This is a genomic window from Rhodomicrobium sp. R_RK_3, from assembly GCF_002198715.1.
Lineage (GTDB): Bacteria > Pseudomonadota > Alphaproteobacteria > Rhizobiales > Rhodomicrobiaceae > R-RK-3.
In genome coordinates, this window is sequence record NZ_MWLK01000032.1 from 57,672 (window position 1) to 168,823 (window position 111,152).

The 111,152-nt window shown below is 65.0% G+C and carries 108 protein-coding genes and 1 riboswitch (1 of these 109 only partly in view); of the genes, 41 read left to right on the forward strand and 67 right to left on the reverse strand.

From position 1 onward, the window contains the following. The first annotated feature begins 65 nt into the window (after nt 1-65). From BLEFHOIH_RS18850 to BLEFHOIH_RS18865, 4 genes are read left to right on the forward strand one after another with little or no spacing between them, the layout of a single operon-like run. A complete protein-coding gene (locus tag BLEFHOIH_RS18850) occupies nt 66-545 on the forward strand; it encodes a formate dehydrogenase subunit gamma (RefSeq protein ID WP_088347580.1) in 480 nt (159 codons plus the stop codon). After that, a complete protein-coding gene (locus BLEFHOIH_RS18855) occupies nt 542-2,098 on the forward strand; it encodes an NADH-quinone oxidoreductase subunit NuoF (RefSeq protein WP_088347581.1) in 1,557 nt (518 codons plus the stop codon). The genes BLEFHOIH_RS18850 and BLEFHOIH_RS18855 overlap by 4 nt, the downstream gene beginning before the upstream one ends. A gap of 5 nt (nt 2,099-2,103) precedes the next feature. Next, entirely contained in the window at nt 2,104-4,977 is a 2,874-nt protein-coding gene (gene fdhF / locus BLEFHOIH_RS18860) for a formate dehydrogenase subunit alpha (RefSeq protein ID WP_088347582.1), read from the forward strand. A gap of 7 nt (nt 4,978-4,984) precedes the next feature. Continuing rightward, nucleotides 4,985-5,236 carry a formate dehydrogenase subunit delta gene (locus BLEFHOIH_RS18865; RefSeq protein ID WP_088347583.1) on the forward strand — a complete coding sequence of 84 codons (252 nt, stop codon included), beginning with the start codon at nt 4,985-4,987 and terminating at the stop codon, nt 5,234-5,236. 70 nt (nt 5,237-5,306) lie between these two features. On the opposite strand, the gene BLEFHOIH_RS18870 is transcribed toward BLEFHOIH_RS18865, so the two are convergent. Next, a complete protein-coding gene (locus BLEFHOIH_RS18870) occupies nt 5,307-5,756 on the reverse strand; it encodes a response regulator (RefSeq protein ID WP_088347699.1) in 450 nt (149 codons plus the stop codon). A 401-nt stretch (nt 5,757-6,157) separates the two neighbouring features. Here BLEFHOIH_RS18870 and BLEFHOIH_RS18875 point away from each other — a divergent pair, with 401 nt between their 5' ends. Then, nucleotides 6,158-6,607, forward strand: a complete 450-nt coding sequence (locus tag BLEFHOIH_RS18875; RefSeq protein WP_088347584.1) for a response regulator — start codon at nt 6,158-6,160, stop codon at nt 6,605-6,607. Nucleotides 6,608-6,776: 169 nt separating this feature from the next. On the opposite strand, the gene BLEFHOIH_RS18880 is transcribed toward BLEFHOIH_RS18875, so the two are convergent. Next, complete coding sequence (locus BLEFHOIH_RS18880; RefSeq protein ID WP_088347585.1) at nt 6,777-8,579, reverse strand: NAD(P)/FAD-dependent oxidoreductase; 1,803 nt, start codon at nt 8,577-8,579, stop codon at nt 6,777-6,779. A gap of 500 nt (nt 8,580-9,079) precedes the next feature. After that, the gene (locus tag BLEFHOIH_RS18885) at nt 9,080-10,303 is read right to left on the reverse strand and encodes an FAD-dependent oxidoreductase (protein ID WP_088347586.1); all 1,224 of its coding nucleotides are present in this window, start codon (nt 10,301-10,303) and stop codon (nt 9,080-9,082) included. A gap of 145 nt (nt 10,304-10,448) precedes the next feature. Here BLEFHOIH_RS18885 and BLEFHOIH_RS18890 point away from each other — a divergent pair, with 145 nt between their 5' ends. Further along, a complete protein-coding gene (locus BLEFHOIH_RS18890) occupies nt 10,449-11,123 on the forward strand; it encodes a biliverdin-producing heme oxygenase (protein WP_245297090.1) in 675 nt (224 codons plus the stop codon). Nucleotides 11,124-11,426: 303 nt separating this feature from the next. On the opposite strand, the gene BLEFHOIH_RS18895 is transcribed toward BLEFHOIH_RS18890, so the two are convergent. Beyond that, nucleotides 11,427-12,398, reverse strand: a complete 972-nt coding sequence (locus BLEFHOIH_RS18895; RefSeq protein WP_088347587.1) for an OmpA family protein — start codon at nt 12,396-12,398, stop codon at nt 11,427-11,429. Nucleotides 12,399-12,668: 270 nt separating this feature from the next. On the opposite strand from BLEFHOIH_RS18895, the gene BLEFHOIH_RS26355 reads away from it, so the two are divergent. Beyond that, nucleotides 12,669-13,436, forward strand: coding sequence for a hypothetical protein (locus BLEFHOIH_RS26355; protein WP_125461796.1), 768 nt, complete (start codon nt 12,669-12,671; stop codon nt 13,434-13,436). Between the two features lie 65 nt (nt 13,437-13,501). Here the strand turns inward: BLEFHOIH_RS26355 and BLEFHOIH_RS18900 are convergent, their stop codons facing one another. After that, nucleotides 13,502-14,242: an SDR family oxidoreductase gene (locus tag BLEFHOIH_RS18900; protein WP_088347588.1), complete on the reverse strand. Its 741-nt coding sequence runs from the start codon at nt 14,240-14,242 to the stop codon at nt 13,502-13,504. A gap of 26 nt (nt 14,243-14,268) precedes the next feature. Continuing rightward, a complete protein-coding gene (locus tag BLEFHOIH_RS18905; protein WP_088347589.1) occupies nt 14,269-14,559 on the reverse strand; it encodes a DUF1330 domain-containing protein in 291 nt (96 codons plus the stop codon). Between the two features lie 99 nt (nt 14,560-14,658). Between BLEFHOIH_RS18905 and BLEFHOIH_RS18910 the strand changes: the two genes are divergently transcribed. After that, the gene (locus BLEFHOIH_RS18910) at nt 14,659-15,111 is read left to right on the forward strand and encodes a molybdenum cofactor biosynthesis protein MoaE (protein ID WP_088347590.1); all 453 of its coding nucleotides are present in this window, start codon (nt 14,659-14,661) and stop codon (nt 15,109-15,111) included. 132 nt (nt 15,112-15,243) lie between these two features. On the opposite strand, the gene moaB is transcribed toward BLEFHOIH_RS18910, so the two are convergent. The 5 genes from moaB to BLEFHOIH_RS18935 all read right to left on the reverse strand — a co-directional run bounded on the left by moaB (nt 15,244) and on the right by BLEFHOIH_RS18935 (nt 18,753). Continuing rightward, the gene (moaB, locus tag BLEFHOIH_RS18915; RefSeq protein WP_088347591.1) at nt 15,244-15,780 is read right to left on the reverse strand and encodes a molybdenum cofactor biosynthesis protein B; all 537 of its coding nucleotides are present in this window, start codon (nt 15,778-15,780) and stop codon (nt 15,244-15,246) included. A 63-nt stretch (nt 15,781-15,843) separates the two neighbouring features. After that, nucleotides 15,844-16,362, reverse strand: coding sequence for a hypothetical protein (locus BLEFHOIH_RS18920; RefSeq protein WP_088347592.1), 519 nt, complete (start codon nt 16,360-16,362; stop codon nt 15,844-15,846). Between the two features lie 192 nt (nt 16,363-16,554). Continuing rightward, complete coding sequence (gene thiD / locus BLEFHOIH_RS18925) at nt 16,555-17,367, reverse strand: bifunctional hydroxymethylpyrimidine kinase/phosphomethylpyrimidine kinase (protein ID WP_088347593.1); 813 nt, start codon at nt 17,365-17,367, stop codon at nt 16,555-16,557. A gap of 104 nt (nt 17,368-17,471) precedes the next feature. Next, nucleotides 17,472-18,086 (reverse strand): alpha/beta hydrolase, encoded by a 615-nt coding sequence (locus tag BLEFHOIH_RS18930; RefSeq protein WP_088347594.1) that lies wholly within the window; start codon nt 18,084-18,086, stop codon nt 17,472-17,474. Nucleotides 18,087-18,096: 10 nt separating this feature from the next. After that, on the reverse strand, nt 18,097-18,753 hold the full coding sequence (locus BLEFHOIH_RS18935; RefSeq protein WP_088347595.1) for a YoaK family protein: 657 nt from the start codon (nt 18,751-18,753) through the stop codon (nt 18,097-18,099). A 312-nt stretch (nt 18,754-19,065) separates the two neighbouring features. On the opposite strand from BLEFHOIH_RS18935, the gene BLEFHOIH_RS18940 reads away from it, so the two are divergent. Next, the gene (locus BLEFHOIH_RS18940; protein WP_088347596.1) at nt 19,066-19,542 is read left to right on the forward strand and encodes an NUDIX domain-containing protein; all 477 of its coding nucleotides are present in this window, start codon (nt 19,066-19,068) and stop codon (nt 19,540-19,542) included. A 24-nt stretch (nt 19,543-19,566) separates the two neighbouring features. On the opposite strand, the gene BLEFHOIH_RS18945 is transcribed toward BLEFHOIH_RS18940, so the two are convergent. After that, a complete protein-coding gene (locus BLEFHOIH_RS18945; protein WP_088347597.1) occupies nt 19,567-20,622 on the reverse strand; it encodes an autotransporter outer membrane beta-barrel domain-containing protein in 1,056 nt (351 codons plus the stop codon). 30 nt (nt 20,623-20,652) lie between these two features. Between BLEFHOIH_RS18945 and BLEFHOIH_RS26830 the strand changes: the two genes are divergently transcribed. From BLEFHOIH_RS26830 to BLEFHOIH_RS18965, 4 genes are all read left to right on the forward strand, one after another. Continuing rightward, nucleotides 20,653-20,907 carry a hypothetical protein gene (locus tag BLEFHOIH_RS26830; RefSeq protein ID WP_088347598.1) on the forward strand — a complete coding sequence of 85 codons (255 nt, stop codon included), beginning with the start codon at nt 20,653-20,655 and terminating at the stop codon, nt 20,905-20,907. Nucleotides 20,908-21,336: 429 nt separating this feature from the next. Continuing rightward, complete coding sequence (locus BLEFHOIH_RS18955) at nt 21,337-22,452, forward strand: energy transducer TonB (protein ID WP_170937259.1); 1,116 nt, start codon at nt 21,337-21,339, stop codon at nt 22,450-22,452. Between the two features lie 132 nt (nt 22,453-22,584). Next, the gene (locus tag BLEFHOIH_RS18960; protein WP_125461797.1) at nt 22,585-22,977 is read left to right on the forward strand and encodes a hypothetical protein; all 393 of its coding nucleotides are present in this window, start codon (nt 22,585-22,587) and stop codon (nt 22,975-22,977) included. 160 nt (nt 22,978-23,137) lie between these two features. Next, nucleotides 23,138-23,539, forward strand: a complete 402-nt coding sequence (locus BLEFHOIH_RS18965) for a lysozyme inhibitor LprI family protein (RefSeq protein ID WP_210191647.1) — start codon at nt 23,138-23,140, stop codon at nt 23,537-23,539. Between the two features lie 27 nt (nt 23,540-23,566). Here the strand turns inward: BLEFHOIH_RS18965 and BLEFHOIH_RS18970 are convergent, their stop codons facing one another. The 5 genes from BLEFHOIH_RS18970 to BLEFHOIH_RS18990 all read right to left on the reverse strand — a co-directional run bounded on the left by BLEFHOIH_RS18970 (nt 23,567) and on the right by BLEFHOIH_RS18990 (nt 28,463). Further along, nucleotides 23,567-24,535: a hemolysin family protein gene (locus BLEFHOIH_RS18970; protein ID WP_170937260.1), complete on the reverse strand. Its 969-nt coding sequence runs from the start codon at nt 24,533-24,535 to the stop codon at nt 23,567-23,569. Between the two features lie 7 nt (nt 24,536-24,542). Next, nucleotides 24,543-25,100 carry an rRNA maturation RNase YbeY gene (ybeY, locus tag BLEFHOIH_RS18975; RefSeq protein ID WP_088347701.1) on the reverse strand — a complete coding sequence of 186 codons (558 nt, stop codon included), beginning with the start codon at nt 25,098-25,100 and terminating at the stop codon, nt 24,543-24,545. Between the two features lie 53 nt (nt 25,101-25,153). Then, nucleotides 25,154-26,122, reverse strand: a complete 969-nt coding sequence (locus BLEFHOIH_RS18980; RefSeq protein WP_245297091.1) for a PhoH family protein — start codon at nt 26,120-26,122, stop codon at nt 25,154-25,156. Between the two features lie 71 nt (nt 26,123-26,193). Then, on the reverse strand, nt 26,194-27,609 hold the full coding sequence (miaB, locus tag BLEFHOIH_RS18985; RefSeq protein WP_280950378.1) for a tRNA (N6-isopentenyl adenosine(37)-C2)-methylthiotransferase MiaB: 1,416 nt from the start codon (nt 27,607-27,609) through the stop codon (nt 26,194-26,196). 2 nt (nt 27,610-27,611) lie between these two features. Continuing rightward, entirely contained in the window at nt 27,612-28,463 is an 852-nt protein-coding gene (locus BLEFHOIH_RS18990) for a lysophospholipid acyltransferase family protein (RefSeq protein ID WP_088347703.1), read from the reverse strand. Between the two features lie 475 nt (nt 28,464-28,938). Between BLEFHOIH_RS18990 and BLEFHOIH_RS18995 the strand changes: the two genes are divergently transcribed. Next, nucleotides 28,939-30,243, forward strand: coding sequence for an outer membrane protein transport protein (locus BLEFHOIH_RS18995; RefSeq protein ID WP_170937261.1), 1,305 nt, complete (start codon nt 28,939-28,941; stop codon nt 30,241-30,243). Between the two features lie 385 nt (nt 30,244-30,628). Then, entirely contained in the window at nt 30,629-31,972 is a 1,344-nt protein-coding gene (locus BLEFHOIH_RS19000; protein ID WP_170937262.1) for an outer membrane protein transport protein, read from the forward strand. A gap of 276 nt (nt 31,973-32,248) precedes the next feature. Here BLEFHOIH_RS19000 and BLEFHOIH_RS19005 read toward each other — a convergent pair whose 3' ends face one another. Further along, nucleotides 32,249-32,941: a response regulator transcription factor gene (locus tag BLEFHOIH_RS19005; RefSeq protein ID WP_210191649.1), complete on the reverse strand. Its 693-nt coding sequence runs from the start codon at nt 32,939-32,941 to the stop codon at nt 32,249-32,251. Continuing rightward, nucleotides 32,938-35,664: a sensor histidine kinase KdpD gene (locus BLEFHOIH_RS19010; protein WP_088347607.1), complete on the reverse strand. Its 2,727-nt coding sequence runs from the start codon at nt 35,662-35,664 to the stop codon at nt 32,938-32,940. Before BLEFHOIH_RS19010 ends, BLEFHOIH_RS19005 begins: the two co-directional genes overlap by 4 nt. Nucleotides 35,665-35,960: 296 nt before the next feature. Here BLEFHOIH_RS19010 and BLEFHOIH_RS19015 point away from each other — a divergent pair, with 296 nt between their 5' ends. The 13 genes from BLEFHOIH_RS19015 to BLEFHOIH_RS19075 all read left to right on the forward strand — a co-directional run bounded on the left by BLEFHOIH_RS19015 (nt 35,961) and on the right by BLEFHOIH_RS19075 (nt 51,227). Continuing rightward, entirely contained in the window at nt 35,961-36,602 is a 642-nt protein-coding gene (locus BLEFHOIH_RS19015; RefSeq protein WP_170937263.1) for a GntR family transcriptional regulator, read from the forward strand. Between the two features lie 449 nt (nt 36,603-37,051). After that, a complete protein-coding gene (locus BLEFHOIH_RS19020) occupies nt 37,052-38,794 on the forward strand; it encodes a type I secretion system permease/ATPase (protein WP_088347609.1) in 1,743 nt (580 codons plus the stop codon). Continuing rightward, the gene (locus tag BLEFHOIH_RS19025) at nt 38,781-40,082 is read left to right on the forward strand and encodes an HlyD family type I secretion periplasmic adaptor subunit (RefSeq protein ID WP_088347610.1); all 1,302 of its coding nucleotides are present in this window, start codon (nt 38,781-38,783) and stop codon (nt 40,080-40,082) included. The genes BLEFHOIH_RS19020 and BLEFHOIH_RS19025 overlap by 14 nt, the downstream gene beginning before the upstream one ends. A 56-nt stretch (nt 40,083-40,138) precedes the next feature. Beyond that, a complete protein-coding gene (locus BLEFHOIH_RS19030; protein ID WP_088347611.1) occupies nt 40,139-42,667 on the forward strand; it encodes a M10 family metallopeptidase in 2,529 nt (842 codons plus the stop codon). 89 nt (nt 42,668-42,756) lie between these two features. After that, nucleotides 42,757-43,638 (forward strand): AraC family transcriptional regulator, encoded by an 882-nt coding sequence (locus BLEFHOIH_RS19035; protein ID WP_088347612.1) that lies wholly within the window; start codon nt 42,757-42,759, stop codon nt 43,636-43,638. A 332-nt stretch (nt 43,639-43,970) separates the two neighbouring features. Next, nucleotides 43,971-44,426: a (2Fe-2S)-binding protein gene (locus BLEFHOIH_RS19040; protein ID WP_088347613.1), complete on the forward strand. Its 456-nt coding sequence runs from the start codon at nt 43,971-43,973 to the stop codon at nt 44,424-44,426. A 12-nt stretch (nt 44,427-44,438) separates the two neighbouring features. Then, entirely contained in the window at nt 44,439-46,613 is a 2,175-nt protein-coding gene (locus BLEFHOIH_RS19045; protein ID WP_088347614.1) for a molybdopterin cofactor-binding domain-containing protein, read from the forward strand. Next, nucleotides 46,613-47,080: a sulfur oxidation c-type cytochrome SoxX gene (soxX, locus tag BLEFHOIH_RS19050; protein ID WP_170937264.1), complete on the forward strand. Its 468-nt coding sequence runs from the start codon at nt 46,613-46,615 to the stop codon at nt 47,078-47,080. The genes BLEFHOIH_RS19045 and soxX overlap by 1 nt, the downstream gene beginning before the upstream one ends. Nucleotides 47,081-47,082: 2 nt before the next feature. Beyond that, the gene (locus tag BLEFHOIH_RS19055) at nt 47,083-47,532 is read left to right on the forward strand and encodes a thiosulfate oxidation carrier protein SoxY (RefSeq protein ID WP_088347615.1); all 450 of its coding nucleotides are present in this window, start codon (nt 47,083-47,085) and stop codon (nt 47,530-47,532) included. 2 nt (nt 47,533-47,534) lie between these two features. Next, nucleotides 47,535-47,864 (forward strand): thiosulfate oxidation carrier complex protein SoxZ, encoded by a 330-nt coding sequence (gene soxZ / locus BLEFHOIH_RS19060; protein WP_088347616.1) that lies wholly within the window; start codon nt 47,535-47,537, stop codon nt 47,862-47,864. Further along, the gene (gene soxA, locus BLEFHOIH_RS19065) at nt 47,861-48,652 is read left to right on the forward strand and encodes a sulfur oxidation c-type cytochrome SoxA (RefSeq protein ID WP_088347617.1); all 792 of its coding nucleotides are present in this window, start codon (nt 47,861-47,863) and stop codon (nt 48,650-48,652) included. Before soxZ ends, soxA begins: the two co-directional genes overlap by 4 nt. A gap of 31 nt (nt 48,653-48,683) precedes the next feature. Continuing rightward, nucleotides 48,684-49,967, forward strand: a complete 1,284-nt coding sequence (locus tag BLEFHOIH_RS19070) for an NAD(P)/FAD-dependent oxidoreductase (RefSeq protein ID WP_088347618.1) — start codon at nt 48,684-48,686, stop codon at nt 49,965-49,967. Between the two features lie 300 nt (nt 49,968-50,267). Continuing rightward, nucleotides 50,268-51,227, forward strand: a complete 960-nt coding sequence (locus BLEFHOIH_RS19075; RefSeq protein ID WP_088347619.1) for a PhnA-like protein — start codon at nt 50,268-50,270, stop codon at nt 51,225-51,227. A gap of 59 nt (nt 51,228-51,286) precedes the next feature. On the opposite strand, the gene BLEFHOIH_RS19080 is transcribed toward BLEFHOIH_RS19075, so the two are convergent. The 7 genes from BLEFHOIH_RS19080 to BLEFHOIH_RS19110 all read right to left on the reverse strand — a co-directional run bounded on the left by BLEFHOIH_RS19080 (nt 51,287) and on the right by BLEFHOIH_RS19110 (nt 57,992). After that, the gene (locus BLEFHOIH_RS19080; protein ID WP_348626056.1) at nt 51,287-51,895 is read right to left on the reverse strand and encodes a 2-hydroxychromene-2-carboxylate isomerase; all 609 of its coding nucleotides are present in this window, start codon (nt 51,893-51,895) and stop codon (nt 51,287-51,289) included. Then, on the reverse strand, nt 51,895-52,650 hold the full coding sequence (locus BLEFHOIH_RS19085) for an SDR family NAD(P)-dependent oxidoreductase (RefSeq protein WP_088347621.1): 756 nt from the start codon (nt 52,648-52,650) through the stop codon (nt 51,895-51,897). The genes BLEFHOIH_RS19080 and BLEFHOIH_RS19085 overlap by 1 nt, the downstream gene beginning before the upstream one ends. 233 nt (nt 52,651-52,883) lie before the next feature. After that, nucleotides 52,884-53,585, reverse strand: a complete 702-nt coding sequence (locus tag BLEFHOIH_RS19090; protein WP_088347622.1) for an ABC transporter ATP-binding protein — start codon at nt 53,583-53,585, stop codon at nt 52,884-52,886. Continuing rightward, a complete protein-coding gene (locus BLEFHOIH_RS19095) occupies nt 53,585-54,346 on the reverse strand; it encodes an ABC transporter ATP-binding protein (protein ID WP_088347623.1) in 762 nt (253 codons plus the stop codon). The genes BLEFHOIH_RS19090 and BLEFHOIH_RS19095 overlap by 1 nt, the downstream gene beginning before the upstream one ends. After that, nucleotides 54,343-55,629 carry a branched-chain amino acid ABC transporter permease gene (locus BLEFHOIH_RS19100; RefSeq protein ID WP_088347624.1) on the reverse strand — a complete coding sequence of 429 codons (1,287 nt, stop codon included), beginning with the start codon at nt 55,627-55,629 and terminating at the stop codon, nt 54,343-54,345. Before BLEFHOIH_RS19100 ends, BLEFHOIH_RS19095 begins: the two co-directional genes overlap by 4 nt. Continuing rightward, nucleotides 55,626-56,582 carry a branched-chain amino acid ABC transporter permease gene (locus BLEFHOIH_RS19105; RefSeq protein ID WP_088347625.1) on the reverse strand — a complete coding sequence of 319 codons (957 nt, stop codon included), beginning with the start codon at nt 56,580-56,582 and terminating at the stop codon, nt 55,626-55,628. Before BLEFHOIH_RS19105 ends, BLEFHOIH_RS19100 begins: the two co-directional genes overlap by 4 nt. Nucleotides 56,583-56,735: 153 nt before the next feature. Next, nucleotides 56,736-57,992 carry a branched-chain amino acid ABC transporter substrate-binding protein gene (locus BLEFHOIH_RS19110; RefSeq protein WP_170937265.1) on the reverse strand — a complete coding sequence of 419 codons (1,257 nt, stop codon included), beginning with the start codon at nt 57,990-57,992 and terminating at the stop codon, nt 56,736-56,738. A gap of 187 nt (nt 57,993-58,179) precedes the next feature. Between BLEFHOIH_RS19110 and BLEFHOIH_RS19115 the strand changes: the two genes are divergently transcribed. The 3 genes from BLEFHOIH_RS19115 to BLEFHOIH_RS19125 all read left to right on the forward strand — a co-directional run bounded on the left by BLEFHOIH_RS19115 (nt 58,180) and on the right by BLEFHOIH_RS19125 (nt 59,964). Next, a complete protein-coding gene (locus BLEFHOIH_RS19115) occupies nt 58,180-58,407 on the forward strand; it encodes a BrnT family toxin (RefSeq protein WP_245297092.1) in 228 nt (75 codons plus the stop codon). Nucleotides 58,408-58,499: 92 nt separating this feature from the next. Beyond that, entirely contained in the window at nt 58,500-58,784 is a 285-nt protein-coding gene (locus BLEFHOIH_RS19120) for a helix-turn-helix domain-containing protein (RefSeq protein WP_088347706.1), read from the forward strand. Between the two features lie 46 nt (nt 58,785-58,830). Continuing rightward, complete coding sequence (locus BLEFHOIH_RS19125; RefSeq protein ID WP_088347626.1) at nt 58,831-59,964, forward strand: M20/M25/M40 family metallo-hydrolase; 1,134 nt, start codon at nt 58,831-58,833, stop codon at nt 59,962-59,964. 147 nt (nt 59,965-60,111) lie between these two features. On the opposite strand, the gene BLEFHOIH_RS19130 is transcribed toward BLEFHOIH_RS19125, so the two are convergent. From BLEFHOIH_RS19130 to BLEFHOIH_RS19250, 25 genes are all read right to left on the reverse strand, one after another. After that, the gene (locus BLEFHOIH_RS19130; RefSeq protein WP_088347627.1) at nt 60,112-60,372 is read right to left on the reverse strand and encodes a DUF1467 family protein; all 261 of its coding nucleotides are present in this window, start codon (nt 60,370-60,372) and stop codon (nt 60,112-60,114) included. A gap of 385 nt (nt 60,373-60,757) precedes the next feature. Then, nucleotides 60,758-61,162, reverse strand: coding sequence for a methylmalonyl-CoA epimerase (gene mce / locus BLEFHOIH_RS19135; protein WP_088347707.1), 405 nt, complete (start codon nt 61,160-61,162; stop codon nt 60,758-60,760). 34 nt (nt 61,163-61,196) lie between these two features. Beyond that, nucleotides 61,197-62,876, reverse strand: coding sequence for a ribonuclease J (locus tag BLEFHOIH_RS19140; protein ID WP_088347628.1), 1,680 nt, complete (start codon nt 62,874-62,876; stop codon nt 61,197-61,199). Continuing rightward, on the reverse strand, nt 62,877-63,653 hold the full coding sequence (locus tag BLEFHOIH_RS19145; protein WP_088347629.1) for a biotin--[acetyl-CoA-carboxylase] ligase: 777 nt from the start codon (nt 63,651-63,653) through the stop codon (nt 62,877-62,879). Between the two features lie 12 nt (nt 63,654-63,665). Next, entirely contained in the window at nt 63,666-65,102 is a 1,437-nt protein-coding gene (nuoN, locus tag BLEFHOIH_RS19150; protein ID WP_088347630.1) for an NADH-quinone oxidoreductase subunit NuoN, read from the reverse strand. Then, complete coding sequence (locus BLEFHOIH_RS19155; protein ID WP_088347631.1) at nt 65,102-66,622, reverse strand: NADH-quinone oxidoreductase subunit M; 1,521 nt, start codon at nt 66,620-66,622, stop codon at nt 65,102-65,104. The genes nuoN and BLEFHOIH_RS19155 overlap by 1 nt, the downstream gene beginning before the upstream one ends. Before the next feature lie 4 nt (nt 66,623-66,626). Next, nucleotides 66,627-68,573, reverse strand: a complete 1,947-nt coding sequence (gene nuoL / locus BLEFHOIH_RS19160; protein WP_088347632.1) for an NADH-quinone oxidoreductase subunit L — start codon at nt 68,571-68,573, stop codon at nt 66,627-66,629. A 7-nt stretch (nt 68,574-68,580) separates the two neighbouring features. Then, nucleotides 68,581-68,889, reverse strand: coding sequence for an NADH-quinone oxidoreductase subunit NuoK (gene nuoK, locus BLEFHOIH_RS19165; RefSeq protein WP_088347633.1), 309 nt, complete (start codon nt 68,887-68,889; stop codon nt 68,581-68,583). 182 nt (nt 68,890-69,071) lie between these two features. After that, complete coding sequence (locus BLEFHOIH_RS19170) at nt 69,072-69,677, reverse strand: NADH-quinone oxidoreductase subunit J (RefSeq protein WP_088347634.1); 606 nt, start codon at nt 69,675-69,677, stop codon at nt 69,072-69,074. A gap of 217 nt (nt 69,678-69,894) precedes the next feature. After that, entirely contained in the window at nt 69,895-71,118 is a 1,224-nt protein-coding gene (gene lepB, locus BLEFHOIH_RS19175) for a signal peptidase I (protein ID WP_088347635.1), read from the reverse strand. A 36-nt stretch (nt 71,119-71,154) separates the two neighbouring features. Beyond that, the gene (gene nuoI, locus BLEFHOIH_RS19180) at nt 71,155-71,646 is read right to left on the reverse strand and encodes an NADH-quinone oxidoreductase subunit NuoI (protein ID WP_088347636.1); all 492 of its coding nucleotides are present in this window, start codon (nt 71,644-71,646) and stop codon (nt 71,155-71,157) included. 13 nt (nt 71,647-71,659) lie between these two features. Continuing rightward, nucleotides 71,660-72,682, reverse strand: a complete 1,023-nt coding sequence (nuoH, locus tag BLEFHOIH_RS19185; RefSeq protein ID WP_088347637.1) for an NADH-quinone oxidoreductase subunit NuoH — start codon at nt 72,680-72,682, stop codon at nt 71,660-71,662. Continuing rightward, a complete protein-coding gene (nuoG, locus tag BLEFHOIH_RS19190; protein ID WP_088347638.1) occupies nt 72,675-74,783 on the reverse strand; it encodes an NADH-quinone oxidoreductase subunit NuoG in 2,109 nt (702 codons plus the stop codon). Before nuoG ends, nuoH begins: the two co-directional genes overlap by 8 nt. A 237-nt stretch (nt 74,784-75,020) precedes the next feature. Beyond that, nucleotides 75,021-75,260 carry a hypothetical protein gene (locus BLEFHOIH_RS19195; protein ID WP_088347639.1) on the reverse strand — a complete coding sequence of 80 codons (240 nt, stop codon included), beginning with the start codon at nt 75,258-75,260 and terminating at the stop codon, nt 75,021-75,023. Between the two features lie 398 nt (nt 75,261-75,658). Continuing rightward, entirely contained in the window at nt 75,659-76,954 is a 1,296-nt protein-coding gene (gene nuoF, locus BLEFHOIH_RS19200) for an NADH-quinone oxidoreductase subunit NuoF (protein WP_088347640.1), read from the reverse strand. 1 nt (nt 76,955) lies between these two features. After that, nucleotides 76,956-77,555 (reverse strand): NADH-quinone oxidoreductase subunit NuoE, encoded by a 600-nt coding sequence (gene nuoE, locus BLEFHOIH_RS19205; protein ID WP_088347641.1) that lies wholly within the window; start codon nt 77,553-77,555, stop codon nt 76,956-76,958. A 249-nt stretch (nt 77,556-77,804) separates the two neighbouring features. After that, nucleotides 77,805-78,176: a DUF559 domain-containing protein gene (locus BLEFHOIH_RS19210; RefSeq protein ID WP_245297093.1), complete on the reverse strand. Its 372-nt coding sequence runs from the start codon at nt 78,174-78,176 to the stop codon at nt 77,805-77,807. 84 nt (nt 78,177-78,260) lie between these two features. Beyond that, a complete protein-coding gene (locus tag BLEFHOIH_RS19215) occupies nt 78,261-79,520 on the reverse strand; it encodes an NADH-quinone oxidoreductase subunit D (protein ID WP_088347642.1) in 1,260 nt (419 codons plus the stop codon). A gap of 130 nt (nt 79,521-79,650) precedes the next feature. Next, complete coding sequence (locus BLEFHOIH_RS19220; protein ID WP_088347643.1) at nt 79,651-80,076, reverse strand: thioesterase family protein; 426 nt, start codon at nt 80,074-80,076, stop codon at nt 79,651-79,653. Next, nucleotides 80,073-80,366, reverse strand: coding sequence for a hypothetical protein (locus tag BLEFHOIH_RS19225; RefSeq protein WP_088347644.1), 294 nt, complete (start codon nt 80,364-80,366; stop codon nt 80,073-80,075). Before BLEFHOIH_RS19225 ends, BLEFHOIH_RS19220 begins: the two co-directional genes overlap by 4 nt. A gap of 21 nt (nt 80,367-80,387) precedes the next feature. After that, nucleotides 80,388-80,993 carry an NADH-quinone oxidoreductase subunit C gene (locus BLEFHOIH_RS19230; protein ID WP_088347645.1) on the reverse strand — a complete coding sequence of 202 codons (606 nt, stop codon included), beginning with the start codon at nt 80,991-80,993 and terminating at the stop codon, nt 80,388-80,390. Continuing rightward, nucleotides 80,994-81,413 (reverse strand): hypothetical protein, encoded by a 420-nt coding sequence (locus tag BLEFHOIH_RS19235; protein WP_125461798.1) that lies wholly within the window; start codon nt 81,411-81,413, stop codon nt 80,994-80,996. Between the two features lie 20 nt (nt 81,414-81,433). Beyond that, a complete protein-coding gene (locus BLEFHOIH_RS19240) occupies nt 81,434-82,024 on the reverse strand; it encodes an NADH-quinone oxidoreductase subunit B (protein ID WP_088347647.1) in 591 nt (196 codons plus the stop codon). Further along, a complete protein-coding gene (locus BLEFHOIH_RS19245; protein ID WP_088347648.1) occupies nt 82,015-82,380 on the reverse strand; it encodes an NADH-quinone oxidoreductase subunit A in 366 nt (121 codons plus the stop codon). The genes BLEFHOIH_RS19240 and BLEFHOIH_RS19245 overlap by 10 nt, the downstream gene beginning before the upstream one ends. A gap of 148 nt (nt 82,381-82,528) precedes the next feature. Then, nucleotides 82,529-83,374 carry a 3-keto-5-aminohexanoate cleavage protein gene (locus BLEFHOIH_RS19250; protein WP_088347649.1) on the reverse strand — a complete coding sequence of 282 codons (846 nt, stop codon included), beginning with the start codon at nt 83,372-83,374 and terminating at the stop codon, nt 82,529-82,531. 117 nt (nt 83,375-83,491) lie between these two features. Between BLEFHOIH_RS19250 and BLEFHOIH_RS19255 the strand changes: the two genes are divergently transcribed. Next, a complete protein-coding gene (locus BLEFHOIH_RS19255; protein WP_088347650.1) occupies nt 83,492-84,835 on the forward strand; it encodes an aspartate aminotransferase family protein in 1,344 nt (447 codons plus the stop codon). On the opposite strand, the gene BLEFHOIH_RS19260 is transcribed toward BLEFHOIH_RS19255, so the two are convergent. Then, nucleotides 84,809-85,777 carry a radical SAM protein gene (locus BLEFHOIH_RS19260; protein ID WP_170937267.1) on the reverse strand — a complete coding sequence of 323 codons (969 nt, stop codon included), beginning with the start codon at nt 85,775-85,777 and terminating at the stop codon, nt 84,809-84,811. The two genes, BLEFHOIH_RS19255 and BLEFHOIH_RS19260, sit on opposite strands and share 27 nt — an antisense overlap. Before the next feature lie 23 nt (nt 85,778-85,800). Beyond that, on the reverse strand, nt 85,801-87,093 hold the full coding sequence (locus BLEFHOIH_RS19265; RefSeq protein WP_088347652.1) for a hypothetical protein: 1,293 nt from the start codon (nt 87,091-87,093) through the stop codon (nt 85,801-85,803). A 302-nt stretch (nt 87,094-87,395) separates the two neighbouring features. Here BLEFHOIH_RS19265 and BLEFHOIH_RS19270 point away from each other — a divergent pair, with 302 nt between their 5' ends. Beyond that, entirely contained in the window at nt 87,396-87,854 is a 459-nt protein-coding gene (locus BLEFHOIH_RS19270) for a hypothetical protein (protein WP_125461799.1), read from the forward strand. Between the two features lie 23 nt (nt 87,855-87,877). Here the strand turns inward: BLEFHOIH_RS19270 and BLEFHOIH_RS19275 are convergent, their stop codons facing one another. The 3 genes from BLEFHOIH_RS19275 to metZ all read right to left on the reverse strand — a co-directional run bounded on the left by BLEFHOIH_RS19275 (nt 87,878) and on the right by metZ (nt 90,035). After that, nucleotides 87,878-88,294 carry a hypothetical protein gene (locus tag BLEFHOIH_RS19275; protein WP_088347654.1) on the reverse strand — a complete coding sequence of 139 codons (417 nt, stop codon included), beginning with the start codon at nt 88,292-88,294 and terminating at the stop codon, nt 87,878-87,880. Nucleotides 88,295-88,403: 109 nt separating this feature from the next. After that, nucleotides 88,404-88,799 (reverse strand): Co2+/Mg2+ efflux protein ApaG, encoded by a 396-nt coding sequence (gene apaG / locus BLEFHOIH_RS19280; protein WP_088347655.1) that lies wholly within the window; start codon nt 88,797-88,799, stop codon nt 88,404-88,406. Nucleotides 88,800-88,829: 30 nt separating this feature from the next. Beyond that, nucleotides 88,830-90,035 carry an O-succinylhomoserine sulfhydrylase gene (metZ, locus tag BLEFHOIH_RS19285; RefSeq protein WP_088347656.1) on the reverse strand — a complete coding sequence of 402 codons (1,206 nt, stop codon included), beginning with the start codon at nt 90,033-90,035 and terminating at the stop codon, nt 88,830-88,832. A gap of 45 nt (nt 90,036-90,080) precedes the next feature. After that, nucleotides 90,081-90,158: riboswitch (SAM riboswitch) on the reverse strand. A 115-nt stretch (nt 90,159-90,273) separates the two neighbouring features. Between metZ and BLEFHOIH_RS19290 the strand changes: the two genes are divergently transcribed. Both BLEFHOIH_RS19290 and BLEFHOIH_RS19295 read left to right on the forward strand, forming a co-directional pair. Then, nucleotides 90,274-91,359, forward strand: coding sequence for a 2'-deoxycytidine 5'-triphosphate deaminase (locus BLEFHOIH_RS19290; RefSeq protein WP_088347709.1), 1,086 nt, complete (start codon nt 90,274-90,276; stop codon nt 91,357-91,359). Beyond that, nucleotides 91,359-91,895, forward strand: a complete 537-nt coding sequence (locus tag BLEFHOIH_RS19295; RefSeq protein WP_088347657.1) for a GNAT family N-acetyltransferase — start codon at nt 91,359-91,361, stop codon at nt 91,893-91,895. Before BLEFHOIH_RS19290 ends, BLEFHOIH_RS19295 begins: the two co-directional genes overlap by 1 nt. A 151-nt stretch (nt 91,896-92,046) precedes the next feature. Here BLEFHOIH_RS19295 and BLEFHOIH_RS19300 read toward each other — a convergent pair whose 3' ends face one another. The 3 genes from BLEFHOIH_RS19300 to BLEFHOIH_RS19310 form a co-directional block, all read right to left on the reverse strand. Continuing rightward, nucleotides 92,047-92,286, reverse strand: coding sequence for a Kazal-type serine protease inhibitor family protein (locus tag BLEFHOIH_RS19300; protein WP_088347710.1), 240 nt, complete (start codon nt 92,284-92,286; stop codon nt 92,047-92,049). A gap of 67 nt (nt 92,287-92,353) precedes the next feature. Continuing rightward, on the reverse strand, nt 92,354-93,733 hold the full coding sequence (locus tag BLEFHOIH_RS19305; protein ID WP_088347658.1) for an AarF/UbiB family protein: 1,380 nt from the start codon (nt 93,731-93,733) through the stop codon (nt 92,354-92,356). A 334-nt stretch (nt 93,734-94,067) separates the two neighbouring features. After that, nucleotides 94,068-95,846 carry a M3 family oligoendopeptidase gene (locus BLEFHOIH_RS19310; RefSeq protein WP_245297098.1) on the reverse strand — a complete coding sequence of 593 codons (1,779 nt, stop codon included), beginning with the start codon at nt 95,844-95,846 and terminating at the stop codon, nt 94,068-94,070. A gap of 346 nt (nt 95,847-96,192) precedes the next feature. Between BLEFHOIH_RS19310 and BLEFHOIH_RS19315 the strand changes: the two genes are divergently transcribed. The 3 genes from BLEFHOIH_RS19315 to BLEFHOIH_RS27040 all read left to right on the forward strand — a co-directional run bounded on the left by BLEFHOIH_RS19315 (nt 96,193) and on the right by BLEFHOIH_RS27040 (nt 101,143). Further along, entirely contained in the window at nt 96,193-97,647 is a 1,455-nt protein-coding gene (locus BLEFHOIH_RS19315; RefSeq protein ID WP_088347660.1) for a sigma-54 dependent transcriptional regulator, read from the forward strand. 131 nt (nt 97,648-97,778) lie between these two features. Then, nucleotides 97,779-99,482 (forward strand): L,D-transpeptidase family protein, encoded by a 1,704-nt coding sequence (locus BLEFHOIH_RS19320; protein WP_170937268.1) that lies wholly within the window; start codon nt 97,779-97,781, stop codon nt 99,480-99,482. Between the two features lie 278 nt (nt 99,483-99,760). Further along, nucleotides 99,761-101,143, forward strand: a complete 1,383-nt coding sequence (locus BLEFHOIH_RS27040; protein WP_245297094.1) for a DUF882 domain-containing protein — start codon at nt 99,761-99,763, stop codon at nt 101,141-101,143. Nucleotides 101,144-101,181: 38 nt separating this feature from the next. Here BLEFHOIH_RS27040 and BLEFHOIH_RS19330 read toward each other — a convergent pair whose 3' ends face one another. Further along, nucleotides 101,182-101,481, reverse strand: coding sequence for a DUF2312 domain-containing protein (locus tag BLEFHOIH_RS19330; protein ID WP_088347662.1), 300 nt, complete (start codon nt 101,479-101,481; stop codon nt 101,182-101,184). Between the two features lie 158 nt (nt 101,482-101,639). Then, nucleotides 101,640-102,824, reverse strand: coding sequence for a DUF1244 domain-containing protein (locus BLEFHOIH_RS19335; protein WP_088347663.1), 1,185 nt, complete (start codon nt 102,822-102,824; stop codon nt 101,640-101,642). A 142-nt stretch (nt 102,825-102,966) separates the two neighbouring features. On the opposite strand from BLEFHOIH_RS19335, the gene BLEFHOIH_RS19340 reads away from it, so the two are divergent. The 3 genes from BLEFHOIH_RS19340 to pyk are packed head-to-tail and all read left to right on the forward strand — an operon-like array spanning nt 102,967 to nt 106,210. After that, the gene (locus BLEFHOIH_RS19340) at nt 102,967-104,256 is read left to right on the forward strand and encodes a glycerate kinase (protein ID WP_088347664.1); all 1,290 of its coding nucleotides are present in this window, start codon (nt 102,967-102,969) and stop codon (nt 104,254-104,256) included. Continuing rightward, nucleotides 104,253-104,753, forward strand: coding sequence for a DUF1036 domain-containing protein (locus BLEFHOIH_RS19345; RefSeq protein ID WP_348626057.1), 501 nt, complete (start codon nt 104,253-104,255; stop codon nt 104,751-104,753). The genes BLEFHOIH_RS19340 and BLEFHOIH_RS19345 overlap by 4 nt, the downstream gene beginning before the upstream one ends. Then, nucleotides 104,750-106,210 carry a pyruvate kinase gene (gene pyk, locus BLEFHOIH_RS19350; protein ID WP_088347666.1) on the forward strand — a complete coding sequence of 487 codons (1,461 nt, stop codon included), beginning with the start codon at nt 104,750-104,752 and terminating at the stop codon, nt 106,208-106,210. The genes BLEFHOIH_RS19345 and pyk overlap by 4 nt, the downstream gene beginning before the upstream one ends. A gap of 338 nt (nt 106,211-106,548) precedes the next feature. Here the strand turns inward: pyk and BLEFHOIH_RS19355 are convergent, their stop codons facing one another. The 6 genes from BLEFHOIH_RS19355 to BLEFHOIH_RS19375 form a co-directional block, all read right to left on the reverse strand. Then, nucleotides 106,549-107,073 (reverse strand): tetratricopeptide repeat protein, encoded by a 525-nt coding sequence (locus BLEFHOIH_RS19355; RefSeq protein WP_170937269.1) that lies wholly within the window; start codon nt 107,071-107,073, stop codon nt 106,549-106,551. Between the two features lie 184 nt (nt 107,074-107,257). Beyond that, nucleotides 107,258-107,383: a type B 50S ribosomal protein L36 gene (gene ykgO, locus BLEFHOIH_RS19360; RefSeq protein ID WP_088347668.1), complete on the reverse strand. Its 126-nt coding sequence runs from the start codon at nt 107,381-107,383 to the stop codon at nt 107,258-107,260. A gap of 180 nt (nt 107,384-107,563) precedes the next feature. Continuing rightward, complete coding sequence (locus BLEFHOIH_RS19365; RefSeq protein ID WP_125461800.1) at nt 107,564-108,934, reverse strand: sel1 repeat family protein; 1,371 nt, start codon at nt 108,932-108,934, stop codon at nt 107,564-107,566. Nucleotides 108,935-109,086: 152 nt separating this feature from the next. Further along, nucleotides 109,087-109,392, reverse strand: a complete 306-nt coding sequence (locus tag BLEFHOIH_RS26365; RefSeq protein ID WP_125461801.1) for a hypothetical protein — start codon at nt 109,390-109,392, stop codon at nt 109,087-109,089. Nucleotides 109,393-109,606: 214 nt separating this feature from the next. Beyond that, the gene (locus BLEFHOIH_RS19370; RefSeq protein WP_125461802.1) at nt 109,607-110,671 is read right to left on the reverse strand and encodes a tetratricopeptide repeat protein; all 1,065 of its coding nucleotides are present in this window, start codon (nt 110,669-110,671) and stop codon (nt 109,607-109,609) included. Nucleotides 110,672-110,684: 13 nt separating this feature from the next. Continuing rightward, nucleotides 110,685-111,152, reverse strand: partial view of a thiamine phosphate synthase gene (locus tag BLEFHOIH_RS19375; protein ID WP_125461803.1) — the 3' portion only. 171 nt of this gene lie beyond the right edge of the window; only the last 468 of its 639 coding nucleotides appear in the window; its start codon lies beyond the right edge, outside the window; the stop codon is at nt 110,685-110,687.

The following is a 111,152-nucleotide window of genomic DNA, read 5'->3' on the forward strand; positions in this document are numbered from 1 at the left end:
GCTGCATTGATTATGGGATGCGTTTCCAAGCAAAATCTTCGCAGGAAACCCAGGAAGGATTGTGAATGGCAGTGGAGCTTTCCGCTCGGGAGATCGGAGACCGGGTCGGCGCCATCGTCGACGCTTGCGCGAGCCTTGAAGGGCCGCTGCTGCCGATCCTGCACGGCGTCCAGGCCGAATTCGGCTTCGTGCCGCAAACGGCGCTGCGCCTGATTGCGGACCGGCTCAATCTCAGCCGCGCCGAAGTGCATGGCGTGATGACCTTCTACCATGATTTTCGCGAGGAGCCCGCCGGGCGGCATGTGCTGAAACTGTGCCGGGCCGAGGCCTGCCAGTCCATGGGCGGCGACGAGATCGCCGAGCGCGCCAAGGCGCAGCTCGGCGTGGATTGGCACGGAACGACGCCGAACGGCGCCGTTACGCTGGAACCCGTCTTCTGCCTTGGCCTGTGCTCCTGCGCCCCCGCCGCCATGGTCGATGGCCGTGTCGTCGGCCGGCTCAACGATGACCGCATCGACGCAGTGATCGAGCAGGTGCGCGCATGAGCACGCTCGTTTACGTCCCCCGCGATTCCGGCGCGCTTGCCGTCGGCGCCGACGATGTTGCCGCCGCCATCGCGCGCGAGGCCGCCAAACGCAAGCTCGACGTAACCATCATCCGCAACGGCACGCGCGGCATGAGCTGGCTCGAGCCGCTGGTCGAAGTGGCAACCCCGCATGGCCGCGTGGCCTACGGGCCGGTCACCGTCGCCGATGTCGTCTCGCTGTTCGATTTCGGCTTCCTTAAGGGCGACTGGCACCGGCTCGGCCAGGGGCACACCGAGCAGATCCCGTTCTTCAAGACCCAGACGCGGCTGACCTTTGCCCGCTGCGGCATCACCGATCCGCTCTCCATCGCCGATTACGAGGCGCATGGCGGCCTCGCGGGCCTGCACAAAGCCATTGCCATGCCCCCGGCCGAAATCGTCGCGACCGTGACCGAATCCGGCCTGCGCGGACGCGGCGGCGCGGGCTTCCCGACCGGCATCAAATGGAAGACCACCGCCGAGGCCAAGGCGCCACAGAAATACATCGTCTGCAACGCCGACGAGGGCGACAGCGGCACCTTCGCCGACCGCATGATTATGGAGGGCGACCCGTTCGTGCTGATCGAGGGCATGGCCATCGCCGGCATCGCGACGGGCTCGACCAAGGGCTATGTCTATCTGCGCTCCGAATATCCGGATGCCATCGCCGTGATGAGCGAGGCGGTCAAGCTCGCCCGCGACTTTGGGATGCTCGGGCCCAAGGTGTTCGGCTCGGACTATGCGTTCGACATGGAAATCCGCTCCGGCGCGGGCGCTTATGTCTGCGGCGAGGAAACCTCGCTGCTGAACAGCCTCGAAGGCAAGCGCGGCGTCGTGCGCGCCAAGCCGCCGCTGCCGGCGCATCAGGGCTTCCTTGCCCGCCCGACCGTGGTCAACAACGTCATCTCGCTGGCCAGCGTGCCGATCATCCTCGACAAGGGCGCTGCCTTCTACCGCGATTTCGGCATGGGCCGCTCGCGCGGCACCATCCCCTTGCAGATCGCCGGCAATGTGAAGCATGGCGGCCTCTACGAAACCGCCTTCGGCCTGACGCTCGGCGAAATCGTCGACGGCATCGGCGGCGGCACCTTCACCGGGCGGCCGGTGAAGGCGGTGCAGGTCGGCGGACCGCTCGGGGCCTATTTCCCGCGCGCGCTGTTCGATACGCCCTTCGACTACGAAGCCTTCGCCAAGGCGGACGGCCTCATCGGCCATGCCGGCATCGTCGTCTTCGACGACAGCGCCGACATGCTGAAGCAGGCCCGCTTCGCCATGGAATTCTGCGCCATCGAATCCTGCGGCAAGTGTACGCCCTGCCGCATCGGCGCGGTGCGCGGCGTCGAAGTGGCCGACAAGATCCTCCATGGCGAGGAGCCGGCCAAGCAGATCGCGCTGCTGACTGACCTTTGCAACACCATGAAATTCGGGTCGCTTTGCGCTCTGGGCGGTTTCACGCCCTATCCGGTGATGAGCGCCTTGACCCATTTCCCCGAAGATTTTCAGCCGCGCACATTCGCCGTGGCAGCGGAGTAAGACCCATGGGCTTGATGCAGACCATTGATTTCGGCACCCCGGCCAGCAAAGCCGAAAAGGCGGTGACGCTCACCATCGACGGCTTCGAAGTCACCGTGCCCGAAGGCACCTCGATCATGCGCGCCGCCATGGAGGCCGGCATCGCGGTGCCAAAACTCTGCGCCACCGACATGGTGGACGCCTTCGGCTCGTGCCGCCTCTGCCTCGTCGAGATCGAGGGCCGCAACGGCACGCCCGCCTCCTGCACGACCCCGGTCGCGCAAGGCATCAATGTCCACACCCAGACCGGCCGCCTGAAGGATCTGCGCCGCGGCGTGATGGAGCTCTACATCTCCGACCATCCGCTCGACTGCCTGACCTGCGCCGCCAATGGCGATTGCGAGCTCCAGACCCAGGCCGGCGTCGTGGGCCTGCGCGATGTGCGCTACGGCTATGACGGCGACAATCACGTCAAGGCGCGCACCAGCACCGGCCTCGTCAACACCGAATGGATGCCGAAGGACGAGAGCAACCCCTATTTCACCTATGACCCGTCCAAATGCATCGTCTGCTCGCGCTGCGTCCGCGCCTGCGAGGAAGTGCAAGGCACCTTCGCGCTGACCATCGAGGGCCGCGGCTTCGGCTCGCGGGTCTCGGCGGGGATGCACGAGGCGTTCCTGGAATCGGAATGCGTCTCGTGCGGCGCCTGCGTGCAGGCCTGCCCGACGGCGACCTTGCAGGAAAAATCCGTCATCGAGATCGGCCAGCCCGAGCATTCGGTGGTGACGACCTGCGCCTATTGCGGCGTCGGCTGCTCGTTCAAGGCAGAGATGCGCGGCGACGAGCTGGTGCGGATGGTGCCGTTCAAGGGCGGCAAGGCAAATCGCGGCCATAGCTGCGTCAAGGGGCGCTTCGCCTATGGCTATGCCAGCCACAAGGACCGCATCCTCAATCCGATGATCCGCGAAAAGATCACCGATCCCTGGCGCGAAGTGTCCTGGGAAGAGGCCATCGCGCACACAGCCAGCGAGTTCAAGCGGCTCCAGAACACCTATGGCCGCGCCTCGATCGGCGGCATCACCTCCTCGCGCTGCACCAATGAGGAAACCTATCTGGTGCAAAAGCTGATCCGCGCCGGCTTCGGCAACAACAATGTCGACACCTGCGCCCGCGTCTGCCATTCGCCGACCGGCTACGGGCTGAAGACCACATACGGCACCTCCGCCGGCACGCAGGATTTCGACAGCGTCGAGCATTCCGACGTCATCATGGTGATCGGCGCCAACCCGACCGACGGTCATCCGGTATTCGCCTCGCGCATGAAGAAGCGCCTGCGCGCCGGGGCGAAACTCATCGTGGTCGATCCGCGCCGCACCGACCTCGTGCGCTCGCCCCATATCCAGGCCGCGCACCACCTGCCGCTGCGTCCGGGCACCAATGTCGCCGTGGTGACGTCGCTCGCCCATGTCATCGTCACCGAAGGGCTGTTCGACGAAGCCTTCATCCGCGAGCGTTGCGACTGGTCCGAATTCGAGCATTGGGCCGCCTTCGTCGCCGAGGAGCGCAACAGCCCGGAGGAGGTGTCAAAAATCTCCGGCGTGCCGGCCGAGACCATCCGCGCCGCCGCCCGCCTGTTCGCCACCGGCGGCAATGGCGCCATCTATTACGGCCTCGGCGTCACCGAGCACAGCCAGGGCTCGACCACGGTGATGGCCATCGCCAACCTCGCCATGGCGACCGGCAATCTCGGCCGCCCCGGCGTCGGCGTGAACCCGCTGCGCGGCCAGAACAACGTGCAGGGCGCCTGCGACATGGGCTCCTTCCCGCATGAGCTGCCCGGCTACCGCCACATCTCCGACGACGCGACGCGCGACCTGTTCGAGAAGCTGTGGGGCGTGACGCTCGACGCCGAGCCGGGCCTGCGCATCCCGAACATGCTCGACGCCGCCGTCGACGGCACCTTCCGCGGCATCTACATCCAGGGCGAGGACATTTTGCAGTCCGACCCGGACACCAAGCACGTCGCCGCCGGTCTTGCCGCCATGGACTGCGTCGTGGTGCAGGACCTGTTCCTGAACGAGACGGCGAATTACGCCCATGTCTTCCTGCCCGGCTCGACCTTCCTCGAAAAGGACGGCACCTTCACCAATGCCGAGCGCCGCATCAACCGCGTCCGCAAGGTGATGGCCCCGAAGAACGGCTATGGCGACTGGGAGATCACCCAATTGCTCGCCAAGGCGATGGGGCTGGCCTGGAACTATGCCCATCCCTCGCAGATCATGGACGAGATCGCCGCCACGACGCCGAGCTTTGCCGGGGTGAACTACCGGATGCTCGACCAGGGAGGCTCCGTGCAATGGCCGTGCAACGAGAAGGCGCCGAGCGGCACGCCGATCATGCATATTGGCGGCTTCTCGCGCGGCAAGGGCAAGTTCATCGTCACCGAATATGTGCCGACCGACGAGAAGACCGGACCGCGCTTCCCGCTATTGCTGACCACAGGTCGAATCCTTGCCCATTACAATGTCGGCGCGCAGACCCGGCGCACGGCGAACACCGCCTGGCATCCGGAGGATATGCTGGAAATCCATCCGCATGACGCCGAGGAGCGCGGCGTGCGCGACGGCGACTGGGTGCGCCTGACCAGCCGCGCGGGCGAAACGGCGCTCCGCGCCAAGATCACCGACCGCGTGGCGCCGGGCGTCATCTACACGACCTTCCACCACGCCGAGACCCAGGCCAATGTCGTGACCACCGATTATTCCGACTGGGCGACCAACTGCCCGGAATACAAGGTCACGGCGGCGCAGGTCTCGCCGTCCAACGGTCCGGCGGATTGGCAGCGCGATTACAACGATCAGGCGCGCCGGTCGCGCCGCATCCTGAACGCGGCGGAGTGAGGACCCGATGTCGTCGTCGACCGCTGACAGGCTCGTCTACATGGCCAACCAGATCGCGACCTTCTTCGCATCGCAGCCGCAAGAGGAAGCGGTGCAGGGCGTGGTCGAGCATATCAACAGTTTCTGGGACCCGCGCATGCGGGAACAGCTCTTCGCGATTGCGGAGAAGGGCGGCTCCGGCCTCAGCCCGCTGGTTCTCGAAGCGATGCCCCAGATCCGCAAGGTCCGGCCGAACCTCACCGTGCCGGGCCACGCCTGATAAGGCGGGCCGCGTTGGCCCGCCGATTTTCTACCCGTACGCCTCTCCCTCCCCCCCTTGGCTGCCCCGTTCAAAATTCCTGCGAATGGGGCAGCTTGGCTTGGGTCAGCCAGAATTCGTTGACGTTTCTGATAAGGCTTTCGAACTCGTCCAACTGGACCGGCTTGGTAAGGAAGCAATTCGCCTGAAGCTGATAGCTTTTGACGATGTCGTCGTGCATGTCGGATGTCGTCAGGATGACCGTGGGAATGCTCCGGAGCGTCTGGTCTCGCTTGATCCGCGCCAGCACCTCGCGCCCATCCATCTTGGGCAGGTTCAGATCCAGCAGGATGAGGTCGGGGCGCGGAGCCTCGCTATGGGCATCCTGCCGCAGCAAATACGCCATCGCTTCCACGCCATCCATGGCCACGTGAAGATTGATGCTCGGATTGGCACCCTTGAACGCTTCCAGCGTCAGCCGGATGTCTCCAAGACTATCCTCGACCAGCAGCACTTCGATGGGGGGAGCGTCACCGAACATCGTCATTTCCGCCTTTTCAAACTTACCGCCGCAGGCAAGGAGCAGGCGGCCTCATCCCGCTCGCATGGGCTCTTCGGTCAGTGGGTGGCGGGCCGTGTCCGTTGCGTCGCGTCGCTCTCCGCAAGAGGACGGCCAGCAACAGTTTTGACTCTGGCGGATGAATCAAACGGGCTCAAATCTACTAAAAGTCAATATAACGCGGATTGACCGGCAATCTCCGGCGATAATCACCAAACATAAGGCCGGTCAGGACTCTTCATCTTCCTCTAACCAGCAATGCGGAAATGCATGGTCTCCACATTGCGGGACAGCGGCAAGCGCTCGGATCTTAACCCGAACACGCAATCGTAGCGGCGACGCACCCATACCGGCCGCCGCAGCCCGCGCAACGGAGGAAGCTCATGAGATCGTTTGAGGTAGGGCCCATCGAGGTTCTCCTGGTCGAAGACAGTCTCGGCGATGTCCGCCTGACGCGGCAGGCCTTCCGCGACGCCAATTGTGCGATCAACCTCAATGTGGCTTTCGACGGCGTGGAGGCGATGGAATTTCTGGCGCAAACGGGCGCCTACGACAAGGCGCCGCGCCCCGATCTCATTCTGCTGGACCTCAACCTGCCGAAAATCGATGGCCGCGAGATCCTCGCCCATATCAAGGAGCACGAGAACCTGAAGATGATACCGACGGTCATCCTGACGACCTCGGAGGCGGACGCCGATATTTTGAAGAGCTACCAGCTCAACGCGAACTGCTATTTGAGCAAGCCGGTGCAGCTCGACGATTTCGAGGCTCTGGTGAACAGCATCAACGAATTCTGGCTGCTGAAGGTCAAGCTGCCGCCGCAGCGGATATAGCTGCGGCCCTGCCTTCTCCGCCTGGAGCGCTTGCCGAAACGCCGCTATCTCACTCCGTCGCCCCGGCCGTTAAAGCCGGGCCTGGGCGCCTCCCCGCGAGCACAGTGCCGGCGGCTCGGCCAATGGGCCCGGGTCCGGCCTGACGCCCGCCCGGGACAGAGGCCGTTCCTCAGCTCGCGTGATGCACCTCCTGCAACCCGTGGACCGGCGTCGGAATGCCCTCCGCCCGCGCCTTCAGTTGCAGCGCCAGATAGAGCGAATAATGCCGCGACTGGTGCAGGTTGCCGCCGTGGAACCAGAGCGCTTCCTGCTGCGTCGGCTTCCACATATTGCGCTGCTCGCCCTCCCACGGCCCCGGGTCCTTCGGCGTGTCCGAACCGAGGCCCCAGCATTTGCCGACCTTGGCCGCCACCTCCGGCGAGATCAGCTCCGCCGCCCAGCCGTTCATCGGCCCGTAGCCGGTGGCATAGACGATGAGATCCGCCTTCAGCTCGGTGCCGTCCTGCAGGATCACCGCATCCTCGGTGATCTCTCGCACATCCGAGCCGGCCTTCAGCTTGATCTTGCCGTCGATGACCAACTGGCTGGCACCGACATCGATATAATAGCCCGAGCCGCGCCGCAGATATTTCATGAACAGCCCGCTGCCGTCCGCCCCCCAATCCAGCATGAAGCCGGCCTTCTCCAGTCCCGCGTAGAATTCGGCGTCGAGCTCGCGCATCTGCTCGTAAAGCGGGATCTGGAACTCATGCATGATCTTGTAGGGGATGGAGGCGAAGATCATGTCGGCCTTTTGCGTCGTCACGCCATTCCTCACCGCCTTCTCCGAATAGAGTCCGCTGAGGCCGATATCCATCAGCGTGTCCGAGCGGACGATATGCGTCGTCGAGCGCTGCACCATGGTGACGTCGACATCGTTCTCCCAGAGGGCGGCGGCAATGTCGTGGGCGGAGTTGTTGGAGCCGATAACGACCGCCCGCTTGCCGCGCCAGGCGTCGGGGCCGGGGTGCTGCGAGGAATGGTGCTGATCGCCCTTGAAGCGCTCCATGCCCTCGAAATGCGGAATATTGGGCTTGCCCGACATGCCCGTCGCCAGCACGAGCTGTTTCGACCGCAGCACGACCGTTTCGCCATCGCGCTCGACGACGACCGTCCATTCCTTCTTGGCCTCGTCCCAGCTCGCTTTCTTGCAGGTGGTGGAGGCCCAGTAATTCAGCTCCATCACCCGCGTGTACATTTCCAGCCAGTCGCCGATCTTGTCCTTGGGCGAGAAGACCGGCCAGTTGGCCGGGAATGGCAGATAGGGCAGATGGTCGTACCAGACCGGATCATGCAGGCAGAGCGACTTGTAGCGCTTGCGCCAGCTATCGCCGGGCCGGGCGTTCTTCTCAACGATGATGGTGGGAACGCCGAGCTGGCGCAGCCGCGCGCCGAGCGCGATGCCGCCCTGCCCTCCCCCGACGACCAGCACTTCGGGCTGCGTCTCATAGCCGAGCCTGCGCGCCTCGTCTTCGCGCTCTTCCTTCCAGCTCTTGCGGTATTTGTCCGCGCCGTGCTTGGCGCCGAGCGGGCGGTCGAAGCCGGAGGGCTCCTCATATCCCTTCAGCTCGGTCATCGAGGTCAGCAGCGTCCAGATCAGCCCGTCCTTCAGGCGGATATGGCCGTAGCCGCGCGCGACCCCGGTCTCGAAGGTCAGCCAGCCGGAGACGACGCCGTCATCCTCGACCGCATCCTCGCCTTCGGCCAGCGCCCAGTCCGACGGCTTAATGGCGGCGAGCTGGGCGCTAAGCATCGCGCGGATGGCGTCCTTGCCCTCCATCGTCCTGATGTTCCAGGTGAAGGAGATCAGGTCGCGCCAGTAGCAATCCTCCTGGAACAGAGCCAGCGCGGCCTCGATGTCGCCTTGGGTCAGCGCGTCGCCGAGCCGGGCGAGCACGCCGCTCACCAGGCTGTTGGGTGCTTTATCGAGCATGGTTTCCTCCTGTTACGCTTGGTTGTTTGGCGCGTGTTTTCCCGCGTCCTTCATACGGAACCGTTTTCGTGCGGCGCACCGCCCGGGCCGTCACCCGCAGCTTGACTCCCTCTCCCATGGGCAAAGGGTTAGCGTGAGGGGGTAATGCTCACCTATCGTTTGTAACCCCTCACCCGGCACGCTTTCAGCGCGCCACCCTCTGCCGCTGGGAGAGGGAAAGAGGCAGCCTTATGCTTCCTCCGAATGAGGCGATCCCGCTTCAGCCGCACGTCGCAGGCGCAGACCCATCTGCCGCGAGCACAGAGCATCGCGGGGATATTTTATCCGGTTTTGCTGGGCAATGTTCGAGGCCCAGGCGCTCTGTAAGTAGACCACAGGCGCAGGGGCAGGTCTATCTCCGCCTCAGGGAAGCGGCGATGACGCTGGGACTTATACGTTACTAAATATTGATTGCCGAGCCCAATAAGCGGGCCCCGTTTCACCCGACGAGGTCTTCGGCCTCAGGGGATGACGGCCTTGTCCACATGCTCGGGCAGGAAGCCGAGGCCGACGATGCGCGCCGGGATGCGCGTCAGGTACGGCACCCAGCCGATGAGCCGCAACAGGAAAGGCGGCTTCACAGGCTGCCCGCGGCGGCCGAGCGCGGCCTTGATGACATTGTTCTGGATGGCGACTTGCAGCGACTGCGTGCGCCGCGTCGGCGATTCGCGGCGGTCCTCCAAGCGCTGCAGATCGGCGTCGGTCAGCGTGCCGTCGCGCAAGGGCCCGGCCAGCAGATTGGCCGTGGCGACCGCATCCTGGATGGCAAGGTTGATGCCGATGCCGCCGACCGGCGACATGGTGTGCGCGGCGTCGCCGATGCAGAGCACCCCCGGCCGGTGCCAGACCGTCAGCCGGTCGACGCCGACGCTGAGCAATTTCAGGTCGTCGAAGCTCGTCACTTCGGCCGAGCGGCCGTGCAGGAACGGCGCCAGAGCCTCGATGTCGTCGCGGAAGGCTTGCAGACCCCGGCGGCGCACGTCTTCAAGCCCGCCCTTGGCGATGACATAGCCGCATTGCCAATAATCGCCGCGATAGATCATGACGAAGATGCGCCCGGCGCCGAAATTGCCGACCGGGTCGATGGGATCGTCGGGGAGGCGCGTCAGGGCGAACCAGAGCACGTCCATCGGCGCGCCGATATCCTCGACCTTGAGCCCGGCCTTCTCGCGCACCGTCGAGCGGCGGCCGTCGCAGCCGAGCACCAGCGTCGAGGCGATGTTGAACTCGCCCTCCGGCCCCCGCGCGACGACGCCGACGACGCGCTCATCCTGCCAGCGCAGGTCGACGGCTTCGGTGTTCATCATCAGCTTGAATTTCGGATAGCGCCGCGCTTCGCCCGCCAGGAAATCGAGGAAATCCCATTGCGGCATCAGCGTCATGAATTTCGCCCGCGTCGGGAGATGGGAGAAATCGGCAAATACCGTCTCGTAGGTCCCGAAACGTCCCTTGAGCTGCGTCACCTGCTGGTGCGGGCGCTTCAGCAGCGCGTCATAGAGCCCGAGCTCGTTCATGACCTCCAGCGTCGAGGGATGGATGGTATCGCCGCGAAAATCGCGCAGGAAATCGGCGTGCTTCTCGAGGACGACGACATCGACCCCCGCGCGCGCCAGAAGATATCCCGCCATCATCCCCGCCGGGCCGCCTCCCGCAATGCAGCATTTCACGCTGAGATCATCCGCCATAGCTGTCCCCTCCTGTTTCCCGCCGCGCCAATGCTATGGACTGATGAACAACTCTGTCGAAAAACCAGCACTGGCCCGATTCGTTCGAAAAGTTATATGCTTGGCAGGCGAATTTGTAGCGGGATGCTGCTTTGAGGGGACGGCATTGCCGGATGGCATCGACACGGCGCGGCTAAGCGGCGAGGCGGACGGCCTGCTCGCGCGGATCCGCGCCCGGACGGACGCGCTGCATCGTGAGGCGGAGCGGACCGGCGTCATCGGCGAGATTTTGCGGGGCACGGCGAGTGTCGGTGCCTATGCGTTGCTGCTGCGGAATTTACTGCCGGTATACGAGGCGCTGGAGGCAGGGCTGGAGCGGTGGCGCGGCGGCCTGGGCCCGGGACGGATCGCGCTGCCCGCGCTGTACCGGTCGGCGGCGATTGGCTCGGACCTGATGCGCCTGCATGGCACGGGTTGGCGGGAGGCGCTGCCTGTATTGGCAGCGGCGGAGTGTTACGCTGCCCATGTTGGCACCGCCGCGACGGGCGACGGGGCCGCGCTGATCGCGCATGCCTATGTCCGCTCGATGGGCGACCTCAGCGGCGGCCAGATTTTGAAACGGCTCCTGTCGCGAACACTGCGCCTGCCGCCCGAGGCGCTGGCCTTCTACGATTTCCCTGCGATTGCGGATGTCCCCGGCTTCAAGGCCGATTACCGCGCAGCCTTGGAACGCGCCGCGTCGGAGATCGCTGACCCTGGGCTGGCGGTGGACGCCGCCGCCGAGGCGTTCCGGCTCAACATCGCGCTGTCAAGGGCCGTTGCCGCAGCCGCGCGGGGGTAGGTGAGGTGCCGTAGGAAAGACCCGACTCGCTCCGGGAGACCCCCGCAAACGCCCTGCTCGCGGCAAGAGTCTTAGCTGCATCGGCGCATCCGCGCCGATGTGTTTGCCCACTTGGCCGTGGGCCCCGGGGGGGCCGACACAAACGTCTTGCTCGCGGCCTCCACAACCCGAACACTGTTCGTCGCCCCGGCCGGAGAGCCGGGGCCTACTCGCATCTCCACTTGCCTCAGCGCTAGCGGATGTGGGATTGGCCCCGGCTCTCCGGCCGGGGCGACGACTAGGCGGGCGCCGAGAGTCCCCGCCCTACTCTTCCTTCTGCGCCAGGAACGGCGTGATGCGCATGAACTCTACCCGGCGGTTGCGCACTTCAGGCGCTTGCGTCGGGACGTAGAGATCCTGCTCGCCATAGCCTTGCGTGACCAGATTTTCCGGCGGCACGCCGAATTCGTCGGTCAGCACGCGGGCGACGGTCTCGGCGCGGCGGTCCGACAATGACAGATTGTCCTCGTCCGAACCGACGGCGTCGGTGTGGCCGGCGATCAGGAAGACCTCCTCCGGATTGCGATCGAGGATGCGCTTGATGACATCGGCGACCTCCTGCAGGCTGCCGACCTGATCCTCGCGCACCTCCCATGAACCGAACTCGAAATTGATGGTGTTCAAATTCACCCGGCGCAGGCGGCGGCGGAGATTGTCGCTATAGCGGATCTCGTCGAGCGTGTAGTCGCCCTCGACATCGTCGATCGGATCGGCGCTCAAGGCTTCCTCCAGCGCGTCTTCTGAGGCGCCTTCGGCTTCGACGTAATATTCATTGCGCGGAATGCCGATCACCGGCTCCGGCAGCTCGACATAGAAGCCGAAGCCGCCGCGGCGGCGCCGGTCATCGTCCCAGTCGCGGAAATTGCGGCCGCCGCGCCGAAATTCATTGTTGATCAGCACGATGCGCCGCCCGTTCGGCAGCACCTTGATGCGGCGGACCAGATTGCCCTTGTCGTCCTGGATGCTGATGATCTGCACGCCGTTCGGCCGCGTGACGATGGTGCGGTCGCGCCCGCCCTGTTCTCGCTCGACGCGATAATCGCGCGCGCCGCCACGAAAACGCTCATTTTCGTCATGCCGGATGATGACCTTGCCTTGGTCGCGCTCGATGCGGCGCTTGCCCGGCTCCTCGATGACGATGCGGCCGCCTTCCTCGCGCCGCTCGCGGCGCTGGCCGGTGATGTCCTTCAGCCTTTCGCGGGAGAATTCCCGGCGGTCGCGGCGGCGCTCCTGCATCTGGTCATTGGTGAAGGTCCGGCGCGGATCGCCCTCGCTGCCGCCTTCGGCCTGACCCCGGCCCGGACCGCCATCGCGCCCGCCCGGCTTGAACCTGTCGCGCCGATCGCCCGGGCCGTCCTGGCCCTGGAGGGTGCGGCCTTCCGCGCCCGGGCCGCCCTCACGCTTGTCGCCGCCCTGACCCGGCTGGCCCTGCCCTTGCAGCGTCCGCCGCTCGGCACCTGGGCCGCCTTCGCGCTTGTCGCCGCCCTGACCGGGCTGGCCCTGCCCTTGCAGCGTCCGCCGCTCGGCACCCGGGCCGCCCTCGCGCTTGTCGCCGCGCTGGCCGTCATCCTGCTTCTGGCCGGCGCGCTGGCGCCGCTCCTGCTCTTCCTTTTCGCGCTGGGCGCGCAAGGCCCGCTCGCGCTCATCCTGCTGGCGCTCGCGAAGCTGCTCGCCGCTCTGCTGCGGCGGCGTCTTGATCCGCCGGTCGGGACCGTCATCCTCGCGCCGGTCGCCGCCCTGGCCCTGCCGCGCGCCATTGCGCTGCTGCTCTTCGATCCTTTCGCGCAAGGCGCGGCCGCGATCTTCGCCCTGCTGCTGTTGCCGGTCGCCGCCGCCCTGCTCCGTCTGCTCGCGCCGGAACTGCTGCCGCTGATTATCGCCGCCGCCACCCTGGCCGCCTTGGCTTCGGTGCTGACGGTCATCGCCGCCGCGATGATCCTGCCCGCCGCCGCCACCGCCGCGCTGGTCCTGGCCGCCGCCGCCACGATGGTCCTGCTGGTCGCGGGCCCTCTCGCGGCGCCGCTTGTCATCGTCCTGATCGCCTTGCGCCTGCGCGAGCTGGAACTGCGTCGCTCCAAGGGCGCGCGGCTCCGCCCGCGCCGAACCGGCCACGGCAATCCCCATCGCCGTTCCGATCAGCAAAAACTCTCTTGTGCCTATCCGAAGCATTTCCTCGCCCCTTTTTGGAAATTTCAAGCCGCGCGGCCTCATCGTGGAAGATCACGCCGCGTCATTCATGCCGACCATCGCGCGTTTTTTGTGACTGTGCGCTGAACGACTGTCCCATAACGAAGCAATCAAGCGGCGACAGAGTTCCCAAGGGGCAGAAAAGCGGCCGGTCAGGTCTCGAAACCGCCATCGACATTGAAAGTCGCGCCGGTGATATAGGTGCCGGCCTCGCTCGCCAGGAACACCGCCGTATGCGCGGTTTCCTCCGGCGTACCATAGCGGCCGAGCGCGGTCATCATGGTCATCAGCCGGGCGTGGCGGCTCTCTTCCAGGTTCATTTCGGTGGCGATGGGGCCGGGCTGAATGGCGTTGACGGTGATGCCCAGCGAACCGAGGTCGCGGGCGAAGGCGCGGGTCATGCCGGCGACCGCGAATTTGCTGATCGCATAGAGCCCGACGCCGGGCGCCGGAACGCGCGCGCCAAAGGTGCTCGAGACGTTGATGATGCGGCCGCCGCGCGGCAGAAGCGGCACCGCCGCCTTGATGGCGATATAGGCGCCGCGCATGTTGACCGCCATGACGCGGTCGAATTCCTCGTCGCTGGTGCTCTGCAGCAGGCAGCGCCTGAACATGCCGGCATTGTTGACGAGGATATCCAGCCCGCCGAGCCGTTCATGCGCCAGCGCCACCGATGCGCGCACCGCTTCGGCGTCGCCCGCGTCCGCGCGGATAGCCTCGCCGGTGACGCCATGCGCGCGGATCGCGGCGGCCGTCGCCTCCGCCTGCGCGGGCGAGCTGAAATAGGTCAGCGCGACATCGGCGCCCGCCGCGCCGAGCGCCCGCGCGATCGCCGCCCCGATGCCACGGCTCGCGCCGGTGACCAGCGCCTTCTTGCCCGACAGCACGCCCATGCCCAGTTCCCCCCGGATCGAAAACCTCAGCTCGCGCCTTCCACGATGACGATCTCGCCATCGGCGCAGGTCTGCCGGATGGCGGCGGCGATCTGATATTCCGGCGAGTGGTAGCACGCCAGCGCCTGTTCGAAGCTGTCGAATTCAATAATCACATTGCGCGGGCGCCCTTCGCCCTCGACAGCTTCCGAGCGGCCGCCCCGCGCAAGGAAGCGCGCGCCATATTTCTGGAATGGAGCCTTGGTCGCCTCCACATATTGCGGATAGATGTCGGCATTGTTGACGGTGACGCGGGCAACCCAATAAGCCTTGGCCATGATTCACTCCCAGCATTTGCGAGCGCCAGCATAGTCCGGCGCGGCGGCTTTGTGGAGGGAGAGGCGGAGGCCGCAAGGACTTTCGACAGGAGACAGGCCGTGATCCGGGTTCAAGGGGACGATTTCGATGTCGGCGCGGAGATCGCCGGGCTGACCGCCGGGCGCGAGGATATCGGCGCGGTGGTGAGCTTTACCGGCATCGTGCGCGGGGGCAGCGGCGAGCGCGCCATCCGCGCCATGACGCTGGAGCATTATCCCGGCATGACCGAGCGCGAGCTCGAACGCATCGAAGCCGAAGCCCGCGACCGCTGGCCGCTGAGCGCGAGTCTGGTGGTGCATCGCCATGGCCGGCTGATGCCCGGCGAGAATATCGTGCTGGTGGTGACGGCCTCCGCGCACCGGCAAGCCGCATTCGAGGCGGCCTCGTTCCTGATGGATTACCTGAAAACCAGCGCCCCGTTCTGGAAAAAGGAAGAGCGCCTCGCCGGAGGTGATGGCTGGGTCGAGGCCAAGGCGGATGATGACGCGGCGGCTGGGCGGTGGGGGAAATAGGCGGCCAACCCTCATCCGTCGCCCCGGCCGTAAGAGCCGGGGCCCACTCGCCTCTCCCTTACCCTCAGTGCTTGCGGATCTGCCATTGGGTCCCGGCTCGGCCTGACGGCCGTCCGGGACGACGAAGTTCGCCTACTTCCGGTGCTCTTCCAGCCTCGGCATGATCTCGACGAAATTGCAGGGCCGGTGGCGGAAGTCGAGCTGCGACTTCAAAATGCCGTCCCAGGCGTCGCGGCAGGCGCCAGGCGAGCCGGGCAGGCAGAAAACATAGGTGCCGCCGATCACGCCCGCCAAGGAGCGCGACTGCACGGTCGAGGTGCCGATCTTCTGGAAGCTGATCAGGTGCATGACGACGGAAAAGCCGTCGATCTCTTTCTCGAAAAGCGGGCGCAGAGCCTCCGGCGTCACGTCGCGGCCGGTAAGGCCGGTGCCGCCGGTCGTGATGATGGCGTCGATCTCCCTATCCGCCGACCAGCGCTTGACCAGCGCCTGAATCTCGGTCGTCTCGTCGCGGCAGATGGCGCGGTCGGCGAGCTGATGGCCCGCCTCGGTCAACAGCGAGGCGAGCAGCGCGCCGGATTTGTCGTCCTCCAGCTTGCGCGTGTCCGACACCGTCAGCACGGCGATGCGCACGGGCTTGAATGGGCGGGATTCGTCGATGCCTGGCATATAACCTCGGCTGGTCGCGATCCCGGCGGGCGCTTTCTCGCCTCCCGCCGGGGTCGGACAATGCTATTTCGACAGCGAGACGGTTGCCACCGGAACGTGGCGGCCGGCGCCGGGATCGAACTGGGTGATGGTTAGCGACTGCTTGCCGCCGGTGACGCGGACGGCAAACCGGCCCTTAAAATTGGGTCCGTCGACTTCGATATTCATGCGGTCGCCGCCGATCTTGCCGGCCACGCTGCCGGTATTGTTGGCAACCTTTTCTTCCCAGCGGCCCGACACGCTGTCGCCTTCGCAGGAGACGTTGGCGGTCGCCTCGAACTTATAATCGGTGCCGGCGCAGGAAATCTTCTGCGCGACCTTGCCGCCTGAATTGTTGTAATTGACGCGGCAGGAAATCCGCTCCTCGGCGCCGCCGATGGGCTTCACCGTGCCCGAGCCGCGCCAGGCGCCGTTGAGATTCTTGATCAGTTCCGTGCCCGAGGCGCCGCAAGCGGCGAAAGCGGGGCTGGCGAACGCGCCTCCGGCGACGGCCGCGAGGACCAGTCCGGCGCAAATGGGTCGTGCGATTTTTGCAAATGTCATGAAGCTTCCCTGCCTAAAGTTTGGGCGCACCGTCGCCGCGTTCGTTTGAACCAATTCTTCCGGAATCAAAAGCCGGCGGGGGGAGTTTGCGCGATGGGGTCCAAACGATTGATGAATGCCTCACGATGAAATAGGTTGCCAATCGCCTGCGGAAAATAGCCAAATGCCGCGCGTTCGCGCATTTTCCCGGATTCAGGCGATTTTCGGCCACAGCGCGTAGAAGTGGTGGACCGGCCCGCTGCCATGTCCGATGGCCAGATCATCCGCCTTTATCAATGCATTGGTGAGGTAGACCTTGGCCTCGCGCACGGCGTCCAGCATGGTCATGCCCTTGGCGAGCGAGGCCGTTATGGCCGAGGCAAGCGTACAGCCGGTGCCATGGGTATGCTTGGTGCGGATGCGGTCGGCGGCGAGGCGGACGATGTTGCTGCCGTCGAGAAAAATATCGACCGCCTCAGGGCCGCTGCCGTGGCCGCCCTTCATCAGCACGGCTTTCGCGCCGAGCGAGAGCAGCAGCTCGCCCTGGCTGACCATCATCTTTTCGTCGACCGCCTCCGCCGCCCCGAGCAGCCGCGCCGCTTCGGGAATGTTCGGCGTGACGATATCGGCGAGCGGCAGCAGATGGGCGCGCAGGGCAAATTCCGCGCCGCCATCGAGCAGCGGATCGCCGCTTCCCGCCACCATGACGGGATCGAGCACGATCTGCGGCCCGGCCCAGGCGGTCAGTTTCTCCGCGACGGAGATGATCGCCGCCTCGGTGCCGAGCATGCCGATCTTCACCGCCCGCACATCGAGATCGGAGAAGACGGCGTCCATCTGGGCGCGAATGAAATCCGGCGGCACCATATGGATGGCGCTGACACCCTTGGTGTTTTGCGCGGTCAGCGCCGCGATGACCGAAGCGCCATAGACGCCGAGCGCCGAAAACGTCTTCAGATCCGCTTGAATGCCGGCGCCTCCCGAGGAATCGGAGCCGGCGATGGTGAGGGCGATCGGCGATATCATAGTGAATTAAATAAGCGTTGGGGGACCGGCTTGCGAGCCTTGGCGCGCGAATGCGCACAGCTTGTGGCCAGCGGGCCGCTGAGGCCGCCTTTTCTTTGGCGCCGCTACACCGTCTCCAGCCAGTTCCGGGTCAGATCGACGTCGCCTTGGGTGAGGCCGTGCGAGGCGGGGAGCACATGCCGCTCCACCTTCGCGCCGCGCTCGGTGAAAAGCGCCTCGAGGCGGGCGGATTGGCCCGGCGGCATCAGCGGGTCGAGCCTGCCGAAGAGCAGCAGCACGGGTTTCCCGGAGAGGTTGACCGGCGCGTCCGGTTCGAACGGCACCATCGGCCGCAAGAGGGCCGCGCCGGCGATGGCGTCGGGCCGGAGCAGCATCATGCCCGCCGCGATATTGGCGCCGTTGGAATAGCCGAGCGCGAACAGCCGCGTCCGGTCGATGCGGTAATGCTCGATGGCGGCTTCGATGAACTGGGCCAGCTCCTCGGCGCGCGCCTTCAGGTCGGCGACGTCGAACACGCCTTCTGCGAGCCGCCTGAAGAAGCGCGGCATGCCGTTTTCCAGCACCTTGCCGCGCGGCGACAGCAGCGCCCAGCCCGGCGCCAGCTCCTGGGCGAGGCCGATCAGGTCGCGCTCGTCCCCGCCCGTGCCGTGCAGCAGGAGCAGCGTGTTGCCGGTATCGCCCGGCTCGAACCGGTGGATGAAGCCCAGATCGCCGCTCATTCCGCTCTCCTCAAGGTTTGGGCCGGGTCGCAAGAACCAGATAGACAAGCACGATGACAGGCACCGCCAAGCTTAGATAGGACACCACACTATAGCCTATCGCGCCGAGCAGCGCGCCCACCGCGAAACCGACGACGGCGGCCGCAAGGTTCCGCGTCCGCGCGGCGTTGGCTTTCGGCCCGGCGCGCAAGAGATCGACACTGTCTATCACGGCTTGCGTCACATTGCCCGTCATCACGGTGGTCGGCGTGCCGGGATGGGTCAGGCGGCCGCCGGCATTCTGCACCGCCATGGCGGCGACACCGGCGAGGCCCGTCAGCACGGCGGGCAGCGTGTCGGCATTGCCGAACGGCTCGCCAAAGAGCCCGGCCAGCATGAAGGCGACCAGCAGCACGATCTCGATGATGAGCACCGGCCGCGCCAGATCGCGCCCGGCGCTTTCGGCCCGGCGCACCGCGACGGCGACCGCCGCGACGACGGCGATGAACACCGGCAGGGCCAGCAGCTTGGCGATCAGCCCGGTCGGGCTCCCCGCGATGCCGGAACCGATCAGCACGAAATTGCCGGTGACATGGGCGGTGAACAGGCCGAACAGCGCGATGAAGCCGACCGTATCGACGAAGCCCGCCACGAAGCTCAAGGCGATGACGGGGATGAGGGCGGGCATGTCAGGCCGAATCCTTGCAGCAGGCGCCTGTGCAGTGTGAACCGCGCGGATGGCGCGGGGCTTGGACGGCCCTGCACACGCAAGAGCCGGTCCGCCTTGCCGCAGCGAAAATGAGCCGCTTCATGAGCTTCGGCATTGGTCCCGGCTCGAGATTGCGATTAGACTGTCTTGGCGAGAGGTCCGCGGGCGCCTCATCGCCGCGTGTGGCGACCCGCAAAATACCACCAGTCCATCGAAACCGCGTGCGGGCGTTCGTCGCGTCGGAAGGCATTGGTGATGCTGAGGGCCCCCTCACCGGATGGGGCAAGGCTGATGACGGCGGCAAGCGCAGGCATTCTGATGTATCGGCGGCAGGGCGGCGCGCTCGAAGTGCTGCTCGTGCATCCCGGCGGCCCATTCTGGCGGCACAAGGATTTCGGCGCCTGGTCGATTCCCAAGGGCGGCTTCGGCGAGGGCGAGGACGCCGAGTCGGCGGCGCGGCGGGAATTTGCCGAAGAGCTCGGCGGGGCGGCCATCGGCCCGCTCGAGGCGCTGGGCGAGGTGCGCCAGCGCGGCGGTAAGCGCGTCACCGCCTTCGCGCTCGAAGGCGATCTCGACGTCGCCGCCATCCGCAGCAATGCCTTCGAGCTGGAATGGCCGCCGCGCAGCGGCCGTATCCAAACCTATCCGGAGGTCGACCGTGCCGGCTGGTTCGGCCTCGCGGAAGCGCATGACAAGATCCTGGCCAGCCAGCGCCCGTTCCTCGACCGGCTCGTCGCCTCCCTCGGCGGGGGTGACGGCAAGCCTTAGCCCGCCGGTCCCCACGCGGGGGAATCAATCCAGCTTGAAGGTCAAGCCGACCTGGGCGGCGATGGCCCGGAAATCCTCGCTGGCATCGCCCCGCACGGCCAGATAGGCCTGGGTCGAGCTGCCGATGTCGAAATCGATGCCCGCGCGGGCGAAGATCGATGTGTCGGCATCGTCGAAGGAGAAGTCCTCGCCGTCGACGGTCAGCTCGTTTTCATAATGAAAGCGGTGATTGAGGCCGCCTTGCACGAAGGGCCGCAGCACCGCGTCTTCCAGTTGCACGGTTTGGAACAGCCGCGCCGAGATGCTGCCGGAAAACTCCTCCATGCGGCCGTCGGTGAATCGGGAGCCGCCGGAATCGACATAGTCATCGCTGGTGGCATGGATGTAATTCACCCCGCCGCGCAGATCGAGCTTGCTGTCGCCCAGCGGCACGATGATGCCGGCGACCGCCGAAGTGGCGAGCGCGAAATTGTTGAACTCGGCGCTGAGGGGCAAGACCTTGCCGCTGGTCTCGGGCGCACCGAAAGTGCCGGTCACGGTCAGTAGTCCGTAGCGCGTGCCGTCCGTCACCAGGCCGAAGCCGCCGGCGGTCCAGCTTTCCACCGTCGCCTCGCCGCTCTCGGACGGTCCCGGCACCCCGGCGACGCGGCCGACATCGATCTCGGTATGGGTGTAATTGCCGATGACGCCGAAGGTGACGCTGCGCGGGGACGCGTCGAACAGCGCCGAGCCGTCGAAGCGCAGGCCGACCGTCAGGCCGTAATTCTGCTCGTCGAATTCCGGGTTCTTGAAGGACGACTGTCCGGACGACGTCGAGGAGAAGCCGTCATGGGAGAGGAACTTATAGCCCGATACCATGAAGCTCGACGAGGTCTGGCCGGGGCTGCCAGAGCCGATGGGCCCAAAGGCCGTCACTTCGGGCTGGAGGTCGCCGTCGAGCGCGGCGGCGATGATGTCCTGGGTGACGCCCGCCGCCACGAGCGCGGAATTGCTCGCCGCCCCGCCGAGCGCGGCGCGCGCCTGCTGGCGGGCGGAGCAATCGAGGGTGGGCTGCTCCTGCCGCGGCGGCGTTTCCGGCATTTTGAGGCCCGATGATCGCGACGGGTTGGCTTGGGCCGGCAAAAGTCTGCAACCGACCTCTATCGGATCCTCGCCCTTTCCACCTCCCTCTCCGCCAGTGGATCCGCCATTATTGCCACCATTAGTACCCCCGGTGCCCTCGCCGCCTTCGGTATTGCCATTGTTGTCGTGGCGATGATGACGGTGATGCCAGTGACGATGGCCGCGCCGCTCTCTGACCGATTCCTGTCGTTGATTATTGCTAAGCCCGGACTGTGCCGCGCTGCTTGCGTCATCCGCGGCTAAGGCCGCGCCACCCGTCCCAATGGCAATAAGCGCACTGAAAACGAAAGCGCCGACCGACCCGCTTCCCCCCAAGGAAGAGCGTCCCTCGCGCATTGGCCCCTCTTAATTCCCCAAAAATACCCAAAACGAATGCATTCATGTTGGCAAATGGGTGGCGCCTGTCCACACACCCACGGTTGCAGCCCTGGCGCGAATCGGCCGGTTTTGTGCGTCTGAGCACAATCGGGTCCAAATAACCGCCCAATTTCGTCCCGGGGGCGCCGCAAACCTGCATTTTTCCGTTGAAAATGCTCGTCCAAGCGGCGACGCATCTGGTTTTTCCCGTATAGGTTGTATATAAATCTTCATGCATCCTTAAGCTGCTAACCGGCCTAGCGCATGTCCGACCGACGAAACGCGAAATGGCTCCCGGCTTTCAGGGAGGTGAGCATGATCCACCTGCCAAACTGGCGCTCCGTCTTATTCTGGAGGGCGCCCGCTAAGAATTTCAACCTGATCGATTTCGGCCCCCCGCCCCGCGTCAAGCGGCGGACGGCCTATTGGATGAGCATGTCATTTTCGATCCTGGCGCATGGCGCCTTTCTCGCCTATGTGCTCGGCTTCGGCCGGGTGCCGGACCGGGCCGAGGCCACGGAAGGCATGACCTTCATCGGCACGGCCGAGCGCGAAGCCCTGCCGCGCACCGACCGCGAAAGCCGCCATGCGGAAGCCGCCCCGGGCGAGGGCCTGGACGCTCCGTTCCCTTCCGCCGCCGAACACCGCCCGATCGCGGATCTGCCGGGCGAGCCGCCGCCTTTCAGACCCAGCGGGCCGCCGTCCCTCGCCGTGCTCAACCGGCCGGGCGACGCGCCGCAGCTTCCGCCCGCGCAAATCGAGGCAAGGCTCGACGATGCGCGCGCCGTCGAGGCTGCGCCGCACGAGACCCGGCTCTCGTTCCACGGCGGCGGCAAGGACGTGCTGCTGCAGGATTCGCGCGGCGAAAAAGCCGATCTTGCCGAGCCGCCGATGCCGACCGCCGCGCATGCCGTCCCGCCGCCGGAGCGCGCCGGCGCCGTCTGGCTCGCCCCGACGCTGCCCGAAGATGGCGGCGCGGCGCGGGCCGTGCTGCCGGGCCAACCAGCCCCCGCCGGCTCCGCGACGCCGCCGCGCCTTGCTCTGATGCTGACGCCGCCGGCGCGGGAGACCATCGCTCCGCCGCTGAGCGTCCCCCTGCCGGTCCGGCGCACCGCGCTGTCCTCCGTCGCCAGCCTGGGGCCGCAGGCCGAAATCAAGGCCGATCCCATCGACAGCTACCGCGCCAATGTCCGCGCCCATCTCGCCGAGCACCGGCCGAACGGCGGACCGGGCTCCGGCAATGTCGTGGTCGGCTTCACCCTGTCGCGCACCGGCAAGCTGGTTTCGGCCCGCATCCTGGAATCCAGCGGGCGCACCCAGCTCGACGAGAGCGTGCTCGATGCGGTCCGCCGCTCCGCGCCGTTTCCCAAGGCTCCGGAGGCCGCCAAGACCGCCCACCTGCAATTCGCCATCCCGTTCCGCTTCCGCTAGCCGGACCGCCGGCGCCGCGCGAAAAAGATCACACAGAACGGTTTTCGGTCTCAGCGCCGAAACCGCCGGATGCCCGCCCCCGATGCCTAAGATATAACCCTCAGGGGAATCTTAGGGGCGGGGGCCGGTGTCATGCGTGTGTTTGCGTTGCTGATGGGTGTATTATGCGTGGCGGCCTGTTCGACGATCACGCGCGGGACCACCCAGGCCGTCGCTATCAACACGCCCGGCGTCGAGAAGGCCGAATGCGAACTCCGCTCGGAGGGCATCGGCACCCTCACCATCGTGACGCCCGCCAGCGTCGTGCTCGAAAAGAGCATGCATAGCGTTCAGGTTTCCTGCCGCAAGAAATGCTTCACCAATGGCGAAGGCGTCATCGCCAGCTCCACCGAGGAAATGACCGCCGGGAATATCCTGGTCGGCGGCGTCGTCGGATTGGCCGTCGATGCCTCGAGCGGCGCGATGAACAAATACGAGCCGCAAATTGCAATCGCGATGAACCCGATCAAAGGCTGCCGGGCCTGAGCAACCGACCAGGGCGGGCCGAACGATCGTTGCCCGTTACCAAGCATTTCACGCGTAGCCAGACGGCGTGCTGTCTGAAATCCGCCGGGCCTGGCTCTCTGTTATTTGCATAAAATGGTCAGTTCTAGATCGGCGCCGGGAGAGATCAATGCGGAGACAGATGCTTGCAGCCCTCATTTTCATGCTGTCATGCGCGGTTTCATGCGCCGCCGCCTGGGCGCAGGATTGTGGCAGCGCTCCGACGCAAGCAGCCATGAACCGCTGTTTCGCCAGCGCCTACAAGAAGAACGACGCCCGGCTGAACGCGCTCTACAATGAAATCAAGGGGAGGCTAAAAAACAAAGCGGACAGCGGTCCGCTGGTTGCATCGCAACGGGCCTGGCTGGCCTTCCGGGACGCGGAATGCCGCTTCTCGGCGTCGGCCACGGCGGGCGGCTCTGTCCAGCCTGCCATCCTCGCGAGCTGCCTGGACGGCATGACGCGGGACCGGATCAAGACGTTCGAGGCTTATCTGCGGTGCGAGGAAGGCGATCTATCCTGCCCGGTTCCTCGTGCTCCCTGACCGGCCAATGCAGGCACCGGCGCGGCCTCAAGCGGCCTGAAACTGCGACCCGTCCGCGCCGTTGCCGGGCGAGCCGGGGGTCGGCCGGACTTTGAACTTCTTCACCCGCCGGCGGTCGGCGTCCAGAACCTCGAATTCGAGGCCGGAGGGGTGCTGTACGACCTCGCCGCGCACGGGCACGCGCCCCAGCATGGTGAAGATCAGCCCACCCAGCGTGTCGACCTCGTCGTCATTCTCCGACGTCAGCAGCACGCCCATCTTCTGCTCGACCTCCTCGATCTCGGCGCGGGCATCGGCGATCAGCTCGCCGCCTTCCTGGGCGATCAGCGGCACATGGTCCGCGTCATGCTCGTCCTCGATATTGCCGACGACCTCTTCCAGCAGATCCTCGATCGAGACGAGGCCGTCCGTGCCGCCGTGCTCGTCGATGATGAGCGCCAGATGCACATGCTTGGCCTGCATCCGCACCAGCAGGTCAAGCGCGGACATCGAGGGCGGCGCGAAGATCAGGTCGCGCTTGATGTCGGCCTCGGCAATGGTCTTGGAGAGGTCGGCGGCGCCCAGGTCGAAATTATTGCCCGGCGCGGCGGCGCTCGCCTGGGCGATGATCCAGTTCATCAGATCCTTGACGTGGACCATGCCGAGCGGCTCATCCAGCGTATCGCGATAGACCGGCACCCGCGAATGGCCGCCATCGGCGAACACGGCGAGCAGCTCGGACAGCGGGGCATCGGCGTCGACGGCGACGATCTCGGCGCGCGGCACCATCACGTCCTCGACCCGCAACTCCCGGAAGCGCAGGGTTTTTTGCAGCATGGCGCGCTCGGCGGCGGTGAAGCTGGCGCCGTCATCATCCGCCAGCGCCTCCTCGATCACGGTGCGCGTATCGACATTGTTGGAGAAACCGAGATTGGCCGCCAGGCGATCGAACCAGCTCAAACCATTGTCCTGGCGTTCGCCATTATTGGGGTTACCGTAGGAGTTGCTCATAGCCATGTGAATGTCATATGCCGGCCGCGGACGGCAGTTCATCGGAAGGTGTGAAATAGGGATCGGGCACGCCCAAGTCGGCCAGGATTTCGCGCTCGAGCGCTTCCATCTCTTCGGCCTCGTCGTCGGTCTCGTGGTCGAAACCGGCCAGATGCAGCAGGCCGTGCACGCTCAGATGCGCCAGATGGTCGAGCGGCGGCTTGGCCTCTTCGGCGGCCTCGCGCAACACCGTCTCATAGGCGATGACGATATCGCCGAGCGGCGGGGCCTCGCCTTCGGGCATGATCGCGCCCTCGGGCAGATCGCCCGCCGGGAATGACAGCACATTGGTGGGTTTGTCGAGGCCGCGATATTGCGCGTTGAGCGCCGCGATGGCCTCGTCGGAATCCAGCAGAAACGACACGTCGCGCCCCACGACCGACGGCGCCTTGAGGGCGGTCGCGTCATAGGCGCGGCGAATCACGGTCTCGACATCGCCAAGCTCGCGCCAGGAATCATGCGCGATGAGCAAGGCGATGGGACTGGGTCCAGGATCGTCGTCGGCCGCGCCGTCCAGATCGTCGGCGGCCATGATGAAGCTGGGCGTTGGCATTGTCATAATCATCGAGTTACTGCGATAAGCCCTTAGCGGGCCTTCTCATATGCCTCCACGATACGGGCGACGAGTTCATGCCGCACCACGTCAGCCGAAGTGAACGGAATATGCGCGATACCCTTAACGTCTTTCAAAATCCCGATGGCTTCGCCGAGGCCGGAGGTCTGACCGGGCGGCAGATCGATCTGCGAGGGATCGCCTGTCACCACCATCTTGCTCCCCTCGCCGAGGCGGGTCAAAAACATCTTCATCTGCATTGACGTGCAATTCTGCGCCTCGTCAAGGATGATTGTCGCATGGCTCAGCGTCCGCCCGCGCATAAAGGCGAGTGGCGCTATTTCGATAACACCGCTTTCGAGGTCCCGTTCCACTTTCTCGGCGGGTAACACATCGTAAAGAGCGTCATAAAGTGGGCGCAAATACGGATCCACCTTTTCGCGCAAGTCGCCGGGCAGAAAGCCCAGCCGCTCGCCGGCCTCCACCGCCGGGCGCGACAGGATCAGCCGCTCGGTCTCGCCGCGCTCCAGCCGCCCCGCCGCATGGGCAACGGCCAGATAGGTCTTGCCGGTGCCGGCGGGGCCGGTCGCGAAGATGAGCTGTTCGGCCTGAAGCGCCTCGATATAGCGCGATTGCAGGGGCGTGCGCGCCGTCACCAGCTTCTTGCGGGTGCGGAGCTGGCCCGCGCCATCAGAGCCTTCGCCCTTCTTGCGGTCGTCGCGGGCGCCGGCATGGGCGTGGCGGATGGCGCCGTCAATGTCGCCGAGCACCACGGTGTGTCCGGCCTTCAGCCGCTCATAAAGATCCTGGAGCACGTCCTTGGCGAGGACGCAGCCCGTCTCGGTGCCCTTAACCACGATGACATTGCCATGCGCGACGGCCTCGACGCCGAGCTTATCCTCGAGCATCGAAAGATGGGCGTCGAACTCGCCCAGTAAATCTGCAAGGAGACGGTTATTGTCGAAACGAATTTCGGTTCTGAAGGCGGGTTTGCCTTGCACTGGGGCTTTCGCTCCACTTTTGACGATCTGGGACGCGGATCCACGTGTTTGAGGCAATAAACCTCTCCTGATTATCCCACCATAATATGGCCGGTCGGCTGCGAACGGCCCGGCCCTGCTTCCGGTTCCGCGGCCACCCTAGCGGAATCGGTTTTCGGAAATATGACACCAGTCAGGCTATTTGCGCCAGTCTGCGTAATCTCGACCGCCGCGATTTCACCGATCCGGTCCTCGCCGCATTCAACATGCACCGATTGCAGAAACGGCGACCGTCCGGTCAACTGGCCGGGCTTGCGCCCTTTCCTTTCCAGTAATACCGGCAGTGTCTTCCCCTGCTGAGCCCGATTGAAGGCGAATTGCTGCTCATTCAGGAGTGATTGCAGAATTGCCAGCCGCTGTGACTTTGCTGCATCGCTTATATGGTGATCCATCGCCGCGGCGGGAGTCCCCGGGCGCGGACTATATTTGAAGGAATAGGCCTGGGCGAAATTCACCTGCCGCACAATGTCGAGCGTCGCCTCGAATTCGGCATCGGTCTCGCCCGGAAAACCGACGATAATGTCGGTGGAAAGTGCGATCTCGGGACGCGCCGCGCGGATGCGGTCGATCAGCTTGAGATAATCGGCGGCGGTGTGCTTGCGGTTCATGGCGGCGAGGATGCGGTCGGCGCCGGCCTGGAAGGGCAGATGCAGATAGGGCATCAGCGCCGGGATGTCGCGATGGGCGGCGATAAGGTCGTCACTCATATCGGCGGGGTGACTGGTGGTGTAGCGCAGCCGCGCGATGCCGGGAATGGCGGCGATGGCTTCGACGAGGCGGGCAAGGCTGGAGGGGCTGCCGTCCTGCCCCTCGCCATTATAGGCGTTCACATTCTGGCCGAGCAGCGTCAGCTCGCGCACGCCGAAACCGGCAAGGCGCTTCGCCTCGGCAAGCACGTCGGCGACGGGGCGCGAAAATTCGGCGCCGCGCGTATAGGGCACCACGCAGAAGGTGCAGAACTTGTCGCAGCCTTCCTGCACGGTGAGGAAGGCTGCCGGCGCGAGGCGCGGCTGGCGCGCGGGAAGCCGCGCGAACTTGTCCTCTTCGGGAAATTCGGTGTCGACGATCTTCGCCCCGCCCGCCTTGGCGCGCGTCAGCAGGTCCGGCAGGCGGTGATAGTTCTGCGGCCCGACGACGAGATCGACAACCGGCGCGCGGCGCGCGATTTCCGCGCCTTCGGCCTGGGCGACGCAGCCGGCGACCGCGATGGTGGTCTCCGAGCCCTCCGCCCGGCGCTGGTCGCGCAGCACCCGCAGGCGGCCGAGGTCGGAGTAGAGCTTTTCCGCCGCCTTCTCACGAATATGGCAGGTGTTCAGCACGATCAGGTCGGCGGCTTCGACGTCGTCCGTCTCGGCATAACCTTCCGGCGCCAATGCTTCCGCCATGCGGCCGGAATCATAGGCGTTCATCTGGCAGCCATAGGTCTTGATGTGGACTTTCTTCGTCAAAGCTAACCCGTCCGCCGGTCCGGCGCCGTTTCGGTGGTTTCGGCCGTTATACTGGCCGCACCATGATCCTGTCGGGTCCGCCCCGTCAAGAGTTGCGAGAAATCGAAGCGCACCTTCTCGAAGGCGTGCACCGCCAGCTTCTTGCGGTCGCCGACCGAGGCCAGCGCCACCGGCTCGCCGAGCCGGACATGCACGTCGAGCGGGCCGGCCTTCAGCACGCCCCAGGCATGGCTCGCCATGTCCATGTCGCCATACCACGCCACAGCCGGCCGCTGCTGCCGGTTCATCGGCAAGCCATGCACGCGCGTATAGACGATGGCGACCGTCTGCAGCGTATAGCCGCCGCCATTGGTTCCGTTCGGCTCGATGGCGGCGAAGAGCGAGCTCTTGAACGGCAGCACCTGATTGCCGTCGCTGCTGGTGCCTTCGGCGAACAGGATGATGCGCTCGCCCGCCACCAGCCGCGCAAGGATCTGGGCGCGGGTCTCAGCGACCGAGGAGCGGCGGTTGCGGTCGATGAAAAGCGTGCGCTGCATCTTGGAGAGCGTGCTGATCAGCGGCCAGGTCGAGACTTCGCGCTTGGCGACGAAGCTCAAGGGCGCGATGCCGCCGAGCACCGGGATGTCGAGCCAGGAAATATGATTGCCGACCAGCAGCGCCGGACCGGGCGCGATCGGCGCGCCGCTCAGATGCACGCGCACGCCCAGCAGCCCGCAGACCATACGGTGATACCAGCAAGGCAGATAGCGCGAGAGCGGCAGGCGCAGCGCGAGCAGCACCGCCTGGATCGGCAGCAGGACAAATGTCAGCAGCATGAACAGAGCGAGAATGATGCTCGCGCGCAGAACGCCCATTGCGGGTCCTTATGGGTATGGCGATGTCGATGATTCGGCGCCGCAACATAGCCTTTCGGATCGAACGCGCCAATTGCTCTGTGCAACTGATGCGCGTTGCGCGCGCCTTGCGGCTTCCCGGTCATCGGCAAGCGCCGGAGCTTGTGGCTGCCGCGCCACAATCGGAAGCAAATTTCTCACGCCGTCTCCGTGGCTTAAGGCCGGCCGGTGCATTTTGAATGCGAAAGACGGCTGCACAAAATCCGCCCTTCCCGACCAATCCTGCAACGATCTTAAGCAGTTAGAGCCGGGCGGCGCCGCCGGAGCGCGGGCTTTTCCCACATCCGCGAAAGACATTGATAATGCCATAGGTTGTAGTTGTGGTTATTGCAGCTACAGCTTGCAAGAATCTGAGCGCTGCGCGATGAGTGGAGCGGGATTGAAGGAACCGCCGCGTTCGAGCCCGGGGGCGAGCGCGGCACACGGGGGAATGAAAATGCGTATCCTTTCGAGGAACGAAAGCCGATTTTGCGCCGCGACCGCCACGCTGCTCGGCGCCAGCGTCGCCGCGATGACCGCGGCCCATGCCGGCGCCTTCGCGGTGCGCGAGCAGTCCGCCTATTACCAGGGCATGTCCTTTGCCGGCTCGGGCACGGGCGACACGCTCAGTTCGATGTATTGGAATTCCGCCGCGGCCGCCTCGGTCGACGGGTTCAATTCGGAATCGGACGTCGCCGTGGTGATCCCGGATTCGGAAATCACCGCCAATGGCGGCGCCTTCCGCTTCCTCGGCCGGGATTCGGACCAGATCTCCGATGTGACGGTGATCCCCACCAGCTATTACAATTACCAGCTCGACGACCGCTGGTATCTCGGCCTCGCCATGAACTCGTCTTTCGGCTTCAAGACCAAGCCGGACAATGTGCCATGGGCCGGCACGCCGCTCGCCCTGACCTCGGACCTGTTCTCCGTCAACGTCAACCCGACCATCGCCTATAAGCTCCGGCCGGACCTGACCGTCGGCGTCGGCGTGCAGGTCGAATATCTCGATGTCAGGCTGACGCGTCTGCCCGCGCCGGTTCCAGGCGATATCGGCCGCAGGGCCGAGCTGAATGATGTCGGCGTCGGCGGCACGGCGGGCCTGAACTGGACTCCGCTTCCGGGCACCAGCTTCGGCGTCGGCTACCGCTCGCAGGTCGATTTCGAACTGGACGGCTTCCTGCACAATGCCTTCAACAACGGCATCGACAACCATGCCCGGGCCGATCTCACCCTGCCCGACATGGTCACGGTCGGCTTCCGGCAGGCGCTCAGCCCGCGCCTCGATCTGCTGCTCGGATATGAATGGACCAATTGGAGCATGCTCGACACCATTCCGGTGCGGGCGCAGAACTCGCCGACCGAATTCCTGCGGCTCGAATATGATGACGGGCAATTCGTCTCGGGCGGCCTCGAATATGATTACACGCCCGCGACCACCCTGCGCATCGGCCTCGCCTGGGAGAAATCGCCGATCTCGGACCACGAGCGCAATGTGCTGCTTCCCGACGCCGATCGCATCTGGCTGAGCGTCGGCGGCAGCTACCGCTATAGCGAGAAGGTCAGCTTCGATATCGGCTACAGCCATATTTTCGTCGACGATGCGCCGATCTGCCGGGAAGCCCCGGTCGGCGGTCCTTGCAACACGGCCACACGGCTGGACGATCTGATCCGCGCCGATGCCGACACGTCCATCGACATCGTCTCCGCCAGCTACACCTATCGCTGGGGCGTCAAGCAAGTGCTCGAGCCGATGAAATAACGGCGCGAGCGCATTCGCGGGGAAAGGCCGGCGGAGACGCCGGCTTTTTTGCGGCCGGCGGCGAAAGATTGCGGCACGCGGGCCACAATCGGCCGAAAAAATGAGCGCCGCATCTCGGCCGAGCCTGTGCTATTCCAGTCGCATCGTGAAGGCCGTCAGCGCTGACGACTTTGTCATTGATGCAATGATTTTAAGAGCTTAGCGGGCGGCAGGCCATTGCAAGGCAACGGGAATTCGCGGCGCGGACAAGGCGTGACGGATTTGTCGATTGTTACAGGCATTGTTACGACGGTAGCTTGCGGAAACCAAAGCGCTGCGCAATGACTAGAGGGGCATGAATTTACGGTCGCGTTGTGAGAGGCGCGGCCTGATGGGGGGAATAAAAATGCATATCCTTTCGAGGAAGGGACTGAGGTTTGGCGTCGGCGCCGCCACGCTGTTCGGGGCGAGCCTTGCCGCCATCACCGCCGCCCAGGCCGGCGCCTTCGCGGTTCGCGAGCAGTCCGCCTATTTCCAAGGCATGGCCTTTGCCGGCGCCGCTGCGGGCGATGCGTTGAGCTCGATGTTCTGGAACTCCGCCGCCGCTGCGGCCGCGCCGGGCATCAACAGCGAAACGCATATATCGCTGGTGGTCCCGCAGTCGAACATCGAGGCGACCGGCGGTGCCCTGGTCAGTCTCGGCTTCGGACGGGACAGCGGCGATATCGGCGACCCGACCGCCGTCCCGGCGAGCTATGTCAACTATCAGCTCAGCGACCGCCTGTATTTCGGCCTCGCGACCAACAGCCAGTTCGGCTTCACCACCAAGCCGGACAATCTGAATTTCGCGGGCACGCCGATCGCCACGACCTCGGAAATCTTCTCGATCAATTTCAATCCGAACCTGGCCTATAAGCTGACCCCGGAACTGACGGTCGGCGTCGGCGCGCAGATCATGTATGCCAGCGTCCGGCTGCGCAGCAGCGCCGTCGATCTCAACGGCCCTGCCGCAGGTGGCGCATTCCCCGGCCGTACCGATGACGTTGACGACTGGGCGTTCGGTGCCACCGCCGGTGTGATCTGGCAGCCCGCGCCCGGCACGAGCATCGGCGTCGGCTATCGCTCCGCCATCGAAGTCACCGGCGAAGGCACCTGCACGGGCGCTGGACTCTCCAATCTCGCGGCTGGGGCGCCGGGTGGATGCGCAGTGCCCGGCGGCGTGAATGTATCATCTGAACTGACCCTTCCCGACATGGTGACGGGCAGTATCCGCCAGCGCTTGGACGATCGCTTCACATTGCTCGGCACCGTGGAATGGACCAACTGGAGCCGCGTCGGAGAAAAGGCGGAGTTCAAGAACGACGCCGGACAGGTGGTGGACGTTTTCCCGCTTGGATATGACGACGGGTGGTTCTTCTCCGCCGGCCTCGAATATGCCTGGACGCCGGACACCACCCTGCGCATGGGCCTTGGCTACGAGCTGTCGCCCATTTCCGACGATATCCGCAACGTCTCGCTGCCCGACAACGACCGCGTCTGGCTGAGCTTCGGCGCAAGCACGAAGCTCACCGACAACGCCTCGATCGACCTCGCCTACACGCATCTCTTCGTCAAGGATGCGCCGATCGAGACGGTGTCCTCGGGCACGACGCTTCTTGTCGCGGAATCCAGCGGCGACATCGACATCATCTCGGCCAGCTTCAAATATCATTGGGGCGGCGCCGAGCCGGAACTCGAGCCGCTGAAATAGGCTCGGCCCAGACCGACAAAAAGCCGGCGAGAGCCGGCTTTTTTATTAGATCGCCGTCCGGTTTACGTTTCATCCCCGGGAGAACGGCGTTCCAGTAAAAGGCAAGACTCCGCCTTCTACGCGACCGTTGCGGCGTATTGGATCCCCGCTTTCGCGGGAATGACAACCGGGGGTGTAGCGGATCGCCTCGATTGATGGATACGGATTTCGGCGCGGCCTGCGACCATCCGGTCTCTCGCTGCTGGACCAGCTTATGCAAACCGCCTCAGGCCGCGCCTAAGCCGCATCCAGAATCAGCCGGTAGCCGACGCCAGGCTCGCTCTCGATATATTTGGGGTTGGCCGGATCGTCGCCGAGCTTCTGGCGGAGATGGCCGATATAGATGCGCAGATAATGCACATCGTCCTCATGCGCCGGGCCCCAGACCTCACGCAAAATCTGCCGGTGCGTCACGATCCGACCGGCATTCTGGGCCAGCATCCGGAGCAGATCGAACTCCTTGCGGGTCAGCTTCACCTCTTCGCCGGCGACCGCCACCTTATGGCGAGGCACATCCACCACCAGCTCGCCGACCACGAATTCCGATGACGCCGCCACCCCTTGCAGCTTAGCCCGCAAAGCGGCGCGGATGCGGGCCAGCAATTCCTCGATGCTGAAGGGCTTTGTCACATAGTCATTGGCCCCGCTGTCGAGCGCGCTGACCTTCTCCTGGTCCTTGGTGCGCACCGACAAGACGATGATCGGCACGTCGGACCATTCGCGGATGCGGCCGATCACCTGCTGCCCGTCGAGATCGGGCAATCCGAGATCGAGGATGACGAGGTTGGGCTGCGAGGTCGCGCATTTGGCGACGCCATCCTCGCCGCGCGGCGCCTCGACCACCTCATAGCCTTCAGCGCTCAGGCTGATGCGCAGGAATTTGCGGATCTGCGGCTCGTCATCGACGACCAGGATGCGTTTTCCCATCAGGTGACGCCCACTTCCTCGCTGAGCTGCTCTTCACTCTCGCCAAGCGACACCAGCGGTGCGTCGGTGAGCGGCAGCGTGATTTCGATCGTCGTGCCTTTGTTCTTCGGCCCGTCCTTGGCGACGATGCGGCCGCCATGCGCCTCGACGATGCCACGGCAGATGGAAAGGCCGAGCCCCGTGCCGGCGATCTGCGAATCCTTGGCGCGGACGCGGTAGAAAATGTCGAAGACGGCGTTGCGCGCCTCGGGCGGGATGCCGAGGCCGTTATCGCTGATCCGCACGACCAGATCGCTGTCCTTCTTGAGCGCCTGCACCGCGACGCGGCCGCCCTCGCCGGTATATTTTAGCGCATTGTCGATGACATTGGCCAGAACCTGCTCCATCAGCACCGGGTCGATATGGACGAGCGGCAGCGTAGGCGGGATGTCGAAAATGACCTCGCGCTTTTCAAGCTGCTTGGCGAATTGCTTCAAGGCGCGGCCCGCGATCTCGCGCATGTCGCACCATTCGCGCTTGGGCTGAAGCGCGCCATAGCCGAGCCGCGTCATGTCGAGCAGGTTCTGCACGAAGCGGTTCAGCCGCTCGCTTTCGTCCAGAATGGTCTGGGCGAGTTCCCGGCGGCCGGCTTCGGTGAGGTTTTCGACGGTGGTCAGCGTCGTCGCCGAGCCGAGGATGGAGACCAGCGGCGTGCGCAGGTCATGCGAGACCGAGGAGAGGAGGGCCGAACGCAATTGCTCGGTTTCGGTGAGCAGCCGCGCCTCCTCGATGTCGGAGGCGAGGTTGGTGCGCTCGACGGCGACGGCGACCTGATCGACCAGCGCTTCCAACAGCCGCCATTGATCCGGCGCGAGCGGCCGCTGGCGGTCCTTGAAGGAGACGCCGAGCAGGCCGACCATGCCGCGCCGCGTCCGCATCGGCAGGAACAGCCAGTCGGCGGCGGGGAGCGTTTCGGATTTCCACCCCGCGGGGCTCGCATGTTCCCAGGCCCATTCCGCCGCGCCCCAATCTTTCAGCGCCAATTGATCCTCAGGCGGATAACCCGCCGCGATCTGCAAGCGCCCGTCCTTTTGCGGCAGGAGCACCAGCGAACTCGACTGCAAGGTCGAGGCGACATGATGCACCGCCGCCCACAGCACGTCCTCCAGCGCGGCGGCGGCGGCGATCTTGCGGCTGAACTCGTAAAGGTTCGCCGTGCGCTGGGCCGAGACCCGCATCGCCTGGATTTGGAATTTCAGCCGCGCCGCCAGATTGCCGACGACGACCGATACCAGCAGGAAGAAGACGATGGTCAGGAGGTCGTCGCGGCGGAAGCCGGAGAAATTGTAGTATGGCTTCGAAAAGAAGATGTTGTAGGCGAAAAAACTCAGAATGCTTGCGAAGATCGAGGGTCCGCGCCCGAAATAGATGGCGATGAAGATCACCGCGGTCATGAAGATCAGCGAGACATTCGGCAGCGGCAGCACGAAGGAGACGCCGTAAGCGAGCGTCGCCGCCATCGCCACCACGGCGGTCGCCAGCGCATAGCCGTTCCATTCCCCGAGCGCCACCATGAAGCCGCCGCTGATGACGTCGCGGCGCGTTTTGTCCTCTTCGGGCGAGACGATGGTCAACTCGAACTGCGTCGCCTTGCGCAACAGCTCCTGGGCGACGGTCTCGCGCAGCCAGCCCGTCCAGCGGCGCGGCCTCGGGCGTCCGACCAGCAGCCGCGTGACGTTCCGCTTCAGCGCATAGGCGATGATCTCGCCGGCGATGCGCGACTCGGCATGGATGGTGACGACCTCACCTTCCAGCCTTTCGGCGAGGCGCATGGTGTCGGCGATGCGGTCCTTGGCGGCCTCGGACAGGCTTTCATATTGCGGGGTGCGCACGTAGAGCGCGATCCAGGGGATGCGCTGGCGCTCGGCCATGCGCCGCGCGGTGCGCACCAGCCGCTTGGCGACCGGCGATTCATTCAGGCAGACCAGCAAGCGGTCCTGCGCCGGCCACGGACCCGGAATGGCATGGGCGCGCATATAGTTGACCATCTGCGCGTCGACCCGCTCGGCGGCGATGCGCATGGCCAGTTCGCGCAGGGCGGTGAGGTTGCCCTTGCTGAAGAAATGGGTGATCGCCCGGCCCGCCTGCTCGGGCATGTAGACCTTGCCCTGGCGCAGGCGCTGGATGAGGTCGTCGGGCGGCAGGTCGATCAGCTCGATTTCGCTGGCCAGTTCCAGCACCTTGTCCGGCAGCGTCTCGCGCACCTGGATGCGGGAGATGCGCGCCACGACATCGTTCAGGCTCTCGATATGCTGGATATTGAGCGTCGTATAGACGTCGATGCCGGCGGCGAGAAGGTCCTCGACATCCTGGTAGCGCTTCTCGTGCCGGCTGCCGGGAATGTTGGTGTGGGCAAGCTCGTCGACCAGGGCGATGCGCGGCTTGCGCTTGATGACGGCCTCGACATCCATCTCGCCGAAATAACGGGTGCGGTAATGAATCTGCTGTCGCGGCACGATCTCCAGGCCCCGCAGCAGCGCCTCGGTCTCGACGCGGCCATGCGTTTCCACCACGCCGACGACGACGTCGAGCCCGTCGGTCAGATGGACCTGGGCGGCCTGAAGCATGGCGTAGGTCTTGCCGACGCCCGGAAAGGCCCCGAGAAAGATCTTCAGTTTTCCCCGCCGCTCCCGGTTGACCTCTTCGAGCAGGGCCTCGGGGGTCGGGCGGTCGTCAGATTCGGTCATGGCTGCGATCGGCAAGGCTGTTCGGCATCGCCCGTTTTATACCGGCTTTGCACAGCTTTGTCCTAGATTCGTTCTACCGGGCGTTGAGCGGCCCCCGCCCCTGCCGCGCCGCCTTGAAATAAACACGCATGCGGTTAATATCTTCACCCCTCGTTCATGACGCCGGCGACTATTTGTGTAAGATTACTAATCTGGCATCTCACAAACATGCCACGCTTTGCTTCACAGATCGATTTAAACCAAAACATACCGAGGCTAAATTGAACGCCCTGGGACCCATCAAACGTTACAAGACTTTGACCGAACAAGCGGCGGATGCCATCCGTTCCCGCATTATCAGCGGGCAATTTCATTTCGGCGAAGCCTTGTCCGAAATCGCGCTGGCGACCGAATTGGGGGTAAGCAAGACCCCCGTCCGCGAGGCCTTCCTTCAGCTCAAGAACGAGGGCTTGGTGGAAATTCTGCCCCAGCGCGGCACCTTCGTCTTCCAGATGACCGGCCCGCAATTGCGCCAGTTGACGGAAATGCGGGAGCTCCTGGAGGTGAACGCCCTGCGCTTCGCCGTCCGCCGCGGCGGCGAGGCCTTTGCGCGGACCCTGGACCGCATCATCGACGCCATGGCGCGCGCGACGGAAGTGAAGGACCCGGTCGCCTACCGGGTCTGCGACGCCGAATTCCATCAGGCGATCATCGACGGCTGCGGCAATCCGTTCATCGGCTCGGCCTACAACATCATCGCCTTGCGGGTGCAGGCCTTCCGCAACCGCCTCTCGCTCGAGGCGCAGAACTGGCGCTCGCTCGACGAGCACCGGCAGGTCGCCCGCCTCGCCCAGGCCCGCGACGCCGATGCCGCCGCCGAATGCCTGCTCGCGCATATCAGAGGCGCGATCAACGACTATTTCGCGCGGACGGAAAAGGAATTTTCGCGCGCGGGCTAGGCGTTTGAGGCCGCAGATGCTCGTAGTTTACCCTTTCCTTGGCGCGGGCAGCCGCGCGGAGCGATGGGTCATGCCGGCAAAGGCGCTCCATTGAGCGGCTCCTGCGTGCGGAGAATGTCGTCGCGGGCGGCGTCGAACGGATGAAGCTTTGCGAGCGGACAATTCAATATTGATCCACGTTAGATTGCCCACAGCAGTCCGATCATTGCCTGCGCCATCCAGACACGTGCAATTTGGAAGCCATTCATCACGAATAAACTTTCCAAGTGCAAACCGGATTTCTTAAAAATATTCAGCCGCCATAGGCTGATTTGTAAATCTGTTGGGACGCAGATTTGGCCCTGGACGCCTGTGCTCTTCGACGAGCCGAAGACCCGCGCCTCTCGTCCAGGGCGCGGCAGAGCGCTGCCGCAGCCACTCGCCTGAAAAGGCCGGTTCAAGGACACATTATGCATAGGGACGACAGCATCCGCTCTGGCCTCTTGGCGTGCCGGCGCGGGCTGCTGATCGCCTTTGGCTTTTCGCTCGCGCTCAATCTCTTGATGCTGACCGTGCCGCTCTACATGATCTCGGTCTACGACCGGGTGCTGTCGAGCCGCAGCGAGGAGACGCTGCTGATGCTGACCATCGTCGCCGTCGGCGCCATCGCGGCGGCGGCGCTCCTCGACGGCGTTCGCCAGATGATCCTCAACCGCACCGGCGCCCGGCTGGAGACCGCGCTCGGCGGACGGGTCCTCACAGCGTCGCTGCACGCCCCCCATGCGGGCGCCGCCGACATGCAGGGCTTGCGCGACCTCGCCCAGGTCCGGCAATTCATCACCTCACCTCTCGCGGCGGGCATGTTCGACGCGCCGATGGCGCCGCTGTTCCTCATCGTCGTCTTCCTGGTGCATCCGCATCTGGGCTGGCTGGCGCTTGGCGCGGCCTGCCTCATCGTGCTGATCGCGCTGCTCAACCAGCACCTCACCCGCGCGCCCCTTTCCGACGCTTCGCGCCACGCGGCCTCGGCGCTCGGCAAGGCCAACGCGCATTTGCGCAATGCCGAAGCCATCCGCTCGATGGGCATGCTCGGCCATTGCACGGAGTCCTGGGGCGCCGACAACACCCGCGCCCTGATCGCCTCGGACGCGGCCGGGCGGCACAATGCCATCCTCAACGGTTTCAGCCAGTTCCTGCGCCTGCTGCTGCAGATCGGCATGCTCGGCTATGGCGCCTATCTGGTGCTGAACGACCATGCCCTCAGCGCCGGCATCATCTTCGCCGCCTCGCTGATCTCCGGCCGGGCGCTGGCGCCGCTCAACCAGGCGGTCAGCGGCTGGCGCAGCATCGTCTCCGCCCGCCAGGCCTGGCGGCGGCTGAAGGCGCAGCTCGCGCGCGCCAAGGAAGACGACGGGCCGATGGCGCTGCCCGCCCCGCAGGCCACGCTCTCCGCCGACAGGCTGGTCTACCGGCCATCGCCCGGCGCCGAGCCGATCCTGAAAACCCTCACCTTCGCCATCGAGCCGGGCGACATGCTCGGCATCATCGGCCATAGCGGCGCGGGCAAATCGACCCTGGCCCGGCTGCTGGTCGGCGCGCTCGCGCCGAATTCGGGCATCGTCCGCATTGGCGGCGACGACATCGCCAACTGGCCGGCCGAAGCCCTCGGCCCTTTCATTGGCTATGTGCCGCAGGATGTCGAGATGCTGCCCGCGACCGTCGCCCAGAACATCGCGCGGATGCACGGCGCGCCAGACCCGGAGGCCGTGGTGGCGGCGGCGAAGCTCGCCAATTGCCACGAGTTGATCCAGCGCCTGCCGCAAGGCTACGACACGCCGCTCGGGGCACAAGGGCACATGCTGTCGGGCGGCCAGCGCCAGCGCATCGCGCTCGCCCGCGCCTTCTACGGCCATCCGCGCATCGTCGTGCTCGACGAGCCGAACGCCTCGCTCGACAGCGAGGGCGAACAGGCCTTGATCGCCGCGCTGCGCCAAGCCCATGCCGCCGGCATCACCTGCGTCGTCATCACCCAGCGCGCCAGCGTCGTCTCGGCGCTGACCAAGATGATGGTGCTGCGCGAGGGCCGCATCGAAGCCTTCGGGCCGAAAGAGGAGGTTCTGCAAAGCCAGATCCGCCCGGCAGGGGCGGTGCTACCCGTTCCGCCGGTGCCCGCACCGATGACCGCGAGGGTGAAAAGCCATGGCATGGCATGACGGCGTCGAGACGGGCATCGCATGGCCGGTCGCCGCCGGGGCCTTCACCCTGGCGCTGATCTTCGGCGGCTTCGGCAGTTGGGCGGCCTTGGCGCCGCTGCAAGGCGCGGTCGTCGCCCCCGCAACGGTGATGACCGATGGCCACAACAAGATCGTGCAGCATCTGGAGGGCGGCGTCGTACGGGAGATCCTGGTCACGGAGGGCCAGCGCGTGCGCGAGGGCGAGCCGCTGCTGGTGCTCGACGGCACCGCCTCGCGCTCGCAGGTGAGCCGCATCAAACTCCAGCTCGCTGCGCTGCAGGCGCTCGAAGCCCGCGCCCTCGCCGAGCGCGACGGCGCCAAGACCATCGCCTTCCCCGCCGCCTTGACCGCCGAGCGCGCGCCGGAAATCGTCTCGCTGATCGGCGACCAGAGCGCCGAATTCGCAACCCGCCTGCAAAAGCATCAGATCGAGCTCGCCGTGCTCGAACGCCAGATCGGGGCGCTCGACGCCGCGCGCGCCGGCCACGAAACGCAGAAGACCGAGACGCGCCATCAGATCGAACTCGTCGTGGAAGAACGCCAATCCGCCGAGGGGCTGCTGCTGAAGGGGCTGACCCGGAAAAGCCAGGTGCTCGCCCTGAGGCGCGCCGAAGCGGAGCTCACTGGCAAAGAGGCGCAGCTTGCCGCCGCCATCGCGCAAGGCCGGCAATCGGTCGCCGAAATCCGGGAGCGCAGTTCGCAGCTCAAGACCGGCCGCGTCGAGGATGCCTCGGCCCGGCTGAGCGAGATCCGGCCCCGGCAGTCCGAGCTGATCGAACAGCTTCGCACCGCCGAGGACATTAGCGGCCGCGTCGTCGTGCGCGCGCCCGCCGCCGGCACGGTGATGACACTCAGCAAATACAATCCCGGCGCGGTGATCGCGCCCGGCCAGGAGCTCATGAAGATCGTCCCCGATGGCACCGGCCTCATCGTCGAGGCCCGCATCCGGCCGCAGGACATCGCCGAGGTCAAGATCGGCCAGAAAGCCCGCCTGACCTTCCCCGCGCTCGATGCCCGCACGACGCCGCCCGTCCCCGCCGAGGTCGTCTATATTTCCGCCGACCGGCTGCAGGAGGAGCGCAGCGGCGAGGTCTATTACCTTGCCCGGCTGAAAGTTCTGCCCGATCCGATTGCCGGCTTCGATCCCGCCAGGGTCGGTCCGGGCCATGCCGCCGACGTCTTCATCACCACCGGCGAGCGCTCCTTCCTGGCCTATGTCACGGCCCCGTTCATGAAATCCCTCAACCGGTCATTGCGCGAGAGCTGAGCCGCCGGGCCTTCCCGCCGTCCCTCACCGCCCTCGCCAGAAAAAAGGAATTCGACATGCCCGCAATCAGCCGCTACGGCCCCACCGGCAACCCCTATATCGACGGCGTCATGTCCGGCGTGAAATGGGCGTCCACCGCGCTCACCTATAGTTTCCCGGCCTCCGCCGGCGCCTATGGCGCCAATTATGGCGACGGCGAGCCGCAGGATGCCTTCGGCGTGTTGAACACCGCGCAGAAGACGGCGACGCGGGACGTGCTCGCGAACATCGCCTCGAGCGTCAATCTCACCTTCACCGAACTGACCGGATCCGCCGCGCCGGGCGCGACCTTGCGCTACGCCAGTTCCGATGCGCCCGGCACCGCCTGGGGCTATTACCCCGACACCGACGCCGAGGCGGGAGACTCCTGGTACAACAATTCCTCCGGCCAATATGACAGCCCGGTCAAGGGCGATTACGCCTACATGACCTTCCTGCACGAAACCGGCCATACGCTCGGCCTCGACCACGCCCATTCCGGCTACGCCGTTCCGGTCGGACGCGACTCCATGGAATACACGGTCATGAGCTACCGGTCCTTCGCCGGCGCGTCGGTCAATATGGGCTATACCAACGAGAATTTCGGCTTCGCGCAGTCGCTGATGATGTACGACATCGCCGCGCTGCAATATCTCTACGGCGCGAACTACGCCACCAATGCGGGCGACAGCGTCTATAGCTGGAGCCCGACCACCGGCCAGATGTCGATCAACGGCGCCGCGCAGAGCGATGCCGGCGGCAATAAGATCTTCATGACCCTCTGGGACGGCGGCGGGATCGACAGCTACGACCTGTCCAATTACAGCACCAACCTGCGGATCGATCTGCGGCCCGGCGAATGGACCACGACCTCGGCGGCGCAATTGGCGAGCCTTTTTTATGACGGCTCGCGGGTCGCGGTGGGCAACATCGCCAATGCCCTGCTTTACACCGGGAGCTGGATGTCGCTCATCGAAAATGCCGAAGGCGGCTCCGGCAACGACGCCATCTTGGGCAATCAGACCGCGAACACGCTCTGGGGCAATGGCGGCAATGACGCGCTGGCCGGCGGCGACGGTCACGATACGCTCATCGGCGGCCCCGGCGGCGATATGCTGACCGGCGGCGCCGGCTTCGACATCGCATCCTACGCCGGCGCGGCGACGGGCGTGCTCGCCGAGCTGCTGCTCCCCGCCTACAACACCGGCGAGGCGGCCGGCGACCGCTACGCCACCATCGAGGGCATCGTCGGCACCAGCTTTGCCGACACGCTGCGCGGCAATGAGATGCCCAACACCCTCATCGGCGGCGATGGCGACGACGTGCTTTACGGCCGGGGCGGCAATGATGCGCTGTTCGGCGGCAACGACAATGACGCGCTGATCGGCATGCTGGGCATGGATCTGCTCGATGGCGGCGCCGGCGTGGATATTGCCAGTTACGGCATCGCGGCGAGCTATGTGATCGCCGATCTGCTCAACCCCATGGTCAATGCGGGAGAGGCGCGGGGCGATGGCTATGTTTCGATCGAGAATTTATTCGGATCGGCCTTTGCCGACGGCCTGTGGGGCACCGACGCGGCCAATGTGATCTTCGGCGCGGGCGGCAATGACGCCCTGTTCGGCCGGGGCGGCAACGACACGCTGCTGGGCGGCGAGGGCAACGACACGCTGCTGGGGCTGGCGGGCGCCGATCATCTCGATGGCGGCAACGGCATGGACCTGGCCAGCTACGCCTATGCGCCGACCGGCCTGATGGCCGATCTGCTGACGCCGGGCATCAATACCGGCGAGGCGGCGGGAGACAGCTACCTTTCCATCGAGAACGTCATGGGCTCGGCCTTCGGCGACGACCTGCGCGGCGATGCGATGGCGAATATCCTCTATGGCGGCGGCGGCGACGACATGCTGAGCGGCCGTGCCGGCAATGACATCCTCGCCGGCGGCGAGGGGCACGACACGCTGATGGGCGGCGAAGGCGCCGACATGCTCCAGGGCGGCAACGGCATCGACATGGCGAGCTACGTCAATGCCGCCGGCGCCGTGCTGGTCGACATGCAGTTCGCAAGCCTGAACACGGGCGAAGCCGCCGGCGACCGCTTCAGCGCGATCGAGCGCCTTTACGGGTCCGGTTTCGACGACAGTTTGCGCGGCGACGATTACGCCAACGTGCTCTATGGCGCCGGCGGCACCGACATTCTGTATGCCCGCGGCGGCAACGACTTTCTCATCGGCGGCGAGGGCGCCGACGCGCTTTTCGGCAATGCCGGGGCGGATGTGTTCCTCTATATCGCGGCGGGCGATTCCCAGGCCGGTGCGGCGGATACGATCTGGGACTTTGCCCAGGGCGCCGACAAGATCGATCTGCGCCTCATCGACGCCGATGCCAATGCGGGCAGCGATCAGGCTTTCAGCTTCATCAGCGGGGCGGCGTTTTCCGGCACGGCGGGCGAGCTGCATTTCGCCGGCGGCGTCCTCGCGGGCGACATTGACGGCGACAGCGCCGCCGATTTCCAGATCAACATCCTCAACATCGCCATGCTGCATGCGAGCGACATCCTTCTGTAAGCGGTCCGCTCTCGATAAGTTGAACGCCCTGGCCGAGATTTGAACTGTTCCAAAATCGGCGCCGTCGTAGCCTGCCGGGACTGAGGTGCATGACCCCATTCCCCGAGCCAAGGCGGAACGAGGCGCGGATGACGCATTATTACCGGTTGCGGAACAGCAGAGGCGGCGCCCACCTCTTCAATTTCGCCATGCCGGGTTTCGAGGCGTCCATCGTCGCCTCCCGCTATGACGGCGAAATCCTCTTCGAACATTGCGAGCCGCACCACCGCATCCTCATCACCCTCAGCGGCGGCACCGCGATGACCTATGCGGAGGCCGACGGAGCCGCACCCGTCGATCGCCCGGACCGCGCCGGAAGCATCACCATCGTCCCCGCCGGGACGCGGCGCAGCGTTCGCCTGCGCGACGGCGCCATGACCCTGCTCAGCATCGCGCTCGGCCCCGATTTTGCCGCCGATGACGGCGCCGGGGCTGAGATCCGGCTGGCGCAGAATGAGCGCGACGACTGGCTCTGGCGGGCGGGCGGCGCCTTCGAGGCCGCGGCGGCGCGAGGCGGCGAGGCGCTGGAATGCGAAGGGCTGGCGCTGGCGCTCGCGCGCCATCTACGGCGCTCGTCCGGCACGCCGGGGCGCGTCGCGACCGGCCTTGCCCCGGCGGCGCTCGGGCGCATCTTCGCGCTGATGCGGGCGCGGCTGGCGGAGAATATCGGCCTCTCCGAGCTGGCCGATGAATGCGGCCTGAGCATCAGCGCCTTCGGCCGCGCCTTCCGGCAATCGACCGGCGTGACCCCGCACCGCTATTTCACCGCCATGCGCGTCGAGCAGGCCAAAACCCTGCTGCGCCGGCGCGATCTGCCGCTGGCCGCCGTGGCGAGCGCGGTCGGCTATTCCGACCAGGCCCATTTCACCACCGCCTTCGCCCGTCATACCGGTTCGCCTCCCGCGCGCTGGCGGCAGATCCGCTTGGGCTAAGCCGACCGGCCGTCGTCCCGGACGGCCGAAGGCCGAGCCGGGATCCAATGGCCCGTCCGGGAACGCTGCGGCAAGCGGTAAGGCTCTTACGGCCGGGGCGACAGAAATGGGAGCTGAAAACGCCGCATAGATCGACGCGTGGCGAGAGGCGGCACACACCTGTCCGGGCGCAATCCACGACTTCAATACGAGCTGCTCCCGGCCCCAATTCCGCGTAAGCTGCGGGGGCATCTGCCGATCCGCCGATTTCGCGCAAGACGCAGGCGGCGGCCATCCCCATTTTCAAACGCGCGGAAAACGCGTGGCTCGCACAAGGAGGAGGTGCCGGTTCCATGGCGCAGATCAACGTGAACGGACAAACGCTGACGGTCGAGGCGGATGAAGCGACACCGCTTCTCTGGGTGCTGCGCGAACAGCTTGGCCTCACCGGCACGAAATATGGCTGCGGCATCGCCGCCTGCGGCGCCTGTACGGTGCATGTCAACGGCGAGGCGCAGCGCTCCTGCGTGCTGCCGCTTGGCTCGGTCCAGGCGAGCGACAAGATCACCACCATCGAAGGGCTGTCGGCGGACGGATCGCATCCGGTGCAGAAGGCCTGGGCGGAGCTGGACGTGCCGCAATGCGGCTATTGCCAGGCCGGCATGATCATGGCGAGCGCCGCGCTGCTGGCGAAAAACCCGAAGCCGACCGACGCCGACATCAATGCCGAGATCACCAATATCTGCCGCTGCGGCACCTATAACCGCGTGCGCCGGGGCATCCACCTCGCGGCCGGCAACAAGGCATAGGGAGCGCGCATCATGACACAGAGTTTGAATCTCTCCCGCCGTGGCTTCGTGATCGGCGCGGCCTCCGCCGCTGCCGGGTTGACGCTCGGTATGCGCCTGCCGGTCGCCACCGCCGCCATGGCCGATGCCGCGCAGCCCGATGAAGTCAACGCCTGGGTGGTGGTGAAGCCGGACGACACCATCGTGGTGCGCGTCGCCCGCTCGGAAATGGGCCAGGGCACGCTGACCGGCCTCGCCCAGCTCGTCGCCGAGGAGCTGGAATGCGACTGGTCGAAGGTGACGACCGAATATCCGACCCCCGGCACCAACCTGAAGCGCAACCGCATCTGGCAGAGCTATTCGACCGGCGGCAGCCGGGGCATCCGCGAAAGCCATGAATATGTCCGCATGGGCGGCGCGACGGCGCGCGAAATGCTGATCCAGGCTGCCGCGCAGGAATGGGGCGTCAAGCCCGCCGAATGCCGGGCGGAGAACAGCATCATCACCCACACGGCTTCGGGCAAAAAAGTCAGCTTCGGCAAGGTCGCGGCGGCGGCGGGTAAGCTGCCGGTGCCGGAAGGCGTCAAGCTGAAGGACCCCAAGGACTGGAAGATCGCCGGCAAACCGCTTAAGCGCCTGGACACCGCCGACAAGCTGACCGGCAAGCAGGTCTACGGCATCGACCTGAAGCTGCCGGGCATGCTCAATGCGGCGATCAAGGATTGCCCGGTCTTCGGCGGCAAGCTCGCCAGCTTCGACGACAGCACGGTGAAGACCATGCCGGGCGTCAAGGCGGTGGTGCGCGTCGGCGACAGCGCCGTCGCGGTCGTCGCGCAGACCTGGTGGCAGGCCAAGACCGCGCTCGATGCGCTGCCGATCGTCTGGGACAACGGGCCGAACGAGAAAGTCTCCAGCGCGTCGATCGGCGAATTCCTCAAGGAAGGGCTGACGGCGGAGAAGGCGGCAGTCGGCAACCAGAACGGCGATGCGCTGGGCGCGATCGCTAAGGCGACGAAGAAATATGAGGCGGTCTACGGCTATCCCTATCAGAACCACGCTACCATGGAGCCGATGAACGCCACGGCGCTGTGGACGCAGGACCGCTGCGACGTCTGGTGCCCGACGCAGAATGGCGAGGCGGCTCTGGCCGCGTGCAGCGAGGCGGCCGACCTGCCGCAGGCGCAATGCGACGTCACCAAGATCCATCTCGGCGGCGGTTTCGGCCGGCGCGGCGCGTTCCATGATTATGTCCGCCAGGCGGTGCTGATCGCCAAGCAAATGCCCGGCACGCCGGTCAAGCTGATCTGGTCGCGCGAGGAGGACATGCTGCACGGCGCCTACCACCCGATCACGCAGTGTAAGCTGTCGGCGGGCCTGGACGAGAAGGGCGATATCGTCGGCCTGCATATCCGCCTGTCCGGCCAGTCGATCCTGGCCTCGGTCGCGCCGGAGCGGATGGCCAACGGCGTCGATCCGGTCGCCTTCCAGACCTTCCAGCCCAAGGGCGAGCACGCCATCAGCTACAGCTTCCCCAACCTGCTGATCGAGCACGCCATGCGCAATCCGCACGTCCCGCCGGGCTTCTGGCGCGGCGTGAACGCCAACCACAATGCCATCTACACGGAATGCTTCATCGACGAGCTGGCCTACGAAGCAAAGCAGGACCCGCTCGAATTCCGCCGCAAGCTGCTGAAGAACCACCCGAAAAACCTCGCGGTGCTGAACGCGGTGGCCGAGCGCGCCGGCTGGGGCAAGCCTGCCGCGCCGGGCGTCTATCGCGGCCTCGCCCATTGCACGGCCTTCGGCAGCCATATCGCCGGATGCGCGGAAGTCTCCGTTACGGACGGCAAGCTGAAGGTCCACCGCATCGTCGCCGCGACGGATTGCGGCTATGCCGTCAACCCGCAGCAGATCGAGGCGCAGGTGGAAGGCTCCTTCGTCTACGGCCTGTCGGCGGCGCTCTATGGCGAGATCACCATCAAGGATGGCCGGGTCGAGCAGGAGAATTTCGACACCTATCAGGTCATGCGCATCGACGAAATGCCTGAGGTCGAGACCATCGTCATGCCCTCGGGCGGCTTCTGGGGCGGCGTCGGCGAGCCGACGATTGCCGTTGCCGCGCCCGCCGTGCTGAACGCCATCTTCGCCGCGACCGGCAAGCGCATCCGCACCTTGCCGCTGCGGCATCACGACCTGAAAACGGCTTGATGCGCACGAAGAAACCGGCGATGGCGGCGGCAATGCTCGCGGCCGCCATCGCCAGCCTTTCCGCCCATGAGTCTCGCGCTGGCGGCGCGCTGGCCGATTTCCAAATCGCCGGCGACGCCATCCCCGCGCCGCTGGCCGGCCTGACCGGAGACGCGGCGCGGGGCCTTACCATCATCCGCGACCGCGCCGTTGGCAATTGCCTGATCTGCCACGCCCTGCCCTTGCCCGACGAGCTGTTTCAGGGTGAAATCGGACCCTCGCTCGGCGGCGTCGGCAACCGGCTGACGGCAGGCCAGATCCGGCTCCGGCTGGTCGATCAGTCGCGCATCAATGCGGAGACGGTGATGCCGCCCTACTATCGAGTGGGTGGCCTCACCAATGTCGCCGCCGACTATCGCGGGCGTCCGGCGCTCGACGCGCAGCAGATCGAGGACGTTGTCGCCTATCTGGCCGGGCTGAAGGAGTGACCATGCCGACGCGCAGGCAGATCATGCAAGCCGCCGCCGCTCTCGCGGGCGCTGCCCTCGTGCGCGCGCCGGAGGCCCGTGCCGCGACCCAGCTCGAGGACGCCATCGCCGAGAAGACGCGCGGCGCGGCCGTCGAGCGCGGGCGGGTCACGCTCGGCATTCCCCAGATCGCGGAGAACGGGCTTTCGGTCTTCACCACCGTCAGCGTCGAGAGCCCGATGACGGCGCAGGACCACGTCAAGGCGATCCACATTTTTTCGGAAAAGAACCCCATCGCCCACATTGCCAGCTTCCGGCTGGGCGCGCGGGCGGGGCGCGCAAAAGTCTCCACCAACATCCGGCTGGCCGCTTCGCAGCGCGTCACCGCCATCGCGGAAATGAGCGACGGGCGCTTCTATTCCGACGAGCGCAATGTCGTCGTCACCATCGCCGCCTGCATCGACGGAGGTTAGACATGGCGCTCGCACCCGCCCGCATATCGATGCCCGCCGAAGCCAAAAAGGGCGAGATCGTCGAGATCAAGGCGCTCGTCCGCCACGTCATGGAGACCGGCTACCGCACCGACAATCGCGGCCAGCCGATCCCGCGCGACATCATCAAGAGCTTCACCGTCACCTATGCGGGCGAGGAGGTCTTTGGCATGGAGCTGAACCCGGGCGTCTCCGCCAACCCCTATGTGATCTTCACGACCGTCGCGACCGAAACCGGCGAACTCGTCTTCACCTGGACCGACCAGAAGGGCGCGGCGACGGTCGAGCGCAAGCTGCTGGCGGTCGTGGGATGAACGCATTCCGGGCGGCCATCGGCGCTGGGTGGCTCGCGGCGCTGACGGCGCTGTCCGTGGTCCCCGCGGGGGCGCAGGAGGTGCCGCGCGCGCCGGTCTCGGGCTCGGCCTTCCTGTCGCAGGAGCTGAAGGCCATGCAGGCGGACGCGTTCGCCAATCCCGGCGTGCTCTGGCTGGAGGAAGGCGAGCGGCTTTGGAGCGCGGTGGATGGTAAGGCGGGCAAATCCTGCCAGAGCTGCCATGGCGATGCAAAGCAAAGCATGAAGGGCGTCGCCGCGCGCTATCCCGCGTTCGATGCAGCTTCCGGCAAATTGCTCAACCTGGAGCTGCGGATCAATGATTGCCGGTCGCGCCGCATGGTCGCCGAGCCCTACCGCTACGAAACCAACGAGCTGCTGTCGCTGACCGCCTATATCGCGGCCCAATCGCGCGGGCGGCCCATGGCGGTCGACGTCACCGGTCCCGCCGCGCCCTATTTCGAGCGCGGCAAGGCGCTGTTCAGCCAGCGCCAGGGCCAGTTGAACCTGTCCTGCGCGCAGTGCCATGTCGACCGGGCCGGACAGCGATTGCGCGGCGATACGATCAGCCATGGCGTCGGCGTCGGCTATCCGGTCTACCGCATCGAGTGGCAAAGCGCCGGGTCGCTGCACCGGCGGCTGCGCGCCTGCGCCTTCGGCGTGCGCGCCGAGCAGGCCGATTCCGGCTCGCCCGATTATCTGAGCCTTGAACTTTATCTCGCCAAACGCGCGGAGGGCCTCGCCATCGACGCCCCCGCGATCCGGAAATAAACGCTGAACCGCAGAGGGCTGGAGGACGGCGATGAGCGCGACAAGACGGGACTTTCTCAAAGGCACGGCAATGCTCGGCGCGGGGCTGGCGACGGCCCGTCTGGCGACACCTGCCCTGGCGCAGGCCAAGCCGAAGGTCGTCATCATCGGCGGCGGCCCCGGCGGGCTGATCGTCCTGCGCGAGCTGGTCAATGCGGGCGCCAACGCCTTCGACATCACGCTGGTCGAGGCGCAGCGGCAATACACCACCTGCTTCTACTCCAACCTCTATCTCGGCGGATTCCAGCGCATCGAGACGCTGACCTTCGATTACGGAATCGTCGCCAAGCTGCCGGGCGTGACCGTCGCACACGACCTCGCCGCCACCGTCGACCGCCAGCGCCGCGAAGTCGTGCTGCAAGGCGGCGCGCGGCTGCCCTATGACCGGCTGGTCATGGCCCCCGGCATCGACCTCGATTACGGCTCGGTGCCCGGCTGGTCCGCCGCCGCCGAGGAGCGGATGCCGCACGCCTGGAAGGGCGGCGCGCAGACGCGGCTGCTGAAAAGCCAGATCGAGGCGGTGCCGGACGGCGGGTTGATCGTGATGATCGCGCCGCCCGCGCCTTATCGCTGCCCGCCCGGCCCCTATGAGCGCGCCTCGATGATGGCCTGGGCGCTGAAGACCGCCGGCAAGAGCAAGGCGCGCATCGTCATCCTCGACCCGAAGGAGCGGTTCTCCAAGCAGGGGCTGTTCCAGGCCGGCTGGGAGAAATACTATCCCGGCGTCATCGAGTGGCTGCCGCAATCGATCCATGGCGGCGTGCAGTCGGTCGATCCGGCGACGATGACCGTCGTCACCGGCTTCGAGACCTATGCGGGCGCGGCGCTCGTCAACGTCATCCCGCGCCAGACGGCGGGACGCATCGCCCGCGAGGCGGGTCTGACCAATGGCGACAATTATTGCCCGATCGACGCCTTCACCATGGCCTCGCGCATGGACCCGGCGGTCTTCGTCGTGGGCGATGCCTGCATCCCCGGCGACATGCCGAAATCCGCCTTCTCCGCCGCCAGCCAGGCGCGCGCCGCCGCCAGCGTCATCCGCGCCGAACTCACCGGCGGCGCCAAGCCCGCGCTGGAATTCGCCAATACCTGCTGGAGCCTGATCGCCGCCGATGACAGCGTGAAGATCGGCGGCGCCTACGCTCCGTCCGAGGCGAAGATCACCGAGCGCAGCGCCTTCCTGTCGAAGCCGGACGAAAGCGCGGAGGTCCGCCGCGACACCTACGCTGAGTCCGCCGCCTGGTATGGCGAGCTGACGGCCGCGATGTTCTTGTGAGCCCGCCCGGGTCGCGGCGGGACCGGCTAGAGAGGGGCAAACCCGTTAACTATAAATGAAAGCGCGGCAACGCTTGTTGCGGAGATGTTCTCCCTCATTTGCCCCGATCCTAATAAATGTTCTAACAATGTTGCGAGCATTTGCCGTTTCAACACATGATATTCGAAGGTATTCCGGCTCTATTTCCGGCACGGGTTGAATAATTGGAACATTCTTTCTGGACTTGATGTTTCCGTGGCAGCCGTGCGCGGCAATCGTCCCGCGAGCTGTCAAGCAATCCGCCCCAGGAGGAGCCACACCATGGTTGACGTTCACCCCGACACGCTGCGCGACCGCGGCGATCCCGACGCCGCGCGTTTCACGACCACAACCGCGGCCGACGATGCGCGCACGATGCTGCTCAACCGCCTCTCCTGGAGCGCGGTGCTGGGCGGCGTGGTGGTCGCGCTCGTGACCCAGCTCATTCTCAACATGTTCGGCATCGGCATCGGCGCGGCGACGCTCGATCCCTCGGGCGGCGCCGTCAACAATCCGTCCGTGACAAGCTTCTCGGTCGGAGCCGGGATCTGGTGGGCGCTGTCCGGCATCCTGGCGGCCCTTGCCGGCGGCTATACCGCGGGGCGCCTCGCCGGCCGGCCGCAAGAAGCCATTGCGGGCTGGCATGGCCTGACCGCCTGGGCCCTCACCACGCTGGTGATCTTCTACCTGCTCACCTCGAGCATCGGCGGCATCATCGGCGGCGCGTACAACACTCTTTCGAACGCCGTCGGCACAGCCGCCTCCACCGCCGGCGGCGCGGTTCAGAGCGCCGTTGCCGACGGAACCGATCCGTTCGCATCGATCGAGCGGACGGTCCGAGGCACGTCCGGCGGCGACGATCCGGGTGCGCTCCGCGACAACGCGATTGCAGCGATGCGGGCCGTCATAAGCGGCGACCCCGCCCAAGCGGGCGAAGCCCGCGAGCGCGCAACCCAGGCGCTCGCCCGCGCGCAGAACATCTCGGTCGAGCAGGCCCGCACGCAGGTCGCCCAATATGAGCAGCAATACAGGCAAGCGGTGGAAACCGCCAAGGCCAGGGCTGCCGAAGCCGCCGACGTAGCCGCTCATGCCGTGTCACGAGGCGCCCTGTTCGCGGCGATCTCCTTGGTTCTCGGCGCGATCGCGGCCTGGCTCGGCGGCCGGATGGGCGCGGTGGAATCGACCATCAGCCATCCGTTCGGCGCCCACAGGCAAGCCACCATTCCGGCGGATCGCAAGTAGCGGCTCAGGAAGCGGCGCGGCGGCAAGGCCACACGGCCCGACCGCCGCGCCACCGAGCCCTAGCCCCCCTGGCGCGCCAGGATCAGCTCCTCGACATCCCGCAGCCGGTCCTTGCCGAAGAAGATCTCATCATCCACGAAGACGGTCGGAATGCCGAAAGCGCCCCGCGCGACGGCGTTGTCGGTATTTTCGCGCAGCCGCGTCTTGACCTCGTCCTCGACGGCGCGGGCGAGCATCAGGTCCGCGTCGAAGCCGCTTTCCACGAGCGCTGCGCGGACGATCTCGGGATCGTCCATCTTCCTCTCGTCCTCCCACATGAAATGGAAACCGGCCTCAACATAGGCGGCCAGATTGCCGTCCATCTCGGCGGCGGTGGCAAGCCGCATCATCAGCACCGAATTGACCGGGAAATGCGGGTTGTGCTTGTAGGCGGCAAGCCCATGGCGCGCGATGAAGCGGCGCGTTTCGAGTTCCTCATAGGCGAGCTTGTTGCGGATGCCGGCGAACTGATACATCGGCGCCTTGTTGCCGGTCGACTTGAAGATGCCGCCGAGCAGCACCGGCCTGTAGGCGAATGTCTCGCCGGTCCGCGCCTCGATTTCGGGGATCACCTTATGGGCGAAATAGGCGTTCGGGCTGGCGAAATCGAAGAGGAAATCAACCTGCATCACCATGTCTCCGCAAAGGGCCTGAGATCGAGCTCGAAGGTCCAGGCGTCCCGCGCCTGATTGTGCATGTACCAATAGGCCTCGGCCACGGAGGCGGGGTCCATCAGCGCATCGGACGGCAGGGCGTCGACCGCCGCGTCGCCGCCGCGCGCCCGGATCCGCTCGCGCACGAAGGCGGTATCGACGCCCGCATCGATGACGAGATGGGCGACGTGGATGCCTTTGGGGCCGAGTTCGCGCGCCATGCTCTGCGCGGCCATCCTGAGCCCGGCCTTGGCGCTGGCGAAGGCCGCATAGCCCGAACCGCCGCGCAGGCTGGCCGTCGCGCCGGTGAAGAAGATCGAGCCTTTTCCGCGCGGCAGCATCAGCCGGGCGGCCTCGCGTCCGGTGAGGAAGCCGCTGTAACATGCCATTTCCCAGACCTTGCGGAAGACGCGCTCGGTGGTCTCCAGCAGCGGGAAATTAACGTTGCCGCCGATGTTGAAGATGACCGCTTCGAGCGGCGCGTGGGCCTCGGCTGCGGCGAGGAAGGCGGCGACATCCTCCTCCTTGCGCGCATCCATCCCGCGCGCGACGCAGACGCCGCCATGCGCTTCGATGGCCTGCTGCAAGGGCACCAGCTTGTCCGCCGTGCGGCGTCCGGCGAAGATCGCATAGCCTTCGATGGCGAACCGTTTGGCGATGGCCGCGCCGATGTAATCGCCCGCTCCGACTACGGCCACCGTCGCATTGCGCGCCTGTTTCTGGTCCGTCATGGCTGCGCTCCTTGAGTCCTCAGCCTACTGAAATGGCAGCGTTCGCCCGGATTGGAAAGAGCTGGGGCGGGATTGGATTGAATGGACCAATACAATGCTCTGACGAAATCCCCGCGAAGGCGGGGATCCAGTAATCCCGGAACCAGCCGTCGCGCTCTGCTCAACCTCAAATGCTGCGGCGTACTGGATCCCCGCCTTCGCTGGGATTGCGAAAAAACAACCCATTCATGCCCTCAAATCTCCAGCCACTCGCTGCGGATCTGGCGGTTGGCATCCAGCGCGGCGGGCGTGCCTTCAAACACCACCCGGCCATGGCCCATCACATAGACGCGGGCCGAGACCTTCATGGCAATGGTCAGCTTCTGCTCGACCAGCAGGATCGACACGCCCCGCCGCACGATCTCGTGCAGGAGATCGGCGACGCGCTGAGTCATCTGCGGCGACAATCCCTCGGTCGGCTCGTCGATCATGATGAAATCGGGGTCGCCCATGAGGGTCCGGCACATGGTCAGCATCTGCTGCTCGCCGCCGGACAAGACCGTCGCATCGACATCGGCACGGGCGCGCAGATTGGGGAAGAGCGCGAACATGTCCTCCATCGACCAGCGGCTGGCGGCAATGTCCTGCCCCGGCTTGATGCCGAGGATGAGGTTCTGCCGCGTCGTCAGCCCGGCGAAGATGTTGCGGTTCTCCGGCACGTAGCCGATGCCGAGCCGGGCGATGTCGTAGGATTTGCGCCCCGCGATCTCGGCGCCCTTGAACAGGATCGACCCCAGCGGCGGCACTTCGCCGATGATCGCCTTGCAGGTCGTCGAGCGCCCGACGCCGTTGCGGCCGAGCAGCGCGACGATCTCGCCCGCCCCGATGCGCATATCGACGCCGCGCAGGATGTGGCTCTTGCCGTAGTAAGCGTGCATGTCGTGGATTTCGAGCATCACTCCGCCGCCTCCAGCGCCGCGCCGAGATAGGCTTCCTGCACCTTCGCGTTGGCGCGCACCGCTTCCGGCGTGTCGCTGGCGACGATCTGGCCATAGACCAGCACGGAGATGCGGTCGGCGAGGTTGAAGACGACGCCCATATCGTGCTCAACCATGATGAGGGTCTTGCCCTCCGTCACCTGCCGGATCAGGGCGACGATGGCGTCGGTCTCGGAATGGCTCATGCCGGCGGTCGGCTCGTCGAGCATGATGACCTCGGCGCCGCCGGCGATGGTGATGCCGATTTCCAGCGCCCGCTGCTCGGCATAGGCGAGCAGGCCCGCCGGGACGTTGCGGCGCCCGGCGAGGTTGATGCGCTCGAGAATGTCGTCGGCGCGGGCGTTCAGCTCGGACTGGCCGGAGACGAGGTGCCAGAAGGAATAGCGGAGGCCCATCGGCCAGAGCAGCGCGCAGCGGACGTTTTCGAAGACGCTGAGCTGCGGGAAGATGTTGGTGATCTGAAAGGAGCGGCTGAGACCGCGCCGGTTGATCTCATAGGGCGGGCGCCCCTGGATCTCCTCGCCATGCAGGCGGATAGTGCCCTGCGTCGGGGCGAAGCGGCCGGTGATGAGGTTGAACAGGGTGGATTTGCCCGCGCCGTTCGGACCGATGATGGCATGGCGCTCGCCCGGCGCGACGCTGAGATCGACGCCGCAAATGATCTTCGCCTTGCCGAAGCTTTTGTGCACGCCGGTAAGTTCGACCGCCGGGATACTCATCGCCGCGCGCTCCCTTTTGCAGGCAGGTTCGCCGCATCCCAGGCGGCTTTCACGTCAGGTGCGAGCCGGTTGGCGAGGGCAAGGCAGATCAGCGCGACGCCGCCGGTCGCGAGCCAGGGCCAGACCGCATGGGTGTCGATGGTCAGCTTGAACAGGCGCATCGTGTTCTCGCCGACCGAGGCATGGCGGACATGAAACAGGATTTCGAGGAAACAGGCCGCCGCCAGGATCCCCGTCACGACGACGGCGGTCAGCTTCAGATAGGGCACGGTCAGCAGGCCGAGCTTGCCGTGCCGCCAGGCTGGGCCATGCATGGCCAGCACGCCGGTCAGGCCGCCGGGGAAGAACATCACCGCCAGCAGAAACAGGAGGCCGACATAGAGTTGCCAGAGGTCGGTTTGCAGGCTGAGCACCGATTGCAGCAGGGTGAACGCCACCGCACCGACGATCGGGCCGATGAAGAAGCCGACACCGCCGAGGAAGGTCACCAGCAGGATGACGCCGGAGGAGGTGAGGTTGAGGTTTTCCTCGGTCAGGATCTCGAAATTGATGGCGATGAGGGCGCCGGCGATCCCGGCGAAGAATCCCGCAGCGCAGAAGGACATGAAGCGGACGGTGCGCTGCGAATAGCCAAGGAATTCAGCGCGTTCCTCATTGTCGCGGACGGCGTTGGCCATGCGGCCGGCGGGCGTGCGGGTGAACAGATACATGGCAAGGGCCGAGAGGAACATCCAAGCGGCGATCAGGTAATAGACCTGCGTCTGCGACGCGAAATTGATGCCGAGGAAGGCGGGCGCTTCGGTGCGGTCGCCCTTGACCCCGGCCTCGCCGCCGAAGAATGAGACGATGATGATCGAGGAGGCCGCGACCAGTTCGCCGACGCCGAGCGAGATCATGGCGAAGACGGTGCCCGCGCGCCGCGTCGAGAAGGCGCCGACGATGATGGCGAAGATCAGCCCGAACAGCCCGCCGAACAGCGGCAGCAGCGGCAGGGGCACCAGCAGCGTGTTCATCACATGCACGGCGAAGAAGCCGCCGAGGCCCATATAGACGGCGTGGCCGAAGGACAGCATCCCGCCCTGGCCCAGCAGCATGTTGTAGCTCAGCGCGAAGATCACCGTGATCGCCATCTGGTTCATGACCGTGATGGCCGAACTGGAGCGGAAGACGAAGGGCAAGGCGAGCAAGAGCGCGAAGGCGATCAGCCAGGGCAGCGCCGCCCGCCATTGGCTTCCCGTCAGGGTGTCTTGCGGCTGGCGATCCGAGGTGGGGGCGATGGTCATAGCTCGCGCTTCCCGAACAGGCCCTGCGGGCGGATGGCGAGGACGAGCACCATGACGAAGTAAGGCAGGATCGGCCCGATCTGCGGCAAGGTCAGCGTCCACAGATCGCGGAAGACGCTGTCGGCGATGCGCAGCGGGCGGGTGAAGCCGAGCGCGGTCAGGATGTCGGCGAAGCGCAGATTGTAGGAGGCGGCAAAGGTTTGCAGCCAGCCGATCAGCAGCGAGGCGATCAGCGCCCCCCAGAGCGAGCCGAGCCCGCCGACCACGATAGTGACGAAGACGATCGAGCCGAGCAGGAAGGCCATGCCGGGGAAGGTGCCGAGCGCCGGTCCGGCAATGACGCCCGCCAGCCCCGCCAGCGCCGTGCCGACGCCGAACACGCCCATGAAGACCAGCGGCACATTATGGCCGAGATTCTGCACGGTTTCGGGATGGCTGAGCGCGGCCTGGATGACGAGGCCGATGCGCGTGCGGGTCAGGATGGTGAGCAGCACAAGGAAGATGCCGACCGCCACGAAGATCATGAACACCTTATAGGCGGGGAAGGCGTAGCCATGCAGATGGAACAGCGCGAAATGCAGCGAGTCCGGCTCCTGGAACGGTTTTTGGTCGCGTCCCCAGACGAAATTGACGAATTCCTCGATGACCAGCGCGAGGCCGAAAGTGAAGATCAGCTCGGGCACGTGGCCATATTTGTGGACGCGGCGCAGACCGTAGCGCTCGACCAGCGCGCCCGCTATGCCGACGATGATCGGGGCGATGACGAGGGCCGGCCAGAAGCCGATCGACTGGCTGATCTGGAAGCCGAAATAGGCGCCGAGCATGTAGAAGCTGGCATGGGCGAAATTCAAAACCCCCATCATCGAGAAGATGAGGGTCAGCCCGCTCGACAGCATGAACAGCAACAGCCCCATGACCAGGCCGTCGAACAGGGTGATGGCGATCAGTTCCATGGGTGCCTTGGCCGATGGTTTCGCTGAGAAAGCCCCCTCACCCACCCGCTTATCGGCGAAGAACGGGGCTTTTTGTTTTAGCCCTCTCCCCTTGAGGGAGAGGGCGGGGGCGTCAGCGACCGGGTGAGGGGGGCCGCTGGCACGGCGCCGCGATCAGTTCGCAGGCCGCTCCATCTTGCAGGTCGTCAGCGAATCCGCGCCCGCATTCGTCACCGTGTTCTCGACCAGCAGCCCATAGGCCGAATTGTCGAGCGGGAAGGTGATGCCCTCATCCGTGTGCACCTGGATGTGGATGTCCTGGATGGCCTGATGGTCGTCGGCGCGCATCTTGACCTTGCCTCCGAGCACGCCGTCGATCTCCAGCCCCTCCATCGCCTTGGCGACCGCGACGGCCTCCGTCGTACCGGCCTTCTCGATCGCCGATTTCAGCAACTGGATGGTGTTGGCGACGCGCGGCTGGACGACGTCATTATTGGGGTTCTTGGCCTTGAACGCCGTGATGTATTCGGCGCCGGATTTCGACGGCGGCGGATTGCCCTGCCCTTCGCTGACCACCCGGATGACGTTCTTGCCGTCCGCCCCGAACGTCTTGGTGATGCCGTTCGAGGCGGCGTAATAGGTGTAGATCGGCCCCTTATAGCCGGCGTCGATAATCGCCTTGCCGAGGCCGACCATGTCCGAGCCCCAATTGCCGGTGATGACCGCATTGGCGCCCGAGGCGATGATCTTGCGCGCATAGGGCGTAAAATCCTTCACCTTGCCGATCGGGTGCAGCTCATTGCCGACGATCTCGATTTCGGGCCGCTTCTTGGCAAGGTCGCGAACCGCGCCGTCCGCCACCGCCTTGCCGAAGGAATAATCCTGGCCGACGATATAGACCTTGGTGATGGCCTTGTTCTTCGCCATCACATCGGTCAGCGCGTCCATCTTGATGTCGGCATTGGCGTCGAGCCGGAAATGCCAGAAATTGCAGTTCTCGTTGGTCAGCGCCGGATCGACCGCCGAATAGTTGAGATAGATCACGCGCTTGTCGGGATTGCGCTCATTGTGCTTCTTGACCGCGTCCGTCAGCGCGTTGGCGACGCCCGAGCTGTTGCCCTGCACCACGAAGCGCACGCCCTCGTCGATGGCGGCCTGCAGCTTGATCAGCGTCTCTTTCGGGCTGACCTGATTGTCGAAGGGCACGATCTCGAAATTGCGCCCGCCGAGCACCCCGCCCTTCTCGTTGACCAGCCGCTCCGCCGCGAATTTGAACTCGGCGAGGCCGTTCTCGCCGGTCGTCGCGAAGGGGCCGGAGAGAGGATCGATGAAGCCGATTTTGATCGGGTCGGCGGCATGGGCGGAGGCGGCAAGTAACGGCAGGCAAAACACTCCCGCCGCCAGACTCCGCAGAGCAAGGCGCTGTTTCATTGTCTCTCTCCCTGGCGCCGGCTGTTGCCCCGGCTAAATTATTACCAATTTAGTTGACCCAAGGTCCTGGCGAAAATCAAGCCTTACCTTCGGGGAGGAGGGACAGTATTGCGGAGATATCAGTTTTGCTGAGCCGCTCCGTGATCGCCCGAATAGATGATTTGACAAACTACGGGTAGACCGTAGGATGATGATCCAAGCCCAATTCGAATGGGACGCCACCAAGACCGCCGAAAAGCTCGCCAAGCACGGCATCGGGTTTGAGACGGCCAGCGTGATTGTCCGTGACCCGTTCGCAGTCGAGTTCTGCGATGATCGGCCTGATTACGGCGAAGACCGCTATGTTATCAGCGGCCTGGTCGAACAGCGCTGCCTGTGCGTCGCCTATGCGCTTCGCGGTGAAGCGATCCGCTAGGGGAGCCGAACCTCGTGAGCAACGGCGATATGATGAAGAAAACCGCTGAGCGCGCGCGCGCATCCAAAGCCGATTGGGAGCGCTTCGACGCCATGACGGATGCCGAGCGGCGGATTGCGGCCGAGAGCGATCCCGATGCCCAGCCCCTCACGGATGCCGATTTCGCGCGGCTGAAGCGGACGCCGCCGGCGCGGATCATCCGGCGCGCTCTCGGGCTGAGCCAGGAGGAATTTGCCGCCAGATTTCATATTCCGATCGGCACCTTACGCGATTGGGAGCAAGGCCGCTCGGAGCCGGATCAGGCGGCCCGCGCCTATCTGACCGTCATTGCGCGCGCGCCGGACGCGGTCAGCAAGGCTCTGAAGCCGCTTGCGTGACGATCGAACATTCGCCTCAACCGCAGCCACAGGAGACCCCTCCCATATGGATGTAACGCAACTGGCCTTCAACACCGAAACCATGCTGGCAGGTCTGAGGCGTTGGGTTGAGAGCGAGAGCCCGACTTACGACGCGGCGGCCGTCAGCCGGATGGTCGGGGTGGCCGCCGCCGACCTGTGGGACATGGGCGCGCTGGTCGAGCCGCTGCCTGCCCCGCCCGGTCTCGGAGCCTGCGCGCGGGCGGCCTTTCCGCATCCGCGCGCCGGTGAGCCGGGCATCCTCATCATGGCGCATCTCGATACGGTGCACCCTATCGGCACGCTGGGCAGGCTGCCCTTCCGGCTGGATGGCGGGCGCTGCTACGGCCCTGGCATTCTCGATATGAAGGGCGGCGGCTTCATCGCGCTGCAGGCGGTGCACGCGCTCGCCAATGCGGGTGCCGCGACGCCCTTGCCGGTGCATGTACTGCTCACCTGCGACGAGGAAATCGGCAGTCCAGGCACGCGCGAGCTGATCCTGGCCGAGGCCAGCCGCCACAAAAATGTGCTGGTGCCCGAGCCGGCGAGCCAGGGCCACGGCGTCACCACCGGGCGCTACGCCATCGCGCGGTTCAAGCTGACGGCGACAGGCCGCGCCAGCCATGCGGGCGCGAGGCTCAAGGACGGGCGCTCGGCGATCCGGGAAATGGCGAAGCAGATCCTCGCCATCGAGGCGATGACCGGCGAGGATTGCACCTTCAGCGTCGGCGTCGTGCATGGCGGGCAGTGGGTGAATTGCGTCGCCACGGAATGCCGCGCCGAGGTGCTGAGCATGGCCAAGCGCCAGTCCGATCTCGACGCCGGCATCGAGCGGATGCTGGCGCTGAGCCATGGCGATGCGGACGGCGTCGGCTTTCAGGTCGAGCTGAGCGTGGTGCGCCCGGTCTGGGAGGCGGACGCGGCGACCATGCGGCTCTACGAGACGGCGCGGACGGTCGCGGCCTCGCTGGGGCTGGACTTGCCGCATGGCAGCTCGGGCGGCGGCTCAGACGGGAACTTCACCGGCGCGGCGGGCATTCCGACGCTCGATGGCCTCGGCCTGCGCGGTTCGGGCTATCATACGCTGAATGAGCATATCGAGGTGGCGAGCCTCGCCGAGCGCGGGCGGCTGATGGCGGGGCTGTTGCTGGCGCTGGAGTAGGCAGGGGGGGAATAATGCATTGCCTCGTCGTCCCGGACGCCGCGAAGCGGCGAGCCGGGACCCAATGGCCGACCCGCGCTCACTGCGGCAAGAGGAGATGCGAGTAGGCCCCGGCTCTCCGGCCGGGGCGACGAGTTTGGGGCGCCGCTAATAGAGCGAGGTGGGGATGCGCTCCCAGGGGATGAGGTGGTACGTGGCTATTGCGTAGACGGCGCCGAAGATGACGATGGAGAGCGCCGTCGCGCCGAGAGCTTTTCGCAGGATGTGATGCGTGACGGGGGCGCTGTCCGCCGTGCCGGGTTCGATGGCGCCGGCATCGGCCTGAGTGTGCACGCCGATGGGCAGCACGATGAAGAATGCCAGCCACCAGCAGATGAAATAGATGCCGAGCGCGATGGGCAGGCTCATTTGGGTCTCCGGCCTGCCCGCGGCAGGGTGCTAGGTCTTGCGCGAGGTGAGAGGAAAGCCCCCCTCACCCACCCGCCTGCGGCGGGAGCCCTCTCCCCGCAAGGGGTGAGGGCGAAGAACGAGACGCCGCTTTCTTTTGCCCTCTCCCCTCGAGGGAGAGGGCGGGCGCGAAGCGACCGGGTGAGGGGGAGATGCCGGACACTGCGTGTCGATCATCCCGCAACTGCCGGTTCAGTTAGACGTGAACCTTTCCGCAATTGGCGAAAGCGGGGAGCAAATCTTCAGAAATCGAACCTTGCTCCGGCCTCACCCCTCGCGGCGTACTGGATCCCCCGCTTTCGCGGGAACTGCGCTGAGAGAACCCGGGCGATCCGATCCTCTCCGTCTAAGCCTGCTCCAATTCCACCAGCGTGCCGCAGAAATCCTTCGGGTGCAGGAACAGCACCGGCTTGCCGTGCGCCCCGATCTTCGGAGTGCCGTCGCCGAGGATACGGGCGCCTTTCTCGACCAGCGAGCGCGCCGCCGCGCCTATGTCGTCCACCTCATAGCAGATATGGTGGATGCCGCCATTCGGATTGCGTTCCAGAAACTTCGCGATCGGCGACTCCGCGCCGAGCGGCTCCAGCAATTCGATCTTGGTATTCGGCAGCTCGATGAAAACCGTCGTTACGCCGTGATCCGGCTGCGGCACCGCATCGGACAGGACAGCGCCCAGCATGTCCCGGTAAGTCGCGCTGGCGGCGGTCAGGTCGGGCACGGCGATGGCGACATGGTTCAAACGTCCGATCATGGCGGCCACCTCCCGGTCGTCAGTCTCTAGCCGATTAAACTACAGAAACCATGACGCTGCATATCGGCTTCTTGCCCCAGGCATTGTTGATGGCGGCGCGCACCGACTTGCGCACGGCCTCGCCGACCAGCTCCGGGCTTTTCCGCCGCGCCCGCGGAATGCTCTGAATGGCCCCGAAGGCGGCCTTGATGGCGATCTCCTCGAAACTATCGCCGCCGGAATCGAGCTTGGGCACGCCCGACATCGACACTTGCGGCTCCGCCGCCATCTCGCCGGCCGCCGTCATCGTCACGGCGACCACGACGCTGCCGACAAAGCTCAGCTTGCGGCGCTGGCGGATGGAGTCCTCGTCGCCCGGAATGAGGATGCCGCCGTCGCGATAGATGCGGCCGACCGGCGCGTCATCGACGATCTCGGGCTCGCCGGGCAGCAGGCGCAGCATATTGCCGTTGCGCATCTGGCTGACGGCGGCGATGCCGCGCTCGCGGGCGAAGGTCACATGCGCCTCGAGATGACGGGACTCGCCATGCACGGGGACGACGGCTTTCGGGCGCAGCCAGTCATAGAGCTGGCCGACCTCGCCCCGGCGCGGATGGCCTGAGGTGTGGATCGGGCCGCCGGCCCATTCCGTCATCACCTCGACGCCCATGTCGGCGAGCTTGTTCTGGATGCGGATGATGCCGCTTTCATTGCCGGGAATGGCCCTTGCGGAAAAGATCACCAGATCGCCGCGGCTCAGCGTTACCTGCGGATGCTGGTTCTCGGCGACGCGGGCGAGCGCGGCGCGCGGCTCGCCCTGGCTGCCGGTCAAAAGGGCGACGACATTTTCCGGCGGCAGATGGCCGTAATCTTCCTCGTTCAGCGTCTTGACGCTCTCGGGCCACAGCCCGGTCTCGCGCGCCAGATCGACGATGCGGTGCATGGAGCGGCCGACCAGCACCAGATGGCGGTCGGCGGCTTCGGCGGCGTGGGCGATGTTCAAGAGCCGCGCGACGCTCGAGGCAAAGCTGGTGATCGCCACCCGGCCGCGCGCACGCTTGATGATCTGCGCCAGCGACAGCGCCACGTCCTTTTCGGACGCGGTGACGCCGTCGCTCAGAATGTTGGTGCTGTCGCTAACGACGACATCGACGCCCTCGTCGCCGAGCAGCCTCAGCTTCTTCTCGTCGGTCGGCGCGCCGAGGCCCGGATGGAGGTCGATCTTCCAATCGGCGGTGTGCAGCACGGTGCCGAGTTCGGTGCGGATGGCGACCGCGCTGGTCTCGGGGATGGAATGCGCCATGGTGACGAGATCGACGTCGAACGGGCCGATATTCAGCCGTCCGCCGAGCGGAATTTCATGCAGCGGCACGTCGTTGCGCCAGGGCGTCTCGTGCAGCTTCTCCTTCAGCATCGCCATGGTGAACTTGGTGCCGTAGACCGGCGCGCCGAGCCGCGGCCACATCTCGGCGACGGCGCCAAAATGGTCCTCATGGGCGTGGGTGATCAGGATGCCGACGAGATTGTTGCGCTCCTCCTCGATGAAACGCAGGTCGGGCAGCACGAGATCGACGCCCGGCTCGCGGTCGTCGGGGAAGGTGACGCCGAGATCGACCATCAGCCATTTGCGCCGCCGGGGCGTGCCGAGTCCGTAAAGATAGACGTTCATGCCGATCTCGCCCACCCCGCCAAGGGGGAGGAGGACCAGCTCGTTCTCATTGCCGCGCGCCGCCATTCAAGCCTCGATTCCAATGGCGACATCGCCCGCCGTGATGCGTTTCTCCTCGCCGCTGGCCAGTGCCAGCCGCAGCGCGCCGGCTTCGTCGATGCCGAGAAAGCTGCCTGTCAGCCGCGTGCCGCCGAGATTGACCGAGATCGGTCCGCCGAGCGGCTTGGCGCGTTCGAGCCAGGCCTCGCGGATTTCGTGAAAATTCTGGCCGTCGCGCCAGCGGGCGATCCACTCCGCCGTGGTCCAGGCGAGCGCCGCGAAGGTCTGCGCCGGGGTGGCGTCGATGCCGGCCGCCGCCAGCGAGGCGACCGCGCGGCCGAGATTGCCGGGCGCCTCGGCCAGGTTCAGGCCGGTGCCGATGACGATGGCCGCCGCGTCTGTCGCGGGGCTGGCGGCGCTCTCCAGCAGGATGCCGCCGAGCTTGCCGCCGTCCAAGAGGATGTCGTTCGGCCATTTCAGCCGCAGCGCGGGGCGCAGGCCGGAGCCCGCCGCGACCGCGCCGATAGCATCATAGGCGGCGACGCCCGCCAGCAGCGAAAGCTGCAAGGCGGTGACCAGCGGCACGCGCGGCCGGATCAGGAGGCTGGCGTAGAGATTGCCCTCGGGCGATGTCCAGCCCCGCCCGGAGCGCCCGCGCCCCGCGCCCTGCGCGCCGGCCCAGATCCAGACGCCGCCCGGATCGCCCTGCCCCGCCTGCCGCAGCGCTTCGGCATTGGTGCTATCGATCGTCTCATGGAAGACCAGCCTGTAGCCGGTCGGCAGATCGATGCCACCATGCGCCATGGCCCTGGCGCCCTAGAACAGCGACCTGGCGGCTGCCTCGGCGGCGGTCACCAGGAGATTGATGGGGATGAACAGGAACAGCGTGATGACGCCGGTGACGGCGAGCACGAAGCGCAGCTTGCCCGGCATCGGCTCGAAATTGGCGGCCGGTTCCTGGAAGTACATCTTCGAGATGATGGCGAGGTAATAGAAGGTGCTCACCACCGAAGTCAGCACGCCGAGCACGGCCAGCCAGAACAGCCCGGCCTGGATCGCGGCGGTGAAGACGAAATATTTGGCGAAGAAGCCGGCGAGCGGCGGAATGCCCGCCATCGAGAACAGCAGCATGGCCAGCATGAAGGCCAGCATCGGCTGGTGGCGCGACAGGCCGGACAGTTCTGCGATGTCCTCGACATGGCCGCCCTTGCGGCGCATGGCCAGGATGCAGGCGAAGGTGCCGAGCGTCATCACCACATAGATGGCGAGATAGATCATCACGCCCTTGACGCCTTCGGGCGTGCCCGCCGCGATGCCGACCAGCGCGTAGCCGACATGGCCGATCGAGGAATAGGCCATTAGGCGCTTGATGTTGGTCTGGCCGATGGCGGCGAAGGCGCCGAGCAGCATCGAGCCGACCGAGACCGCGATGACGATCTGCTTCCAGTCGGTGGCGACCGCCGGGAAGGCGTCCTCGACCAGCCGGATCAGCATGGCGAAGGCGGCGACCTTCGGCGCGGCGGCGAGGAAGGCGGTGACCGGCGTCGGCGCGCCCTGATAGACGTCCGGCGTCCACATATGGAAGGGCACGGCGGAGAGCTTGAAGGCGACGCCGCAGAGGATGAAGACGAGCCCGAAGACGAGGCCGATATTGCTGCCGGAGGTTTGCAGCACCGAGGCGATGCCGGCGAAGCTCATCGTGCCGGTGAAGCCGTAGACCAGCGAGCAGCCATAGAGCAGCAGCCCCGAGGACAGCGCGCCGAGCACGAAATATTTCAGCCCGGCTTCCGCCGAGAGCACGGAGTCGCGGCGGAAGGCGCAGAGGACATAGAGCGCGAGGCTTTGCAGCTCCAGCGCCATGTAGAGCGAGATCAGGTTGTTCGCCGAGGCCATCAGCATCATGCCGACGGTCGAGAGCAGCGCGATCACCGGGAATTCGAATTTCAGGATCTTGGCATCGCGCAGATAGTCGAAGGAGAGGATCAGCGCGAAGCCGGAGCCGCCGAGGATCAGGAGCTTCATGAAGCGGGCGAAATCATCGACGATGACGGCGCCGTCGAAAAGCTGCACCGCGCCGGGCGCCTGCATGAGCACCAGCGCGCCTGTGGCGGCGAGGATGAGGACGGCCAGCCAGCCGGGGACTTCGCTCTCCCGGTCGCCGCCGAAGACGCCGTACATGAGCAGCGCCATCGCGGCGAGGGCGAGGAAGATTTCCGGGAAGATCGGCGCGTAGATTGCGAGGGCCGGCGGCATTATTTCTCCTCCGCGGCGGCGAGCTGGGGCGGCATCGCGGCCGCCAGATCCTGCTTATAGTCCGCGATCAGCTTGTCGACCGCAACGGCGGTCACGTCCATTACCGGCTTGGGATAGATGCCGAAAAGCAGCGTCAGCAACACGAGCGGCGCCAAGACGGCGATCTCGCGCGCATCGAGATCGAGGATGCCGGCAAGGCTCGGCTTGTCCAGCTTGCCGAAGATCACCCGGCGATAAAGCCAGAGCGCATAGACTGCCGACAGGATCACGCCGCTGGTCGCGAACAGCGCCACCCAGGTGTTGATGCGGAACGCGCCCGTCAGCGAGAGGAACTCGCCGATGAAGCCGCTGGTGCCTGGCAGGCCGACATTGGCCATGGTGAACACCATGAAGCAGGCGGCATAGAGCGGCATCCGGTCGGCAAGGCCGCCATAGGCGGAAATCTCGCGCGTGTGCATGCGGTCGTAGATGACGCCGACGCAGAGGAACAGAGCCGCCGAGACGATGCCGTGGCTGAGCATCTGGAAGATGCCGCCCTGCACGCCCTGCGCCGTCAGCGTGAAGACGCCGAGCGTGACGAAGCCCATATGGGCGACGGAGGAATAGGCGATCAGCTTCTTGATGTCTTCCTGCGCGAAGGCGACCATCGACGTGTAGATGATGGCGACGACGCTCAGCACATAGACGAGCGGCGCGAGGTCCGCCGAGGCGAGCGGGAACATCGGGATCGAGAAGCGCAGGAAGCCGTAGCCGCCCATTTTCAGCAGCACACCGGCCAGGATGACGGAGCCGGCGGTCGGGGCTTCAACATGGGCGTCCGGCAGCCAGGTGTGAACCGGCCACATCGGCATCTTCACCGCGAAGGAGGCAAAGAACGCGACCCACAGCCAGGTCTGCATCTTCGGCGGGAAGTCGAAGGCGAGCAGCGTCGGGATGTCGGTGGTGCCAGCCTGCCAGTACATCGCCATGATGGCGAGCAGCATCAAGACCGAGCCGAGCAGCGTGTAGAGGAAGAATTTAAACGAGGCGTAGACGCGCCGCTTGCCGCCCCAGACGCCGATGATCAGGAACATCGGGATCAGGCCGCCTTCGAAGAACAGGTAGAACACGATCAGGTCCAGCGCGCAGAAGACGCCAATCATCAGCGTCTCCAGCACCAGGAAGGCGATCATATATTCCTTCACCCGGCTCTCGACCGACTGCCAGCTCGCCAGGATGCAGAGCGGCATCAGGAAGGTGGTCAGGATCACGAACAGCATCGAAATGCCGTCGACGCCGAGGTGGTAGGTGATGGTGCCGCCGATCCAGTCGCGCTTTTCGACGAACTGGAAGGCCGCCGTGGAGGCGTCGAAATCGCGCCAGATCAGCAGCGAAACGACGAAGGTGACGATGGTCGTCCACAGCGCGATATAGCGGGCGTTGCGGATGGCGGCGCCGTCATCGCCGCGCAGCACGAGGATGAAGAACGCGCCCACCAGGGGCAGGAAAATGATGGTCGAAAGGATCGGCCAGCCGGTCATGGGACTAATAGCCTTTCCAGAACTGCGCCCAGTAGACATAGGCGAAATAGGACACGATCAGCGCGATCCCGATCAGCATCACGAAAGCGTAGTGATAGACGAAGCCGGTTTGCAGCCGCACGACGCGATTGGTCACATCGATGACGCGGGCGGAGATGCCGTCCGGGCCGAGCCCGTCGATGATGCGGCCATCGCCGATCTTCCAGAGCTGGCGGGAGAGCCAGATATAGGGGCGGACGAAGATCAGGTCGTAGAGCTCGTCGATATACCACTTATTATAGAGGAAGGCGTGGATCGGCTTGAACGTCTTGATCAGAACCGCCGGGGTTGAGGGCACCGCGATATAGGAGAACCAGGCAACGACGAAGCCGGCGACCATCATCACGGTCGGGCTCCACACCACCCAGGCCGGGCTGTGATGCGCGTGTTCCAGAATGTGGTTGTCGGGGCCGGTGAACAGCGCGCCGCGCCAGAAATGGGCATAATCCTCGCCGACGAAATAATCCTTGCCGAGATAGCCCGCGAACAGCGCGCCCGCCGCCAAGACGAACAGCGGCACCAGCATCACCCAGGGCGATTCATGCGGGTGGACATGGTGCTCGTCATAGCGGGGCTTGCCGAAGAAGGCCATGAAGATCAGCCGCCAGGAATAGGCGCTGGTCAGGAAGGCCGCCGCCAACAGCAGCCAGAACGCCCAATTGGCGACTTCGGTCTCCCGCGCATAGGCAACCTCGATGATGGTGTCCTTGGAGAAATAGCCCGCCGTGAACGGGAAGCCCGTCAGCGCCAGCGTGCCGATCACCATCAGCGCGAAGGTCAGCGGGATGCTTTTGCGAAGCCCGCCCATATTGCGCAAATCCTGCTCGTCATGCAGCGCGTGGATCACCGAGCCGGCGCCGAGGAACAGCAGCGCCTTGAAGAAGGCGTGGGTGAAGAGGTGGAACATGCCGGCCGAATAGGCGCCGACGCCCATGGCGACGAACATGTAGCCGAGCTGCGAGCAGGTCGAATAGGCGATGACGCGCTTGATGTCGTTCTGGGCGATGCCGACCGTTGCGGCAAAGATCGCGGTCAGCGCGCCGATGCCGGTGACGACTTGCAGCGCGACCGGGGCGAGTTCGAACAGCGGCGACAGTCGCGCCACCATGAACACGCCCGCCGTCACCATGGTGGCGGCGTGGATCAGGGCGGAGACCGGGGTCGGGCCTTCCATGGCGTCGGGCAGCCAGGTGTGCAGCAGGAACTGCGCCGACTTGCCCATCGCGCCGACGAAAAGCAGCAGGCACAGCGTGGTCAGCGTGTCGAGCTGATAGCCGAGGAACTCCATGGTCTTGCCGACATGGTCGGGCGCGGAGGCAAAGATCGCATCGAACGAGATCGTGCCGAAGACCGTGAAGACGCCGAAAATGCCGAGCGCAAAGCCGAAATCGCCGACGCGGTTGACCACGAAGGCCTTGATCGCCGCCGCGTTGGCGGAGGGCTTGTGATACCAGAAGCCGATCAGCAGGTATGAAGCGAGGCCCACGCCCTCCCAGCCCATGAAGAGCTGGAGGAGATTGTCGGCGGTCACCAGCATCAGCATAGCGAAGGTGAACAGCGACAAATAGGCGAAGAAGCGCGGCTGGCTGTCGTCATGCGACATGTAGCCGATGGAGTAGATGTGGACGAGCGCCGAGACGGTGTTCACGACGACCAGCATCACCGCGGTCAGCGTGTCGATGCGCAGCGACCAGTTGGCTTGCAACTCGCCCGAGCGGACCCATTCCATGATCGGGATGCGGGCATCCTCGCCCGACAGGCCGACACGGTAGAAGGCAACCCAGGACAGGACAGCGCCGGTGGTCAGCAGCGCGCTGGTTATCAGCCCGGCCGGCCTGGCGCCAAGCCAGCGGCCGAACAGCCCGGCAATGAGCGCTCCGATCAGCGGCAGGAAAACGATCGCCGAATACATGCGGCCGCTAGCCTTTCATCAGATTGATGTCGTCGACCGCGATCGAGCCGCGATTGCGGTAATAGACGACGACGATGGCGAGCCCGATGGCCGCTTCCGCCGCCGCGACCGTGAGGATCAGCAGGGCGAAAATCTGGCCGGTGAGGTCGCCGAGGAAGGAGGAGAAGGCGACGAGATTGATGTTGACGGCGAGCAGCATCAGCTCGACCGACATCAGGATGACGATGACGTTCTTGCGGTTGAGAAAGATGCCGAAGACGCCGATCGTGAACAGGATGGCGGCAAGGCTCAGATAATGCGGCAGTCCGATTTCCATTGTTGCCTTCCGTCGCCGCTAGAGCGTCATCACTTTTTGCTTTCGAAATCCCCGCGCTGGCGGGGATCCAGTAATCACAAACTCGAAATTGGCGCTCTGCCCAACCTCGTATGCTGCGGCGTACTGGGTCCCCGCCTTCGCGGGGATTTCGTCTGAGGGTGGCATTGAACTCATCAATCCGCCTATATGCCCCGGCCGGTTTCGACCTTCTTGATCTCGATCGCGGTGCGGTCGCGCGCGACCTGATCGCCGATATTCTGGCGCTTCACGCCCTCGCGGTGACGCAGGGTTAGGACGATGGCGCCGATCATCGCGACGAGCAGCACGAGGCCCGACAACTCGAAGAAATAGACGTAGCGCGTATAGAGCACGCGGCCGATGGCCTCGGCATTGGTGACATCGCCCGGGATGCGCTCGCCAATCCGGAGCGCGCTCTCGGGCGCAATCGTCCAGGCGCTGACGACGAGCAGCAGCTCGGCCAGGAGGATTGCGCCGATCAGGCCGCCGACCGGCAGGTATTTCGCGTAGCCCGCGCGCAGCTCGGCGAAATCGACGTCGAGCATCATGACGACGAACAGGAACAGCACCGCCACGGCCCCGACATAGACGATCACCAGGATCATGGCGATGAACTCGGCGCCGAGCAGCACGAACAGACCCGCCGCGTTGAAGAACGCCAGGATCAGGAACAGCACGGCATGCACCGGATTGCGCACGGTGATGACCATGATCGCCGACGCAATGGTGACGACGGCGAAGATGTAGAAAAATGCGGTCGCGATGGACATGCTTTGCGTCTTACCTGCTTGCTGGCCGCCGCTCAAGCCCTTGAGCGGCGTGACACGTCATCATCATCTGCGCGGGCGGTCTGGCGCTGTTATTTCGCTTATCGCGCGCTACGTCAAACGCCGCGTCGCGATGGCGGCCGGAATGCTGCCGGGTTAACGGCCCGGCCCGCTCAGTTCAAGAATTTTATCGGCGCCCAAACCCTCCCGCCGCCGCCCCTCAGCGCGGCCTGTGGAAGATCCGGCCCCAGCGGATCGAGGTCGTCCCCGCCTCGTCATGCGAATAGAAGATCACCGAGGCGCGGCCGACAAGGTTTTCGTAAGGTATCAGGCCGACCTGGGCAAGTCTGGAATCGGTGGAATTGTCGCGATTGTCGCCCATCACGAAATAATGCCCGGCCGGGACTTTAAAAATCTCGGTATTGTCGAGCGGCGCGGTGTTCGACAATTCGAAGATCTCGTAGGACGCGCCGCCCGGCAGGGTCTCCCGGTAGCGCGTCAACGTGGCGTCCAGCTCATCGGGCGCGGCGGGGTGTTCGACGCGCTGGCGCGGCACCGGGCGGCCATTGAGCTGCAAGACGCCCTCCTTCATCGCGATCTCGTCGCCGGGGAGGCCGATCACCCGCTTGACGTAATCGACGCTGGTGTCGCGCGGCAGCCGGAAGATGACGATGTCGCCGCGCTTGGGGATGGCGCCCCAGATCCGGCCGGTGATCGGCACATGGAACGGGAAGGAGAACGGCCCGTAGCCATAGGCGAATTTGTTGGCGAAGAAATAATCGCCGACCAGCATCGTCGGCGCCATCGACAGGCTCGGGATGTTGAAGGGCTGGAAGCCGAGGCAGCGGAAGATGAACACCGTCAGGAACAGCAGCAGGATGAAGCAGACATTGACGATGCTTTTGATGATGCCGAATTCCTGCACCGCGCCGGTCATCCGCACCAGCAGGAACAGGCTCCAGACATTCAGCGCGCCGTCCAGCACCAGGATCTCCGGCCGCTGCCCGAATTCGAGCACGCGGTGCGCGTCGAAACTGAAGGCGGCCAATATGGCGAGGCTGAGCAGCAGCGACACCAGGAGCGGCACCTGCGACCAGGCAATCGCCATCCGCAATTCGCGCTGCGACGCCTTGCCGCCGAGCAGCCGCCCCGGCCAGGCCATGATCGCGGAATAGACGTAGACGCTGAGAATGCCGAGCAGCGGACCGGCTACGCCGACCAGCAGCAGCAGGGCCGGCAGCGAAATGCGGGCCGGGTTGAAGCTGCCGGTCGATTCGACCAGCGCATCGCCGACGCCGTAGACGCCGACCACCGCCGCCAGCAGCAGCACGACCGCCGTTCGCGGCTGGCGCACGATGCGCCGGATGGTGGCCTGTGGGTGGAGCCACAGCGTCAGCCACGGGCTGCGCGCCGACGCTACCGTGGCCCCAGAATGCTCAACCATATGCTGTCCCCGCCCCTTTCACGATACCGCCGGCGCTCAGCGGTAGGGCGCATCCAGCTCGAGATTCTTCGCCAGAAGCCGCTCCCAGCGGTCGCCATTGGCGAGCAGCTTTTCCTTGTCGTAGAGCAGCTCTTCGCGGGTCTCGGTGGCGAATTCGAAATTCGGCCCCTCGACGATGGCATCGACCGGACAGGCTTCCTGGCAATAGCCGCAATAGATGCATTTCACCATGTCGATGTCGTAGCGCGTGGTGCGCCGCGTGCCGTCATTGCGGCGAGGGCCGGCCTCGATGGTGATGGCCTGGGCGGGGCAGATCGCCTCGCACAGCTTGCAGGCGATGCAGCGCTCGGCCCCGTTCGGATAGCGGCGCAGCGCGTGCTCACCGCGAAAGCGCGGCGACAGCGGGCCCTTCTCGAAGGGATAGTTCACGGTCGCCTTGGGGCGGAAGAAATATTTCATGCCGAGCCAGAAGGCCGAGAAGAACTCGGCCAGCATGGCGGATTTGATCGATTGCGCAATTCGGGCCATTTTCGGCTTCCTGTCAGGGCGCGAGTTGGAAGATCTGCAGAACGCCCGCCACGATCACGACCATGGCCAGCGAGATCGGCAGGAAGACTTTCCAGCCCAGACGCATCAACTGGTCATAGCGGTAGCGCGGAACGATCGCCTTCACCATCGCGAACATGAAAAAGGCAAAGCAAACTTTTAACAGAAACCAGATCACCCCCGGCACCCAGGTGAAGGGCGCATAGTTCACCGGAGGCAGCCAGCCGCCGAGAAACAGCACGGTCATCAGGGCGCACATGGTGGTGATGGCCACATATTCGCCGAGCATGAACAGCAGATAGGGCGTCGAGGAATATTCGACCATGAAGCCGGCGACGAGCTCCGATTCGGCCTCAGGCAGGTCGAACGGCGGCCGGTTGGTCTCCGCCAGCGCCGAGACGAAGAAGATCACGAACATCGGGAACAGCGGCAGCCAGTACCAGCCGAGCGCGCCGTAAGCGGTGTCCTGCGCCTTGACGATCTCGCTGATGTTCAGCGAGCCGGCGCAGAGCAGCACGGTGATGATGACGAAGCCGATGGAGACCTCGTAGGAGACCATCTGCGCCGCCGAGCGCAGCGCGCCCAGGAACGGATATTTCGAGTTCGACGCCCAGCCGCCCATGATGACGCCGTAGACGCCGAGCGAGGAGATGGCGAAGATATAGAGGATGCCGACATTGATATTGGCGACCACCCAGCCGTCGTCGAGCGGGATCACCGCCCAGGCCGACAGCGCCAGCACGGCGGTCACGATGGGCGCCATCAGGAAGACGGTCTTGTCCGCGCCCGCCGGGATCACCGGCTCCTTCAGCACGAATTTCAAAAGGTCGGCGAAGCTTTGCAGCAGGCCGTAGGCGCCGACGACATTGGGGCCGCGCCGCATCTGCACTGCCGCCCAAATCTTGCGGTCGGCCAGCAGCAGATAGGCGACGACGAGCAGCACCGAGACCAGGAGGCCCAGGCTCTGCACCAAAATGATGGTCAGCGGGAAGCCGTATGAATTCCAGAACTCAACCATCGGTGCCGGTCGCTCCGTGATCGTCCTCGCGCGCCAGAGCGGAGAGTTCGCTCATGATGCTGGATGCCCGCGCGATGGGGTTGGTCTGATAGAAATCCTCAATGACCGCGCCGAAGGGGCGATCCTCGAAGGTGGTCTTGCCCGAGGCCAGCGCCGCGACATCGGCGATGTTACCGCGCGCGATGTCGTCCGAGGCGGCGAAATGCGGGTGCTCGGCATACAGCCTGGCGCGCAATTCGGCGAGGCTGTCGAAAGGCAGCTTGTGGCCCAGCCGCTCCGACAGGGCGCGGATGATGGTCCAATCCTCGCGCGCATCCCCCGGCGGGAAGACGGCGCGCTGCGCCATCTGCACCCGGCCCTCGGTGTTGACATAGGTGCCGTTTTTCTCGGTGTAGGCGGCGCCGGGCAGGATGATGTCGGCAAAGCGCGCTCCGCGATCGCCGTGGCTGCCCTGGTAGATGACGAAGGCATCGCCCGTCGCGCTCATGTCGAGTTCGTCGGCGCCGAGCAGATAGAGCAGCTCGATGTCGCCGTCGCGCGCGCCTTCCAGCATGGCGTCGAGCGCCAGCCCGCCCTCTTGCGGCACGAATCCGAGGTCGAGGCCGCCGACCCGGGCCGCCGCATCATGCAGGATGTTGAAGCCGTTCCAGCCCTCTTCCTCGCGCAGCATGCCGAGGTTCTTGGCCGCCTGCGCCGCGAGCGCGATGATCGCCGCGTTGTCCGGTCGCGCCAATGCGCCTTGACCGAGAATCAGCATCGGGCGCTTGGCGGCCTTCAGGACGTCGGCGAAAGGATGCTTGCCCGCCGCCACATCGGCGAGCGTCTGCGGGCCGGCGCCCAGATAGTCGTAATCATAGGTAAGGTCGCCCGGCTCGCCGATCAGCCCGATCTTCAGCCGGCCGCTGCGCCAGCCCTTCAGGATGCGCGAATTCAAAACCGCGGCCTCGCGGCGCGGATTGCTGCCGATCAGCAGCAGCGCGTCTGCCTCTTCCAGCCCGGCGATGGTGGAATTGAACAGATAGGTCGAGCGGCCCTTGGCGGGATCGAAGCTGGTGCCGTCCTGGCGGCTGTCCAGATGCGGCGAGCCGATCGCGGTGAACAGCGACTTCAGCGCGAACATCTCCTCGACCGCGACCAGATCGCCCGCGATGGCGCCGATCTTCGAGGGCCCCGCCGCCTCGAAGCGGTCGGCGATCTCGGCAAAGGCCTCGGCCCAGCTCGCCTCGCGCAGCTTGCCCTCGCGGCGGACATAGGGGCGGTCGAGCCGTCCCCGGCGCAGGCCGTCCCAGACGAAGCGGGCCTTGTCGGAAATCCACTCCTCGTTCACGCCGTCATGGTTGCGCGGCAGGATGCGCAGGATCTCGCGCCCGCGCGCGTCGAGCCGGATGTTCGAGCCGAGCCCGTCCATGACGTCGATCGATTCCGTCTTGCGCAGCTCCCAGGGACGCGCCTTGAACGCATAGGGCTTGGAGGTCAGCGCGCCGACCGGGCAGAGGTCGATGACATTGCCCGACAGCTCGGAGGTCATGCCGCGCTCGAGATAGGTGGTGATCTCCATGTCCTCGCCGCGCCCGATGGCGCCGAGCTCGGAGACGCCGGCGACCTCGGTCATGAAGCGGACGCAGCGCGTGCACTGGATACAGCGCGTCATGATGGTCTTGATCAGCGGGCCGATATTCTTGTCCTCGACGGCGCGCTTGTTCTCCTTGAAGCGCGAGCCGTCGGTGCCGTAGCCCATGGCCTGGTCCTGCAGGTCGCATTCGCCGCCCTGGTCGCAGATCGGACAGTCGAGCGGATGGTTGATGAGCAGGAACTCCATCACGCCTTCGCGCGCCTTCTTGACCACGGCGCTGTCGGTGCGCACCTGGGGCGGCGAGCCGTCGCGGCCGGGGCGCATGTCGTTGACCGCCATGTGGCAGGAGGCGACGGGCTTGGGCATCCCCACCACTTCGACGAGGCACATGCGGCAGTTGCCGGCGATCGACAGGCGCTCGTGATAGCAGAAGCGCGGGATTTCCTCGCCGGCCAGTTCGCACGCCTGCAACAGGTTGAGACCGTCCTCAACCTCGATGGGCTTGTCGTTGATGATCAGTTTTGGCATGGGCCGCTTATCTCTCAGATGCCAGTCCCCTGGCAACAGCTTGTATGTCGGGAATGATCGTCGGGCAATACCGGCGGAAGGACGCACCGTCCTTATTTGGCCGGGCCGTGCGGCGCTGGTCACGGGCGGGGCGCTACCCTGGGCTTTCTACACCATTTCGCGCAGTTCCGCCGAGGAAACGCGAGCGGCAACGCGGGCCCGGACCGCGTCGCCTCGGCCTTCGAACTCCTATCGTCCTCAGTCCCGCGCGACGAGGCGCAGGATCGTTCCCAGAATCGCCGCCGCAGCGCCGGCCCAGAGCACCGCCGGTTCATAGGGCGGCACCGCGAAGAGCAGCCCGTCCCGCGCGGGGCAAGTTCCCGGCAGATAAAGACAGTCGATCGCCGCCGCCGAGCGGTAGATATACAGCCACCAGAGCCAAGCCGCGGCCAGCAGCACAAGTCCCAGCGCCGTGAAAAAACGTCCAATTCTGCCCATGCTCCCACACTCCCCATCGAAAGACGCGCATTCGCCACCGCCGGACCTTGGTGCGCCCTTGGCAGCCGCACCAAATCCTCCCAACGGACAATGTGTTTCCTATGATTTTAAACCACTTCCGCCCGTTCGCAACCCTGGCTGTGGCGCGTGGGCCACGGCGCCCGATCCCAGCGTGATTCGCGCCACAGTCGGGCACGGACGCCTCAAAATCGGGCGGTCAAAGTCGCTTGGCCCAGCTTTTCGAAATCCCGCGAAAGCGGGTATCCAGTACGCCGCAGCGTAAATGGTTGGGCAGAAAACCAATTCAAGGTTGTGAATACTGGATCCCCGCCTTCGCGGGATGACGTCTGGGAGTGGATCGGGCGCAAGCCGAGCAGGTGGCGCCGGCAGTTCGGACTCTACTCCGCCGCGATCACCCTCGGGCCGCGCACAGGGGCCTTGCGCTCTTCCAGCCGTTCCTCGATGACATGGCGGAAATGCCGGATCAAACCCTGGATCGGCCAGGCGGCCGCATCGCCGAGGGCGCAGATGGTGTGGCCTTCGATCTGCTTGGAGACGTCGAGCAGCATGTCGATCTCGCGCGGCGCGGCCTCGCCCTTGACCATGCGCTCCAGCACGCGCCACATCCAGCCGGTGCCCTCGCGGCAGGGCGTGCACTGGCCGCAGCTCTCATGCTTGTAGAAATAGGCGATGCGGGCGATGGCCTTGATGATGTCGGTGGACTTGTCCATGACGATGACCGCCGCCGTGCCGAGGCCCGACTGCACGTCGCGCAGCGAGTCGAAATCCATCAGCAGATCCTGGCACATCGCGGCGGGCACGCAGGGCACCGAGGAGCCGCCGGGGATGACGGCCAGCAGATTGTCCCAGCCGCCGCGCACGCCGCCGGCATGCTTGTCGATCAGCTCGCGCAGCGGGATGCCCATTTCCTCTTCGACATTGCACGGCTCATTCACATGGCCGGAGATGCAGAAGAGCTTGGTTCCGGTATTGTTCGGCCGCCCGAGCGAGGCGAACCAGGGCGCGCCGCGCCGCAGAATATCGGGCACGACGGCGATGGATTCGACATTGTTGACGGTGGTCGGCGCGCCCCACAGGCCCGCATTGGCCGGGAATGGCGGTTTTAGGCGCGGCTGGCCCTTCTTGCCCTCGAGGCTTTCCAGCAGCGCGGTTTCCTCGCCGCAAATATAGGCGCCGGCGCCGTGCACCAGATAGACGTCGAAATCCCAGCCGTGGATGTTGCCCTTGCCGATCAGCTTGGCCTCGTAGGCCTCGTCGATGGCGGCCTGAAGGCGCTCGCGCTCGCGGATATATTCGCCGCGAATGTAGATGTAGCAGGCATGGGCGCGCATCGAAAAGCCGGCATAGAGGCAGCCCTCGATCAGGAGCTGCGGATCGTGCCGCATGATCTCGCGGTCCTTGCAGGTGCCCGGCTCGGACTCATCCGCATTGACGACGAGATAGGAGGGCCGCACGTCGTTCTTCGGCATGAACGACCATTTGAGGCCAGTCGGGAAGCCCGCGCCGCCACGTCCGCGCAGGCCCGACGCCTTCACTTCCTCGATGATCCAGTCCTGGCCTTTTTCGATAAAAGCCTTGGTGCCGTCCCAGGCGCCGCGCTTCTGCGCCGCTTTCAGCCGCCAGTCGAGCTGACCGTAGAGGTTCTTGAAGATGCGGTCCTTGTCGGTGAGCATGTCAGCGATCCGTATTGAGCGTACGCAGCCCGCTGGCGGGCGCGGAGAATTGGCGGTTGATCTGCGGACCCGGCTTGACCGCGACACCGGCCTTCAGCTTCTGCAGCAGGCTGGTGAAGATGTCCGGCGTCAGATCCTCGAAATAATCCTTGTTGATCTGCACCATCGGCGCGTTCACGCAGGCGCCCAGGCACTCGACTTCCATCCAGGAGAACAGCCCGTCGGCGGTGACTTTCTTTTCCGGCCCGATCATCTTCTGGCAGATCGCGCGCAGCTCTTCGGAGCCGCGCAGCATGCAAGGCGTCGTGCCGCAAAGCTGGATGAAATATTTGCCGACCGGCGACAGGTTGAACATGGTGTAGAAGGTCGCGATCTCGTACACCCTTATATAGGGCATGCCGAGCATCTCCGCCACGGCGCGGATCGCCGGTTCCGGCAGCCAGCCATCATGCTGTTCCTGGGCGCGCCACAGCAGCGGGATGACCGCCGCCGCCTGCCGGCCTTCGGGATATTTGGCGATCTGCTGCTGCGCCCATTTCAGGTTCTGGGCGTTGAATTCGAAACTCGCTGGCTGCTCGGGATCGAGACGGCGGACGGACATGGACCCACATTCCATTGCTATCGCGCTCGGGCTTGCTGCCTTCGCGCCGCATTCATCTGACTAGATGCGGAGACCGGACGAGCGCTCCGATTGCCGCAACCTCTTATCATCCCTCCCCCGCGTCAACTGGAAAGAAGGCCGTTCGCACCCACTCCGGCCTCCGGCGTCGGGATGCCCGGTGTTCGCCCGTCTTGCCGTATCCTCGCCGCTTCGTCCCCTCTCCCAGGGGAGAGGGACAGGGTGAGGGGTTCAGGCGTCGGTTATCTTGGTTCCGCTGATCAGCAGCGACTCTCTTATTCGCTCCAAAACGCCCGCTTCATTCGCCAGCACATCATTATTCCAAAACCGCAGCACACTGAAACCCGCCCCTTCCAGAAAGGCCGTCCGGGCCTCGTCGCTTCGGCTTTCCGCATGTTGGCCGCCGTCGAGTTCCAGGATCAACCTCGCATCATCACAAAGGAAATCCACGATGAAGCGATCAATCGGCACCTGTCGGGCAAATCTCGCACCGCAAAGCCGCCTGTTACGCAGCTTGGCCCAAAGCGCGCGCTCGGCATCAGTCTGGTCCCGGCGCAAGCGTCGGGCGGTCTTCGTTCCGAGGCGCACCAACCCCTCACCCAAACCCTCTCCCCAAGGGAGAGGGCTTCTTTGCGACAGCTCATCACTCAGCTTCGCTCAGGCCCGGCTTGCGGCAAGTGCGTAAAACTACCGATCGATCTCGCCGAACACGATGTCGAGCGAACCGAGGATGGCGGAGACGTCGGCGAGCATGTGGCCGCGATTCATGAAATCCATCGCCGCCAGATGCGGGTAGCCGGGAGCGCGGATCTTGCAGCGATAGGGCTTGTTGGTGCCGTCGGCGACGAGATAGACGCCGAATTCGCCCTTGGGCGCCTCCACGGCGGCGTAGACCTCGCCCTCGGGGACGTGGAAGCCCTCGGTGTAGAGCTTGAAATGGTGGATCAGCGCTTCCATCGAGCGTTTCATCTCGGCGCGGCGCGGCGGCGTGACCTTGTTGTTCGGGGCGAGCACCGGGCCGGGGCCTTCGGCATTCAGCCGCTCGATGCACTGCTTCATGATATGCACCGACTGGCGCATCTCTTCCATGCGGATCAGATAGCGGTCGAAACAGTCGCCGTTCTTGCCGACCGGGATGTCGAAATCCAGCTCGGCATAGCACTCATAAGGCTGGCTCTTGCGCAGGTCCCAGGCGCCGCCGGAGCCGCGCACCATGACGCCGGAAAAGCCCCAGGCAAGGCAGTCCTTCAGCGCGACGACGCCGATATCGACATTGCGCTGCTTGAAGATGCGGTTGTCGGTGAGCAGGCTGTCGATGTCGGCGAGCACCACCGGGAAAGTCTCGCACCACGCGGCAATGTCGTCGATCAGCGCTTGCGGCAGGTCCTGGTGGACGCCGCCGGGTCGGAAATAATTGGCGTGCAGGCGCGAGCCCGAGGCGCGCTCGTAGAACACCATCAGCTTTTCGCGCTCCTCAAAACCCCAGAGCGGCGGGGTGAGCGCGCCGACGTCGAGCGCCTGCGTGGTGACGTTGAGCAGATGGTTGAGGATGCGGCCGATTTCGCAATAGAGCACGCGGATGAGCTGGCCGCGCCGGGGCACCTCGATCTCGAGCAGTTTTTCGATGGCGAGGCAGAAGGCGTGCTCCTGATTCATCGGCGCGACGTAATCGAGCCGGTCGAAATAGGGGATCGCCTGGAGATAGGTCTTGTATTCGATCAGCTTTTCGGTGCCGCGATGCAAAAGGCCGATATGAGGATCGACGCGCTCGACGACTTCGCCGTCCAGTTCCAGCACGAGGCGCAGAACGCCATGCGCCGCCGGATGCTGCGGCCCGAAATTGATGGTGAAATTGCGCAATTCGACGCCGGTATCGGCCGGCGCCCCTTGCGTCTCCTCGATCACCACGGGCTTTTCGGCGGTATCCACCGCGCTTCCGTCAGCCATTATCACTACCCATCACCCACGCACTTAGCATTATAGTGCGCGGACCTTTTCTTTTTTAAGAGAACTATCGTCAATGCAAAAAACGATAGAGCTGCAATTGCGAGATTGATAACGCTCGCCGCGAAATCCATCACCCGGCCGCCTTCGCCTGCTTTTCCGCGATCTTGGCGTCGAACTTGTCCCGGTTGACGATGAACCGCGCGTGATAGCCCTCGCCGATCATCTCGACGCCGTCATGCGCCATCACCTGGAACCATACCCGCCGCCCGTCGACCTCGGTCACTTCGGCCTCGACCGTCACCGTGAAACCCGCCGGGGTCGCCGCATCATGCGAGACATCGACATGCACGCCGACGCTCCCCTCGCCCTCATCGAGGTGCGGGGCGAGCGCGTGCATGCAGGTCAGCTCCATCAGCGCGACCATGAAGCCGGTGGCGAACACCGCCGGCATGTCCTGCATCTCGGGCGAATCGCTAAACAGATGCGGCACGGTCTTCTCGACCGGCACGACATAGGAGTAGCGCGCCTTGATGCCAGGCTGCAGCGTGGATTTCATCTCTTGGCCTGGTCCTCGTCGAACTCGTCGTCGTCCCACTCGCGGTCTTCCGGGCCGACATAATTGTCCTCGACATCACCGGCCGTCACCGGCTTGCCGATCACGGTCTGGATCATGGCGGCGATGGCGGCCGTCGATTTGCCTGCTTCCTGCAGCATCTCGATCTCGTCGCTGGCCATCGCGATCACGTCGGCAAGGTCGAACGTCTCTTCCTTGGCGCCGGCGGCCTCGCGGAGCGCCTTCTGCACGGCAAGGGCTTCGGCCAATGTAAAAATCGCCTCGGTCGTCATTCTGGGCGTCTCCCTCAAGCGCTAGGAGTTGGAAGCTTTTTCATCGCCGGGAAGGTTGTATTCGGCGCCTTCCCAGGGGCTGAGAAAATCGAAATTGCGGAATTCCTGCGGCAGTTTCACGGGCTCGTAGATGACCCGCTTCTGCTCTTCGCTATAGCGCACTTCAACGAAGCCGGTCAGCGGGAAATCCTTGCGCAAAGGATGCCCCTGGAAGCCATAGTCGGTGAGGATGCGGCGCAGGTCGGGATGACCGGAAAACAGGATGCCGTAGAGGTCGAACGCCTCGCGCTCATACCAGTTGGCGGCCGGATAGATGGAGACGGCGCTCGGCACCGGCATGGAATCGTCGGTCTGCAATTTGAGCCGGATGCGGTGATTGAGCTGCGGGCTGAGCAGATGATAGACGACATCGAAGCGCAAGGGGCGGCCGGGATAATCGACGCCGCAAATGTCCATGAGCTGGGTGAACAGGCAGCGCGGATCGTCGCGCAGATAGCGCAGGACATTGGCGATCTGGTCGCGCGCGACGCTCAGCGTCAGCTCGCCATGCGCGATATGCCAGCTCTCGATGGCCTGGCTGTGAGCCTGCGCCAGCGCGGCGCCGAGTTCCTTGAGCTTTTCTTCCATCTATTCGTAACTCTCTCTCAAGCCCAGCCTTCTGCCTGCGAACCAGTAAGCCAATAACAAAGCCAAGTTCAAAAAGCCAAAAACAGCGAACAAACCCAATGCGGCAATGCCATGAAGCGGACCATAGACGAGACGCTCAAAACTATCCCAGGTACAGCCTATCCAACATGACCATAAAGCAGCCCAAACAAGTGCAAATAGGAACACAACCCCAAATATTGAAGAAACGACAAGACCCAGAGTCAGCATTACGTCATATTTATACAGGAAGAAGTAATAAGCGGAACCCATCCAAACCGCCGCGAGTGCTCCCATCTTGAAGAGCTCCGAGCTGGCCCCGTCGGACACGGTCGACAGGAACGGCAGGGTCAACAACGCGGCTGTGAAATGATGGCACACCGTATAGGCGGACCTTGCCATTACTTCCCCCCATGGCAAACTTACCGCTCGATCGTACCCGTCCGCCTGATCTTCTTCTGCAGCAGCATGACGCCGTAAACCAAAGCTTCGGCGCTCGGCGGGCAGCCGGGCACATAGATGTCGACGGGCACCACCCGGTCGCAGCCGCGCACCACCGAATAGGAATAGTGGTAATAGCCGCCGCCATTGGCGCAGGAGCCCATCGAGATCACGTAGCGCGGCTCGGCCATCTGGTCGTAGACCTTGCGGATCGCGGGCGCCATCTTGTTGCACAGCGTGCCGGCGACGATCATCACATCGGACTGGCGGGGGCTGGCGCGCGGCGCGAAGCCGAAGCGCTCCAGGTCATAGCGCGGCATCGAGGCCTGGATCATTTCCACGGCGCAGCAGGCCAAGCCGAAGGTCATCCACATCAACGACCCGGTGCGCGCCCATTGGATCAAATCGTCGGCCGAAGTGACGAGGAAGCCGCGATCGGCCAGCTCGCCCGTGACGTCGGCGAAGAACGGATCGTTGCGCGGCGCGCCGGCGCCTGCCACCGGAGCAATCGGACGACCGCCCGCATCGCGCAAGGGTCCGCCTGCCTCTTTCGGGTTCGTGATCAATCCCATTCGAGCGCACCTTTCCGCCACTCATAGACAAAGCCGATGGTCAGCACGCCGAGGAAGCCCATCATCGACCAGAAGCCGAACAAACCCGCCTCCTTGAACGAAATCGCCCAGGGGAAAAGGAAGGCGACTTCCAGATCGAAAATGATGAACAGGATCGACACCAGATAGAAGCGGATGTCGAATTTCATCCGCGCATCGTCGAAGGCGGGAAAGCCGCATTCATAGGCGGAGACCTTTTCCGAATCCGGATGGTTCGGCGCGATCAGGAACGGCGCGGCCAGGAGGGCCAGGCCGATGAACATCGCCACGCCGAAAAAGATCACCAAGGGCAGATAGTCCGCGAGAAGGAGATTCATGGTCCACCGCGTTCCAGCCGAGCGTTCCCGCACCTTCGCGGCCGCAACCGGCTTCAAATCTCATTGGCTAGGGCTTAACCGAGAGCGCCTGGAGGCGCAAGTGCCGCTTTCGCCTTTCCTGAAGGCGAAGATAGACCCGCCGGCCCGATTATCCAATGCGCCATAACGCGCGGGCGTCGGCGGGCGCGGCGAGGTTGACATGCAGCGCCTTCAGCATCGCGGCCGTGGCGCCGATCAGCTCGGCATTGCTTTGGGCGACTTCACCGCTGGCGAGGTAGAAATTGTTCTCGAAACCCGCCCGCACATGGCCGCCGAGCAGCGCGGCAAGCGCGGCGCAGCGCCCTTCATTCGGCCCGAAGGCGCAGACCATCCAATCGCGGAAGGGCAGCGTCTCGACGCCGAGAAAGCCGAGCAGGTCGACGGGATTGCTGCGCTGGTCGGCGCTGTAGCGGCCGAGCACGAACAGCACCGAGAGCGCCGAGGCATCGACGTCGCCCTGCCGCGCCCAAGCCAGCAGCCGGTTCAGGTCCGCCCGGTCATAGAGGATGATTTGCGGCGCGATGCGCTCCTTGCGCATCCATCCAAGCAGCGCCGCGAATTCGGCGGCGTCGCACTCCTCCGGCGCGATTTCCCGCAAGGCGAGCGACACGGCTTCCGGGCGCACGGCTTTCAGCGCCTCGATTTGCGCCTCGCGGCCGAAAATGCCGCCGGATTCGGTCGTCATCTGCAGCACCATTTCGGGGCCGACAATGGGACGCAGCTTATCGAACAGTTCCGCATAGGCATCCGCGTCCAGGCTGTGGCGGCCGTCGCGGTCGCGCACATGCAGATGCAGCACGCTGGCGCCCGCGTCGCGCCATTCGGCGGCCTCGCGGAGAATCTCGTCGCGGGTCAGGGGGATGGCCGGATGGTCGGCCTTGCCGCGCCGGCTGCCATTCGGCGCCACGGCAAGGATGGTCCTGGCTTGTTCTTGCTTCTCGTTCGTGCCGCTCATTCCACCCGCCTTTGTTGTGCTTTCGGCAAGCTTACGGGCGTTGTCAGGCGGAATGGAAGAGTCTAAGTCTGTTTTTCGCTAATATTTTGCTCGAACCCCGTCAGCGAAGGCCCCGCCATGACCCGCATTCTGCATCGGAGCCTGGCGAATACGCCCCCGGCCGCCGTCTCCGCCAAGGGCGCGACCATCACCGACAGCGACGGCAAGGTCTATATCGACGCCTCCTCCGGCGCGGCAGTTTCCTGCCTCGGGCACAACCATCCCGAGGTGCTGGCGGCGATGCGGGCGCAGATGGAGAAGGTCGCTTACGCCCATACCAGCTTCTTCACCACCGACGTTGCCGAGGAATTGGCGGACGATCTCGTCGCCCATGCGCCCGCCGGCATCAGCCATGTCTATTTCGTCAGCGGCGGCTCGGAGGCGGTCGAGGCGGCGCTGAAGATGGCGAGGCAATATTTCGTCGAGACCGGCGAGCCGGAGCGGCGCTTCTTCATCGGCCGCAGGCAGAGCTATCACGGCAATACGCTCGGCGCGCTGGCGGTCGGCGGCAATGAATGGCGCAGGAAGCAATTCGCCCCGCTGCTGATCGAGACGCACCATGTCTCGGCCTCGTACGATTATCGCGGCCGCGCGCCCGGCGAGACGCCGGAGGCTTATGGCGAGCGGCTGGCGGCGGAGCTGGAGGCCAAGATCGCCGAGCTGGGGCCGAAAAATGTCATCGGCTTCATCGCCGAGACCGTCGGCGGCGCGACATCGGGGGCGCTGACGCCGGCGCCCGGCTATTTCGCCCGCATCCGCGAGATTTGCGACCGGCACGGCATATTGCTGATCCTCGACGAAGTGATGTGCGGCATGGGCCGGACCGGCACGCTGCACGCCTGCGAGCAGGAAGGCATCGCGCCGGACCTAATGACCATCGCGAAGGGGCTCGGCGGCGGCTTCGCCGCGATGGGGGCGACTTTGGTGTCGCGCAAGGTGATGGAGGCTTTTCTCGGCGGCTCGAAGCTGTTCCAGCATGGGCATACCTATCTGGGGCATCCGGTCGCCTGCGCCGCGGCGCTCGAAGTGCAGAAGATCATCCGGCGCGACAGGCTTTTGGACAATGTCCGCTGGACCGGCGGCGTGCTGTCGGAGCGATTGCAGGAGCGTTTTGGCAACCACCATCATATTGGCGATATCAGGGGGCGCGGCCTGTTCCAGGCCATCGAACTGGTCGCGGACCGGGCGACGAAAGCGCCGTTCGATCCGGGCTTGCGGCTGCACGCCAAGATCAAATCGGAAGCGATGGCGCGCGGCCTGATGGTCTACCCGATGGGCGGCACCATCGACGGCGTCCGCGGCGACCACGTGCTGATCGCCCCGCCTTTCATCGGCGATGACATGCTGATGGGCACCATCGTCGAGCGGCTGGGGGAGGCAGTCGACGCGGCGCTGTCAGGCCGCGATCATGGCCTCACTTGACAGGGGATTCAGAAGTCCGGCCACGAAGGCGTCGATGGCCTCGACATCGTCTGGCAGCTTCAGGTTCATCGACGTGCCGTTGCGTATCGTATCCAGCGTTTCGATGCGGCCTGAGGCGTCCGCCCGGATAAGCCGCGCCGGGGTCTTGGGTGTGGCGACGGCAATGCCGGTTGCGCGAAGCGCGTCGGTCCAATCGCCCAGCACACCGAATTCATCGGCGAACTTCAAGGCAACGCCGCTGCTGCGGGCACGCTGCAGCAAGGCGGTCGCAGTGGAAGGCAGATCACGGATGATTTTTGGATGAACTCTCAACTGCGTCGATCGCCCCGTTACCAGGAGCGGCGAAACGATGACCTGTTTGACTGAGCGTTCGGCCGCGAAATCGATGATATCGCAAATCGTCTGCCGATTTTGCGGCATGAGCGTCGTGGCGATGATCAGCCCGTCTCGCAAAATCTGCGAATGCATGACGGCCTCGATGCCGGCCTGTATGCGGGTAAATGCTCCCTCGCGCCGCCTGATTAAATCGTGCCCCGGACCAATAGCGTCCAAACTTACAAGTATCTTCAAATTATCAAATTGTTCGAGATCTAGAACATATCTTTCAAGATCATATCCGTTTGTGATCAAAGCGGTCGGAACTTTTGCCTTTGTCGCCCTGGCCAAGAATGCCTGGGTATAGGGCCAAGCTTTTGGCTGCAGCGGCTCGTCGCCAACGATCGCGGCACCGCCTAAAACGCCCGCCCGGGACACGCTATCCAGCAACCCGGTCAGGTGACGAGGTGTGAGCGTGGACGTTTCACTCCGCTCATCTCTTTGATTAACAAAGCAAAAAGGGCAATCCAGAGTGCATCCGCCGGGTAGCACGGCCGTAACGATAACCCCGCTCGGGGGGCAGTAATCATAGCTTGATAAGAAAGCTGTTAGAGCTGCTGCACCCATGCTAATCCCCGTCGTATTCATTTTTAATGAAGGTTAAACGCGCGCTGGCTGGGAAGAGCCAAGAATTCTTCGAAGGTCAATACTTTCCAGCCTGAAAGGGTTCCAGGCGACTCTCCAGCGGCAGATAACAATTTTTTTACAGGCTCGTCAAGGCCGGGAATTAACGAGCGTAAAGGTAGAAGCGGGTAACGTGCTGCAATCCACTTGCCTTCTTCTCGCCGCTCTGGAATACAGGTCAAGTAATACGTAATAGTTCCACCGTCAGAGGTGGCAGCCAAAAATTGATAGTCTTTCGCACCATGTATTCTCATTTGCTTGTGGATATACTTGTCCATCTGCAAAGCGGCAAGCCTGGCTGGGGATTGCGCCGGCAGGGAATCCGCCAAACGCGTCGGCATGATGAGATCCTCGGGCACCCTATAACCGGACGCGTCAAGTTCTTCGCGGCCCTCGGTTTTTACCAGGAATTTTACGGCATCAGAAAATTCCGCGCGCCCGATTTCCGGGTTGTTGCGAGCCAGCCGCTCGAAGGCGGCACGGTAGATGGCCTCACCGGTTGCCCGTTGGCGCGATCTGGCGTCGAGATAGGATAGTGCGAATGGCCTCATTAAATAGACGAAGCGGGGCCGTTTCTCCATGTTCCTGTGGCGAATAAACAATTCGAGCATGGAGAAGGAACTGAAGAAATGTTCTTCATCCCAACTATGGGCATGCGCCGTATCGACGGGGAAAAGAATGTCATGGCCTTTTTCGGCGTAATGGCGGCAGACCGCCTCCGAGGAATAGCCTGGCGCCGGAAGTATCGATATTTGATCTTGAGGCCTGCCATTAAAGCTGAAGATCTTGTCTAGAATATTCTCGCGGCACTTTTGGAATTGATCGCAATGCAGGGCGCAGCTCGCCGGACGCGTTTCCTCCCTGCGCAAGAGCGGGCAGACGCACAGCGTCTTGTCCATGTCATCTGTCCAATTCTCGAGCATCACCGTGAGTAAGGCCTGGGCTTTCCTGCGGTCGATCTGAGTCGTGCCGTTGATCCAGTTACGGAACGTCTTTTCGGCGATTGTGGTATGCCGATCCGCGTAGGCTCTCTCGAAAATACTCTTGTAACGGGCATCACCGCTTTGCCGGGATCGCTGGCGCCATACCAGTTGAAGGTCATGCAGCAGCGCGCCCGGAAACAGATCGTAGCGCGACGGCAACTCACCGGCGTTCTGTGCGAGATTTCGCATGATCTGCTCTAAATATGCGGCGCGACGTGATCTCGCCTCGGCAGGCGAAACCAGGTTCTCGTCCTGGTCAAAAGAATCGAATGGCACGGAAACTTGTCCGTCTATCACATATTACGAAACGCGCAATATGTCATTTTACGCGTCATGGGGCAAGGTCCATGGGTACCGGCCATGGCCGGTACTGGCCGCCAATGGCCGCCATTGGCCAGCTTTGCGCCGCTCAGGAGAAGCCTAGCCGTCCCCTCCCTGCCGCGACCGGCGCATTGCCGCTCTGCCTTTGCTGCCAGTTACGTCCACCCTACTATTATTATTACGATAAAACCGGATCGAGTGAGATCCGGAACGTGTTGCGGCCGCATAGTGAACCCGTGTGGCCAAGGATGGAGGAAATGGAAACGTCCAATTTCTTCAAGATATTTGGAATTCTGGGCGGACTTTGCACAATCGGCGCATTTTTACTGGAACTGAATCAGTATTTAGGGCAGACGAAGTCGCAGGAAAGCGTTGTTATTTCCCAAGTCACTTGCGACTGGACGCTTTATATCCCTGCCGTTACCCGTATCCGTAAGGAAACAGAGAAGCCGTCCAGCCGCTATTCGTGGCTCGGGGCTGATCCAAATTTCACATATTATTACGACTACCAAACAGACGATGTGATTTGCACCTTGCAGCGCAAACCGCTGACGCCGCAAGTTCACCCGTCCCGCTCGCAGGCCCCTGCCCGGCCACGCCAAGCGGATCGCAATCGGCAGGTCATCGTCTCTGGGTTACTTGCAATCATCCTGTTCTCGGCGATCGGCTTGAAGATCATCGGCATGATTCGGCGGGGAAGAGGCGGCGGGAAATAGCGCCCCGGCCGCCCGTCCGAGGCCTACTGACAAGCCGCCCGCATCCCTTGCGCGACGCCGGTCTCGTTCGCCGCGATCAGCAGGGCGCATTTCTCCGCCGTGTCGGCCGTGCCGTAATAGCGGGTGGTGCCCTGGGCGGCGGTGTCGTCCTTGGTGACTTTCAGCCCGGCGGCGGTGAAACAGGCCTCGGCACGCTTCACCATCGTCCCGATCAGAGCCAGCGCCGAGGCATTGCCCTCGGGCGCCTGGAAGGTGCAATCCGTATCGGACGGGCATTCGGCGCGCAGCGCGCTGCTCGAGGCATATTCCTTGCGCAGATCGGCAACACAGGCGGCCGGCGCGGCTTGCGCCATGACGCCCCCGGCGCCGAGCACCGCAGCCAGTGCGAAAGCGGCCGCCGCGCGGCCTGGATGCTTGAAAGGCGTGGCTGAAATCTTCACCGCATCTCCTCCTTGCCCGGCTCCCGCGCCGGGCGGTCTTGCTGTTGGATCAAGCGCCCCTGGCCGCAAAAGTTCCCCGGCACACGGCGCTTCCCGCAGGCGGACCAGCCTAGTTCAGGCTCCGGGCGGCATAGGGGCTGTCGAGGGAGAATGCCGGGATCATTACGTCAAAGGTCTCGCCGTCCTCGGCCTCCATCGTGTACCAGCCATGCATGATGCCGGACGGCGTGCGCAAAGGTGCGCCGCTTGTATAGCGGAAGCTCTCGCCCGGCTCGAGCGTCGGCTGCTCGCCGACCACGCCGGCGCCGCGCACCTCCTGCACCCGGCCGGCGGCGTCGGTGATGCGCCAGTAGCGCGACAGAAGCTGAACCCGGCTTTTGCCGTTATTGGTGATCTCGACCATATAGGCCCAGAAATAATGGTCGCGCAGGGGCGCGGAATCGTCCTCGAGAAAGCTCGGGACGACGCTGACCGTAATATCGTGCGTCGTGGCTTCGTAAGTCACCGGCCGTCTCCCGCCCCCGCAAGTCGCGCCTCAGACGGCGGCGCGGAAGGCTTGCTCCAGATCGCCCACCAGATCGGCGGCGTCCTCCAGGCCGACCGACAGGCGAAGCATGTTGTCGCCAATACCCATAGCGCCGCGCACCTCCGGCGTGAAGCGCTGATGTGTGGTTGTCGCCGGATGCGAGATCAGGCTTTTGGCATCGCCCAGATTGTTGGAGATTTTGATGATCTTCAGCGCATCGACGATGCGGAAGGCGGTCTGCTTGTCGCCCTTGACCGAGAAGGTCAGCAGCGTGCCGCCCGAGGCCATCTGCCTTGCCGCCAGTTCGCGCTGGGGGAAATCCTCGCGGCCAGGGTAAAGCACGCTCTCGATCTGCGGCCATTCCGCCATCGCATCGGCGAGCTTGGCCGCCGTGGCCGCCATGCGCTCGACCCGAAGGGGAAGCGTTTCCAGGCCCTTCAGCAGCACCCAGGCGTTGAACGGGCTGAGCGAGGGGCCGGTCTGGCGCAGATAGACCTTGAGGTAATCGTTAAGGAACTGCTCCGAGCACAGCACGACGCCGCCGAGACATCGCCCCTGGCCGTCAATGTGCTTGGTCGCGGAATAGACGACGATATCGGCGCCGAGCGTCAGCGGCTTTTGCAGGATGGGCGTGGCGAAGACATTGTCGATGATGAACAGCGCGCCGCAATCCTTGGCGATCGCCGAGACGGCGGCGATGTCGACCAGCTCCAGCGTCGGATTGGCCGGCGTCTCGCAGAAGAAGGCGCGGGTGTTGGGCCGGACCGCGGCGCGCCAGGCGCCCAGATCACGGCCATCGACCAGCGTGCAGGAGACGCCGAAGCGCGGCAGCAATTCCTCGATCACATAGCGGCAGGAGCCGAACAGCACCTGGCTTGCAACGACATGATCGCCCGCCTTCATATAGGCGAAGAAGGCCGCCGTCACCGCCGCCATGCCCGAGGCGGTCGAGCGCGCCACTTCCGACCCTTCGAGCAGGGCCATGCGCGTCTCGAACATGGTCAGCGTCGGGTTGGAATAGCGGGTATAGATGTAGCCTTCCTGGTCGCCCTTGAAGCGAAGTTCGGCATCGTGCGCGGTTTCGTAGACGAAGCCGGAATTCAGGAACAGCGCCTCGGAGGTCTCCCCGAAGGGGGTGCGGAGCGTGCCGCCATGCACCAGGGCGGTCGCCTGACCCCAGGATTTTTCGGGAGAATCGTCGCTATGCTGAGCCATGTGCTTGTCCTTCAATGCATAAACCGGCCTTGAACGCCGGGTCGGACAAGTCTCGACGCGGCCATTTAGCGAGTTATTTTACGTGGCTGCAAGCCGGCCGGCCAAATCACCACGGGTTGAAGTGGATTAAACAGGCACGGGGCTTGGCGTCAAGGCCCGTATGGGTATGATGCGCCACATGGAGAGACAGGACGAGATGAGCCGCGATGAAGGCGAGACAGGCGGCAACGCGCCGCAGATGCCGGACGGGCTGCTGCCGGCGCAGGCACTGCGCGGCCTGATCGCGGCCGGGCATATTTCCGCGCGCGAGCCGATTTCGGCGGGACAGGTTCAGCCGGCCAGCCTCGATTTGCGGCTCGGCGATGTCGCCTACCGGGTGCGCGCCAGTTTTCTGCCGACGGCGCGGATGAGCGTCGAGGCCAAGCTGTCCGCCTTCGGCCTGCACGAGATCAGCCTCGCGGGCGGCGCGGTGCTGGAAACGGGCTGCGTCTATGTCGTGCCGCTGCAGGAGCGGCTGTCGCTGCCTTCCGGCATTTCCGCCGCCGCCAATCCGAAGAGCTCGACCGGGCGGCTCGACGTGTTCACCCGGATCATCACCAGCACCGGGCCAGCCTTCGACCAGATCCCGGCGGGCTATGACGGGCCGCTCTATGCCGAGATTTGCCCGCAGACGTTCCCCGTGCTGGTCCGGCCCGGCACCATGCTGGCGCAGATCCGCTTCCGGCGCGGCGAGGCCGAGAACACCGACGCGCAGCTCGCCCAGCTCCACCGCGAGCAGCGGCTGATTTCCGGCGACACCGCCGATATCGCCGATGGCATCGCGCTGTCGGTCGACCTGTCGGGGGAGAGCGGCAGCGGCATTATCGGCTACCGGGCCAAGCGCCATACCGGCGTCGTCGACATGGACCTGCCGGGCGGCTTTCCCACCGAGGAGTTTTGGGAGCCGATCCATTCGCTGAAGGACCGGCGGCTGATCCTCGACCCGGACCAGTTCTACATCCTCGCCTCCAAGGAAGCGGTGCACGTGCCGCCGACCCACGCGGCGGAAATGGTGCCGTTCAACCCGCTGGTCGGCGAATTCCGGGTGCATTATGCCGGCTTCCTCGACCCCGGCTTCGGCCATGAGGCGGCGGGCGGCGCGGGCAGCCGGGTGGTGCTCGAGGTGCGCAGCCACAAGGTGCCGTTCATCCTCGAGGACGGGCAGATCGTCGGCCGGGTGATCTATGAGCAGCTCACCGAAATCCCCGACCAGATCTACGGCATGGGCATCGGCTCCAATTATCAGGCGCAAGGGCTGAAGCTTTCAAAGCATTTCCGCGACTGATGGGCCCGGTCGTACCGCTTTCGGCATTGGACAAGCCCGAGGAGGCCCTGGCCGGGATCGAGGCGATCTTCTTCGCCAGTGCCCTGACGCAGGACTTCGCCTCGGACGAGGCCAGGGCGAATTTCCGCGAATTGTGGCTGGGCCGGTATTTGCGGCATTTCCCGGCGGCGTGTTTCGTGGCGCTCGATCCGGCGGGCGCGGTCGCCGGATATCTCACCGGCGCGCCGGCGAGCAACGAGCCGCCGCTGCTGGGACCGGATTATTACGATGCCCTGCCCGCCGCGCTGATCGCGGCCTTTCCGGCGCATGTGCATGTGAATGTGCGCGGACATTGGCGCGGACGCGGCGTCGGCGCGGCGCTGGTCGAGGCGTTCCGGGCGCATTGCCGGGCGCGCGGGATTTCGGGTCTGCACGCGGTGACGGGCGCGGACACAAGGGCCGCGGCGTTTTTCAGCCGCTGCGGGCTGACGGAGCAGGCGCAGACGACATGGCGCGGAAGGCGGCTGGTGTTTTTGGGTGAAGAGCTCTCGGGCTAATTCTCAGCGCCCGACACACGCTCGGACGTAATCCCCGCGAAAGCGGGGACCCAGTACTCCGCAGCATTCGCGTTCGACTCAGAGATCTACCAACCATGCTGCCCTTCACTGGGTCCCCGCTCTCGCGGGGATGACGAAAAGGGTTCGGCCCCTAGCAAGCCCCGGCATGATCCTTGGCGACTCTGCTTCCCCGCCGCTCGCAATCATTGCCGTAGGTCTTGCCGTCGCAGCCGCAGACGGGGGCATATTCGCGCGTGCACATTTGCGGAATTTCGACGCAAGTGCCGGAAATATCCGCGCCCCGGCACAGGCCCGGCATCGGGTCGCAGTACAAGCCCTCGCGGCACTGAAACCCGGCAATGCCGCCGCACATCTCGCCGACGCCTGCCATCCGCCGCCCCTGCGCCTCGGCTGCGCCGCTCAGCGCCGCGAGCAGGAGGCCGGCGGCTACCGCAAGCTCACTCCGGCAGCGGAACGCCGGTCTCGCCGAAGGCCTTGGCTTGCCGGGCCGCAACCTCGTCCAGGTTGAAATCGTGAATGGTCTCGTTGAAAAGCTCATAAAAATTCATTTCCGCGTCGAGATGCAAAAACACGCCGCCGAGGCCGATCGCGGCGCGGTCCATGAAGACGAATTCGCGCGGCACCTTGACCGGGCCTTTCTCCTTCAGCCCCTTATGCACCAGAAACGCCTCGCGCCGTCCATATTGGCTCGGCGAGACGCCCTCGGCGATGCGGCGGGTGCGGTTATCCAATAGCGGGCCGTAGATGAACTTTGCCCAAAGGTTGAGGACGTCGATCAATTCGTTGGAGAGGCCGCGGAAGCCCCAGGTCTCGTAGGCGTGCACGATCAGGGCGCGGTCGTCGCGCAAGATGCCGTGATAGAGGTCGATGACGCCGCCGACGAAGCGCGGGGCAAAGGTGCGCACGCAGCCATAATCGAGCAAATTGATACCGGCGGCGCGGCCGTCCTCCTCGAAGATGCTGTAATTGCCCAGATGCGGGTCGCCGTGGATGACGCCGAAATGGCTGAACGGGTGCCACCAGGCGCGGAACATGGCGCGGGTGATCTGATTGCGCTCCTCCTGGCCGCGCGTCTTGTAGTCGAGCAGCCGGCCGCCTTCGAGCCAGTCCATGGTGAGCAGGCGCTTGGTCGACAGCTCCGGACGGATGCCGGGCACGCGGATCAGGGCGTCCTTGTCGAAAATCTGGCCGTAGAGCGACATGTGCCGGCCTTCGAGTTCGTAGTCCAGCTCCTCGCGCAGGCGGGCCGAGATCTCCGCCGCGATTTCCGAGGTGTCGATGGCAGGGTCCATGCGCTTGTGGATGGCGAGGACGAAGCCGAGCTGGTTGAGGTCGGCCTCGACGGCGGACTGCATGTCGGGATATTGCAGCTTGCAGGCCAGTTCCGCGCCGTCCGGCGCCCTGGCCTTATGCACCTGCCCGAGCGAGGCCGACGCGGCGGCTTCGCGCGAGAACTCGATGAAGCGGCTTTCCCAATCCGGGCCGAGTTCCGCCGCCATGCGCCGCTTGACGAAGACCCAGCCCATGGGCGGGGCGTGCATCTGCAGCTTGGCCAGTTCCTCGGCATATTCGGGCGGCAATGCATCGGGGATGGTGGAAAGGAGCTGCGCCACCTTCATCAGCGGCCCCTTGAGGCCGCCGAGCGCGCTCGCCAGGGCGGTCGCGTTCTTCTCCCGGTCGAGCGCAAGGCCGAGCACATAGCGCGTCGCCATCCCCGCCGCCACGCCCCCGACATTGGTGCCGACCTGCGCATAGCGCTGCAGGCGACGGCTCAGGCGGTTGGCTTCGTCGTCGCGCGGGGGGATGTTGTCGGTCATGGGTGGGTCAGCTCAGCCTCGGTTCATGCCGGAGATGGGGTTTTTCCCGCGCCGTTCCAAGCGGCAGCTTGGGGTGCCGCACCGCGCCGGACGAATAGCCGCGTGAGCACAGCCAACACATGGCCCCTCCCGTCGTCCCGGACACCGCGAAGCGGTGAGCCGGGACCCAATGGCTGATCCGCGATCGCTGCGGCAAGAGGATATGCGAGTGGGCCCCGGCTCTGACGGCCGGGGCGACGGATGAGAGGTCTTCGGAATTCGCAAAGATCTCTCGCGGGAAGGCTCCCGCGCAAGGCGAGAGTGACGGGCTGCGCGAAGCACAGCCGGACACCCCTCAGACAGCCGGCTCATCGTCGAAGGCCTCGAGCTCGTCGATCAGCCGCTCGACGACGCCGAGGCCCATCGCCCAGAAGCCGGGGTCGGTGGCGTCGAGGCCGAAGGGGGCCAATAGCTCCTTGTGGTGCTTGGTGCCACCCGCGCGCAGCATGTCGAGATAGCGCTCCTGAAAACCCTCGGCGCTTTTTTCGTAGACGGCATAGAGCGAGTTCACCAGGCAATCGCCGAAGGCATAGGCGTAGACATAGAAGGGCGAGTGGATAAAATGCGGCACATAGGTCCAATAGACCTCATAGCCCTCGCCGAGCCGTACCGCCGGCCCAAGGCTCTCGCCCTGCACCTCCAGCCAGATCTCGCCGAGCCGGTCTGCCGTCAGCTCGCCGTTCAGACGCTCGGTGTGCAATCGCCGCTCGAATTCGTAGAAGGCGATCTGGCGCACCACCGTGTTGATCTTGTCCTCGGCCTTCTGGGCGAGCAGCGCCTTCTTCTCGCGGCGGTCGGTGGTCTTGGCGAGGATCGACTGGAAGGTCAGCATCTCGCCGAAGACGCTCGCGGTCTCGGCCAGGGTCAATGGCGTATAGGCCATCAGCGGACCCTGCCCGTTGGCGAGCACCTGATGCACGCCGTGGCCGAGTTCATGGGCGAGCGTCATCACGTCGCGCGGCTTGCCCATGTAATTCATCATGACATAAGGATGCGCGCTCGGCACGGTCGGATGGGCGAAGGCGCCGGGCGCCTTGCCGGGACGGACGGGCGCGTCGATCCAGCGCTTGTCGAAGAATTTCTGCGCGATGCCGGCCATGTCGGGCGAGAACCGGGCATAGGCCGAGAGCACGGTGTCGCGCGCCTCGTCCCAGGAGATGGTCCGCTCGCTCTCCAGGCTGATCGGGGCGTTGCGGTCCCAGAATTCCAAATGCTCCTTGCCGAGCCAGCGGGCCTTCATCGCGTAATAGCGATGCGAAATGCGCGGATAGTTTTCGCGCACCGCGGTTAACAGCGCGTCAACCACCTCCGGCTCGACGTTGTTGGCGAGGTGGCGCGCGGCGGCGATGTCCTTGAAGCCGCGCCAGCGATGCGAAATCTCGCGGTCCTTCGACAAGATATTGGTAATCAGCGTGAACAGCGGCAGATTGGCCTTGAAAACGGAGGTCAGCGCGTCGGCGGCCTTATGGCGCTGCGCCTCGTCCGGGCTCATCAGCATGTTCAGCGTAGGCTCGAGCGGCTGGCTCTTGCCGTCGACCTCGAAGCGGAGTGAGGCCATGGTCTCGCTGAACAGGCGGCTCCAGCCGGCGCGGCCGGTCATTTCCTTCTCGTGCAGCAGCCGCTCCAGCTCGTCCGAAAGCTGATAGGGCTTCTCCTTGCGCACCTCTTCCAGCCATGGCCGGTAATGGACGAGCGGGGCTTCATCCATGATCCGCTCGAGCACGCTGTCGTCGATGCGGTTGATTTCCAGGCTCAGGAACAACAGCTTGGCGCCGATGGTGGTCAGCTTTTCCTGGATGTCGCCGAAGAATTTGGCCCGCGCGGGGTCGTCGACCTTGGTGACGTAGTTCAGATAGGCGAAGGAGCCGATACGGCCGAGCGTGTCCTGCAGCCGCTCGAAATCCTGCAGGCAGGCGAACAGGTTCTTGGCGCCGTCCTTGGCCGCCAATTCGGACAGCTTGCCCTGGTAGCGCGTGGCGAATGCGTCGGCCTCGGCGACGCCCTTTTCCAGATCGCGCTTCAATTCCGGCGAGTCCGTGCCCGGATAGAGATCGGCCAGATTCCAGCCCGGCATTTCGCTCGCGGCGGGCGCCGTTGCGCCTGCCGCCAGATCCTGGGCGGTGTTGCGGAAAAGATCGGAAAATCGGGAAAAAGGGCTCATGCCAGACCCGCTCTTTCTGGTTGTGACGCGCTTGGGCCTACCATGAGCATTCCGTCCGGCAAAGTCAAAGCGCCTTCGACCGGCTTCCACGGCGATGCACCGGAGGGAGGCGGAATAGGCCCCCGGCAACCATTTTTGCCTGCTTATGGAACATTCAGGCTGTTTTTACCCTTAGATGTCACAATCTTAAGTTGGTGCCTTGCGATTCTTCGCGAGCCCATGTGACATCGTACCGTCACGTCATATCGAGTACCCTGTGATGACCGACACCGTTCTGATCGTCGCAAACGATCCCGCCGAAAGTCAGAGGCTGGCCGAGACGATTTCCCGGATCGGGCTCGTCCCCCAGACCGTCGCCAAGCCCGCCTCCGTACTGGCCGGAGCGGGCGGCGCCCCGCCGGGCCTCGTCATTCTCGACCTGGATCTGCCGGAAATGGGCGGGTTGGCCCTGCTGGAGCAGATGCGGGATACGCTCGGCGTGCCCATCATCGTGCTGACCTCCGAGGACGGCGTCGAGGCGGCCCATGCCGCACTGGCGGCGGGAGCCGCCGATTTCATCCTGAAGCCGGCTACGCCGGAGCGGGTCGAGGCCTCCGTCCGCAATGCCCTGAAGATCAGCGCGCTGGAAGGCGAGCTTGCCCGGGTCCGCCGCAAGCTGGACGGGCGCCCGGCCTTCGACGATATCGTCGCCGTCTCCGCCGAAATGGTCCGGGCCGTTACGCTCGGCCGCCGCGCCGCCGATCTGGAACTGCCGATCCTGATCGAAGGCGAGCCCGGCACCGGCAAGGAGCTGATCGCGCGCGCCATCCACGCCGCCAGCGCCAGGGCGGACGGCCCGTTCGCGGTGCTGCGCTGCGCCGGCAATGCCAAGCGCCTGGAGGCCAGCGTCGAGGCGGAGGAGGTCGATCAGCTCGACCGCGCCTGGGAAGAGGCCAAGGGCGGCGTGCTGTTCATCGAGGAAATCAGCGAACTGCCCCTCGCCGCGCAGGAAGTCCTGGCCGAGCGCTTCACCTTGCCGGCCAAGGGCGAGGATGGGTCGAACGAAGTCCGCCTGATCGGCAGCAGCAGCAAGAACCTGATCGACCGCGTCAAAAAGGGGCAGTTCCGCGAGGATCTCTATTACCGCATCAACGTCTTCCCGATCTGGCTGCCTCCTTTGCGCGACCGCGGCGAGGATATCGGTCCGCTCGCCAAACATTTCCTCGCCCAGGTGGTCGCCGAGGTCGGCAAGCGCATCGATGAGATCGACGAAACCGCGCTCGTCCTGATGCGCGCCTATGTCTGGCCGGGCAATGTGCGCCAACTCGAAAACGCCATCTTCCGCGGCGTCGTCCTGGCCGACAGCGACCATCTGACCACCCAGGAATTCCCCCAGATCGCCGCGCAGGTCCCCGGTTTCCGGCCGGAAATCCCGGCCGCGCCGGTGATGCCCTCGATGCTGCGCTATGAAGGCCCGGCCATGATCGGCGGGCTGTCCTCCGGCACGCGCGCCATCACGCTCGCCCCGCTCACCAACGGCACCACCGTCGGCATCCCGGCGCTGACCGAGGAGGGCGAAATCCGCCGCCTCGAGGACATCGAGGCCGATCTGATCCGGCTGGCGCTCGGCCATTATCGCGGGCATATCACCGAGGTTGCCCGCCGTCTCGGCATCGGCCGCTCGACGCTCTACCGGAAGATGCGCGAGTTCGGTCTTGAAGTCCGTCACAATTAAGTGACGCACCCCCCGCGAGTCGGGATGCCCTTGCAAAACCGCTTTCGTTTGGCAGAAAATGTCTGCAAATGAAACTGGGTAGGCCGCAAAGCGTTAATGGTAAGCGTGCGGCTAGCTGGGATGAGGGGACTATGTTCGATTTTCGTCTGCCGCCGGCAATTGTGTTTGCCATCCTTGCAATAGGCGGAATGGCGCAGGCGGCCGAGCCCGACGCCCCCGACCATCTCATCAGCCGCATGGACGCCACCGTCATTACGCTGCAGAACCAGCTTGCGGGCACGGCGAAACGTAAGGTCGCGCTCGGCAAGGACGAGCTGAAGGAGCTGGCCGATTATTACCGCGACGGCGTTTCGCGCCTGCTCTGGGTGCGTGAAAAGGGGCTGATCGCCGACAAGGCCGCCGCGCTGCGCACCGTGTTCAAGCGTGCCGACGAGTTCGGCCTGGACTCCGCAGACTATGCCGTCGTCGACGGCTCGACCTTCGCCGGCTATCGCGGCTATCCGGCCGAATGGCTCGCCGATGCGGAGCTTCGGATGAGCACCGCCGCCGTCACCTACGCCACCCAAGCCCAGGCCGGCCGTGTCGCGCCGACCTCGATCGACCCCGAATTTCTCGACCTCAGCCCGGTCAAGCCGAACCCCAAGGCGGTGCTGACGGGCATTGCCGAATCCGGCAAATCGCTCGCGGCCAATCTGGAGAGCTACCACCCGACGCATGAGCAGTTCGGCCTGCTGAAGGCCAAGCTGGCGGAAGCCAGAGCCGCTGTCGGCGGCGGCGCCAGGGCCGTCAGGCTGCCCGACGGCCCCTCGCTCGGGCCGAACACCTATCACCCGCAAGTGGCCATTCTGCGCGAGCGCTTCGGCCTGCCGGTTCCGGCGAGCGCGCCGAAGGGCAATCCGTCGAACTATTATGACGATGCGCTGGCGGAAGCCGTGCGCGTGTTCCAGGAATCCAAGGGCCTGAAGGGCGACGGCGTCATCGGCAAGACCACCCGCGACGCGCTCAACGAAGGCACCATCGCCGTCAGCGTGAAAGCCATCATCGCCAATATGGAGCGCTGGCGCTGGGCGCCGCGCAATCTGGGCGAGCGCTATGTCTTCATCAACATCCCAGAATTCATGTTCCGCGTGGTGAACAAGGGCAAGGTCACCTATTCCGAGCGCATCGTCGCCGGCTCGCCGAAGCACATGACGCCAATCTTCTCCGACGAGATGGAAACGGTCGTGTTCAATCCCTATTGGCACGTGCCGAAATCGATCATCGTCAAGGAGATCATCCCGCAGATGCAGACCAATCCGGGCTATCTCGACCGCCAGAACATCGAGGTGATCTGGCTCGGCCAGCGCACCGTCGATCCCTATATGGTCGACTGGCAGGCGGTGAACCCGGACAAGCTGGCCCTGCGGCAGGTGCCCGGGCCCGGCAATGCGCTCGGCCAGGTCAAGTTCCTGTTCCCGAACCGGCATTCGGTCTACATGCACGACACGCCGACCAAGAACCTGTTCGACCAGCCGGTGCGCGCGTATAGCCATGGCTGCATGCGCGTGCGCAACCCGCTCGAATTCGCCAAGGTGCTGCTGGGCTGGAACGATGACCGCGTCCGGCGCACGCTCGACAGCGCCACCGACGAGCATGTGAAGCTCGACAAGAAGCTGCCGGTGCATGTGTCCTATTTCACCGCCTGGGTCGATCCCGCTGACGGCAAGCTGCATGGCTTTCGCGACGTCTATGGTCACGATGCCAGCGTGCGCGTGGCGCTGAAACTCGACTCGCCGAAGGTGCTGGCGTCGAAGCGTGACGATTTCGAGGCCGGAGAGCGCGGTTTGCAGAATTAGCGGCGGCCGCTCCGGATCTGGACGGCGGCTGAATTGCGGCAGCGGTGATAAACCCTGCCGCAGGACGCAAAAAACCCCTTTGACGACATAGGTTTTTCCACAGCTTGTTCATTTCGGGGGTTGCCATCTTTTGCCCCCATTTCCACAGATACTGTTTTTTAACCACAGGCCGACGAAAATCGAGCCGCGAACGGTGCGGTTAGGTTGATGCGGTGTATGTGGTGCTTTTTGGGTACAGAGGGATCGGACAAAGCCTTACGTCCGGTCATGAGGGGATTTTGGGCAAACTTCCAATCGGCCTTGGGCTGAGACGGCACGCTGTCGCGGCCTTTGCACTATTGACCTCGACGCTTGTCGCGGCTTTGACCACCGGCGCGTCGGCCGAGGACCGCGAGATCGCGTTCTATAATATCCACACCAAGGAAAACATCTCGGTCGTCTACAAGCGCGACGGCAAGTTCGTGCCGGAAGCCTTGCAGAAGCTCAACAGTTTCATGCGCGACTGGCGCCGCAACATCACCATCAAGATGGACCCGGAGCTGATCGACCTGATCTGGGAAATCCATCAGGAGCTTGGCTCGAAAAAGCCGGTCAGCCTGATTTGCGGCCACCGCTCCGAGGCCACCAACGAGGGCCTGCGCCGGACGCGCGGCGGACAGGCCAAGCACAGCATGCACATCCTCGGCAAAGCCGCCGACATCCAGTTTCCCGACGTATCCGCCAAGCAGCTCCGCAATTCCGCTTTGATCCGCGAGCGCGGCGGCGTCGGCTATTATCCGACCTCGGCCATCCCCTTCGTGCATGTCGACACCGGCCGCGTGCGGCATTGGCCGCGCATCCCGCGCCAGGAGCTTGCGCTGCTCTTCCCCTCGGGCAAGTCGCAGCATGTTCCGGCGGACGGACGCCCGATCACCAAGCGCGATTTCCAGATCGCCCTCGCCAATCTGCAGGAACGCGGCGGCGAATTGCCGATCGGCGTGCAGCGGGTTATGAATGGCGGCAAGCTGCCGCAACGCCCGATCCTGGCGAGCTATGCGCCGCCGGTCCCGGCCGCCGCTCCGGCGCCGCTCACGGTTGCCGCCGTCGCGCCGGCGGGCGAGCCGAAGAAGCCGGAAATGGTCTTCGCCAGCCTGACGCCGTCCTTCGGCGGCCTCGGCGGCAAGCCGGCGCCGCGTGAGGAGCCGCGCACGGTGCTGCAGGCGCGCACCCAGCAGACCGCCGCCCGCGCCGATGAGGATTTCAGCCGCGAATTCCTGCGGGGCGCCCCCGGCGAGACGGCAAGCGCGCCGTCCAACCTCGTCCCCGAAGACCAGATGGCCGCCGCGCCCGACTATGACGACGATCATCCGGACGAGCTGGATTACCAGCCCTTCCCGATCCTGCCCTTCATGTCGGATACGCCGATCGCATCGATGGACATGACCACGGGCGAGGCCTCCGCCGAGCTGACGCTGGCCAAGGTGCATGTGATGTTCACGGAATCGCGGGAGATGCTGCACGCGCAGTTCCAGCCGGGGCTGCAATATGCCCAGATGTACTGGGCGCAGCGCTTCCGGGGCACGGCGGTGAATACGGAGCTTCGCCGCGTCGCCCGCGACGACGGACCTGCCGAGCCGGTCAAGACCGCGCAGAACAATACGCAGCAGTCCGCCCGCAAATAAAACGCGCCCCGGCCGGATGGCCGGGCGCTCCCTAGATTCTACTGGCTGTCCAGACCGGCGATCATGCCGAGCGCATGCATATAGGTGGCGAGCAGCGCTTCCTGTTCCATGCGCTCATTGTCGGGCTGCTTGCGCATCCGCACGATGGCGCGGATGGCCTTGACGTCGAAGCCGGACGATTTGGCCTCGGCATAGACCTCGCGAATGTCCTCGCTCAGCGCGGCCTTCTCTTCCTCGAGGCGCTCGATGCGCTCGACGAAGGCGCGCAGGTGATCTTTCGCGCTGCCGGCGAGGCTCTGGTCGGGCGCTGACTCTTCAAGGACATCGGATATGGCCATTGGCATCTCCCCAAGCATTGAACATGACGCCGATTCGGCGGTTCGAGACTGGGGGCGAGGCTAAGAGCCAATCGGCTCCGCCTCAAGCCGGCCTGGGGTTTTATCCCTGTGGTGCAATTGCTTGCGGAAAAGAGGGATAAATCGCTGGGAGCGGGCGCTCAGTGATTCTTGCCGCCCGCCACCGCCTCGAAGCGCCCGAGCTGGGCCGGGGTGGCCTCAGGCTGGCTCAGCGCCTTCCATTCCTCATAGGGCATGCCGTAGACCATCTCGCGGGCGGCATCCTTCGACAGCTCGATGCCCTTTTCCAGCGCCGCTTCCTGATACCAGTTGGCGAGGCAGTTGCGGCAGAAGCCGGCCAGATTCATCAGGTCGATATTCTGCGCGTCGGGCCGCCCCTGCAGATGGGCGACGAGCCGGCGGAAGGCAGCCGCTTCCAGCTCGGTCTGGGTCCTGGGGTCGATTTGCGCATTGTCCATGCCATGCTCTCCTGCGGCCGGCGCCGCGCCGGGGGCGCGATCGGACCGCGAACCATAATAGCGGATTGCATGGAATGTGGCATCTGCCCGCGAATTGGCAAGGATGCGGGAAAGGATGGCGCTCAGCTTCTCGGCCCACTCGGCCTGCCCGGCTTCGTCCCGGATCAGGTCCTGGCGGACTTCGATCAGCGCATTGGCGAGCCCCCGCATCGTCCCGTGCTGGTACATGCAGTCGCCGCGCAGGGCGCCCGCATAGGGCTCGTTGTCGCCGACGACCAGCGACGGGTCCCCACGCAGACCGTTCAGCAGCGGAATGGCGAGCCGCGGATCCCGGTCCCAGAGCACGCCGGCATGCCAGGGACGCATCCAGCCGCGCCAGTTCTCTGTAAAACTGTGCACCGAGAAGATCACCGGCGGCTTGCCGGCCTCGATCATTGCGTCAATCAGCGCGTCGACGGCCCGGTGATAGGGACGGTAGAAGCTGTCCAGACGCTTTTCCCGCTCGGCCTGACTTATGCCTGCATTGCCGGGCACGATGGCGCCGTCGGAAATCTTCATGATCAGCGTCGGATCGTCCTCGCCGCGATTGGGGTCGATCAGCAGGCGCGAATAGCGCGTCATCACCGCCGGCGCACCCAGCATACGCGACATCAGCCGGGTTATCCCCGCCGCGCCCGGATCATAGGCGATATGCCTTTGAAGCTGCGCGGGCGCAACGCCCAGCGAGTCGTAGCCCGGCGGGAAGGAATTATCGGCATGATCGCAGAGCAGCAGAACGCCACTGGCCAGCGACCCTTGCAAAATAGTATATGGAGCATCGGCGGGAAGGGATGCCGCCGTGCCGCTCTTTGGCACCGTGTGAAGCATGAGGCTAGTATATAGAGATGCAGGTGAACGGCGCCTAGGTCGCGGTGTCACGTTTCCTGCGGATTTTCAAGGACGTTGGCTTTTTTGCACACGTAACCTTTTGGGTGGTTTAAAACTGCGCGAAAAGCCACATCGGGAGCACATGACACAGGCCGAGCACCGCAAGATTCTGATGTCGCTTTTCGATGCGGCCGTCGCGGCGGCGCAGCCAGCAATATGCCTGCCGCCGCATTTTCCGCCCACGCCGCAATCGGGCCGCCTGATCGTGATCGCCTGCGGCAAGGCCGGGGCATCGATGGCCCGCGCCGCCGAGACGCATTACGCCGAGGCGATCGCCGCCGGGCGCTTCACGGGATTGTGCGTGACGCGCAAGGGTTATGCGCAGCCGCTCGCGGCCTTCGAGCTGATGGAAGCCTCGCATCCCGTTCCGGACGACACCAGCGCGGCGGCCGCTTTGCGCGCGCTGGAACTGGCCGGAGAGGCGGGCGAAGGCGATCTGGTGCTGGCGCTGATTTCGGGAGGCGCTTCGGCGCTCTGGGCCGCGCCCGCCGAGGGCATCAGCCTCGCCGACAAGCAGGATTTGACGCGGGCGCTCTTGAAGGCCGGTGCGCCGATCGGGGCCATCAATTGCGTGCGCAAGCATCTGTCACGCATCAAGGGCGGACGGCTGGCGCGGGCGGCGATGCCGGCCCGGCTGGTGACGCTGGCCATATCCGACGTGCCGGGCGATGCGCCCGACACCATCGGCTCCGGCCCGACGGTGCCCGACAGCGCCACGCTCGCCGATGCGCGCGACATGCTCGCCAAATATAACGTGCGCCCTGCCCCGGCCATCGAGGCCGCGCTCGGCAATCCCGCGAACGAGACCCCCAAGCCCGGCGACGCCAGCTTCGCGGGAGCCGAATTCATCCTCACCGCCGCGCCGAAACATTCCTTGCGCGCCGCCGCCGATAAGGTCGCGGCGCTCGGCTACGAGCCTATACTGCTCGGCGATGCGCTGGAGGGCGAGGCGCGCGACGTCGCCCGCGACCATGCCGCCCTCGCGCTCGAGGCCAAGGCGAAAAGCCGACGCGTCGCCATCCTCTCGGGCGGCGAATTGACGGTGACCATCCAGGGTAACGGCAGAGGTGGCCCAAATCAGGAATACGCTCTGGCCCTCGCCATCGCGCTTGGCGGCGCGACCGGAATCCATGCGCTCGCGGCCGATACGGACGGCAGCGACGGCGGCTCTGGCAAGGCGGACGACCCCGCCGGTGCGATCATCGGTCCGGAAACGCTCGCGCGCGCCGCGAATAACGGGCACAATCCCGCGATATTTTTGATAAATAACGATTCCACGGGATTCTTCGAGATGTTAGACGACCTTATCCTGTGCGGGCCGACGCTCACCAACGTGAACGATTTGCGCGCCATCCTCGTTGACCCCGCGTGACGCGCGTTAACAAGACAACAACCATCCGTCAAACTCTTGGAATTGAGATGAAGAGACACAATTTCGGCCGCATCGTCCTGTTTCTCGGCTTCTTTGCTGCCTCGATCCTCGGTCTCGCCTTCCCTGCCTCAGCCGACCTGAAATTGTGCAATACCACGTCGAGCCGCGTCGGTGTCGCCATCGGCTACAAGGATGAACAGGGCTGGGTCAGCGAAGGCTGGTGGAATGTGGCGTCGCAAACCTGCGAGGTGCTGCTGAAGGGGACGCTGGTCGCGCGCTACTACTATATTCACGCGCTGGATTACGATCGCGGCGGCGAATGGGGCGGCAAGGCCTTCATGTGTACGGGCGACAAGGCGTTCACGATCCGGGGCGTACAGGACTGCCCGTCGCGCAATGCCAAGCGCTCGGGATTTTTCGAAGTCGATACGAATGAAGAAAAAGACTGGACCGTGCGGTTGACCGATCCGGGTGATGGAGGAGCTGCGACGCAATGAGACGAAACCGGCGTGTCAAGATTATCGCGACTTTAGGGCCTGCCTCGTCGACCCCTGAGATGATGAAGCGGCTGTTCGAGGCCGGCGCGGACGTGTTCCGCATCAATATGAGCCACGCCTCGCATGAGGATCTGCGCGACCGCTATGAGGCGATCCGCGCCATCGAGCGCGAGGTCGGGTCCCCGATCGGCATTCTCTGCGATCTGCAGGGGCCCAAATTTCGGGTCGGCCTGTTCGAGGAGCAGATCATCCTCCCCGCCGGCGCCTATTTCAATTTCGACCACAATGATGCTCCGGGCGATGCCTCGCGGGTCTACCTGCCGCATCCGGAAATTTTCGAGGGCGTCGAGCCCGGCCACCAGCTTCTGCTGAATGACGGCAAGCTGCGCTTCGTCGTCCGCAGCAAGACCGCGCGGCGCATCGAGACCGAAGTGCTGGTCGGCGGCGCGCTGTCCAGCCGCAAGGGCGTCAGCCTGCCCGACACGGTGCTGCCGGTCAGCCCGCTGACCCCCATCGACCGCGAAAATCTGGAATATGGCTGCCAGCTCGGCGTCGACTGGATCGCGCTCTCCTTCGTGCAGCGCGCCGAGGACGTGATCGAGGCCAAGCAGCTCATCAAGGGCCGCGCGGGCGTCCTGTCCAAGATCGAGAAGCCGGCCGCCGTGCACGACATCGAGCGCATCGTCGCCGAATCCGACGCCATCATGGTGGCGCGCGGCGATCTCGGCGTCGAGATGCCGCTGGAGAAAGTGCCGGGCGTGCAGAAGCGGCTGACCCGCCTCGCCCGCCGCCAGGGCAAGCCGGTGGTGATCGCGACACAAATGCTGGAATCGATGATTTCCGCGCCGGTGCCGACCCGCGCCGAGGTTTCCGACGTCGCCACCGCGGTGTTCGAGGGCGCCGACGCCATCATGCTGTCCGCCGAGTCCGCCGCCGGGCAGTTCCCCTACGAGGCCGTGGCGACGATGAACAGCATCGCCATCGAGGTCGAGCAGGACCCGCTCTATGACGGCATCATCAACAGCCAGCGCCCGGAGCCGGACCATTCCGCCGCCGGCGCCATGAGCGCCGCCGCCTGCTCCATCGCCGAGGACGCGCGGCTCGTCGCCATCATCTGCTATACCTCGACGGGAGCCACGGCGCTCCGCGTCGCCCGGCAGCGCCCGCGCCAGCCGATCCTCGCCCTGTCGACCAGCGAGGCCACCTCGCGCCGCCTCGCCATGGCCTGGGGCATGCACTGCGTGCTGACGGAAGACCCGCATTCGGTCGCCGACATGGTGACGCGGGCCTGCCGCCTCGCAGCGGTCGAGGGCATGGCGAAGCTTGGCGACAAGCTGATCGTTTCGGCGGGCCTCCCCTTCGGCACCCCCGGCGCGACGAACATGCTGCGCGTGGTGCGCATCGAGGCGAACGCCATGCGGGCGGCGCAGAACGCTCATGCGGGGCATGGGAAGTAAGAGGGTGGAGTAGGGGGCGGTAGCGTTTGGAGCGGTCTTGCACTGACCCCACCAAATCAGGCGGGCCGCAGCGCCCCCTCCGTCGTCCCGGACACCGCGAAGCGGTGAGCCGGGACCCAATCCCGCATCCGCGTGCACTGCGGCAAGAGGAGAGGCGAGTGGGCCCCGGCTCTGACAGCCGGGGCGACGGGTAAGGTCTCAGAATTCGAAGAAGTCTCGGAAGGTCCCGCGTGAGGCATTGCCGGGGTTAGGCGTTCGTCGCCTCTCAGCCGAGCCCCCTCCACAAAGGACGCGAACGAGATCGAGCTTTTGAACAGAGAGCCGAACGCCGCGACGCCTTAAAGCCCCTGCCCTTCGACCTCGCGGGAGAGTTCTTCTTCGGCCTGTTTCGCCGACTTCAGGTGCGGGTTGATCTCCAGCGCCCTGCGCGTCGCGCGGAGCGCGGCGTCGTTGCTGCCGGTCTCGCGCAGGATGATGCCAAGGCCCTCGATGGCCTTGAAATGCCGCGGCTCGAGCGCCAGCACCTGGCGCAATTGGCGCATCGCCTGCTTGTAATCTTCCTGCAGGAAATAGATGGTGGCGAGCTGGTTCCAGCCTTCGGTGTAGCGCGGCTCGATCGCCGTCAGCCCCGACAGGATCTGCAAGGCGAGGTCATAATTGCGGTTCTTGACCGCAAGACCGGCGCGCTGCATCAGCAGGTCAGCCGTGTCGCTGCCGGAAGATCCCCAGACCTTCTCGATCGCCGAAACAATCAACTCGGCGCTCTCGTCGCTCTCGGCGGCTTTGAGCTGATCATACAGCGTCGCCAGCAGCTCAGCCCGCGCCTTGCGCAAGGACTGCTTGGGCGCGACGAGCGGCTTCAATGACGGCAGCTCAGCCGGAGGCTGCGGCTCAGCCGCCACCGACGGACCGGCGAACGCGGCAAAGGCTGCGGCAAGCAACGCGGCGCGGAAAGGGAGGCTGCGGCGAAATGATCTCATGCCAATAGTGAAACACAGGACGCGGCGATCTTCAATCGCCGCCTGCATGCGTCACTAACGACAAGGCTCAACCCTGGCGGGCCTTGTAGCGCTTGATGGTCTTGTTGATCACATAGAGGCGGCCGCGGCGGCGGACGACGCGGTTGTCGCGGTGACGCTTCCTCAAGGACTTGATCGAATTTTTAATCTTCATGATCTTCTCGAAATGCTCAGCCCGCGCGCGGTGGAGTCAACCGGCCACCGGCGGAAAAGCATCTCCCCATGTGTTGGAAAACTGCTGGCGCGACACTAGTAAGGCGCGCCAGCCTTGTCAACTCGAGGCTCACGAAATCGGGGCTTTCCGATGCGGAAAAGCCCCGATCCTCAGGACGGATTACCGGCCGGCGAGCGCGCTCAGCCGCTCCTTGGCCTCGCGCTGGCCGAGTTGCGCGGCGACCGTGTACCACTCGCGCGCCTTCTCGGGATCGGCCTTCAGGCCGAGGGTGTTCATCGAGCGCAGATAGGCCGGATCGAAGGTCTGCGCCAGCGCCAGGGCGGCCCTGCCGCTGCCCTTCTTGGCGATGTGCTCGAACAGCAGGCGGGCGCTCGACACATCGCCCGTCGAGAGCAGGCGGGCGCCGCGCTCCAGCATGGTGGCTTCCGCATCGGGCGAGATCTGCAGCTTGGTGGCCGTCGAACCGGGACTCGGAGCGGCCGGCGCGGGCCGTGCGAGCGAAGGCTGCTGCAGGCGCTCGGGCTCGACCTGACGCGGCAGGCGCGGCTCGGCTTCCGGGGGCGCGGAGGTGAGGATACGCGAGGTCGGAACCGGGTCGCGCGGAATGCTGGCGACGGTCTCCTCGGCCTGCGGCGCCGGGATGCCGGCGCCTTCGCTGAGACGCACGTTGACGAGACGGCTCTCGACCGGCGTGTTGCGGCCCTTGACCAGCAGCACTTCCAACTTGAACGCGCCCTCATAGCCGGGCGGCGAAACCAGCGCCAGCTTCTGCACGTCGCGGAGCGACACCGCCCAGGAATCCTTCAGCCGGAAACCGGCGGACAGGCTGAGATTGTCGGGCAGGCCCCGGAACATCAGGAAGGAATATTCCTCGGAATCGCCGAGAGTGATGACGATCCGCACCGGGATCGGCGCGCCGGAAATACCGGAAATATTGTCGATCGCAAGACCCGGCGCCTCCTGCGAGGCGATCCGCACCAGGTTCGGCTCATCGGCCGAGACCTGACGCTCCATGCCGGACGGCGTAATGGCGGCGACCGGGGTGGTGCCGGCCTGGGCCGCCTGGGCAAGCGCCGCATGGGACACGTCCGCGCCCTGATATTGCGCCGCGTGGCGCTGGTCGGCGTCGGCCGAACCGCCATGGCCGCCGCCATGGTTGACGATGGCGGTCAGCGCGGCGGTGGCTCCCACGGCCACGGCGCAGACCACGGCGACCGTGGCGCCGCCGGACAGGCGCGGCTTGCCTTCGCGGGCGCTGGAGAAAAGCTGCTGATGCTCCATGAGGGCGTTGGCCGGGTCGAGCGGCGCGCCGAGCGGTGCCGGAGCGCGCGAGCCGACGATCATGCGGCCGGCGGGACGGACCACGCGGCCGTCATGCATCTTGTGCAAAGGCAGCGTGTCGGCGGTCTCCACCGGCATCCCCATATCGCTGCTATTCACCCGCGCCACCCGCTCCGAAAGGCGCTGCGGCATCGAACCGGCCCCGAACGGCAATTCTGGTTGACGCCCGTTCTGATCATCATCCGCCATGTGTTCCCACTCCCACGAGAAGACAGCGCATTGGCTGCCACGCCACGGCAGGTTTTGCGCGCACATCCCAGGGATACGCATCGCAGATCTTGCCGGCTCTTCGCCCCATTGCCCGTACCATCCACTACCCCGTCTGGGACTAGCGTCTGGCCCTAAAAGCTTCCAAAATGCCCTGCCGGAAAGCCCGTATCGAAACATTGCCACATCAGCACGGGACTATTCCAGTGTCTTTTGCATCTGTTTTGCGCAAGTTTGAAGATTTTCGGAGCAAAACCGATGGCCAATTCAACAGCGCCTCCGCGGGAGCGCCTGGCAATGCCATCAAATGAGGCTTGCCGGAGACCCATGGGACAGTCTTCATTGGCTGGGCAAACATAGGCCGCAAAAAAGGCAAGAATTCGGTGGGTGCTGACAATTCCGTTGAGTTTTGGAAAAGAAATGCCCGCCGGAAACACCATGTTTCTGGACGCCGCGCGATCGATTTTCTCAGATTCGCCTAGCCCAATCAATGCGTTCGGCGCGCGATTGGTTTAGCCGGACATTTCCGGCGAATCGCGGGTGAATGCATTGGCAAGAAAATTCGGCCCGCATCCGCTGGGCCTCGAAGCGGGCTGAATCCGCTCGAAGTTTCGGGCTGCACCCGCCTCTGGCGGGGGACGACCCCCGCCGCGCCTATTCCAGTAACGCGGCCGTCGCGCGCTGATATTCGAAGGCGTCACCTTCGGCTTTCTTCCGCTGGGGCGGTGAGAGCGACGCGAGAAACTGGTCCAGGCCGAAATCGCTGATGCCGCCCTGGCGCGACAGCAAATGCCATTTGCCGGCCGCGACGGAATCCTGCTGGGTGCCTTTGCCGACGGCGAGCGCATGCGCCAGCCGGTTCTGCGCCACCGGATTGCCCTTCTCGGCGGCGCGGCGCAGCATGGTGTAGCCCAGCGCCTCGTTCTTGGCGGTGCCTTTGCCCAGATAGAGGGCGATGCCATATTCCAGCTCGGCATTGGTCATGCCGGCTTCCGCCGCCTTGCTGAGCCAATAGGTCGACTTCTCGTCGTCCTGCTTGACCCCGCGCCCTTCCTTGTAGAAGGCGGCGAGGTCGTATTGCGCCGGCGCGTGGTCGAGTTCAGCCGCGCGCTGCAGCAGCTCGGCCGCCTTCTCCAGATCGAGCGGACGCGCATTGCCCTCGACATAGATCAGCGCAAGATTATATAGGGCGATGGCATGGTTCTTGGACGCAGCCATTTCGAAGAACTGGGCCGCCTGCTTCTTGTTCTCCTTGATGCCGCGCCCTTCCGCCAGCATCACGCCGAGCGCGAATTGCGCGTGCACGTCGCCGATGGCCGCACCCTTGGCGTACCATTCCGCCGCCTTGCCCAGATCCTGCGGCACGCCGAGGCCGTCCTCATACAGCTCGGCCAGCAGCGTGTGCGAGGGGCCGTCGCCCTTGGCGGCGCCGGCTTCGGCCAGAGTCTTGGCCTCCATATATTTGCCTGCGTCGAAGGCGGCATAGGCGGGGTCGAGCACGAAGCTCGGGATCTCGACCTCGCCCGCCTTCCAGCCGGGGGCACGGGCGGCGGTCTTCTGCCCCGCCGCGGCGGGTGCCGTTGCCGGCGCCGATGCGGGAGACGCGGTCTTCTGCTGCGCCGGGGCCGGGGCGGCAGGCTTCTGCTGCGCGGCCGCGGGACCCGCCGCGAGCACGGCCGACGCGGCCAGCAGCAGCGCCGGGAGCCTCAGAGGGGGCATGGCACAAGCGCTCCTATTCCGGCCGCGCGGAGCGGCGGCCTTCGCCGGCCAGCCCCGCGAGCGTGAGAAACCACTCTGCCCGGGCATCGCCCGTCCGGCCGCCGTCACCTGCCGCCAGAAAATCCGCCCCCGCGCGAACCAGCCCGTGCAACTCGTCAACCCCATATCCCTCTCGCGCCCATGCCACGCATGGGATTTCGAACAGCTCACTCCACCAGGCCAGCATGTCCTCGGTCGCGTCCCTGTCCGCCGCGTCATCGCCGACGCCATATTCGCCGAAAGCGACGTAATCGGCGCCCTCCTCGGCCATGCTCATGGCTTCGTGGCGCGACAGCACGCAGGATACACCGATGGATTTGGCCTCGCCCAACAGACGCCGCGCATCCGCCAACGTCGTGCTGTCGGCTCGCAGATGGACCCCATCCGCGTCAAGCTCTTTGGCGAGTTGCACATCATTTTCAATCAAGACGGCAAGATTCTG

What these genes read in the sequence shown, in the direction of transcription:
- BLEFHOIH_RS18900 (WP_088347588.1), bottom strand. Translation starts at nt 14,242, where the DNA reads ATGGGCGTGCTGTCGGGCAAGAAGGCGCTGGTCACCGGCGCGAGCCGT.
- BLEFHOIH_RS19055 (WP_088347615.1), top strand. Translation starts at nt 47,083, where the DNA reads ATGCCGACGCGCAGGCAGATCATGCAAGCCGCCGCCGCTCTCGCGGGC.
- BLEFHOIH_RS19140 (WP_088347628.1), bottom strand. Translation starts at nt 62,876, where the DNA reads ATGGCGGCGCGCGGCAATGAGAACGAGCTGGTCCTCCTCCCCCTTGGC.
- mce (WP_088347707.1), bottom strand. Translation starts at nt 61,162, where the DNA reads ATGATCGGACGTTTGAACCATGTCGCCATCGCCGTGCCCGACCTGACC.
- BLEFHOIH_RS19335 (WP_088347663.1), bottom strand. Translation starts at nt 102,824, where the DNA reads ATGCTTCACACGGTGCCAAAGAGCGGCACGGCGGCATCCCTTCCCGCC.
- BLEFHOIH_RS19230 (WP_088347645.1), bottom strand. Translation starts at nt 80,993, where the DNA reads ATGGAAGAAAAGCTCAAGGAACTCGGCGCCGCGCTGGCGCAGGCTCAC.
- BLEFHOIH_RS19240 (WP_088347647.1), bottom strand. Translation starts at nt 82,024, where the DNA reads ATGGGATTGATCACGAACCCGAAAGAGGCAGGCGGACCCTTGCGCGAT.
- BLEFHOIH_RS18940 (WP_088347596.1), top strand. Translation starts at nt 19,066, where the DNA reads ATGACGGCGGCAAGCGCAGGCATTCTGATGTATCGGCGGCAGGGCGGC.
- BLEFHOIH_RS18955 (WP_170937259.1), top strand. Translation starts at nt 21,337, where the DNA reads ATGATCCACCTGCCAAACTGGCGCTCCGTCTTATTCTGGAGGGCGCCC.
- BLEFHOIH_RS19320 (WP_170937268.1), top strand. Translation starts at nt 97,779, where the DNA reads ATGTTCGATTTTCGTCTGCCGCCGGCAATTGTGTTTGCCATCCTTGCA.
- BLEFHOIH_RS19090 (WP_088347622.1), bottom strand. Translation starts at nt 53,585, where the DNA reads ATGCTCGAAATCCACGACATGCACGCTTACTACGGCAAGAGCCACATC.
- pyk (WP_088347666.1), top strand. Translation starts at nt 104,750, where the DNA reads ATGAGACGAAACCGGCGTGTCAAGATTATCGCGACTTTAGGGCCTGCC.
- ykgO (WP_088347668.1), bottom strand. Translation starts at nt 107,383, where the DNA reads ATGAAGATTAAAAATTCGATCAAGTCCTTGAGGAAGCGTCACCGCGAC.
- soxZ (WP_088347616.1), top strand. Translation starts at nt 47,535, where the DNA reads ATGGCGCTCGCACCCGCCCGCATATCGATGCCCGCCGAAGCCAAAAAG.
- nuoE (WP_088347641.1), bottom strand. Translation starts at nt 77,555, where the DNA reads ATGTCCGTCCGCCGTCTCGATCCCGAGCAGCCAGCGAGTTTCGAATTC.
- BLEFHOIH_RS19255 (WP_088347650.1), top strand. Translation starts at nt 83,492, where the DNA reads ATGACCCGCATTCTGCATCGGAGCCTGGCGAATACGCCCCCGGCCGCC.
- BLEFHOIH_RS19045 (WP_088347614.1), top strand. Translation starts at nt 44,439, where the DNA reads ATGACACAGAGTTTGAATCTCTCCCGCCGTGGCTTCGTGATCGGCGCG.
- BLEFHOIH_RS19220 (WP_088347643.1), bottom strand. Translation starts at nt 80,076, where the DNA reads ATGAAATCCACGCTGCAGCCTGGCATCAAGGCGCGCTACTCCTATGTC.
- BLEFHOIH_RS19250 (WP_088347649.1), bottom strand. Translation starts at nt 83,374, where the DNA reads ATGAGCGGCACGAACGAGAAGCAAGAACAAGCCAGGACCATCCTTGCC.
- BLEFHOIH_RS19085 (WP_088347621.1), bottom strand. Translation starts at nt 52,650, where the DNA reads ATGACGGACCAGAAACAGGCGCGCAATGCGACGGTGGCCGTAGTCGGA.
- ybeY (WP_088347701.1), bottom strand. Translation starts at nt 25,100, where the DNA reads ATGGCCGCCGACGATCTGGACGGCGCGGCCGACGACGATCCTGGACCC.
- BLEFHOIH_RS19035 (WP_088347612.1), top strand. Translation starts at nt 42,757, where the DNA reads ATGACCCCATTCCCCGAGCCAAGGCGGAACGAGGCGCGGATGACGCAT.
- BLEFHOIH_RS19095 (WP_088347623.1), bottom strand. Translation starts at nt 54,346, where the DNA reads ATGAGTATCCCGGCGGTCGAACTTACCGGCGTGCACAAAAGCTTCGGC.
- BLEFHOIH_RS19295 (WP_088347657.1), top strand. Translation starts at nt 91,359, where the DNA reads ATGGGCCCGGTCGTACCGCTTTCGGCATTGGACAAGCCCGAGGAGGCC.
- BLEFHOIH_RS19155 (WP_088347631.1), bottom strand. Translation starts at nt 66,622, where the DNA reads ATGACCGGCTGGCCGATCCTTTCGACCATCATTTTCCTGCCCCTGGTG.
- BLEFHOIH_RS19365 (WP_125461800.1), bottom strand. Translation starts at nt 108,934, where the DNA reads ATGGCGGATGATGATCAGAACGGGCGTCAACCAGAATTGCCGTTCGGG.
- BLEFHOIH_RS18895 (WP_088347587.1), bottom strand. Translation starts at nt 12,398, where the DNA reads ATGCAGGAGCGCCGCCGCGACCGCCGGGAATTCTCCCGCGAAAGGCTG.
- BLEFHOIH_RS19070 (WP_088347618.1), top strand. Translation starts at nt 48,684, where the DNA reads ATGAGCGCGACAAGACGGGACTTTCTCAAAGGCACGGCAATGCTCGGC.
- nuoF (WP_088347640.1), bottom strand. Translation starts at nt 76,954, where the DNA reads ATGCTCACCGACAAGGACCGCATCTTCAAGAACCTCTACGGTCAGCTC.
- BLEFHOIH_RS19105 (WP_088347625.1), bottom strand. Translation starts at nt 56,582, where the DNA reads ATGGAACTGATCGCCATCACCCTGTTCGACGGCCTGGTCATGGGGCTG.
- nuoK (WP_088347633.1), bottom strand. Translation starts at nt 68,889, where the DNA reads ATGGAAATCGGACTGCCGCATTATCTGAGCCTTGCCGCCATCCTGTTC.
- BLEFHOIH_RS19075 (WP_088347619.1), top strand. Translation starts at nt 50,268, where the DNA reads ATGGTTGACGTTCACCCCGACACGCTGCGCGACCGCGGCGATCCCGAC.
- BLEFHOIH_RS18965 (WP_210191647.1), top strand. Translation starts at nt 23,138, where the DNA reads ATGCTTGCAGCCCTCATTTTCATGCTGTCATGCGCGGTTTCATGCGCC.
- BLEFHOIH_RS18850 (WP_088347580.1), top strand. Translation starts at nt 66, where the DNA reads ATGGCAGTGGAGCTTTCCGCTCGGGAGATCGGAGACCGGGTCGGCGCC.
- BLEFHOIH_RS19000 (WP_170937262.1), top strand. Translation starts at nt 30,629, where the DNA reads ATGCATATCCTTTCGAGGAAGGGACTGAGGTTTGGCGTCGGCGCCGCC.
- moaB (WP_088347591.1), bottom strand. Translation starts at nt 15,780, where the DNA reads ATGCCAGGCATCGACGAATCCCGCCCATTCAAGCCCGTGCGCATCGCC.
- lepB (WP_088347635.1), bottom strand. Translation starts at nt 71,118, where the DNA reads ATGGTTGAGCATTCTGGGGCCACGGTAGCGTCGGCGCGCAGCCCGTGG.
- BLEFHOIH_RS19215 (WP_088347642.1), bottom strand. Translation starts at nt 79,520, where the DNA reads ATGGCTGACGGAAGCGCGGTGGATACCGCCGAAAAGCCCGTGGTGATC.
- nuoH (WP_088347637.1), bottom strand. Translation starts at nt 72,682, where the DNA reads ATGGTTGAGTTCTGGAATTCATACGGCTTCCCGCTGACCATCATTTTG.
- BLEFHOIH_RS19130 (WP_088347627.1), bottom strand. Translation starts at nt 60,372, where the DNA reads ATGAGCCTGCCCATCGCGCTCGGCATCTATTTCATCTGCTGGTGGCTG.
- BLEFHOIH_RS18880 (WP_088347585.1), bottom strand. Translation starts at nt 8,579, where the DNA reads ATGCTCGATAAAGCACCCAACAGCCTGGTGAGCGGCGTGCTCGCCCGG.
- BLEFHOIH_RS18945 (WP_088347597.1), bottom strand. Translation starts at nt 20,622, where the DNA reads ATGCCGGAAACGCCGCCGCGGCAGGAGCAGCCCACCCTCGATTGCTCC.
- BLEFHOIH_RS18855 (WP_088347581.1), top strand. Translation starts at nt 542, where the DNA reads ATGAGCACGCTCGTTTACGTCCCCCGCGATTCCGGCGCGCTTGCCGTC.
- BLEFHOIH_RS19290 (WP_088347709.1), top strand. Translation starts at nt 90,274, where the DNA reads ATGCCGGACGGGCTGCTGCCGGCGCAGGCACTGCGCGGCCTGATCGCG.
- BLEFHOIH_RS19195 (WP_088347639.1), bottom strand. Translation starts at nt 75,260, where the DNA reads ATGGGCAGAATTGGACGTTTTTTCACGGCGCTGGGACTTGTGCTGCTG.
- BLEFHOIH_RS19310 (WP_245297098.1), bottom strand. Translation starts at nt 95,846, where the DNA reads ATGCCGGGCTGGAATCTGGCCGATCTCTATCCGGGCACGGACTCGCCG.
- soxA (WP_088347617.1), top strand. Translation starts at nt 47,861, where the DNA reads ATGAACGCATTCCGGGCGGCCATCGGCGCTGGGTGGCTCGCGGCGCTG.
- BLEFHOIH_RS19270 (WP_125461799.1), top strand. Translation starts at nt 87,396, where the DNA reads ATGGAAACGTCCAATTTCTTCAAGATATTTGGAATTCTGGGCGGACTT.
- BLEFHOIH_RS18905 (WP_088347589.1), bottom strand. Translation starts at nt 14,559, where the DNA reads ATGGCCAAGGCTTATTGGGTTGCCCGCGTCACCGTCAACAATGCCGAC.
- BLEFHOIH_RS19125 (WP_088347626.1), top strand. Translation starts at nt 58,831, where the DNA reads ATGGATGTAACGCAACTGGCCTTCAACACCGAAACCATGCTGGCAGGT.
- fdhF (WP_088347582.1), top strand. Translation starts at nt 2,104, where the DNA reads ATGGGCTTGATGCAGACCATTGATTTCGGCACCCCGGCCAGCAAAGCC.
- BLEFHOIH_RS19170 (WP_088347634.1), bottom strand. Translation starts at nt 69,677, where the DNA reads ATGTCCATCGCGACCGCATTTTTCTACATCTTCGCCGTCGTCACCATT.
- BLEFHOIH_RS19225 (WP_088347644.1), bottom strand. Translation starts at nt 80,366, where the DNA reads ATGACGACCGAGGCGATTTTTACATTGGCCGAAGCCCTTGCCGTGCAG.
- nuoG (WP_088347638.1), bottom strand. Translation starts at nt 74,783, where the DNA reads ATGCCAAAACTGATCATCAACGACAAGCCCATCGAGGTTGAGGACGGT.
- BLEFHOIH_RS19245 (WP_088347648.1), bottom strand. Translation starts at nt 82,380, where the DNA reads ATGAATCTCCTTCTCGCGGACTATCTGCCCTTGGTGATCTTTTTCGGC.
- BLEFHOIH_RS26365 (WP_125461801.1), bottom strand. Translation starts at nt 109,392, where the DNA reads ATGGTGTTTCCGGCGGGCATTTCTTTTCCAAAACTCAACGGAATTGTC.
- BLEFHOIH_RS19110 (WP_170937265.1), bottom strand. Translation starts at nt 57,992, where the DNA reads ATGAAACAGCGCCTTGCTCTGCGGAGTCTGGCGGCGGGAGTGTTTTGC.
- BLEFHOIH_RS19040 (WP_088347613.1), top strand. Translation starts at nt 43,971, where the DNA reads ATGGCGCAGATCAACGTGAACGGACAAACGCTGACGGTCGAGGCGGAT.
- BLEFHOIH_RS19340 (WP_088347664.1), top strand. Translation starts at nt 102,967, where the DNA reads ATGACACAGGCCGAGCACCGCAAGATTCTGATGTCGCTTTTCGATGCG.
- BLEFHOIH_RS19020 (WP_088347609.1), top strand. Translation starts at nt 37,052, where the DNA reads ATGCATAGGGACGACAGCATCCGCTCTGGCCTCTTGGCGTGCCGGCGC.
- BLEFHOIH_RS18885 (WP_088347586.1), bottom strand. Translation starts at nt 10,303, where the DNA reads ATGGCGGATGATCTCAGCGTGAAATGCTGCATTGCGGGAGGCGGCCCG.
- BLEFHOIH_RS19330 (WP_088347662.1), bottom strand. Translation starts at nt 101,481, where the DNA reads ATGGCCATATCCGATGTCCTTGAAGAGTCAGCGCCCGACCAGAGCCTC.
- BLEFHOIH_RS19305 (WP_088347658.1), bottom strand. Translation starts at nt 93,733, where the DNA reads ATGACCGACAACATCCCCCCGCGCGACGACGAAGCCAACCGCCTGAGC.
- BLEFHOIH_RS18995 (WP_170937261.1), top strand. Translation starts at nt 28,939, where the DNA reads ATGCGTATCCTTTCGAGGAACGAAAGCCGATTTTGCGCCGCGACCGCC.
- BLEFHOIH_RS19100 (WP_088347624.1), bottom strand. Translation starts at nt 55,629, where the DNA reads ATGACCATCGCCCCCACCTCGGATCGCCAGCCGCAAGACACCCTGACG.
- BLEFHOIH_RS18875 (WP_088347584.1), top strand. Translation starts at nt 6,158, where the DNA reads ATGAGATCGTTTGAGGTAGGGCCCATCGAGGTTCTCCTGGTCGAAGAC.
- BLEFHOIH_RS18930 (WP_088347594.1), bottom strand. Translation starts at nt 18,086, where the DNA reads ATGAGCGGCGATCTGGGCTTCATCCACCGGTTCGAGCCGGGCGATACC.
- BLEFHOIH_RS19315 (WP_088347660.1), top strand. Translation starts at nt 96,193, where the DNA reads ATGACCGACACCGTTCTGATCGTCGCAAACGATCCCGCCGAAAGTCAG.
- BLEFHOIH_RS18920 (WP_088347592.1), bottom strand. Translation starts at nt 16,362, where the DNA reads ATGACATTTGCAAAAATCGCACGACCCATTTGCGCCGGACTGGTCCTC.
- BLEFHOIH_RS19260 (WP_170937267.1), bottom strand. Translation starts at nt 85,777, where the DNA reads ATGGGTGCAGCAGCTCTAACAGCTTTCTTATCAAGCTATGATTACTGC.
- nuoL (WP_088347632.1), bottom strand. Translation starts at nt 68,573, where the DNA reads ATGTATTCGGCGATCGTTTTCCTGCCGCTGATCGGAGCGCTCATTGCC.
- BLEFHOIH_RS18990 (WP_088347703.1), bottom strand. Translation starts at nt 28,463, where the DNA reads ATGGGCGTTCTGCGCGCGAGCATCATTCTCGCTCTGTTCATGCTGCTG.
- BLEFHOIH_RS19115 (WP_245297092.1), top strand. Translation starts at nt 58,180, where the DNA reads ATGATGATCCAAGCCCAATTCGAATGGGACGCCACCAAGACCGCCGAA.
- BLEFHOIH_RS19235 (WP_125461798.1), bottom strand. Translation starts at nt 81,413, where the DNA reads ATGGCAAGGTCCGCCTATACGGTGTGCCATCATTTCACAGCCGCGTTG.
- BLEFHOIH_RS19145 (WP_088347629.1), bottom strand. Translation starts at nt 63,653, where the DNA reads ATGGCGCATGGTGGCATCGATCTGCCGACCGGCTACAGGCTGGTCTTC.
- BLEFHOIH_RS19370 (WP_125461802.1), bottom strand. Translation starts at nt 110,671, where the DNA reads ATGCCCCCTCTGAGGCTCCCGGCGCTGCTGCTGGCCGCGTCGGCCGTG.
- BLEFHOIH_RS18865 (WP_088347583.1), top strand. Translation starts at nt 4,985, where the DNA reads ATGTCGTCGTCGACCGCTGACAGGCTCGTCTACATGGCCAACCAGATC.
- BLEFHOIH_RS18870 (WP_088347699.1), bottom strand. Translation starts at nt 5,756, where the DNA reads ATGTTCGGTGACGCTCCCCCCATCGAAGTGCTGCTGGTCGAGGATAGT.
- BLEFHOIH_RS19030 (WP_088347611.1), top strand. Translation starts at nt 40,139, where the DNA reads ATGCCCGCAATCAGCCGCTACGGCCCCACCGGCAACCCCTATATCGAC.
- BLEFHOIH_RS19010 (WP_088347607.1), bottom strand. Translation starts at nt 35,664, where the DNA reads ATGACCGAATCTGACGACCGCCCGACCCCCGAGGCCCTGCTCGAAGAG.
- BLEFHOIH_RS19300 (WP_088347710.1), bottom strand. Translation starts at nt 92,286, where the DNA reads ATGGCAGGCGTCGGCGAGATGTGCGGCGGCATTGCCGGGTTTCAGTGC.
- BLEFHOIH_RS19120 (WP_088347706.1), top strand. Translation starts at nt 58,500, where the DNA reads ATGACGGATGCCGAGCGGCGGATTGCGGCCGAGAGCGATCCCGATGCC.
- metZ (WP_088347656.1), bottom strand. Translation starts at nt 90,035, where the DNA reads ATGGCTCAGCATAGCGACGATTCTCCCGAAAAATCCTGGGGTCAGGCG.
- nuoN (WP_088347630.1), bottom strand. Translation starts at nt 65,102, where the DNA reads ATGCCGCCGGCCCTCGCAATCTACGCGCCGATCTTCCCGGAAATCTTC.
- soxX (WP_170937264.1), top strand. Translation starts at nt 46,613, where the DNA reads ATGCGCACGAAGAAACCGGCGATGGCGGCGGCAATGCTCGCGGCCGCC.
- BLEFHOIH_RS19080 (WP_348626056.1), bottom strand. Translation starts at nt 51,895, where the DNA reads ATGCAGGTTGATTTCCTCTTCGATTTCGCCAGCCCGAACGCCTATTTC.
- BLEFHOIH_RS18970 (WP_170937260.1), bottom strand. Translation starts at nt 24,535, where the DNA reads ATGGCTATGAGCAACTCCTACGGTAACCCCAATAATGGCGAACGCCAG.
- nuoI (WP_088347636.1), bottom strand. Translation starts at nt 71,646, where the DNA reads ATGGCCCGAATTGCGCAATCGATCAAATCCGCCATGCTGGCCGAGTTC.
- thiD (WP_088347593.1), bottom strand. Translation starts at nt 17,367, where the DNA reads ATGATATCGCCGATCGCCCTCACCATCGCCGGCTCCGATTCCTCGGGA.
- BLEFHOIH_RS18935 (WP_088347595.1), bottom strand. Translation starts at nt 18,753, where the DNA reads ATGCCCGCCCTCATCCCCGTCATCGCCTTGAGCTTCGTGGCGGGCTTC.
- BLEFHOIH_RS19025 (WP_088347610.1), top strand. Translation starts at nt 38,781, where the DNA reads ATGGCATGGCATGACGGCGTCGAGACGGGCATCGCATGGCCGGTCGCC.
- BLEFHOIH_RS18960 (WP_125461797.1), top strand. Translation starts at nt 22,585, where the DNA reads ATGCGTGTGTTTGCGTTGCTGATGGGTGTATTATGCGTGGCGGCCTGT.